100 protein-coding genes and 1 tRNA gene are annotated in these 113,301 nt (G+C 68.6%); 55 read left to right on the top strand and 46 right to left on the bottom strand.

Annotated elements, in window-relative coordinates; genetic code table 11:
• Positions 1-144 precede the first annotated feature (144 nt).
• The 5 genes from M1D55_RS13530 (at position 145) to M1D55_RS13510 (ending at position 3,310) form a co-directional block, all read left to right on the top strand.
• Positions 145-1,281 (top strand): HPP family protein, encoded by a 1,137-nt coding sequence (locus tag M1D55_RS13530; protein ID WP_456282391.1) that lies wholly within the window; start codon positions 145-147, stop codon positions 1,279-1,281.
• 326 nt (positions 1,282-1,607) lie between these two features.
• The gene (locus M1D55_RS13525) at positions 1,608-2,303 is read left to right on the top strand and encodes a transglycosylase domain-containing protein (RefSeq protein WP_006579194.1); all 696 of its coding nucleotides are present in this window, start codon (positions 1,608-1,610) and stop codon (positions 2,301-2,303) included.
• Between the two features lie 152 nt (positions 2,304-2,455).
• Positions 2,456-2,923 (top strand): MgtC/SapB family protein, encoded by a 468-nt coding sequence (locus M1D55_RS13520; RefSeq protein WP_064575751.1) that lies wholly within the window; start codon positions 2,456-2,458, stop codon positions 2,921-2,923.
• Between the two features lie 32 nt (positions 2,924-2,955).
• Positions 2,956-3,198, top strand: coding sequence for a helix-turn-helix transcriptional regulator (locus M1D55_RS13515; protein WP_456282390.1), 243 nt, complete (start codon positions 2,956-2,958; stop codon positions 3,196-3,198).
• A complete protein-coding gene (locus tag M1D55_RS13510; RefSeq protein ID WP_456282389.1) occupies positions 3,152-3,310 on the top strand; it encodes a helix-turn-helix transcriptional regulator in 159 nt (52 codons plus the stop codon). The genes M1D55_RS13515 and M1D55_RS13510 overlap by 47 nt, the downstream gene beginning before the upstream one ends.
• Positions 3,311-3,366: 56 nt before the next feature.
• On the opposite strand, the gene M1D55_RS13505 is transcribed toward M1D55_RS13510, so the two are convergent.
• From M1D55_RS13505 to M1D55_RS13485, 5 genes are all read right to left on the bottom strand, one after another.
• The gene (locus M1D55_RS13505) at positions 3,367-3,588 is read right to left on the bottom strand and encodes a formate dehydrogenase subunit delta (RefSeq protein ID WP_053822308.1); all 222 of its coding nucleotides are present in this window, start codon (positions 3,586-3,588) and stop codon (positions 3,367-3,369) included.
• A gap of 2 nt (positions 3,589-3,590) precedes the next feature.
• Positions 3,591-4,397, bottom strand: a complete 807-nt coding sequence (gene fdhD / locus M1D55_RS13500; RefSeq protein ID WP_456282707.1) for a formate dehydrogenase accessory sulfurtransferase FdhD — start codon at positions 4,395-4,397, stop codon at positions 3,591-3,593.
• 103 nt (positions 4,398-4,500) lie between these two features.
• Complete coding sequence (fdhF, locus tag M1D55_RS13495) at positions 4,501-7,383, bottom strand: formate dehydrogenase subunit alpha (protein ID WP_456282388.1); 2,883 nt, start codon at positions 7,381-7,383, stop codon at positions 4,501-4,503.
• 114 nt (positions 7,384-7,497) lie between these two features.
• Positions 7,498-9,093, bottom strand: coding sequence for a formate dehydrogenase beta subunit (locus M1D55_RS13490; RefSeq protein WP_456282387.1), 1,596 nt, complete (start codon positions 9,091-9,093; stop codon positions 7,498-7,500).
• Complete coding sequence (locus M1D55_RS13485; protein WP_440268235.1) at positions 9,090-9,662, bottom strand: formate dehydrogenase subunit gamma; 573 nt, start codon at positions 9,660-9,662, stop codon at positions 9,090-9,092. The genes M1D55_RS13490 and M1D55_RS13485 overlap by 4 nt, the downstream gene beginning before the upstream one ends.
• 138 nt (positions 9,663-9,800) lie before the next feature.
• Here M1D55_RS13485 and M1D55_RS13480 point away from each other — a divergent pair, with 138 nt between their 5' ends.
• On the top strand, positions 9,801-10,892 hold the full coding sequence (locus M1D55_RS13480) for a substrate-binding domain-containing protein (protein ID WP_456282386.1): 1,092 nt from the start codon (positions 9,801-9,803) through the stop codon (positions 10,890-10,892).
• A 39-nt stretch (positions 10,893-10,931) separates the two neighbouring features.
• Here the strand turns inward: M1D55_RS13480 and ppk2 are convergent, their stop codons facing one another.
• Together ppk2 and M1D55_RS13470 are read right to left on the bottom strand one after the other, a co-directional pair.
• Entirely contained in the window at positions 10,932-11,861 is a 930-nt protein-coding gene (gene ppk2 / locus M1D55_RS13475; RefSeq protein ID WP_232205795.1) for a polyphosphate kinase 2, read from the bottom strand.
• A gap of 148 nt (positions 11,862-12,009) precedes the next feature.
• On the bottom strand, positions 12,010-12,918 hold the full coding sequence (locus M1D55_RS13470; RefSeq protein ID WP_456282706.1) for a LysR substrate-binding domain-containing protein: 909 nt from the start codon (positions 12,916-12,918) through the stop codon (positions 12,010-12,012).
• 255 nt (positions 12,919-13,173) lie between these two features.
• On the opposite strand from M1D55_RS13470, the gene M1D55_RS13465 reads away from it, so the two are divergent.
• Positions 13,174-16,806, top strand: coding sequence for an indolepyruvate ferredoxin oxidoreductase family protein (locus tag M1D55_RS13465; RefSeq protein WP_456282385.1), 3,633 nt, complete (start codon positions 13,174-13,176; stop codon positions 16,804-16,806).
• Between the two features lie 141 nt (positions 16,807-16,947).
• Here M1D55_RS13465 and M1D55_RS13460 read toward each other — a convergent pair whose 3' ends face one another.
• Positions 16,948-18,933 carry an aconitase family protein gene (locus tag M1D55_RS13460; RefSeq protein ID WP_456282384.1) on the bottom strand — a complete coding sequence of 662 codons (1,986 nt, stop codon included), beginning with the start codon at positions 18,931-18,933 and terminating at the stop codon, positions 16,948-16,950.
• 257 nt (positions 18,934-19,190) lie between these two features.
• On the opposite strand from M1D55_RS13460, the gene M1D55_RS13455 reads away from it, so the two are divergent.
• Together M1D55_RS13455 and M1D55_RS13450 are read left to right on the top strand one after the other, a co-directional pair.
• Positions 19,191-20,105 carry a LysR family transcriptional regulator gene (locus M1D55_RS13455; protein ID WP_456282383.1) on the top strand — a complete coding sequence of 305 codons (915 nt, stop codon included), beginning with the start codon at positions 19,191-19,193 and terminating at the stop codon, positions 20,103-20,105.
• A gap of 160 nt (positions 20,106-20,265) precedes the next feature.
• Positions 20,266-21,303 (top strand): tripartite tricarboxylate transporter substrate binding protein, encoded by a 1,038-nt coding sequence (locus tag M1D55_RS13450; RefSeq protein ID WP_456282382.1) that lies wholly within the window; start codon positions 20,266-20,268, stop codon positions 21,301-21,303.
• Between the two features lie 161 nt (positions 21,304-21,464).
• Here the strand turns inward: M1D55_RS13450 and M1D55_RS13445 are convergent, their stop codons facing one another.
• On the bottom strand, positions 21,465-22,046 hold the full coding sequence (locus tag M1D55_RS13445) for a superoxide dismutase (protein ID WP_006576536.1): 582 nt from the start codon (positions 22,044-22,046) through the stop codon (positions 21,465-21,467).
• 148 nt (positions 22,047-22,194) lie between these two features.
• A complete protein-coding gene (gene xseA / locus M1D55_RS13440) occupies positions 22,195-23,580 on the bottom strand; it encodes an exodeoxyribonuclease VII large subunit (RefSeq protein WP_456282381.1) in 1,386 nt (461 codons plus the stop codon).
• A gap of 964 nt (positions 23,581-24,544) precedes the next feature.
• On the opposite strand from xseA, the gene M1D55_RS13435 reads away from it, so the two are divergent.
• The 6 genes from M1D55_RS13435 to adk all read left to right on the top strand — a co-directional run bounded on the left by M1D55_RS13435 (position 24,545) and on the right by adk (position 28,941).
• A complete protein-coding gene (locus tag M1D55_RS13435; protein ID WP_023264035.1) occupies positions 24,545-25,165 on the top strand; it encodes a MotA/TolQ/ExbB proton channel family protein in 621 nt (206 codons plus the stop codon).
• A gap of 14 nt (positions 25,166-25,179) precedes the next feature.
• The gene (locus M1D55_RS13430) at positions 25,180-25,608 is read left to right on the top strand and encodes an ExbD/TolR family protein (RefSeq protein WP_043438712.1); all 429 of its coding nucleotides are present in this window, start codon (positions 25,180-25,182) and stop codon (positions 25,606-25,608) included.
• 218 nt (positions 25,609-25,826) lie between these two features.
• Positions 25,827-26,942, top strand: a complete 1,116-nt coding sequence (gene lpxK / locus M1D55_RS13425; RefSeq protein WP_456282380.1) for a tetraacyldisaccharide 4'-kinase — start codon at positions 25,827-25,829, stop codon at positions 26,940-26,942.
• Positions 26,923-27,111, top strand: coding sequence for a Trm112 family protein (locus M1D55_RS13420; RefSeq protein ID WP_006579104.1), 189 nt, complete (start codon positions 26,923-26,925; stop codon positions 27,109-27,111). Before lpxK ends, M1D55_RS13420 begins: the two co-directional genes overlap by 20 nt.
• Positions 27,112-27,122: 11 nt before the next feature.
• On the top strand, positions 27,123-27,932 hold the full coding sequence (gene kdsB, locus M1D55_RS13415) for a 3-deoxy-manno-octulosonate cytidylyltransferase (RefSeq protein WP_456282379.1): 810 nt from the start codon (positions 27,123-27,125) through the stop codon (positions 27,930-27,932).
• A gap of 343 nt (positions 27,933-28,275) precedes the next feature.
• Positions 28,276-28,941: an adenylate kinase gene (gene adk / locus M1D55_RS13410; RefSeq protein WP_006579102.1), complete on the top strand. Its 666-nt coding sequence runs from the start codon at positions 28,276-28,278 to the stop codon at positions 28,939-28,941.
• A gap of 72 nt (positions 28,942-29,013) precedes the next feature.
• On the opposite strand, the gene M1D55_RS13405 is transcribed toward adk, so the two are convergent.
• Positions 29,014-30,717 (bottom strand): hypothetical protein, encoded by a 1,704-nt coding sequence (locus M1D55_RS13405; RefSeq protein WP_456282378.1) that lies wholly within the window; start codon positions 30,715-30,717, stop codon positions 29,014-29,016.
• A gap of 399 nt (positions 30,718-31,116) precedes the next feature.
• On the opposite strand from M1D55_RS13405, the gene M1D55_RS13400 reads away from it, so the two are divergent.
• Both M1D55_RS13400 and ggt read left to right on the top strand, forming a co-directional pair.
• A complete protein-coding gene (locus M1D55_RS13400) occupies positions 31,117-31,875 on the top strand; it encodes a 3-hydroxyacyl-CoA dehydrogenase (protein ID WP_456282377.1) in 759 nt (252 codons plus the stop codon).
• Between the two features lie 148 nt (positions 31,876-32,023).
• The gene (gene ggt, locus M1D55_RS13395; protein WP_456282376.1) at positions 32,024-33,949 is read left to right on the top strand and encodes a gamma-glutamyltransferase; all 1,926 of its coding nucleotides are present in this window, start codon (positions 32,024-32,026) and stop codon (positions 33,947-33,949) included.
• 190 nt (positions 33,950-34,139) lie between these two features.
• Here the strand turns inward: ggt and M1D55_RS13390 are convergent, their stop codons facing one another.
• Positions 34,140-35,033, bottom strand: coding sequence for a LysR family transcriptional regulator (locus M1D55_RS13390; RefSeq protein WP_456282375.1), 894 nt, complete (start codon positions 35,031-35,033; stop codon positions 34,140-34,142).
• Between the two features lie 176 nt (positions 35,034-35,209).
• On the opposite strand from M1D55_RS13390, the gene M1D55_RS13385 reads away from it, so the two are divergent.
• Positions 35,210-36,229 (top strand): bile acid:sodium symporter family protein, encoded by a 1,020-nt coding sequence (locus M1D55_RS13385; RefSeq protein WP_006579726.1) that lies wholly within the window; start codon positions 35,210-35,212, stop codon positions 36,227-36,229.
• Between the two features lie 92 nt (positions 36,230-36,321).
• Here the strand turns inward: M1D55_RS13385 and M1D55_RS13380 are convergent, their stop codons facing one another.
• Positions 36,322-37,842 carry an N-acetylmuramoyl-L-alanine amidase gene (locus M1D55_RS13380; protein ID WP_232205783.1) on the bottom strand — a complete coding sequence of 507 codons (1,521 nt, stop codon included), beginning with the start codon at positions 37,840-37,842 and terminating at the stop codon, positions 36,322-36,324.
• Positions 37,836-38,348 carry a tRNA (adenosine(37)-N6)-threonylcarbamoyltransferase complex ATPase subunit type 1 TsaE gene (gene tsaE, locus M1D55_RS13375; RefSeq protein ID WP_006579007.1) on the bottom strand — a complete coding sequence of 171 codons (513 nt, stop codon included), beginning with the start codon at positions 38,346-38,348 and terminating at the stop codon, positions 37,836-37,838. The genes M1D55_RS13380 and tsaE overlap by 7 nt, the downstream gene beginning before the upstream one ends.
• Positions 38,349-38,364: 16 nt before the next feature.
• Between tsaE and queG the strand changes: the two genes are divergently transcribed.
• Entirely contained in the window at positions 38,365-39,576 is a 1,212-nt protein-coding gene (queG, locus tag M1D55_RS13370) for a tRNA epoxyqueuosine(34) reductase QueG (protein WP_456282374.1), read from the top strand.
• Positions 39,577-39,593: 17 nt separating this feature from the next.
• On the opposite strand, the gene M1D55_RS13365 is transcribed toward queG, so the two are convergent.
• On the bottom strand, positions 39,594-40,487 hold the full coding sequence (locus tag M1D55_RS13365; protein WP_006579005.1) for an AEC family transporter: 894 nt from the start codon (positions 40,485-40,487) through the stop codon (positions 39,594-39,596).
• Between the two features lie 237 nt (positions 40,488-40,724).
• On the opposite strand from M1D55_RS13365, the gene M1D55_RS13360 reads away from it, so the two are divergent.
• The 6 genes from M1D55_RS13360 (at position 40,725) to plsY (ending at position 45,445) form a co-directional block, all read left to right on the top strand.
• Entirely contained in the window at positions 40,725-41,366 is a 642-nt protein-coding gene (locus M1D55_RS13360) for a chalcone isomerase family protein (protein WP_023263414.1), read from the top strand.
• 112 nt (positions 41,367-41,478) lie between these two features.
• Complete coding sequence (locus M1D55_RS13355) at positions 41,479-42,450, top strand: tripartite tricarboxylate transporter substrate binding protein BugE (protein WP_456282373.1); 972 nt, start codon at positions 41,479-41,481, stop codon at positions 42,448-42,450.
• A 165-nt stretch (positions 42,451-42,615) separates the two neighbouring features.
• Positions 42,616-43,164, top strand: a complete 549-nt coding sequence (locus tag M1D55_RS13350; RefSeq protein WP_456282372.1) for a methylated-DNA--[protein]-cysteine S-methyltransferase — start codon at positions 42,616-42,618, stop codon at positions 43,162-43,164.
• An 80-nt stretch (positions 43,165-43,244) separates the two neighbouring features.
• Positions 43,245-44,141 (top strand): site-specific tyrosine recombinase XerD, encoded by an 897-nt coding sequence (gene xerD / locus M1D55_RS13345; protein ID WP_043436975.1) that lies wholly within the window; start codon positions 43,245-43,247, stop codon positions 44,139-44,141.
• A 17-nt stretch (positions 44,142-44,158) separates the two neighbouring features.
• Positions 44,159-44,653 carry a Cys-tRNA(Pro) deacylase gene (ybaK, locus tag M1D55_RS13340; RefSeq protein ID WP_006579148.1) on the top strand — a complete coding sequence of 165 codons (495 nt, stop codon included), beginning with the start codon at positions 44,159-44,161 and terminating at the stop codon, positions 44,651-44,653.
• A gap of 168 nt (positions 44,654-44,821) precedes the next feature.
• Positions 44,822-45,445, top strand: coding sequence for a glycerol-3-phosphate 1-O-acyltransferase PlsY (gene plsY / locus M1D55_RS13335; protein WP_006579147.1), 624 nt, complete (start codon positions 44,822-44,824; stop codon positions 45,443-45,445).
• Between the two features lie 39 nt (positions 45,446-45,484).
• On the opposite strand, the gene M1D55_RS13330 is transcribed toward plsY, so the two are convergent.
• Positions 45,485-46,762, bottom strand: a complete 1,278-nt coding sequence (locus M1D55_RS13330) for an ATP-binding protein (RefSeq protein ID WP_006579146.1) — start codon at positions 46,760-46,762, stop codon at positions 45,485-45,487.
• Complete coding sequence (locus tag M1D55_RS13325; RefSeq protein ID WP_006579145.1) at positions 46,762-47,499, bottom strand: response regulator; 738 nt, start codon at positions 47,497-47,499, stop codon at positions 46,762-46,764. Before M1D55_RS13325 ends, M1D55_RS13330 begins: the two co-directional genes overlap by 1 nt.
• 306 nt (positions 47,500-47,805) lie before the next feature.
• On the opposite strand from M1D55_RS13325, the gene M1D55_RS13320 reads away from it, so the two are divergent.
• The 4 genes from M1D55_RS13320 to M1D55_RS13305 are packed head-to-tail and all read left to right on the top strand — an operon-like array spanning position 47,806 to position 57,308.
• Positions 47,806-49,323 (top strand): MdtA/MuxA family multidrug efflux RND transporter periplasmic adaptor subunit, encoded by a 1,518-nt coding sequence (locus tag M1D55_RS13320; protein ID WP_456282371.1) that lies wholly within the window; start codon positions 47,806-47,808, stop codon positions 49,321-49,323.
• Positions 49,324-49,354: 31 nt separating this feature from the next.
• A complete protein-coding gene (locus tag M1D55_RS13315; protein ID WP_456282370.1) occupies positions 49,355-52,513 on the top strand; it encodes an MdtB/MuxB family multidrug efflux RND transporter permease subunit in 3,159 nt (1,052 codons plus the stop codon).
• Positions 52,510-55,839, top strand: a complete 3,330-nt coding sequence (locus M1D55_RS13310; protein ID WP_456282369.1) for an efflux RND transporter permease subunit — start codon at positions 52,510-52,512, stop codon at positions 55,837-55,839. The genes M1D55_RS13315 and M1D55_RS13310 overlap by 4 nt, the downstream gene beginning before the upstream one ends.
• Positions 55,840-55,841: 2 nt before the next feature.
• On the top strand, positions 55,842-57,308 hold the full coding sequence (locus M1D55_RS13305; protein ID WP_456282368.1) for an efflux transporter outer membrane subunit: 1,467 nt from the start codon (positions 55,842-55,844) through the stop codon (positions 57,306-57,308).
• A 36-nt stretch (positions 57,309-57,344) separates the two neighbouring features.
• On the opposite strand, the gene M1D55_RS13300 is transcribed toward M1D55_RS13305, so the two are convergent.
• Positions 57,345-58,259: a LysR family transcriptional regulator gene (locus tag M1D55_RS13300; protein ID WP_064576418.1), complete on the bottom strand. Its 915-nt coding sequence runs from the start codon at positions 58,257-58,259 to the stop codon at positions 57,345-57,347.
• A 154-nt stretch (positions 58,260-58,413) separates the two neighbouring features.
• On the opposite strand from M1D55_RS13300, the gene M1D55_RS13295 reads away from it, so the two are divergent.
• On the top strand, positions 58,414-58,866 hold the full coding sequence (locus M1D55_RS13295) for a PACE efflux transporter (protein WP_456282367.1): 453 nt from the start codon (positions 58,414-58,416) through the stop codon (positions 58,864-58,866).
• A gap of 158 nt (positions 58,867-59,024) precedes the next feature.
• On the opposite strand, the gene M1D55_RS13290 is transcribed toward M1D55_RS13295, so the two are convergent.
• A complete protein-coding gene (locus M1D55_RS13290) occupies positions 59,025-59,237 on the bottom strand; it encodes a glycine zipper 2TM domain-containing protein (protein WP_006579879.1) in 213 nt (70 codons plus the stop codon).
• Positions 59,238-59,428: 191 nt separating this feature from the next.
• Between M1D55_RS13290 and M1D55_RS13285 the strand changes: the two genes are divergently transcribed.
• From M1D55_RS13285 to dacB, 8 genes are all read left to right on the top strand, one after another.
• Positions 59,429-60,160 (top strand): hypothetical protein, encoded by a 732-nt coding sequence (locus M1D55_RS13285; RefSeq protein ID WP_456282366.1) that lies wholly within the window; start codon positions 59,429-59,431, stop codon positions 60,158-60,160.
• 165 nt (positions 60,161-60,325) lie between these two features.
• Positions 60,326-61,588: a flavin-dependent oxidoreductase gene (locus M1D55_RS13280; protein WP_456282365.1), complete on the top strand. Its 1,263-nt coding sequence runs from the start codon at positions 60,326-60,328 to the stop codon at positions 61,586-61,588.
• Positions 61,589-61,622: 34 nt separating this feature from the next.
• Positions 61,623-62,783: an ABC transporter substrate-binding protein gene (locus tag M1D55_RS13275; protein ID WP_456282364.1), complete on the top strand. Its 1,161-nt coding sequence runs from the start codon at positions 61,623-61,625 to the stop codon at positions 62,781-62,783.
• A complete protein-coding gene (locus tag M1D55_RS13270; protein ID WP_456282363.1) occupies positions 62,780-63,289 on the top strand; it encodes a DUF3237 domain-containing protein in 510 nt (169 codons plus the stop codon). The genes M1D55_RS13275 and M1D55_RS13270 overlap by 4 nt, the downstream gene beginning before the upstream one ends.
• 37 nt (positions 63,290-63,326) lie before the next feature.
• A complete protein-coding gene (locus tag M1D55_RS13265; protein ID WP_456282362.1) occupies positions 63,327-63,866 on the top strand; it encodes a MarR family winged helix-turn-helix transcriptional regulator in 540 nt (179 codons plus the stop codon).
• A 354-nt stretch (positions 63,867-64,220) separates the two neighbouring features.
• Complete coding sequence (locus M1D55_RS13260) at positions 64,221-65,657, top strand: hypothetical protein (RefSeq protein WP_456282361.1); 1,437 nt, start codon at positions 64,221-64,223, stop codon at positions 65,655-65,657.
• A gap of 88 nt (positions 65,658-65,745) precedes the next feature.
• Complete coding sequence (locus tag M1D55_RS13255) at positions 65,746-66,690, top strand: hypothetical protein (RefSeq protein WP_456282360.1); 945 nt, start codon at positions 65,746-65,748, stop codon at positions 66,688-66,690.
• A gap of 99 nt (positions 66,691-66,789) precedes the next feature.
• Positions 66,790-68,400, top strand: a complete 1,611-nt coding sequence (dacB, locus tag M1D55_RS13250) for a D-alanyl-D-alanine carboxypeptidase/D-alanyl-D-alanine endopeptidase (protein WP_456282359.1) — start codon at positions 66,790-66,792, stop codon at positions 68,398-68,400.
• Positions 68,401-68,413: 13 nt separating this feature from the next.
• Here dacB and M1D55_RS13245 read toward each other — a convergent pair whose 3' ends face one another.
• From M1D55_RS13245 to M1D55_RS13215, 7 genes are all read right to left on the bottom strand, one after another.
• Complete coding sequence (locus M1D55_RS13245; RefSeq protein WP_232206747.1) at positions 68,414-69,391, bottom strand: L-threonylcarbamoyladenylate synthase; 978 nt, start codon at positions 69,389-69,391, stop codon at positions 68,414-68,416.
• Positions 69,392-69,452: 61 nt separating this feature from the next.
• Positions 69,453-70,697, bottom strand: coding sequence for a 5-(carboxyamino)imidazole ribonucleotide synthase (locus tag M1D55_RS13240; RefSeq protein WP_023263747.1), 1,245 nt, complete (start codon positions 70,695-70,697; stop codon positions 69,453-69,455).
• 100 nt (positions 70,698-70,797) lie between these two features.
• Positions 70,798-71,295 (bottom strand): 5-(carboxyamino)imidazole ribonucleotide mutase, encoded by a 498-nt coding sequence (gene purE, locus M1D55_RS13235; protein WP_006577368.1) that lies wholly within the window; start codon positions 71,293-71,295, stop codon positions 70,798-70,800.
• 40 nt (positions 71,296-71,335) lie between these two features.
• On the bottom strand, positions 71,336-72,244 hold the full coding sequence (locus M1D55_RS13230; RefSeq protein WP_064576425.1) for a phosphoribosylaminoimidazolesuccinocarboxamide synthase: 909 nt from the start codon (positions 72,242-72,244) through the stop codon (positions 71,336-71,338).
• Between the two features lie 152 nt (positions 72,245-72,396).
• Complete coding sequence (fba, locus tag M1D55_RS13225; protein WP_456282358.1) at positions 72,397-73,461, bottom strand: class II fructose-bisphosphate aldolase; 1,065 nt, start codon at positions 73,459-73,461, stop codon at positions 72,397-72,399.
• Positions 73,462-73,694: 233 nt separating this feature from the next.
• On the bottom strand, positions 73,695-75,131 hold the full coding sequence (pyk, locus tag M1D55_RS13220) for a pyruvate kinase (protein WP_006577366.1): 1,437 nt from the start codon (positions 75,129-75,131) through the stop codon (positions 73,695-73,697).
• 80 nt (positions 75,132-75,211) lie between these two features.
• Complete coding sequence (locus M1D55_RS13215; protein ID WP_456282357.1) at positions 75,212-76,408, bottom strand: phosphoglycerate kinase; 1,197 nt, start codon at positions 76,406-76,408, stop codon at positions 75,212-75,214.
• A gap of 436 nt (positions 76,409-76,844) precedes the next feature.
• Between M1D55_RS13215 and M1D55_RS13210 the strand changes: the two genes are divergently transcribed.
• Positions 76,845-78,005: a helix-turn-helix transcriptional regulator gene (locus M1D55_RS13210; RefSeq protein ID WP_456282356.1), complete on the top strand. Its 1,161-nt coding sequence runs from the start codon at positions 76,845-76,847 to the stop codon at positions 78,003-78,005.
• Between the two features lie 2 nt (positions 78,006-78,007).
• On the opposite strand, the gene M1D55_RS13205 is transcribed toward M1D55_RS13210, so the two are convergent.
• The 3 genes from M1D55_RS13205 to M1D55_RS13195 form a co-directional block, all read right to left on the bottom strand.
• The gene (locus M1D55_RS13205) at positions 78,008-78,331 is read right to left on the bottom strand and encodes an AzlD domain-containing protein (protein WP_006575853.1); all 324 of its coding nucleotides are present in this window, start codon (positions 78,329-78,331) and stop codon (positions 78,008-78,010) included.
• Positions 78,328-79,239: an AzlC family ABC transporter permease gene (locus M1D55_RS13200; protein ID WP_043437886.1), complete on the bottom strand. Its 912-nt coding sequence runs from the start codon at positions 79,237-79,239 to the stop codon at positions 78,328-78,330. The genes M1D55_RS13205 and M1D55_RS13200 overlap by 4 nt, the downstream gene beginning before the upstream one ends.
• Positions 79,240-79,423: 184 nt before the next feature.
• Positions 79,424-80,323 carry an AraC family transcriptional regulator gene (locus M1D55_RS13195; RefSeq protein WP_006575851.1) on the bottom strand — a complete coding sequence of 300 codons (900 nt, stop codon included), beginning with the start codon at positions 80,321-80,323 and terminating at the stop codon, positions 79,424-79,426.
• A 143-nt stretch (positions 80,324-80,466) separates the two neighbouring features.
• Between M1D55_RS13195 and M1D55_RS13190 the strand changes: the two genes are divergently transcribed.
• A complete protein-coding gene (locus M1D55_RS13190) occupies positions 80,467-81,222 on the top strand; it encodes an SDR family NAD(P)-dependent oxidoreductase (RefSeq protein ID WP_232206724.1) in 756 nt (251 codons plus the stop codon).
• A gap of 18 nt (positions 81,223-81,240) precedes the next feature.
• Here M1D55_RS13190 and M1D55_RS13185 read toward each other — a convergent pair whose 3' ends face one another.
• The 3 genes from M1D55_RS13185 to M1D55_RS13175 form a co-directional block, all read right to left on the bottom strand.
• Positions 81,241-81,660 carry a PIN domain-containing protein gene (locus M1D55_RS13185; RefSeq protein WP_064576430.1) on the bottom strand — a complete coding sequence of 140 codons (420 nt, stop codon included), beginning with the start codon at positions 81,658-81,660 and terminating at the stop codon, positions 81,241-81,243.
• Positions 81,647-81,901, bottom strand: a complete 255-nt coding sequence (locus tag M1D55_RS13180) for an AbrB/MazE/SpoVT family DNA-binding domain-containing protein (RefSeq protein WP_006575848.1) — start codon at positions 81,899-81,901, stop codon at positions 81,647-81,649. Before M1D55_RS13180 ends, M1D55_RS13185 begins: the two co-directional genes overlap by 14 nt.
• Before the next feature lie 168 nt (positions 81,902-82,069).
• Entirely contained in the window at positions 82,070-83,089 is a 1,020-nt protein-coding gene (locus tag M1D55_RS13175; protein WP_006575847.1) for a Bug family tripartite tricarboxylate transporter substrate binding protein, read from the bottom strand.
• Positions 83,090-83,403: 314 nt separating this feature from the next.
• Here M1D55_RS13175 and M1D55_RS13170 point away from each other — a divergent pair, with 314 nt between their 5' ends.
• The 6 genes from M1D55_RS13170 to M1D55_RS13145 all read left to right on the top strand — a co-directional run bounded on the left by M1D55_RS13170 (position 83,404) and on the right by M1D55_RS13145 (position 88,164).
• Positions 83,404-84,324, top strand: a complete 921-nt coding sequence (locus tag M1D55_RS13170; RefSeq protein WP_006575846.1) for a branched-chain amino acid transaminase — start codon at positions 83,404-83,406, stop codon at positions 84,322-84,324.
• 85 nt (positions 84,325-84,409) lie between these two features.
• Positions 84,410-84,604, top strand: coding sequence for a zinc-finger domain-containing protein (locus tag M1D55_RS13165; protein ID WP_006575845.1), 195 nt, complete (start codon positions 84,410-84,412; stop codon positions 84,602-84,604).
• Between the two features lie 133 nt (positions 84,605-84,737).
• Entirely contained in the window at positions 84,738-85,760 is a 1,023-nt protein-coding gene (gene waaF / locus M1D55_RS13160) for a lipopolysaccharide heptosyltransferase II (protein ID WP_023263744.1), read from the top strand.
• Between the two features lie 160 nt (positions 85,761-85,920).
• Positions 85,921-86,361, top strand: coding sequence for a YybH family protein (locus M1D55_RS13155; protein WP_456282355.1), 441 nt, complete (start codon positions 85,921-85,923; stop codon positions 86,359-86,361).
• A gap of 117 nt (positions 86,362-86,478) precedes the next feature.
• Positions 86,479-87,471 (top strand): YheT family hydrolase, encoded by a 993-nt coding sequence (locus M1D55_RS13150; protein WP_456282705.1) that lies wholly within the window; start codon positions 86,479-86,481, stop codon positions 87,469-87,471.
• Positions 87,472-87,561: 90 nt separating this feature from the next.
• On the top strand, positions 87,562-88,164 hold the full coding sequence (locus tag M1D55_RS13145) for a DUF2946 family protein (RefSeq protein ID WP_456282354.1): 603 nt from the start codon (positions 87,562-87,564) through the stop codon (positions 88,162-88,164).
• Positions 88,165-88,206: 42 nt separating this feature from the next.
• Here the strand turns inward: M1D55_RS13145 and M1D55_RS13140 are convergent, their stop codons facing one another.
• The gene (locus M1D55_RS13140; RefSeq protein WP_456282353.1) at positions 88,207-90,024 is read right to left on the bottom strand and encodes a beta-barrel assembly-enhancing protease; all 1,818 of its coding nucleotides are present in this window, start codon (positions 90,022-90,024) and stop codon (positions 88,207-88,209) included.
• A 143-nt stretch (positions 90,025-90,167) separates the two neighbouring features.
• Here M1D55_RS13140 and moaC point away from each other — a divergent pair, with 143 nt between their 5' ends.
• The gene (gene moaC, locus M1D55_RS13135; RefSeq protein ID WP_064576433.1) at positions 90,168-90,644 is read left to right on the top strand and encodes a cyclic pyranopterin monophosphate synthase MoaC; all 477 of its coding nucleotides are present in this window, start codon (positions 90,168-90,170) and stop codon (positions 90,642-90,644) included.
• 127 nt (positions 90,645-90,771) lie between these two features.
• On the opposite strand, the gene M1D55_RS13130 is transcribed toward moaC, so the two are convergent.
• From M1D55_RS13130 to recA, 10 genes are all read right to left on the bottom strand, one after another.
• Positions 90,772-91,731, bottom strand: coding sequence for a hypothetical protein (locus M1D55_RS13130; protein WP_456282352.1), 960 nt, complete (start codon positions 91,729-91,731; stop codon positions 90,772-90,774).
• Between the two features lie 159 nt (positions 91,732-91,890).
• Positions 91,891-93,720: a Wzy polymerase domain-containing protein gene (locus M1D55_RS13125; RefSeq protein WP_456282704.1), complete on the bottom strand. Its 1,830-nt coding sequence runs from the start codon at positions 93,718-93,720 to the stop codon at positions 91,891-91,893.
• 160 nt (positions 93,721-93,880) lie between these two features.
• A complete protein-coding gene (locus tag M1D55_RS13120; protein ID WP_456282351.1) occupies positions 93,881-94,411 on the bottom strand; it encodes a pilin in 531 nt (176 codons plus the stop codon).
• Between the two features lie 220 nt (positions 94,412-94,631).
• Positions 94,632-95,327 carry a TerC family protein gene (locus tag M1D55_RS13115; protein ID WP_064576436.1) on the bottom strand — a complete coding sequence of 232 codons (696 nt, stop codon included), beginning with the start codon at positions 95,325-95,327 and terminating at the stop codon, positions 94,632-94,634.
• A gap of 311 nt (positions 95,328-95,638) precedes the next feature.
• On the bottom strand, positions 95,639-96,520 hold the full coding sequence (sucD, locus tag M1D55_RS13110; protein ID WP_006576698.1) for a succinate--CoA ligase subunit alpha: 882 nt from the start codon (positions 96,518-96,520) through the stop codon (positions 95,639-95,641).
• Between the two features lie 105 nt (positions 96,521-96,625).
• Positions 96,626-96,835, bottom strand: a complete 210-nt coding sequence (locus M1D55_RS13105; protein ID WP_456282703.1) for a GIY-YIG nuclease family protein — start codon at positions 96,833-96,835, stop codon at positions 96,626-96,628.
• Positions 96,836-96,932: 97 nt separating this feature from the next.
• Positions 96,933-98,099, bottom strand: a complete 1,167-nt coding sequence (gene sucC, locus M1D55_RS13100; RefSeq protein ID WP_456282350.1) for an ADP-forming succinate--CoA ligase subunit beta — start codon at positions 98,097-98,099, stop codon at positions 96,933-96,935.
• 102 nt (positions 98,100-98,201) lie between these two features.
• A complete protein-coding gene (locus tag M1D55_RS13095; RefSeq protein ID WP_232206744.1) occupies positions 98,202-98,882 on the bottom strand; it encodes a DUF2889 domain-containing protein in 681 nt (226 codons plus the stop codon).
• Positions 98,883-99,128: 246 nt separating this feature from the next.
• Entirely contained in the window at positions 99,129-99,596 is a 468-nt protein-coding gene (recX, locus tag M1D55_RS13090) for a recombination regulator RecX (protein WP_064576437.1), read from the bottom strand.
• 223 nt (positions 99,597-99,819) lie between these two features.
• Positions 99,820-100,872 carry a recombinase RecA gene (recA, locus tag M1D55_RS13085; RefSeq protein ID WP_006576703.1) on the bottom strand — a complete coding sequence of 351 codons (1,053 nt, stop codon included), beginning with the start codon at positions 100,870-100,872 and terminating at the stop codon, positions 99,820-99,822.
• A 404-nt stretch (positions 100,873-101,276) separates the two neighbouring features.
• On the opposite strand from recA, the gene M1D55_RS13080 reads away from it, so the two are divergent.
• The 5 genes from M1D55_RS13080 (at position 101,277) to M1D55_RS13060 (ending at position 106,227) form a co-directional block, all read left to right on the top strand.
• Positions 101,277-101,969 (top strand): response regulator, encoded by a 693-nt coding sequence (locus tag M1D55_RS13080; RefSeq protein ID WP_006576704.1) that lies wholly within the window; start codon positions 101,277-101,279, stop codon positions 101,967-101,969.
• Positions 101,970-102,092: 123 nt separating this feature from the next.
• Entirely contained in the window at positions 102,093-103,664 is a 1,572-nt protein-coding gene (locus tag M1D55_RS13075) for a sensor histidine kinase (RefSeq protein ID WP_064576438.1), read from the top strand.
• Positions 103,661-104,014 carry a DUF4212 domain-containing protein gene (locus M1D55_RS13070; protein ID WP_232206718.1) on the top strand — a complete coding sequence of 118 codons (354 nt, stop codon included), beginning with the start codon at positions 103,661-103,663 and terminating at the stop codon, positions 104,012-104,014. The genes M1D55_RS13075 and M1D55_RS13070 overlap by 4 nt, the downstream gene beginning before the upstream one ends.
• 289 nt (positions 104,015-104,303) lie before the next feature.
• The gene (locus tag M1D55_RS13065; RefSeq protein WP_064576440.1) at positions 104,304-106,004 is read left to right on the top strand and encodes an MFS transporter; all 1,701 of its coding nucleotides are present in this window, start codon (positions 104,304-104,306) and stop codon (positions 106,002-106,004) included.
• A 146-nt stretch (positions 106,005-106,150) separates the two neighbouring features.
• Positions 106,151-106,227: transfer RNA gene (locus M1D55_RS13060), tRNA-Met, on the top strand.
• Between the two features lie 126 nt (positions 106,228-106,353).
• Here the strand turns inward: M1D55_RS13060 and M1D55_RS13055 are convergent.
• Complete coding sequence (locus M1D55_RS13055; protein WP_456282349.1) at positions 106,354-107,388, bottom strand: helix-turn-helix transcriptional regulator; 1,035 nt, start codon at positions 107,386-107,388, stop codon at positions 106,354-106,356.
• 337 nt (positions 107,389-107,725) lie between these two features.
• Between M1D55_RS13055 and M1D55_RS13050 the strand changes: the two genes are divergently transcribed.
• On the top strand, positions 107,726-107,989 hold the full coding sequence (locus tag M1D55_RS13050; RefSeq protein ID WP_456282348.1) for a hypothetical protein: 264 nt from the start codon (positions 107,726-107,728) through the stop codon (positions 107,987-107,989).
• Between the two features lie 308 nt (positions 107,990-108,297).
• Positions 108,298-108,735, top strand: coding sequence for a universal stress protein (locus M1D55_RS13045; protein WP_232206716.1), 438 nt, complete (start codon positions 108,298-108,300; stop codon positions 108,733-108,735).
• Positions 108,736-108,866: 131 nt separating this feature from the next.
• On the opposite strand, the gene M1D55_RS13040 is transcribed toward M1D55_RS13045, so the two are convergent.
• Positions 108,867-109,898, bottom strand: coding sequence for a serine/threonine protein kinase (locus M1D55_RS13040; RefSeq protein ID WP_232206715.1), 1,032 nt, complete (start codon positions 109,896-109,898; stop codon positions 108,867-108,869).
• A 31-nt stretch (positions 109,899-109,929) separates the two neighbouring features.
• Positions 109,930-111,504: a DEAD/DEAH box helicase gene (locus M1D55_RS13035; RefSeq protein ID WP_456282347.1), complete on the bottom strand. Its 1,575-nt coding sequence runs from the start codon at positions 111,502-111,504 to the stop codon at positions 109,930-109,932.
• 342 nt (positions 111,505-111,846) lie between these two features.
• Between M1D55_RS13035 and miaB the strand changes: the two genes are divergently transcribed.
• Entirely contained in the window at positions 111,847-113,259 is a 1,413-nt protein-coding gene (gene miaB, locus M1D55_RS13030; protein WP_006579846.1) for a tRNA (N6-isopentenyl adenosine(37)-C2)-methylthiotransferase MiaB, read from the top strand.
• Positions 113,260-113,301: the final 42 nt, after the last annotated feature.

Genomic DNA, 113,301 nt, shown 5'->3' with positions numbered 1-113,301 from the left:
GAACGGCGCTATGTTACCGCGCCGGCCCGCTCGCCCAAGCCCTGCCGCCGCGGGCCCCCGGCAAGGTATGTCATCACGTGATACATTGACGGCTTTTTTGCGCGACGCTTTTTTTGCTGCGTCGCGGCACGCGCTGGCGCCTTCATGTTCTCCCGATCCTCTCCCCTCCTTGCCCTGGCCGGCGAAATCCGCTTGCGCTGGCGCGGCTGGCTGGCCGCCTTCGTCCCGATGCCGGTGGCGGCAAGCAGCCGCGAGCGGATCAAGAGCTGCCTCGGCGCGCTGTTCGCGCTGGCCTGCACCGAGTGGATCAGCCGGCATATGCTGGGCGGGCACAACCCCTGGTTCATCGCGCCGATGGGCGCCTCGGCGGTGCTACTGTTCGCCGTGCCGTCGAGCCCGTTGGCGCAGCCTTGGTCGGTGATCGGCGGCAATCTGCTGGCGGCGTTGGTGGGCGTGACCTGCGCACGCTGGATTCCGGACCCGGGTCTGGCGGCGGCCATCGCGGTCGCGGTGGCGATCGGCCTGATGTTCCATCTGCATTGCGTGCATCCGCCGGCCGGCGCGGTCGCCATCACCGCGGTGTTCGGGGGCCCGGCGGTCGCCAAGCTCGGCTATGCCTTCGTGCTGTTCCCGGTCGCGCTCAATTCGATGCTGATGCTGCTGATCGCGCTGTCGTTCAACAACCTGGCCGGGCGCCGCTATCCGCATCGGCCGCCGCCCCCGGTGCCGGGACATGGCACCAGCGATCCGCCTCCGGGCCAGCGCGTCGGCTTCACCCGGGCAGACCTTGACGACGTGCTGGCGGCGCGCGGCGAATTCCTCGACGTCGACCGCGACGACCTCGAAGAGATCCTGGTCGCGGCCGAACTGCGCGCGTTCGGACGCCGCTTCGGCGACATCCGCTGCGGCGACATCATGTCGCGCGACGTGGTGGCGGTCCACGCCGACCAGCGCCTCAGCGAGGCCTGGACCCTGCTGACCCGCCACCGGCTGCAGGCGCTGCCGGTGGTGTCGCCGCGGCAGCGCCGGCTGGTCGGCCTGGTCGCGCTGCCGGACCTGTTCGCCGGCGACCCCGCCAAGGGTCAACGCCGTCCCGATGGCCTGGTGCGCGACGCGATGCTGACCGAGCTGCCGACCGCGCGCCCCGACCAGCCCATCGTCGAGCTGGCGGGCGCGATGTCCGACGGCGGCTGGCACCTGATGCCGGTGGTCGACGAGCAGCGGCGACTGCTCGGGCTGATCACGCAGTCGGACCTGCTGGCCGCGTTGTTGAAGCGGTGACGGGGCAATCGGCGGCTGTGTGCCGTCTCCCCGGCCCTCTCCCGCAGGCGGGAGAGGAGAACACCACGGGCAAGTTCCACACGTCGTCGCTCCAATCCGCGACGACGCGCTCCGCTCTCCTGCAAGCGGGGGAGGGAGAACACCACCGGCAAGCGGGCGCCACAGCGATTGCGAACGCGCTTGCGGCATCCCGCTCCCGTCTCCCGCTCCCGTCTCCCGCTCGCGGGAGAGGGGCTGGGGGAGAGCGCAAACGGCGTGCCCCTCACCGATACGGCCCAATCCCGCCATCACGGCTCTGCCACCCAACACTGGCAAAATAGCGGCCCATGAATCGTCTCTGGTCGCACCTCCTCGGCTTGTTCGTCCTCGTGCTGGCAACCTGCGCGCTGCTGGCCACGCTCGCCGTGGTGGTCGCCGGCCGCCAGCTGCCACCGCTCGACGCCATCGCCGCGTTCCGCCATTCGGCCGGCTACGTGCCGCTGGACAGGATGCCGCCCGCGCTGACGCAGGCGGTCGTCGCCATCGAGGACGAACGCTTCTACGTGCATGACGGCATCGACTACGTCGGCGTGATCCGCGCGGGCCTGGCCAATCTGTCGGACGACCTGTCGCAGGGCGCGTCGACCATCACGATGCAGGTCGCGCGTAACTTCTTCCTGTCGCGTGAGAAGACCTATACCCGCAAGCTGTACGAGGCGCTGCTGGCCTACCGCATCGAGGGCGCGTTCAGCAAGGACGAGATCCTCGAGCTGTACATGAACAAGGTCTATCTCGGCGAAGGGGCGTACGGCTTCGCGCAGGCCGCGCGCACCTATTTCGGCAAGCCGCTGGCCGAGCTGACGCTGGCCGAGTCCGCGATGCTGGCCGGCCTGCCGAAGGCGCCGTCGGCCAACAACCCGGTCGTCAATCCCCGCCGCGCGCGCCAGCGACAAGCTTATATCCTGCTGCGGATGCTGGAACTGGGCCGCATCGACCGGCACCAGTACGACGCCGCGCTGCTCGAACCGCTGCGGCTGCGTTAGCCCCCCATCGACGGGCCCCGTTCGGCCGGGCCATGTCAGTGCCGAACCGACTGCCCCGCCCCGCGTCTCCATGCTAGCCTGCTGGCAGCCGGGTTCCGCCTGCGCCGAACCCGCTCACCACGCCACGACGGCGGACTCTCGGGGAGGCAACGATGGATGGCATCTGGTCAGACATGCTGAGCGCGCTGCGGACGGAGTTCGCCGACATTCCCGACATCGAGGAAGCGACCCGGGTCGTGGTCCGGCTTGGCATGGCGATGCTGCTCGGCGCGATGATCGGCTACGAACGCGAAGCGGCCGGCAAGGCCGCCGGCTTGCGCACCCATATGCTGGTCGCGCTGGGCTCCGCGATGTTCGTGCTGGTGCCGCTGCAGGCCGGCGTGCCGCTGGCCGACATGAGCCGCGTACTGCAGGGCATCGCCTCGGGCATCGGCTTCCTCGGCGCCGGCGCCATCATCAAGCTCAATAGCGAGGAAAGCATCAAGGGCCTGACCACCGCCGCCAGCATCTGGATGGTGTCCGCCATCGGCGTCGCCGCCGGCATGGGGCGCGAAGCGACCGCGCTGCTCGCTACGATTTTTACGCTGGTGATTTTGGAGATTCTGCAGCGGATCAAGTAGTTCGTGCCTGCGCGCCGCCAAGACACACTACCATGCGGGCCATCGATCCACGACCAGGCGAGGAGCGCGCGATGGCTCCTTTCCACAACGGCATGCGCCCGGTTCATCCGGGCAAGATCCTGCGCGAGGAGTATCTGGTGCCGCTCGATCTATCGATCGCGGAACTGGCGAAGGAATTGCATGTCGGCACCGCGCAGATCGACGCGATCGTCCGGGGCGATGCCGCGCGTGGCCAGCGAGATCGCTCTGCGTTTGGCGCGCTATTTTGGTGGTGACGCCGAAACCTGGTTGAACCTTCAGCAGGCCTACGATCTCAAGACCGCCGAACAGCAGGTCGGCAACGCCATTCGCTCCCAAGTCGCGCCGCGCAAGGCCAAGGCGGCGTAGCGGCCTCGCGCTGGATTGGCTGACCGCAATCCCGGTGCACCGCGCGGGGCAACGCCTTACAGCCGCTCCCGATGCCGCTCCAGCGCCGCGCGCACGATTGGCGCGACCGCCTCCGCCTGGCCGTTGTCGACGCCCTCGAGCAGGGCTCGGCGCATCGGTGGTGCCCAGAAGCGGCGCAGGTGGGTGGCGATGTCCGCCAGCGCCTCGTCGCGGTCGGGCATCGCGGCGAAGAAGGTTCCGATCTGGTTGGCCATCTTGACCAGGTTGTCGAGATTCATGATCAGCAGCGTGGCGGCAGCAGCCGCGCGGAATGGGTGTAGACGACATGGCGGCCGGGGCGCACGAACCCGGCCAGCGTGACGCCGGCCTGTTCGGCCAGCCGGACCGCCATCGCGGTGGGTCCAGAGACGGCGGCCAGTATCCCGATGCCGGCGCTGGCGGCCTTGAGCACCATCTCGTAGCTGGCGCGGCTGGTGACCAGCGCCGCGCCGTCGGCGACCGGCTCGCCGCTGCGCGCCAGCGCGCCAATCAGCTTGTCGAGCGCGTTGTGGCGGCCGACGTCCTCGCGCACGAAGGCCACGGTGCCATCGGCGCGCAGCCAGCCGGCCGCGTGAGTCGCGCCGGTATGGCGCAGCAGCGCCTGCCGCCGCTGCAGCTCGGCAAAGCCCCGATGCAGCGCGGCGCCGTCGAAGCGCGCGGTGCTCGCGACCGGTGCCGGCATGCGCGCCACCTGCGACAGCGATTCGACGCCGCACAGCCCGCAGCCGGTGCGGCCCGTCATCGCGCGACGCCGCGTCTTCATCCGCGCGAAGGCATCGCCGGCAATGCGCAACTGCACCGCGACCCCTTGCTCGCCGGCCTGCGTGTCGATCTCGAACACGTCGCGCGCGTTCGCGACGATGCCTTCGGTCAGGCTGAAGCCGACCGCGAAATCTTCGAGATCGGCCGGCGTGGCCAGCATCACCGCGTGCGAGATGCCGTTGTATTCGAGCGCGACAGGGACTTCTTCGGCGACATCGTCGAAGGCGAGCGCCATGTCGCCGCCCCCACCTTCGCGGCGCGCGACCTCGACCGTGGCGTACGGCATCGGCAGATCGCCGTCGCGCTCGTATGGACAGGCCTCGTTTGGATCGGCCTCGTACCGATCGGCGCGATACGGACCGGACTCATCGCGCGCGACCACGCCGCGCTCACAGACCAGCATGGCCGGCCTCCGCCTTCTCGTCCTGCGCCACCGCATTCGCCGCCCGCAACAGCCGCAACTGCTCGTCATGGAAGTCCCGATAGCGCCGCTGCCATTCGGACGGCTGCGCGACCGGCAGCACCTGCACCGCGGTGACCTTGTATTCGGGGCAGTTGGTGGCCCAGTCCGAGTTGTCGGTGGTGATCACGTTGGCGCCCGACTCGGGGAAGTGGAACGTCGTGTAGACCACGCCCGGCTGCATGCGCTCGCTGACCAGCGCGCGCAGCACCGTCTCGCCGGCGCGGCTGACGATGCCGACCCAGTCGCCGTCGGCGATGCCGCGCTCCTGCGCATCGTGCGGATGGATCTCGAGCCGGTCCTCGTCGTGCCAGCGCACGTTGTCGGTGCGCCGGGTCTGCGCGCCGACGTTGTACTGCGACAGGATGCGGCCGGTGGTCAGGATCAGCGGGAAGCGGCGATTGACCTTCTCCTCGGTCGGCACGAACTGCGTGATGATGAACTTGCCCTTGCCGCGCACGAAGGTGTCGACGTGCATGATCGGCGTGCCGGCCGGCGCCTGCGCATTGCACGGCCACTGGATGCTGCCGAGTTCGTCGAGCTTCGCGTAGCTGACGCCGGCGAACGTCGGCGTCAGCCGCGCGATCTCGTCCATGATCTCGGACGGATGGCGATAGTCCATCGGATAGCCGAGCGCGTTGGACAGCAGCATCGTGACCTCCCAGTCGGCATAGCCGGCCCTGGGCGGCATCACCTTGCGCACGCGCGAGATGCGGCGCTCGGCGTTGGTGAAGGTGCCGTCCTTCTCGAGGAAGGACGAGCCGGGCAGGAACACGTGCGCGTACTTGGCGGTTTCGTTCAGGAAAATGTCCTGCACCACGATGCATTCCATCGACGACAGCGCCTCGGCCACGTGCTGCGTGTTCGGATCGGACTGGACGATGTCCTCGCCCTGGCAGTACAGCCCCTTGAAGCTGCCGCCCAGCGCGGCCTCGAACATATTGGGAATGCGCAGGCCCGGCTCCGGGCTGATCTCGACGTTCCACGCCTGCTCGAACAGGCCGCGCGTCGTCGAATCGGAGACATGCCGGTAGCCCGGCAGCTCGTGCGGGAACGAGCCGATATCGCAGGACCCCTGCACATTGTTCTGGCCGCGCAGCGGATTGACGCCGACGCCCTCGCGGCCGATGTTGCCGGTCGCCATCGCCAGGTTGGCGATCGCCATCACCGCGGTCGAACCTTGCGCGTGCTCGGTGACGCCCAGCCCGTAGTAGATCGCGGCATTGCCGCCGGTCGCGTACAGGCGCGCGGCGCCGCGCAGCTGCTCGGCCGGCACGCCGGTGACCTCGGCCATCGCCTCCGGCGAGTTTTCCGGCCGCGCGACGAACTCGCGCCACAGGCCGAACGCCTTCGACTCGCAACGCTCGGCGATGAAGTCCTCGGCCAGCAGCCCCTCGGTGACGATCACATGGGCCATCGCGGTCAGCACCGCGACATTGCTGCCGGGGCGCAGCTGCAGATGGTAGTCGGCACGCACGTGCGGCGACCGGACCAGATCGATGCGGCGCGGATCGATGACGATCAGGCGGGCACCGGCGCGCAGCCGCTTCTTCAGCCGCGAGCCGAATACCGGATGGCCGTCGGTGGGATTGGCGCCGATCACCAGGATCACGTCCGAGCGCTCGACCGAACGGAAGGTCTGCGTGCCGGCCGACTCGCCCAGCGTCTGCTTCAGGCCGTAGCCGGTCGGCGAGTGGCAGACGCGCGCGCAGGTGTCGACGTTGTTGTTGCCGAAGGCCGCGCGCACCAGCTTCTGCACCAGATAGCCTTCCTCGTTGGTACAGCGCGACGACACGATGCCGCCGACCGCGTCGCGGCCATGCTTTTGCTGGATGCGGCGGAACTGCGCGGCGGCGTAGCCGATCGCCTCCTCCCACGACACCTCGCGCCACGGGTCCTGGATGCTGGCGCGGATCATCGGCTTCAGGATGCGGTCCTGGTGCGTGGCGTAGCCCCAGGCGAAGCGGCCCTTGACGCAGGCATGGCCCTCGTTGGCCTGGCCGTCCTTGTACGGCACCATGCGCACCACCTCGTTGCCCTTCATCTCGGCCTTGAAGGCGCAGCCGACGCCGCAGTAGGCACAGGTGGTCACCACGCTGTGCTCGGGCTGGCCCATGCGGATCAGCGAGGTCTCGGTCAGCGTCGCGGTCGGACACGCCTGCACGCAGGCGCCGCACGACACGCAGTCCGACTCCATGAAGGACTCGCCCTGCCCCGCCGTCACGCGCGATTCGAAGCCGCGCCCGCTGATCGTCAGCGCGAAGGTGCCCTGCGTTTCCTCGCAGGCGCGCACGCAGCGGTTGCAGACGATGCATTTTGACGGGTCGTACTCGAAGTACGGGTTCGACTGGTCCTTGACTGCATCGAGATGGCTGGCGCCATCGTCGCCGTAGCGGACCTCGCGCAGGCCGACCGCGCCGGCCATGTCCTGCAGTTCGCAGTTGCCGTTGGTCGGGCACGTCAGGCAATCGAGCGGATGGTCCGAGATATACAGTTCCATCACGCCGCGACGGATCTCGGCGAGCTTGCCGGTCTGCGTGCGCACCTTCATGCCCGGCTCGGCGGGCGTGGTGCATGACGCGGGATAGCCGCGCCGCCCTTCGATCTCCACCAGGCACAGCCGGCACGAGCCGAACGGCTCGAGGCTGTCGGTGGCGCACAGCTTGGGCACATGGACGCCGGCCGCGACCGCGGCGCGCATCACCGAGGTGCCGGCGGGCACGGTGACGGCGACGCCGTCGATTTCCAGCGTGACGGTTTGTTCGGCCTCGCGCCGCGGCGTGCCGTAATCGATATCGTGGTGGGGGTGCAAGGTCGAACTCCGCAGGGTCGTGTATGGAGCGAGGCTTTTTCCTGTCGCCCCCGCGCAGGGGGGCCCAGTGTCTTCAAGCTGCAGCGATGCAAAGCAGTGCAGCTGCGTGCGTCTTCACGCGGCCCGCGCCGGCAGCGGCGGCAGGCCGAAGTCCTCGGGAAAGCCGTCGAGCGCCGACAGCACCGGATACGGCGTCATGCCGCCCATCGCGCAAAGCGAGCCGTGCAGCATCGTGTCGCACAGGTCGCGCACCAGCCGCACCTGCTGCGTGCGCCGGGCGGGATCGGGCTGGGCCATCAGCTTGTCGATGACCTCGACGCCGCGGGTCGAGCCGATCCGGCACGGCGTGCATTTGCCGCAGGACTCGACCGCGCAGAATTCCATCGCATAGCGCGCCTGCCGCGCCATGTCGACGGTGTCGTCGAAGGCAACGATGCCGCCGTGGCCGACCACGCCGCCGAACGCGGCATAGGCCTCGTAGTCGAGCGGTACGTCCCAGCGCGCTTCGTTCAGATAGGCGCCAAGCGGGCCGCCGACCTGCACGGCGCGCAGGGGCCGGCCGCTGCGCGCGCCGCCGCCGTAGTCGTACAGCAGCTCGCGCAGCGTGACGCCGAACGCCTTCTCGACCAGGCCGCCGCGCGCGATATTGCCGGCCAGCTGGAACGGCAGCGTGCCGCGCGAGCGCCCCATGCCGAAATCGCGATAGTGCTGCGCGCCCTCAGCAAGAATTACCGGCACGGTCGCCAGCGAGATCACGTTGTTGATGATGGTGGGACGGCCGAACAGGCCCTGGATCGCCGGCAACGGCGGCTTGGCGCGCACCATGCCGCGGCGCCCCTCGAGGCTTTCCAGCAGCGCGGTTTCCTCGCCGCAGACATAGGCGCCCGCGCCCTTGCGCACCTCCAGCGCAAAACGGCGGCCGCTGCCGCGGATATCGTCGCCCAGCCAGCCCGCCGAGGTGGCGATGGCGATCGCACGTTCGAGCACCGCGATCGCGTGCGGATATTCCGAACGCACGTAGACGTAGCCCTGTTCGGCACCGACCGCAAGCCCGGCAATCGTCATGCCCTCGATCAGCATGAACGGATCGCCCTCCATCACCATGCGGTCGGAGAACGTGCCCGAGTCGCCTTCGTCGGCATTGCAGACCACGTATTTGACGTCGCTGTCCGCCTTCAGCACCGTGTTCCACTTGATGCCGGTCGGAAAGGCCGCGCCGCCGCGGCCGCGCAGGCCCGACTCGGTGACCTCGTGCACGATATCGGCGCCGCCCATCGCCAGCGCACGCGTCAGGCCGCGATAGCCGCCGTGCGCCAGATAGTCGTCGAGCGACAGCGGATCGGTGATGCCCATGCGGGCGAACGTCAGCCGCTCCTGCTCGCGCAGGAACGGAATCGATTCGGTCATGCCGTGACACAACGGATGGTTGCCGCCGCGCAGCAGGCCGGCATCGAACAGCGCGGGCACGTCGGCGGCGCTGACCGGCCCGTAGGCGATGCGTCCGGCCGGCGTCTGTACCTCGACCAGCGGTTCGAGCCAGAACATCCCGCGCGAGCCGTTGCGCACGATGCGTACAGCGTCGCCGCGTGCCGCGGCTTCGCTGGCGATCGCGCGCGCCACCGCTTCGGCGCCCATGGCGAGCGCGGTCGAGTCGCGCGGGACGAACACCGTCACGGGTGCGGCGGCCATTGGGTTGCGTGTCGCGCTCATCGGCTCACCTCGTTGTGGGACATGGGGGCGGTCCCGTCTTGCAGCACATCGCCATCCCTGACGTCGTCGTGCCGCGCATCGCGCTGCCGCAGCGCGGTCAGCAAGGCGTCGAGCCGCGCCGGTGTCACGCCGCCATGCAGTTCGGTGCCGGCCATCAGCGCCGGTCCCACCGCGCACTGGCCCAGGCAATAGACCGGCTCGAGCGTGACCGCGCCATCGGCGCTGGTCTGGTGCCAGCCGCAGCCGAGTTCGCGCTGCGCGTGCTCGGCCAGCGCATCGGCGCCGACCGCCTGGCAGGCCTCGGCGCGGCACAGCTGCAGCACGTGCCGTCCCGCGGGCCGGTCGCGGAAATGGTGGTAGAAGCTGATCACGCCGTGGACTTCGGCGCGGGACAGGTTCAACGCCTGCGCGATCACGGGCACCGCATCCGGGGGGACGAAGCCGAGGGCGTCCTGGACGTCGTGCAGGATCGGCAGCAAGGCGCCGGGCTGGTGCTGGCGGGCGCGCAGGATCGCCGCGATGCGATCGGCGGCCTCGGCATCCGGCGCCTTCATAGCCGCGCCTTCCATATAGGCTATTTTTTGCATATTGTCGGGACTCCATCCCGGCCGCCTCGCGCGCCCATCGGCGCCCAATTCCCGGGTTTTTTTGCCATGCCGGGACTATAGGCAGCGCGCACGCGAGCGGCAATATGCTATTTTTCGCCTATGTTGAGAATCGCCATTCAGCCGCACCTGCAGGTGCGCGACGACAGCAACGGGGCCGCGCCACTCGATGTCTCGCGGCTGGTGACGCTGCTTGCCCAGATCGAACGCACCGGCAGCATCCGCCAATCGTGCGAGGCGATCGGGCTGTCGTACCGCTATGCCTGGGGTCTGCTCGAAGATGCGCAGTCGCTGTTCGGCGGCCCGTTGATCGACAAGCGCCGCGGCCGCGGCAGCGTGCTGACGCCGCTGTCGCAGCAGCTGGTCTGGGCCAGCAAGCGCATCGGCGCACGGCTGTCGCCGACGCTGGAGAGCCTGGCGTCGGAACTGGAGATCGAACTGAAGAAGGTGCTCGACGCCTCGGTCAGCGCGCTGCGGCTGCATGCCAGCCACGGCTTCGCGGTCGCCGCGCTGCGCGACTTTCTCGACGAGCACAAGGTCCGCCATGACCTGAAGTACTGCGGCAGCCTGGAAGCGGTGGCCGCGCTGGCCGCCGGGGACTGCGATATCGCGGGCTTTCATGTGCCGATCGGCGAGTTCGAGGCCGAGACGTTCGAGCGCTTCGCGCACTGGCTGCATCCCGAGCGGCATTGCCTGATCCATCTGGCGGTGCGCACGCAGGGGCTGTTCGTCGCACGCGGCAATCCGAAGGCAATCACGCGGCTGGATGACCTGCTGCGGCCGGACGTGCGCTTCGTCAACCGCCAGGTCGGTTCGGGCACCCGCCTGCTGCTCGACCTGATCCTGCGTGCACGAGGCATCGACCCTGCGCGGATCGAAGGCTACAGCAACGGCGAATTCACCCATGCCGCGGTCGCGGCGTATATCGGCAGCGGCATGGCCGACGTCGGCTTCGGCGTCGAAACGGCGGCGCGCCGCTTCGGACTCGACTTCGTGCCGGTGCTCAAGGAACGCTATTTCTTCGCGATCGAACGCGAACGGCTGCGCAGTCCGATGCTGGCCGATGCGGTGGCCGCGCTGACCAGCGGCGGCTTTCGCGAACGGGTCGATGCGCTGCCCGGCTACGACGCGACGCTGACCGGCACCGTGCTGACGCTGCCGCAGGCCTTTCCCGGGCTGCAGCGTCCGCGCTAGCGATCGAGCCGCCGGTCAAGCCGGCGCCCGACCCAGCGCTCAACCCAGCGAACCGTAGACCTGCGGCACCCACATCTCGTCGGGCACCGGCTGGCGTGCGTAGCCCTGGCTGCGCTGGCGCTCGGGCAGCACGATTTCCGGCTGCTCGATCTCGCGATAGGGAATCAGCGTCAGCAGATGGTGGATGCAGTTCAGCCGCGCGACCTTCTTGTCGTCGGCATGCACGACCCACCAGCGCGCCTCGGGGATATGCGTGCGCGCCAGCATGATTTCCTTGGCCTTGGTATAGGCCTCCCAGCGGCGGCGCGATTCGAGGTCCATCGGGCTGAGCTTCCACTGCTTCAGCGGATCGTGAATGCGCGACAGGAAGCGCAGCTCCTGTTCCTCGTCCGAAATCGAGAACCAGTACTTGATCAGCCGGATGCCCGAGCGCACCAGCATCTTCTCGAACTCGGGCACGGAGCGGAAGAACTCCTCGTACTGGTCGTCGGTGCAGAAGCCCATCACGCGCTCGACGCCCGCGCGGTTGTACCAGCTGCGATCGAACAGCACGATCTCGCCGGCCGCCGGCAGATGCGAGACATAGCGCTGGAAGTACCACTGGGTGCGTTCGCGGTCGTTCGGCGCGGGCAGCGCGGCGACGCGGCACACGCGCGGATTGAGCCGCTGCGTGATGCGCTTGATCACGCCACCCTTGCCGGCGGCATCGCGACCCTCGAACACGATGACGATCTTCTGGCCGGTGGCGACCACCCAGCTCTGCAGCTTGACCAGCTCCCCCTGCAGGCGGAACAGCTCGCTGAAATAGTGCCGGCGCGATTCCCGGTCGACCGCGCCGCCGGGCAGCGAGTCCGAGTTCAGCAGCGCCTGCGCGTCGCCGTCCTCGAGCGCGAGCTCGAATTCCTCATCGTAGTGGTCCGCCACCTCGCGGTGGATGCGGCGTACCAGTTCTTCTTCGCTCGGGGTCATCTCACGCTCCTTCACGCTGCTACACGCTTCACGACGCTGCGCCAACACGCCAGCCGGACCTCGCCCGTGGCCGGGCGGCTCGCCAGCGTAGCTTGCCGGTATGTCAGTGCCGTGAAATCACCGGATCAAAGCGCGGCCCGAGACGACATCACGGCGTTCCACAAGCGTAGACCAGAAAGTCCCGCAGCAGCTGCGCCGGCTCGCTCAGCGGCTCGTCGGGGCGCCAGATCAGCCCGACCTCCATGTCGGGCACGGCGTCGGCCAGCGGCCTGGCCTCGATCTCCTTGCCTTCCAGCGACCACGGCCGGAACACCATGTCCGACAGCACCGTGACGCCGAAGCCGTGGGCCACCAGCCCGCGCAGCGCCTCCATCGACGTGGTGCGGAAGGCGATGTCGGGCGACAGCCGTTTGCCCTTCCAGTAGCGCAGCGTCGAGGTCTCGCCCTCGTCGACGGTCAGCAGGATGTACGGGTGGGCGGCCACCTCCTTCAGCGTCGGCGCGCCGCCCTGCATCAGCGGATGGCCCGGCGCGGCCCACAGTTGCCGGCGCGAGCGGATCAGCGTGCGGTGCGCGAAGCGCTGCGGGCGCGCGACGTTCGACAGCAGCACCACGCCGAGCTCGATCTCGCCGGACAAGACCGCCTCCTCGATCTCGACGCGGTCGAGGTCGCGCAGGTCGAAGACGATGTCCGGATAGTGCGAGCGAAAGCGCGCCAGCAAGGCCGGCAGCAGATAGCCCAGCACCGTGTAAGAGGCGGCGAACGACACCGTTCCCTGCTGGCTGGGGCCCTGCAGAGACGGTTCGCGCAGCATGTCCTCGACCGAATCGAGAATGCCCGCGACCCGCTGCAGCAGCCGGTGCCCTTCGGCGGTCAGCGCGACACCGTGCGGCAGCCGGTCGAACAGCCGCACGGCCAGGCGCTGCTCCAACGCCAGCACCGCATTGGTGATGGCGGACTGCGACACGTGCTCGCGCGTGGCCGCCATCGAGAACTGGCCGGTCTCGGCGGCCGCCTGGAAATAACGCAGCTGCCGCAGCGTGATGTCGCGGGCCAGCGGCGCCGGACGCGTCTTGGCGTCGCGCGAGGCACCGCCGGTCACGGCGGTCGGAAGCGAGGGAGAAGGCGGTCGGGCAGCCATGCGATTACCAAATATCAGCGCTCTGAATTTGTGATTTTACGATAGCGAGGTGCTTTCCTACACTCGTCCGGCGAACAGAACGCGCATGCCGAGCGCGCACAGCAAAAACGCATATCGAACGATACCGCCCGACGTGGGCGGCCGATATCGCCATCAGCCGGAGACACCCCCATGAACAGCCCGCTCTCGCCCGCGCAGCAACAGGCCCTCGCCGACGCGCTGGCCAACGTCAGCCTCGACGACAAGTACACCGTGGAGAAAGGCCGCGTCTATCTGAGCGGCACCCAGGCGCTGGTGCGCCTGCCGATGCTGCAGAAGGCGCGCGACCGCGCCGCCGGGCTCAATACCGCCGGCTATGTGTCCGGTTACCGCGGCTCGCCGCTGGGCGGGCTCGACCAGGCGCTGTGGCAGGCCAAGACCCATCTGGCGGGCAGCGACGTGGTGTTCCAGCCCGGGCTGAACGAAGACCTGGCGGCCACCGCGGTCTGGGGCACGCAGCAGGTCAACCTGTTCCCCGGTGCGCAGCGCGACGGCGTGTTCTCGATGTGGTACGGCAAGGGCCCGGGCGTCGACCGCTCGATCGATGTGCTCAAGCACGCCAACTCCGCCGGCTCCGCGCCCCATGGCGGCGTGCTGCTGCTGGCCGGCGACGACCACGCCGCCAAGTCCTCGTCGGTCGCACACCAGTCCGAGCACGTGCTGATCGCCGCCGGCATTCCGGTGCTGTACCCGTCCACCGTGCAGGAATACCTGGACTACGGCCTGCACGGTTGGGCGATGAGCCGCTATTCGGGGCTGTGGGTGGCGATGAAGTGCGTCACCGACGTGGTCGAGTCGAGCGCCTCCGTCGACATCGATCCGGACCGCGTCCAGGTCGTGCTGCCGCAGGACTTCACGATGCCCGAGGGCGGGCTCAATATCCGCTGGCCCGATCCGCCGCTGGCGCAGGAGGCACGGCTGCTGGACCACAAGTGGTACGCGGCGCTGGCCTATGTGCGCGCCAACAGGCTGAACCGCGTGGTGGTCGATTCGCCGCGGGCGCGCTTCGGCATCATGACCGCCGGCAAGGCCTATCTCGATGTGCGGCAGGCGCTGGCCGACCTGGGCCTGGACGATGACACCTGCGCACGCATCGGCATTCGCGTGATGAAGGTCGGCTGTGTGTGGCCGCTCGACGCGCAGGACGCGCGCGAGTTCGCCACCGGCCTCGACGAGATCCTGGTGGTCGAGGAAAAGCGGCAGATCCTCGAGTACGCGTTGAAGGAAGAGCTGTACAACTGGCGCGACGACGTGCGCCCGCGCGTGTTCGGCAAGTTCGACGAACGGGACAACGAGGGCGGCGAATGGTCGGTGCCGCGCGGCAGCTGGCTTTTGCCCGCGCACTACGAGCTGTCGCCGGCGATCATCGCCAAGGCGATCGCGCGCCGGCTCGACAAGGCCGATCTGCCCGACGACGTGCGCGCGCGCATCGCCGCGCGCGTCGCGCTGATCGAGGCCAAGGAACGCGACGCGGCCCGTCCGCGGCTGTCGGTCGAGCGCAAGCCGTGGTTCTGCTCGGGCTGCCCGCACAACACGTCGACGCGCGTGCCCGAGGGCTCGCGCGCGCTGGCCGGCATCGGCTGCCACTACATGGCGATGTGGATGGACCGCAATACCGACACCTTCAGCCAGATGGGCGGCGAAGGCGTGGCGTGGACCGGCCAGATGCACTTCACCGACGAGAAGCACGTGTTCGTCAATCTGGGCGACGGCACCTACTTCCATTCGGGCCTGCTGGCGATCCGCGCGGCGATCGCGGCGAAGGCCAATATCACCTACAAGGTGCTGTTCAACGACGCGGTGGCGATGACCGGCGGCCAGCCGGTCGACGGCGTGCTGACCGTGCCGCGCATCGCGCATCAGGTGCTGGCCGAGGGCGCGCGCGAGATCGTCGTCGTCACCGACGAACCCGACAAGTACGCCGGCGGCGGCGGGCTGCCAGTCGGCATCGCCGTGCATCACCGCGACCGGCTCGACGACGTGCAGCGGCGCCTGCGCGATACGCCGGGCGTCACCGTGCTGATCTACGACCAGACCTGCGCGACCGAGAAGCGCCGCCGCCGCAAGCGCGGCGACTACCCGGATCCGGCGCGGCGCGCCTTCATCCACGATGCGGTCTGCGAAGGCTGCGGCGACTGCTCGGTGCAATCGAACTGCCTGTCGGTCGAACCGCTGGAAACCGAGCTCGGCACCAAGCGCAAGATCAACCAGTCGTCGTGCAACAAGGACTTCTCGTGCCTGAACGGCTTCTGTCCGAGCTTCGTGACGGCCGAGGGTGCGCAGGTGCGCAAGCCCGCGGCCGCCGGAACGCCGGGTGGAAAGTCGGACGCGATCGATCTGGACGCCCTGCCCTTGCCGACGCTGCCGGCGCTGGAACGGGCCTACGGCATCGTCGTGACCGGCGTCGGCGGCACCGGCGTGGTGACGGTCGGCGGCATCCTCGGCATGGCCGCGCATCTCGAAGGCAAGGGCGTCACGGTGCTCGACATGGCAGGCCTCGCGCAGAAGGGCGGCGCGGTGCTCAGCCATGTGCAGATCGCCGCCACGCCGCAGGGGCTGCATGCCACGCGCGTCGCCACCGGCGAGGCGCGGCTGGTGATCGGTTGCGATGCGATCGTGTCGGCCTCGGCCGAGGTGCTGTCCAAGGTCCAGCGCGACGTGACCGCCGCGGCCATCAACAGCGCGCGCACGCCGACCGCCGATCTGATCGCCAACCCGAAATGGCGCTTCCCCGGCGCCTCGGCCGAGCAGGACCTGCGCGACAACGTCGGCGAGGCCTGCGCCTTCCTCGACGCGAACGCATGGGCCGTCAGGCTGCTTGGCGATGCGATCTTCGCCAATCCGCTGCTGCTGGGCTTCGCGTGGCAGCGCGGCTGGGTGCCGCTGTCGCTGGCGGCGCTGACGCGCGCGATCACGCTGAACGGCGTCGCGGTGCAGAAGAACCTGCTGGCCTTCGGCTGGGGCCGCGCGCTCGCCCATCGAGGCGAGACGGCGGTAAGCGCGGCGCTCGGCGGCAGCGGCAACGTTTCGCGCCAGACCGGGGCGGCATCGACGCAGGTGCTGCCGCTTCCGCAGACGCTGGACCGGCTGATCCAGGAACGCGCCGCGCTGCTGCGGGCCTACCAGAACGACGCCTATGCCGCGCGCTATCTGGCCGCGGTCGACAAGGTGCGGCAGGCCGAGCTGGCGCTCGGTGCCGACCGCAAGCTGCCGCTGACCGAGGCGGTCGCGCGCAACCTGGCCAAGCTGATGGCCTACAAGGACGAATACGAGGTCGCGCGGCTGTACGCCGATCCGGCCTTCCTTGACAAGCTGCGCGCGCAGTTCGACGGCGAGCCCGGCCGCGACTATCAGCTGAACTTCTGGCTGGCGCCGCCGCTGCTGTCCCGCGAGACGCGCAACGGCCGGCCGCTCAAGCGCCCCACCAAGCGCCGCTTCGGCCCGCGCACGATGACGCTGTTCCGGCTGCTCGCCAGGCTGAAAGGACTGCGCGGCACGCCGCTCGATCCGTTCGGCCGCACGGCGGAACGCCGCGAGGAACGGCGGCTGGTGGACGAGTATCTGGCGATGGTCGAAGAGTTCGCGCGCAGCCTGGATGCCGATCGTTTCGACACCGCCCTGGCCCTTGCCAACCTGCCCGACGATATCCGCGGCTTCGGGCCGGTCAAGGAAGCGAGCATGCGCAAGGCGGCCGAGCGCCGGGCCGAGCTGGTGGCGCGTTATCGCGGTGGCGTTGTTGCCGACGGCCAGCGCGTGGCGGCCTGATGCGGATGCCCTGAGGCCCAGGATGGTCGTTCCCGCGAACGCGGGAACCCAGCGTCTTTCAACGCCACTGGGTCCCCGCCTTCGCGGGGACGACCGTGTTTGTCGGCGATGGGAAGCGGCCTGTTACGCCGCGCGCCGCGGCTAGCCGAACTGCGCCCGCAGATCGTCGAACGACAGCAGCCGCCCCGCAATCGCGCTGGCCGCCACCGTCGGCGGGCTTGCCAGCCACACCTGCCCTGGCCCCGAGCGGCCGGGGAAATTGCGATTGATCGAGCTGACCGTGACCTGCTCGGCCGCCGTCGACGAACCCGGCCCGCAGTTCGCGCAGGCGCCGCAGGAAGGCTGCAGGATCGTCGCGCCGACCGCGTCGAACGCCTCCAGATAGCCCTGCGCGATGCAGTAGTCGCGCACCGCCGTCGTGCCGAACTGCAGGTACAGCGTGACGCCGGCAGGCACCCGCAGCCCGCGCTCGGCGGCCCAGCGCAGGACCGCATGATAGTGGTCGAAGTCCTCGCGCTTGCCGGCCGTGCACGAGCCGCCGTAGGCGATGTCGATCCGTACCGGCTCGTTCAGATCGGACAGCGCCAGGCCGTTGCCGGGATCGCCTGGCCGCGCCACCATCGGCGCCAGGCCGCTGCAATCGACGTGAATCGTCGCGGCATAGTCGGCGCCGTCGTCGCTATGCATCCACGGCTCGACCCTGAAATCGATGCCGCGCCGGTCCTTCAGGAAGCGCACCGTCTCCGCATCGGGCGCGACGATGCCGGTGAAGCCGCCGAGCTCGGCGCACATATTGGTCAGCGTCGCCCGCTCGTCGGTCGACAGCGCCGACACCACCGGACCGGTGAACTCGAAAACCTTGCCGACGCCCGTGCCGCCGCGGATCGCCGGCAAGGCCAGCAGATGCAGCACCACGTCCTTGGCCGTGACGCCGGCCGGCAGCGCGCCGTCCAGCACGATCCGCAACGACGCGGGCAACGTCATCCGCACCGCGCCGGACACGAAGGCATTGGCCATGTCGGTCGTGCCCACGCCGAACGCCACGCAGCCGAGCGCGCCGCTGTGCGGCGTGTGCGAGTCGGTACCGACCACCAGCTGCCCCGGCAGCGCGTAATGCTCGGCCATCATCGCGTGCGAGATGCCGGCGACATTGCTGCCGTCGTCGCGCCGCGCCTCGTCCTCGGTCAGCGTCCGGTGGAACCGCAGCGCGTAGTCCGCGACGAAACGCCGCTGGGCGTCGCGCATCTGCACGACGTTCCGCACCAGGCCGCCGCGCAGATGGGCCGGGCTTTGCTCGACATACGAGGTGTGGTCCTCGAACACGACGACGCGCTCGGGCGCGTGCAAGACGAGCGGCCGGCCCAGCGCGGCGTGCAGCATATGAGCCGCCATGCCGGTGTAGTACTCGTGGATGAAGCGCCAGTCGGCGCGCACAAAGATGCCGTCGCCCGGTGCGGGATCGGCCGGCGTGACTTCGGTCGCGATCGCATGGCGGGCGACGATCTTCTCGAACAGCGTGCGCGGCCGATCCGCGGCCGGCTGCGTGCGCTGCACCGCTGGCGCCCCGTCTCCGGCGAGGCCGCGCAGATGTCGCTGGCCGAAGCGCAGCAGGCCGCCCTCGCGCAGGATCTGCGCCGCCAGTGCATCGCGGCCGGCCAGCAGTTCCTCGAGGGGAATCGCCTCACCCGCCAGCAGCCGGGGAATCAGGCCGAAGTCGGTCGACGTCAGCAGGCCGATATTGTCGGCGTTCTGCCGGTAGATCCGCTCGAAGCTGCGGGCAATCACCAGCCGGATGCCGGCCAGTTTCTCGGCCGCCGGGCTGTGCTCGCGCGACGAGCCCTTGCCGTAGCGGTTGCCGGCGACGGTCACGGCAAAGCCGCCCTGCCGGATCGCATCGGCGCCGATCGGCTGGGCGCCGCCCGCGCGGAAGCCGGTATAGGGATAGCGCCCGAGCTGGTCGTCGAAATGGGTCAGGATCGGTACCGGCGTGATCTCGTCGGTCGAGACATCGTCGCGCAGCGCGCCGGCCTGCTCCAGCGTCAGCGCCTCGCCGCGCAACTGCCGTTCGATGGTCCGCGGGCAATCGGCAAGAAACAGAATGCGGCCATCGATCTGCAGGCGGTCCATCGGGGTCTTCTCCGGTCTTGTTGGTAAGCACCAGCACAGTACGTAGTGCCGAAAATCACCGAATCTACGCGCGGCGCCGTGCGACGGCAAAGCGCCGATGCGGCATCGGGGCTATCTGTGGCAGAGATATCCGGGTAAACCTGCGGTCGGTCCTGCGTCCATGGCCTGCACGGTCGGGCGACCTTGTCCCACGCGGCCGTTTTGCGGGACACTTGCGCCGGCCGTCCGATACGAAGCCCCGCTTCCATACACCGCCCATGCACCGCATCGATCCCGTCAGCATCCAGCTCTTTCTCGCCGCCGCGCGGGAAGGCTCCATCAAGCGCGCCGCGGAAACCGAACACATCGCGCAATCGGCGCTGAGCCGCCGGATCGCCGACCTGGAGCGCAGCCTGGGCGTGACGCTGCTGGTGCGCTCGCCGACCGGCGTGGCGCTGACCGAGGCCGGCGTGCGCGCGCTCGAACTGGGCCGCAAGCTGAACGAGGACATCGCCGCGTTCGCCCGCGAGGTGCAGGACCTCGGCGATCAAGTGGCCGGCACCGTGCGTCTGTCGGCCAGCCCGTCGTCGATCGTCGGCTTCCTGCCCGAGCGGCTGCACGCCTTCCGCGCCGGCCATCCGCACGTCGATATCGCGTTGCACGAGCGCTCCACCAGCGAGACGCTGCGCGCCTGCCTCGACGATCATGCCGACGTCGGCGTGGGCGTGGCGATCGACGGTGCGCGTGGGCTGGAATCGTGGCACTTCGCGCAGGACCCGCTGATGGTGCTGCTGCCGGCCGGCCATGTGCTGGCGGGGCGCACGGGACTGCGCTACGCCGATGTCCTGCAGTATCCGCTGGTGATCGTGCAGCAAGGCGGCGCGCTCGATACCGAGCTGCGCGATCGCGCCGCCGAAGCGGGCCTGCCGATGCGGCAAAGCGTGGCGGTGTCGAGCTTCGAGGCCGCCTGCCGGATGGTCGAGGCGGGGCTGGGCCTGGCCGTGATCCCGCGCAGCGCGACCACGGCCTATGCCGGTACGCGCGGGTTCGTGCGCGTGCCGCTGGACGAGCCGTGGCAGCAACGCGAACTGCGCGTCTACGCGCCGCGCAAGACGCCGCGGCTGCGGGCGGTGGAAGCGCTGATCGCGGCGTTGCGGGCCGAGCCGCCGGCGGGGCCGTCCGACAGCGGCTGAGGTCCGCGGCCGGCGAAACCGATGACGTTCAGTGGACCGATATCGCGGAACGCGATACCGGGTCCGACGCAACAGCATTTCTTTCCCGCAGGCTGACCGCTCTAGACTGGCGCGCAGAGGAACCGTCGACAGGTTCCCGCCAAGCGACAACGGAGACAGCATGCCCCTCATCCTTTGCACCGTCGGCCGCCTGCGCCGTGCCCTTCGCCCCCTTCGCCGCGCTGCTGCGCTGACGGTTGCCCTGACTTCTGCACTGACAGTTGCCGCTGCCTTCGCGGTCCCGCCCGCGGCCCACGCGCAATCGGCCGACGGCAAGCCGCTGCGGCTGATCGTGCCGACCCAGCCGGGCTCGCAGGCCGACGCGGTGGCGCGTGCGCTCAGCGAATCGATGGGCCGCCAGGTCGGCCATCCGATCGTGATCGAGAACATCGCCGGCGCCGGCGGCATCCCGGGCACGCAGCAGATCGTGCGCGCGCCCAAGGACGGGCTGACGCTGGGCCTGGTGTCGTCGAACCACGTGATCAATCCCGCGATCTACCGCGCGATGCCGTTCGACTCGCTGCGCGACATCACGCCGATCACGGTGATCGGCACGCTGCCGCTGGTGCTGGTGGTCAATCCCTCGGTGCCGGCCAGCAACGTGCAGGAACTGATCGCGCTGCTCAAGAGCAAACCCGACCAGCTGAACTACGGCTCCTCGGGCAACGGCACCGTGCTGCATCTGGCCGCCGAACTGTTCGCCAGCGAGGCCAGGGTCCAGGTCCGCCACGTGCCGTACAAGGGCGCCGGCAACTACACCACTGACCTGCTCGGCGGACAGGTGCAGATGGGTTTCCTGACGGTGCCGGCCGTGCTGCCGCAGCTGAAGGCCGGCAAGCTCAAGGCCATCGCGGTCTCGACGCCGAAACGCATCCCGATGCTGCCCGACGTGCCGTCGCTGGCCGAGTCCGGCTTGCCGCGCTACAGCTTCGACGCCTGGCTGGCGATCGTCGGCCCGGCCGGATTGGGCAAGGACAAGGCCGCCGATCTGCAGACGAAGATCAAGGCCGCGCTCGATGAAAAGCCGGTGCAGCAGACTCTGGCCGCGCAGGGCCTGGTGATCGTCGGCAGCACGCCGGAACAGGCCGCGCCGTTCTTCCAGAGCGAGCTGGACAAGCACGCGCGCATCGTCAAGCAGTCGGGCGCGAGCCTGAACTGACCCGAGGATGTCCCCGCGAAGGCGGGGACCCAGTGGCTTTCGACGACGCTGGATTCCCGCTTTCGCGGGAAAGACAGCAGGGTCATCGAAGGCGGCCAAAAAAACAAGGCCCTCCAGTTGGAGGGCCTTGTTTCGTCGAAGGACAGTCGCGCTGCCGTCGATCAGCCAGCGAAGTTCTTGCTGACGAAGTCCCAGTTCACGACGTTCCAGAAGGCCTCGACGAACTTCGGACGGGCGTTGCGGTAGTCGATGTAGTAGGCGTGTTCCCACACGTCGCAGGTCAGCAGCGGCTTGGCGTCGGTGGTCAGCGGGGTGGCGGCGTTCGAGGTCGACACCAGGTCCAGCGAACCGTCGGCCTTCTTGACCAGCCAGGCCCAGCCCGAACCGAAGGTACCGACTGCGGTCTTGGTGAACTCTTCCTTGAACTTGTCGAACGAGCCCCACTTGGCGTTGATCGCGTCGGCCAGCGCACCGGTCGGTTGACCGCCGCCTTGCGGCTTCAGGCAGTTCCAGAAGAAGGTGTGGTTCCACACCTGGGCGGCGTTGTTGAAGATGCCGCCGGAGGACTTCTTGACGATCTCTTCGAGGGTCGCGTTCTCGAATTCCGTACCCTTGATCAGATTGTTCAGATTGGTGACGTACGTCTGATGATGCTTGTCGTGATGGAACTCCAAGGTCTCCTTGGACATATGCGGGGCCAGCGCATCATGGGGGTACGGCAGCGGGGGGAGAGTATGTTCCATTGTTCTGTCTCTGTGGGTTGTGGGACGGGAGACACCGATTGTAGGTGACTTGCCATAGTGGCGCAAACCAGCGGCAAAGCCCCTTCAGGGCGCGGCAGTATGCGGCCGCGGGCCCATCGACAGGTCCCATCGAGAGCCCTCGATAGCCCTACAGATCGAGCAGTTTGGCCTGCACGCTGGCGATGCCGACATCGGCCACGCCCTCGGCCAGATGGACCTCGACGCGGCCGCCGGCGCGCAGCTCGGACGGGGCCCGCAAGGCCTTGCCGCGCGGATCGAGCAGCACCGCATAACCGCGCTCGAGCGTGCGCTGCGGCGCCAGCAGTTCCAATGCGCCGGCGGCGCGATGCAGGCGCTGCGCCGCGCGTTCCTGCTGACGCTCGCTGGCGGCCTGCATGCGGACCACCAGCCGGGCGAGTTCCGCTTGCCCTGCGCTGGCATCGGGACGTTGCGCGCGCCAGCGCATCGACCACAGCTGCAGCCGATGGCGTCGCGCCACCAGGTTGTCGCGCCATGCCGCGCGCAGATGCCGCGCGAGATTGTCGAGCTGTCCGCGCCGCTCCTGCAATTGCGCCTGCGGGCTGCGCACGCGCCGCGCCAGCCAGTCCAGATGTTGGGCGCGCCGCTCCAGCTGACGGCGCATGCATTGGCCGAGCGCATCGCGCGCCCGCGCCGCCTGCGCCAGCAGATGCGCACGATCCGGGCTGACCAGTTCCGCCGCGCCGGTCGGCGTCGGTGCCCGCACATCGGCAACGAAGTCGGCGATGGTGAAGTCCGTCTCGTGGCCGACGCCGCAGACCACCGGCAGTGTGCAGCGGGCGACCGCCTGGGCGACCACCTCCTCGTTGAACGACCACAGGTCCTCGATGCTGCCGCCGCCGCGGCACAGGATCACCACGTCGCACTCGGCGCGCGCGCTGACCGTGTCGAGCATCGCCGCGATCTTGTCGGCGGCGCCCGCGCCCTGCACCGGCACCGGATAGACCAGCACCTGGATATGCGGCGCGCGCCGCTGCAGCGTCGTCAGCACGTCGCGCAGCGCGGCGGCCTGCAGCGACGTGACCACGCCGATCGTGTGCGGATGGGACGGAATCGGACGCTTGCGTGCGGGATCGAACAGACCATCGCGCGCGAGCTTGTCCTTCAGCCGCAGAAAGGCCTCGTACAGATTGCCGACGCCCGCGCGCCGCATCGCTTCGACATTGAGCTGCAACTCGCCGCGCGCCTCGTACATCGACACCAGCGCGCGCACTTCGACGGCCTCGCCTTCACGCACCGGAAAGTCGACATGCTGGTTTCGTCCGCGAAACATCACGCAGCGGATCTGCGCACGCGCATCCTTCAGCGAGAAATACCAGTGTCCGCTCGAGGCCCGCGTCAGGTTGGAAATTTCTCCACACACCCAGGCCAGCGGAAAGTTGCGTTCGAGTACCGATGCGATCGCATGGTTCAGTTCGCCGACCGGGATCACTTCGCGGCCGCCGGGTGCCGTCCGGGTGACTGGCGAAGGCGGAAACGAGAATGGTTCAGACATGGCAAATCGCCTCCGAAGCGGCGTCAGATGGACATGTCCACAGCATAACCGCTCTGTCAAGCCCTTCGCTGTAGGGTGCCTGAAACGGCCCGCGCTCCGAGGGGCTTGACACAAGCCATTGATTCTTAATGACTTTCCACGACATCACTTTTTAAGCAATGTAAGAATTTCTCTTACGCGTCAATCACTTACCATTTGTCCACACCAGCTTGTTCACAAAGTTATCCACAGGAACTCTGGACAACTACAGGGCGGTAACACCGACTGTGCGGACCCACACGGAGCTTGGTGGACGAAACGTCGCTCGCGCACCGATATGCAAACCACGTGAAGGACAAAGCGACGCCGCTCGCGGCTCCCGGCATTGCCACTTTTTTAGGCAGCCCGAAGAATTACCTTACCGATCAAGCCCTTGCCCGGCTTCTCCCGGGCTTATCCACAGGCGCTCCACAACGCTGTCCCGCTGGGATGTGGAAAGAGGTCGACTTTTAGATTTCCGTTGCCGATCGCCGACGCGGCGGGCCTTTTTGGCATGGTTGCACAGTTTTTGAGCAAGCCCGCGTAATCCCATATGGATCAATGACTTGGCACGCTTGTCAGGCGCCTGTCCACACTTGTTCCACAATCCTGTCCCGCTGCCGTGTGGAAAGCCGCAGGGCGCAATGGGGGCGATGCGCCGTTACCGTGGCGCCCGCCCCCCCTGCCGGGCTTGCTGGCTCGTCTGCCCATTTTTTAAGCAGAGCGGTGGACGGCCTTTACGATCAAGGACTTAGCGCGCCTGTCCGCCCGCTTTCCACAATCGATCCACAGCACTGTCCCTGCCGGGTGTGGACATGTCTGAAAGTGGATCGCACCAGCCCTGGCGGCTTGCCGCGCCGGGGACCGCGCGTTAGAGTGGCGCCTGTTTTTTTACGCCGGCCTGCCGCAGTCCCTTCCCTTCGCGCCGGCGACTCGGGGTGTCCTTGTGTTTTCCATCATTGAAGCGGCCGGTTGGCCGATCTGGCCGTTGCTGCTGGCCTCGGTCATTGCGCTGGCCTTGATCGTCGAACGTTCGCTGAGCCTGAAGCGCAGCAAGGTGCTGCCGGCCAAGCTGTACGACCAGGCGCTGACCGTCGCGCGGCAACGGCGGGCGACGCCGGACGTAGTCGACTCGCTCGAACGCGATTCGCCGCTGGGCCGCGTGCTGGCCGCCGGACTGCGGCACGTGATCGCCCAGCCGGACACGTCGCGCGACGCGGCCAAGGATGCGGTCGAGGAAGCCGGCCGCGCGGTCGCGCACGAGCTCGAGCGCTATCTGAACGCGCTGGGGACGATCGCGTCGGTCGCGCCGCTGATGGGCCTGCTCGGCACCGTGATTGGCATGATCGAGATCTTCGGCAGCCAGGGCGGCACCGGCGCCAATCCCGAACAACTGGCGCACGGCATCTCGGTGGCGCTGTACAACACCGCCTTCGGCCTGATGGTCGCGATCCCGGCGCTGATCTTCTGGCGCTATTTCCGCCGGCGCGTCGACGACTATGTGGCCGAGCTGGAATCGCGCGCGGCCGCGTTCCTCGATGCGATCCTGCCGCAGCGGCGCGCTTGAGGCGGATGCAGGCCATGCGATTCCGTACCCGTGCCAGGCGCGACGAGCCCGAGATCAACCTGATCCCGCTGATCGACGTGCTGCTGGTGATCCTGATCTTCCTGATGATCACGACCACCTATTCGCGCTACACCGAGCTGCGCATCCAGCTGCCGACCGCCGAGGCGGAAACGGCCCAGCAGCGGCCGCGCGAGATCGTGGTGTCGGTGTCGGCCAATGGCGAATACGCGCTCGACAAGGAGCGCATCGGCGTGCGCGATGTCGCCGGCCTGGCCGAGCGGCTGCGCGCGCTGGCCGGCACCGCGGCGGCGCAGGCGCCGGTGCTGATCGTCAGCGCCGATGCCCAGGCCAGCCACCAGTCGGTGGTCAACGTGATGGAGGCCGCGCGGGTTGCCGGGCTGTCGCGGCTGACGTTCGCGACGCAGAGCGGCGGGACGCGGTAGGCGCCTCCCCCACGAACGCCGGTCAGGTCCGATTGCGTTCTCGCTCTCTTCCTCAGGGGAGAGGGTCGGGGACAGGGGGTGGTTTCAAGCAGCGGTGGCATGGCAAGTGCCGCTTGCCCTCTCCGCCAACCCCTGTCCCGCAAGCGGGACAGGGGGCACTACCATGCCGCCCCACCGCGACACGATAGACTCTGGCGAAAATCGCTCTCCTTCTACCCATGCCCGCTGCCCGTCATCTGCTGTCCGACTTCGTTACCCGCCAGTGGCAACGCCGCGGCTGGTTTGCCTGGCTGATGCTGCCGTTCGCCGGCCTGTTCGGTGCGATCAGCGCCATGCGGCGGCTGGCGTATCGGCGCGGCTGGTTCAAGTCGACGCGGCTGCCGATGCCGGTGGTGGTGGTCGGCAACGTGACCGTCGGCGGCACCGGCAAGACGCCGGCAGTGATCGCGCTGGCCGATGCGCTGTGCGAGGCGGGGTTGCGTCCCGGCGTGGTGTCGCGCGGCTATGGCGTCAAGCTGGAGCGGCCGCGCCGCGTCAAGGCGACCTCGAAGGCGGAGGACGTCGGCGACGAACCGCTGCTGATCGCGCGCTCGACCGACGTGCCGGTCTGGGTCTTTCCCGACCGCGTCGCCTGCGCACAGGCGATGCTGGTCTCGCATCCGGGCATCAATGTGCTGTTGCTCGACGATGGCCTGCAGCACTACCGGCTGCAGCGCGACTTCGAGATCGTGATGTTCGACGGCCGCATGGGCGGCAACGGCTGGCTGCTGCCGGCCGGCCCGCTGCGCGAGCCGCTGTCGCGCCGCCGCGATGCCACGCTGATCAACGATCCGTATTTCCGCGCGACGCCGGACCGGCCCGAGGTCTACGGCATGCGGCTCGAGCTCGAGCAGGCCTGGCAGCTCGCCGATCCGACCATGGTGCGGCCGCTGTCGGCCTTCGCGGAACGGCGCGTGCTGGCCGCGGCCGGCATCGGCAACCCCGAACGCTTCTTCGCCAGCCTGCGCGGCGCGGGCCTGCAGCCCGATACGCTGCCGCTGCCGGACCATTACGATTTCGCCGAGGACCCGTTCGTCGACCATCCGGCCGCGCAGGCCGCCGAGGCGATCCTGATCACCGAGAAGGATGCCGTAAAATGCGACCGGCTTCGCGAGCCGCTCGACCCGCGCATCTGGGTCGTCCCCACCAGGCCCGTGATCGATCCGGGTCTGATCGATCGAATTCGCCGCACCGTCATTGCGCGCTGCCAGGCAGCGCCGACCGCGGCCACTGGCGCCGCCGCCGCCGCGGCCAGCCACACCAAGGAACACCAAGATGGACAACCGGCTGCTTGAAATCCTGGTTTGCCCGCTGTGCAAGGGCAAGCTCGAATACGACCGCGCCGCGCAGGAACTGATCTGCCATGCCGACAAGCTGGCTTATCCGATTCGCGACGGCATTCCGGTGATGCTGGCCGACGAGGCCCGCCAGTCGGTACCGGGCCGCGCCATCGATCCGACCTGAGGCCTGGCTCGATGTCGCTGGCCGATTTCACCGTCGTCATTCCCGCGCGGCTCGCGTCGACGCGCCTGCCGAACAAGCCGCTGGCCGATATTGCCGGCAAGCCGATGATCGTGCGCGTCGCCGAGCGCGCCCGCGCCTCGTCGGCGCGCCGCATCGTGGTCGCCACGGACGCGGACACCGTGCGCGCCGCCTGCGCCGAGCACGGCATCGAAGCGGTACTGACGCGCGCCGACCATGCCACCGGCACCGACCGGCTGGCCGAGGTCGCCACGCTGCTGTCGCTGGACGACGATGCGATCGTGGTCAATGTGCAAGGCGACGAACCACTGATCGCGCCGGCGCTGATCGACGCGGTGGCCCGGCATCTGGCCGCCCACCCCGACTGCGCCATCGCCACCGCCGCCCATCCGTTGCACGAGATCGGCGAGGTCTTCAATCCGAATGTGGTCAAGGTGGTCTGCGACAGCGCCGGCCGCGCGCTGTACTTCTCGCGCGCGCCGATTCCCTGGGCGCGCGATGCCTGGTCGGGCGTGCCGTCGGCCCCGGCCGCTAACGCGCAGGTGCCGCTGCCGGACATGCCGGTGCTGCGCCATATCGGCCTGTACGCCTATCGCGCCGGCTTCCTGCGCCGCTTTCCGACGCTGCCCGTCGCGCCGCTCGAACAGACCGAGGCGCTCGAACAACTGCGCGCGATGTGGCATGGCGAACGCATCGCGGTGCTGGCCACCGACGCCGCGCCGGCGCCCGGCGTCGATACCCCCGCCGATCTGGAGCGCGTGCGCGCGCTGTGGTCCGAGGCCTCCGCAGCCATCGGCGGCTGAGCGCAAACCGGCGCAATCCCGCACGGGGCGGGCCATTCGCCCGCTCCGGTTTACACACCGTTGACCGCCGCGGCAGGCCGATTCCCGGCTGCCTCGTGGCATAATGCACGCCAATAAAGAGCCGCTGTCGCCGTCAATGCGGGCGACGACGCAGGCTCGGTGGGGAGATGAAGAATGAGCCGTCCGGCTTGCGCCCATGCCAACCGCATGCGGACCGCGCCGGTCACCAGCCATGGCGGCGCCTGCGTGCCTGACCATCGCGCGGTAAGCCACACGTCAAGTTTCGGCGTTACCCTCCTTCCATTCCCCGCCATACCGGATTCAAAACTCTGAGGACCCGTAAATGCGTTTGATCCTGTTGGGCGCCCCCGGCGCCGGCAAAGGCACGCAAGCCAAGTTCATCTGCGAGAAGTTCGGCATCCCGCAGATCTCCACAGGCGACATGCTGCGCGCCGCGGTCAAGGCCGGCACCCCGCTGGGCATCGAGGCGAAGAAGGTGATGGACGCGGGCGGTCTGGTCTCCGACGACATCATCATCGGCCTGGTCAAGGACCGCCTGAAGCAGGACGATTGCCGCAACGGCTATCTGTTCGACGGCTTTCCGCGCACGATCCCGCAAGCCGAGGCGATGAAGGAAGCCGGCGTGGCGATCGACTACGTGCTGGAAATCGACGTGCCGTTCGACGCGATCATCGAACGGATGAGCGGCCGCCGCGTGCATGCCGCCTCGGGCCGCACCTACCATCTGAAGTACAACCCGCCCAGGACCGCCGGCGTCGACGACGAAACCGGCGAGCCGCTGATCCAGCGCGACGACGACAAGGAAGAGACCGTGCGCAAACGTCTCGATGTCTACGCGCAGCAAACCCGCCCGCTGGTCGACTACTACTCGGACTGGGCCGCCAACGGCGCGCCTGGCGCGAGCGTCGCGCCGCCGCAGTATCGCAAGATCAGCGGCGTCGGTTCGGTCGACGAGATCACGGCACGCGTGTTCGAGGCGCTGAAGTAAGCCGCCGAAGCCCTGCCCCGTGAAAGCGCGAAGGCGGCCGTTGGCCGCCTTTTTCATTGCCGTTGCGCGAGGTTAGCCGCCGTGCGCCGGCGTGCGCGGTGCGGCGGACGCCGGCACGCGATGGAAGGTCCCGTCATGCCAGGCAGTCTGCGCGCCATCGCCATGCAGGTGATGGAAGATCGTCCGATAGGCGACCTCGAAGCCGGCGTGTTTCAGCAGCGTGGTCGACATCTTCGACATGCCCAGTGCCTGCAGCAGGGCCGAGGCCTCGAGCCGGGCGGTCTTGCCGGCGTTCTTGTCGGCCGGATCGTCGATCAGCAGCCGTCGCGTCAGCATCGCGGCCTGCCAATGACGATTGCCGGACAGCGCCGCGCTTTCGTGTCGCAAGGACTCGAGCTGCGCCAGGTTGCATTGCGACAGCGTGTCGGCGCACAGGCCACGCGCCGCGCCGCTGCGGACCGCGTGCGCCAGCTGTTCGCGCTCGCGCGTATCGGCACGGCTGCGCGCGAACCGCATCGCGATCCGGATCAACGTGAACAGGAACCAGGCGCCGCCGAGCACACCGCCGACCGCCACCAGCAGCGGGGCCGCCGGGGTCGCCAGTGCGGCCGTGCCAGCTAGCACCATCGTTGCCATGCCGGCGCCCGACATCAGCACGGTGCCGACGCCATAGGCGATACGGACAGTGGCCCAGCGCCCCAGCGCGCGGGCACGCTCGCGCCAGCGGCGCTGTCCGCCGGCGAACCAATGCAGCCCCTCGGTCGCGGCGGGCGATTGCAGCCGCCTGCGCCGTGCGGGATCGGCCGACAGCCGGCGCAGATTGTCGCGGATCGCCTCGTTGACCTCGCGCAGCGTTGCCTCATGCCGCCGGGCCTCTGCCAGTTCGCCGATGCCGCAACCGACGTGGGCCAGGCCAATCGCCGCGCCGAGGCCGAGCGACAGCATGCCGCCGGGAACCAGCCCGAGGTCCAGCGGGGCGTCCCATCCGGACACCGCGATCGGACTGGTTTCGTAGCCGGCGCGCAGCGCCTGCAGGCTGCTGTCTCGCAGGCAGGCAATGGCGCTGCCGCGCAGCCGCCGCGTGGCCCGGCGATCGTTGCGCGCGACGGCGTCGTGGCCGAGAAGTTCGGCGCCATGCTGCCGCAGCATGGCGTCGCGTTGCCCGTCGATCAAGGCGAGTTCGCGGTCGATCACGCCCATGGCCGCCTTGCCCAGCGCAGCGGCGTCGCCGTTGCCGGTGGCCAGCGCCTGGCGGAACGTGTCGGGAAGATAGGCGGCGCCGTGCCGCGGCAGCCGGTGTGCGGCAAGGGCCGGTGCCGGCGTGCCATCGTGCCGGGCCGGGGTCGACAGGCAGGCGCTGATCCAATGCCGCGCCGCCTTCAGCGCGGTCTTGCGCCGCTCGACATGTTCCGGCAGGCGCGTTCGGGCCAGCGCGGCGACCGCGCGGCGGTAGCCCGGCTCCGAGGCGCGGAGCTGTTGCGCAGTCCGGACCTTGCCAGCGGCCGTCCTGACCAGGTCGACCACGCCAAGGACCGCGTCGCCCGCCGGCAGTACGTCGCTGGCCTGGACCAGGTCCGGAGAAATCGCGTCGGCCGCCTCGAACAGCGGCTCGGCCTCCTGCACGGCGGAAGACATCAGCGAGATGCCCGTCGTATCCAGCCGCAAGGTTGGCCGGCCCACGCGCAGATCGCGGATGAACTGCCGCACGGCGCCGAATGTTCCCTGCGGCTCGGCCAGATCAAGTTGGATGGCACCGGCGCCCGGCGTCGAGTGCACCGCCTTCCGGGCGCAGTGGAGCCCGCAGTGGAGCCCGCAGTGGAGCCCGCGGTGGGGCCCGCAGTGGGGCTCGTAGTGGGGCCCACACTGGAGCCCAGTCTCGGCCCAATCCAGCGTTGGCGTCGATGGGCGGCTGCGCATCCAGCCAGCATGGAAATCGCTCACGGCAGGACTCCCGAGGTGTGACGTGAGCGCACTCTAGCCAGATGGGGTCCTGACATCTGGCGCGAATGGTTGCGGGCTTACGATTCTCGTGAGCGCTATCGGCGCGCCGCGCGGGCCTTTACAATACGGCGCGATGCTTGACGTTTACGTAAACGTTATATTCGCCGTTCGTTCTTCATCTTCAGGCGCCGGCCCGGTGTCGGCCGGCGCTGCCAATCCCCGAGGAGACAATCGATGCAGATCCGAGACAACGTATTCATCGTCACCGGCGGCGCTTCCGGCCTGGGCGCGGGCACGGCCCGCATGCTCGCCGAGCAGGGCGGCAAGGTCGTCATCGCCGACCTGAACGAGGCCGCCGGCACCGCGCTGGCCGAAGAACTGGGCGGCCGCTTCGTCCGCTGCGACGTGACCTCGGAAACCGATGGCCAGGCCGTCGTCGACGCCGCGGTCGGCATGGGAAGGCTGGCCGGGCTGATCAACTGCGCCGGCATCGCGACCGCCAACAAGACCGTCGGCAAGAACGGTCCGCACCCGCTGGACGCCTTCGAGAAGACCATCCGCATCAACCTGATCGGCACCTTCAACATGATCCGGCTGGCCGCCGCGGCGATGGTGCGGAACACCCCGGATGACGGCGGCGAGCGCGGCATCATCGTCAACACCGCCTCGGTCGCCGCCTTCGACGGCCAGATCGGCCAGGCCGCCTATGCCGCGTCGAAGGGCGGCGTGGTCGGCATGACGCTGGCGGTGGCACGCGACCTGTCGCGCGATGGCGTGCGCTGCATGACGATCGCCCCCGGCATCTTCGAGACGCCGATGCTGCTGGGCATGCCGCAGGAGGTGCAGGACGCGCTCGGCAAGATGGTGCCGTTCCCGCCGCGGCTGGGCCGCCCGGCAGAGTACGCGCAACTGGTGCAGGCGATCATCGGCAACACCATGCTCAACGGCGAGGTGATCCGCCTGGATGGCGCGATCCGGATGCAACCGAAGTAAGCCGGCACTCTCCGCGGAACGGCGGCGTGGCGGGCGTTGACCGCCGCCGAGGAACGCTGCTGCGAGGCCGATTGTGCTGTACATGGCACGGCGATGGGCGGCAGTGACTACAATCGCTGTACCTCATAGGCCTCAAAGGGAGTGCAGCATGCCGCCACGTTCGCCGGTTCCGCCGTTCCTTTCCACCGCCGCCGTCAAGCGACCGCCACCGACGGCCATGCTGGCCGGCACGCTGGCCGCGCTGCTGCTGGCGGGCTGCGCTGCCCCGCAGGCCGGCAAGGACGCCGCCGCCACGGCGGCGCCGGCCCCGGCAATCCCCGCCGCCAGCGCCCCGGCCCCAAGCACCACCGCCCTGCCCCCGGCGCCCGAAGGCGCCTCCGGCTGGACCGACAAGCCGGGCTGGACCGCCAGCTCCTTCATGGTGGCCGCCGCCAATCCGCTCGCCACCCAGGCCGGCTACGACATGCTGAAGGCCGGCGGCACCGCGATCGATGCGGCGATCGCCACGCAGATGGTGCTCAATCTGGTGGAACCGAATTCCTCCGGCATCGGCGGCGGCGCCTTCCTGATGCATTTCGACGGCAAGCAGGTGCAGGCCTACGACGGCCGCGAGACCGCGCCCGCGGCCGCCACCGAGCGGCTGTTCTACGGCCCGGACGGCAAGGTGATGCCGTTCCGCCAGGGGCTGGTCGGCGGGCGCTCGGTCGGCGCGCCCGGCGTGCTGCGGATGCTCGAGCTCGCGCATCGGCAGCACGGCAAGCTGCCCTGGCGGCGGCTGTTCGCGCCGGCGATCCGGCTGGCCGAACAGGGCTTCGCGATCAGCCCGCGGCTGGCGACGATCATCGCGCAGGACCAGGACCTGATGAAGGATCCGACCGCGCGCGCCTACTTCTACAACGCCGACGGCACGCCGAAGGCGGCCGGCACCGTGCTGCGCAATCCCGAGCTGGCGGCGGTGCTGCGCAGTGTCGCGGCACGCGGTGCCGATGCCTTCTACCAGGGCGATGTCGCCCGCGATATCGCCGCCAAGGTCCGCTCGCATCCGACCAATCCCGGCGTGCTGACCGCCAGGGACATCGCCGACTACCGCCCGAAGGTGCGGCAGCCGATCTGCACCGACTATCGCCAATGGACCGTCTGCGGCATGCCGCCGCCGTCGTCGGGCGGCATCGCGGTCGCGCAGATGCTGGGCATCCTGCGGGCGCTGCCGCCGGCGCGGCAGATCGCGGCGGCCAGGCCTCAGCGCAATGACGTCGGACTGGAGCCGTCGGTCGAGGGCGCGCATCTGTTCGCCGAGGCCGGCCGGCTGGCCTACGCCGACCGCAATCAGTACGTCGCCGATACCGACTTCGTGCCGCTGCCCGGCGGCGACTGGCGCAGCCTGGTCGATCCGCGCTATCTGGCCGGCCGCGCCGCGCAGATCGGCGAGCGAAGCATGGGCAAGGCCAGCGCGGGCACGCCGGCCGGCGCCACTGTCGCGCTGGGCCGCGACCGCGCGCCGGAGTTTCCGTCGACCTCGCACATCTCGGTGGTCGACCGCTACGGCAATGCGCTGTCGATGACGACGACGATCGAGGACCAGTTCGGCTCGCGCCAGATGGTGCGCGGCTTCCTGCTGAACAATCAGCTGACCGACTTTTCCTTCGCCGCCGAGGAGGACGGCAAGCCGGTGGCCAATCGCGTGCAGCCGGGCAAGCGGCCGCGCTCTTCGATGGCGCCGACGCTGGTGTTCGATCGCCAAACCCGCGAACTGGTGATGACCGCCGGCTCGCCCGGCGGCTCGGCCATCATCAACTACGTGGCCAAGACGCTGGTCGGCACGCTCGACTGGGGGCTGAACGTGCAGCAGGCGATCTCGCTGCCCAACGTCGGTTCGCGCAACGGCCCGACCGAGCTGGAGAAGGGGCGCGTGTCGGACGCCTTGGTCGAAGGGCTGAAGGCACGCGGGCATGACGTGCGCGTGATGGACCAGACCTCGGGCCTGCAGGGCATCATGCGCGTGCGCGTCAACGGCAAGCCGATGTGGTTCGGCGGCGCCGATCCGCGGCGGGAAGGGGTCGCGATGGGGGATTGAGGAGGATTGAGGGCGATGGCGGCGGCGTTGGCATGACGGCCGCCGCTGCCCTCTCCCCCGCCCCTCTCCCGCACACGGGAGAGGGGAGAAAACCAGCGTCGCCAGCCGTCCCCGATTGTGTTCTCCCTCTCCCCCTCGGGGGGAGAGGGCTGGGGAGAGGGGGTGGTTTCCCGCCGCCCGCCAGCAAACCTCAAGCCGCCGGAATCGGCATCGTCCTGACCATCTCCCACACCGCCGCGGCCGCCGGCGACAGCGAGCGGTCCTCGCGGCGGACCATCACGATGCGCCGCTGCTCCTGCGGCACCAGCGGCCGCCACACCAGGTTCGACCCGGCCGGCAGCGGCAGCGAGAACGACGGCAGCACCGACGCGCCGATGCCCGCCTGCACCATGCCGAACACGCTGGCCGAGTGGCCCAGCTCCTGCACGACGCGCGGCGTCACGCCGTGCATCGCGAATACGCGGTCGATCAGCGGGCGGCTGCCGGAGGCGAAATCCAGCAGCACCAGCGGTACGCCATCGAGCGCGGACCACGACACCGTGTCGCGTTTTGCCAACGGATCGTCGTCGCGGCAGACAAAGCAGAACGGATCGGTGCCCAGCGGCACCGTTTCCAGCCCTTCGCTGGCCAGCGGGTCGATCAGCACGCCGAAGTCGACCGCGCCGGCGCGGATCTGCTCGAGCCCGTCCGCCTGCACGTTGTCGCGCACCGACAGCCGGACCTCCGGATATTGCCGGGCGCAGGCGGCCACATAGAGCGGCATCAGCCGCGCCGAGATCGTCGGCGCGCTGGCAATCACCACCCTGCCGCGGTAGCGCTCGCCCAGCTGCCGCGTCTCCTCCAGCGTGTCGTCAAGCTGGCCGAGCAGCCGTTCCAGCGCGGGCACCAGCGCCTGGCCGGCATCGGTCAGCACCACCTCGCGCGTGGTGCGGTCCAGCAGCCGCAATCCGAGCGCCTCCTCCAGCTCGGCCACGCCCCGGCTGACCGCCGGCTGGGTCAGTCCGACCGCGTCGGCGGCGCGGCTGAAACTGCCGTGCGAGGCCACCGCCAGGAAGACCCGCAACTGCCGCAAGGTGTAATTCATGCGTCAACCATATCAATGAATACGACAAATGAATTTGCATTCTAGACAGGACTATCGTCCAATACCAGCGTTAACCCTGATTCCACCGTTTTCTGGCTATTCCTTGTTCTTTTAACCCCTTTCTTTAACTCATTCGTCCCGGCGCGCCGCTCCGGTGCGCTTCAGTCCACGCAGTCATGTCCTTCCTGCTGAATCCCTTCAAGAAACTCTACGATCTGATCGACGGCTTCGTGCTGATCATGCTGACCGCGATCGCTGTGGCGCTGGCCGCGCCGGAGCTCGGCACCGGCGACGGTCCGCTGCATCTCGGGCTGGTGACCAGCCTCGGCGTCGCGCTGGTGTTCTTCCTGCACGGTGCCGCGCTGTCGCGCGACAAGCTGGTCGCCGGCGCGAAGCACTGGCGCCTGCATACCTTCGTGCAGGTCTTCACCTACGTGGTGTTTCCGCTGATCGGCGCGGCGCTGATGTTCGGGCTGCGCGACCAGCTGCCGGCCGACCTGCTGCTGGGTGTGTTCTTCCTGTGCGCGCTGCCGTCGACAGTCTCGTCGTCGGTGGCGATGACGTCGATGGCGCGCGGCAACGTGCCCGGCGCGATCTTCAACGCGACCATCTCCGGGCTGATCGGCATGGCGCTGACCCCGCTGCTGATGGGCCTGGTGATCAGCGCCAGCGGCGCATCGATGCCGCTGGGCAAGGCGTTGACCGGCGTGGCGCTGCAGCTGCTGCTGCCGTTCGCGCTGGGCCAGCTGGCGCGCCCGGTGATCGGCGCCTGGCTGGGCCGGCACAAGGCCATCACCAGCAAGATCGACCGTGGCGTGATCGTGCTGATCGTCTACTCGTCGTTCTGCGACGCCACCGCCGAGGGCTTGTGGCACCAGTACAGCTGGCAGACCATCGCCGCCGTGATGGGGCTGGCCGCGGTGCTGCTGTTTGCGATCCTCGCCACCACGACCTTCGTCGCACGGCGGCTGGGCTTCGCGATCGAGGACGAGATCACGGCGGTGTTCTGCGGCTCGAAGAAGAGCCTGGCCAACGGCATCCCGATGGCCAAGATCCTGTTCGCCGGCCATCCTGCGCTGGGCCTGCTGGTGCTGCCGCTGATGGTCTACCACCAGCTGCAGCTGATCGTCTGCTCGGTGATGGCCTCGCGCTATGCCAACCGCGAGCAGATCGAAGGCGCGGTCGCCCGCGCGTGATGGCGTGACCGCGAGACCTGGCATCCAGGTCTCGCGCCGATGAAGAAAAGGCCGGCGATTTGCCGGCCTTTCTCGTTGCTGACTGCCGGCCGTTACACCGACGGGCTGCGCGACAGCGGCGGATTGCGCGCGAAATAGCCGCGAATGCCGCGCAGGATCGCGTTGGCCAGCTGCTCCTGGTGCGCCTCGTCGTTGAGCTTGCGCTCCTCTTCCGGGTTGCTGATGAAGGCGGTCTCGATCAGGATCGACGGGATGTCGGGGGCCTTCAGCACGGCGAAGCCGGCCTGCTCGACATGGGCCTTGTGCAGCTGGTGCATGCCGCCGATCTCGGACAGCACCGCCTTGCCGACACGCAGGCTGTCGTTGATCTGCGCGGTGGTCGACAGATCCAGCAGCACGCGCGCGACCTGCGCGTCCTTGTTGTTCATGTTGGCGCCGCCGATCAGGTCGGCCGCGTTCTCCTTGTTGGCCAGCCAGCGCGCGGCCGAGCTCGACGCGCCCCGCTCGGACAGCGCGAACACCGAGGCGCCGCGCGCCTCCGGCTTGACGAAGGCGTCGGCGTGGATCGACACGAACAGGTCGGCCTTGACCCGGCGCGCCTTCTGCACGCGCACGTTCAGCGGCACGAAGAAGTCGGCGTCGCGCGTCATCATCGCCCGCATATTGGGCTGCGCATCGATCTTGGCGCGCAGGCGCTTGGCGATCTGCAGCACCACGTCCTTCTCGCGCGAACCGGCGGCGCCGATCGCGCCCGGGTCCTCGCCGCCATGGCCGGGATCGATCGCCACCGTCAGCAGCCGGCGCATCTTGAAGCGCGACGGCGCGGGATCGTCGGCCGGATCGTTCTTGCCGGGCTTGTCCTGCGCCAGCGGCGCCTGCGGCTGCGGCGGCTGGGTCGTCGGCGAGCCGGCGGGCGGCTTCGGTTTGGCAGCGGCCACCGGCGGATTGGCGGGCAGCGGCGGCGTGGCCGGCGTCTTCGCCTGGTCCTCGAACTGGCGCACCAGGGCGGCGATCGCGTCCTCTTCGCTGCTCGACGGGGCGCCGGCCACGCTGTCGGCGCTCTCGGTCGCCGGCGTCGACGCGAAGCGGCGCTGCTTGTCCTCGGTCTCGCGCACCAGCTTCCACAGCGGATCGGGCGGATTGACCGGATACAGGTCGAACACCAGCCGGTTGCGGTACTGGCCGATCGGCCCCAGCGTGAAGACCTGCGGCGAGATGTCTTCCTTCAGGTCGAACACCAGCCGGACCACGCGCGGCCGGTTCTGGCCGACGCGGACCGACTGGATATAGGGATCGTTGGGCGTAATCTTGGCGACCAGCTCGCGCAGCGTCGGCGACAGGTCCAGGCCATCGATATCGACGACCAGCCGATCGGGATTGCGCACCATCGTGTGGACCGCGGCGAGGCGCTCGTCCGATTCGATGGTCACGCGCGTATAGTCCTCGGCCGGCCAGACCCGTACCGCGACGATGCCGGCGCCGGCCGCGATCTGCGGACCCGCCAGCGTCAGCACGACCGTTCCGGCGCCGGCTTTCAGGCATTGCGCCAGCCATTTGCGGCGGGCGAGCAGCAGTTCGTCGGGACGGTCGGTGGCGAGGCGCTTGATCAGCATGCGTGCAGCAGGAGAAGTCCGGTTGGAGTATAGGCCCGCAGGATCGCGACTCGCCGATCGGCGGCCTCATCGCTGGGCGAGGTGTCCGATTGGAGCAACAGGTGCAGGTCGGGTTCCCCAAGCAGCGACGCGGCCTTCTCCGGCCACTCGACCAGATTGAAGGCGGGCTCGGCAAAACAGTCGCGAAATCCCGCGTCGAGCCATTCCTCGGGATCGGCGAAGCGATAGAGATCGAAGTGATAGACGGTCAGCGGCGAACCGTCGGCGCGCGCGACCTGGTACGGCTCGCACAGCGTGTAGGTCGGGCTGCGGACCTTGCCCGCATGGCCGAGCGCGCGCAGCACCGCGCGCGACAGCGTGGTCTTGCCCGCGCCGAGATCGCCCGACAGCTGAACATGCACCGTCTGCGGGGGCAAGGCGCGCACCGCGCCGGCGAGCGCCGCGCCGAGGCGGTCGGTGGCCGCTTCGTCGGGCAGGATCACGGTGCGTTGTTCGAGCAGGGGCATTGCGTACAATTCAGGGATGATCGACCGAGCAGCACAGGCGCCTGACGCCGTTCTCCGCGGGACGCCAGCGGCGCAGCACGCCACCGGCGCGGATCCGCATGCGCTGGTCGCGCAGATTCGCGCCTGGGGCGCGGCGCTCGGCTTCGACGACGTGCGCGTCGCCGACGTGGACCTGGGCCATGCCGAAGCCGGTCTGCTCGAATGGCTGGCGCAGGGTTGCCATGGCGACATGGATTATATGGCGAACCATGGGCTCAAGCGCGCGCGGCCGGCCGAACTGGTGCCCGGCACGGTGCGCGCGATCGTCGCGCGCATGCCTTATCTGCCCGCTTCCACCCATGACGAAGACGACGGCGATGGAGATGGCGATGCCAACGACTGGCGCGAGCGCGAGTTCGCGCGGCTGGCGCAGGTCGAGGACGGCGGCACCGCGGCCACGATCTCGCTGTACGCCCGCGGCCGCGACTATCACAAGGTCCTGCGCACGCGCCTGCAGCAGCTGGCAGGCCGCATCGAGACCGCGATCGGCCCGTTCGGCTATCGCGTCTTCACCGACTCGGCGCCGGTGATGGAAGTCGCGCTGGCCGGCCAGGGCGGCCTGGGCTGGCGCGGCAAACACACGCTGCTGCTGGACCGCGACGGCGGCTCGATGTTCTTCCTCGGCGAGATCCTGGTCGATCTGCCGCTGCCGGTCGACCCGCCCGCCTCCGCGCATTGCGGCCAGTGCCGCCGCTGCATCGACATCTGCCCGACCCAGGCCATCGTCGGCCCGTACCGGCTCGATGCGCGCCGCTGCATCTCGTACCTCACGATCGAGCACAAGGGCGCGATTCCCGAGGAACTGCGCGCGCCGATGGGCAATCGGGTCTACGGCTGCGACGACTGCCAGCTGGCCTGCCCGTGGAACAAGTTCGCGCACCGCGCGACGTTGCCCGACTTCGCCGTGCGCAACGGCTTCGACGCACCCGACATGGTCGAGCTGTTCGGTTGGAGCGAGGAAGAATTCAATCGGCGTCTCGAAGGCAGCCCGATCCGGCGCATCGGCCACGAGCGCTGGCTGCGCAATCTGGCCGTGGGGCTGGGCAATGCGCTGCGCGGGGCCGGCGCGCCGGCACGGGCCGAGCGCATTCGCGCGGCCTTGCTGGCGCGCGCCGAACATCCGTCGGCGCTGGTGCGCGAGCACGTCGCCTGGGCGCTCGCGCAGCAGCAGCAGCAGCAGCAGCAGTAACAACAGCAGCAGCCAACCTAGCTGACCAGCGCCAGCCACAACGGCGCGGTGAAGATCGCCGCCACCGTCATCACGGAAATCGCGGCGGCCACCATCGGGCCGTTGCCGCCCATGCGCACCGCGAGGATATAGGCGCTCGACGCGGTCGGCATCGCGGCATAGAGCACCGCGATCTGCAATTGCAGCGGCGACAGCGGCAGATGCCTGCCCACGGCCCAGGCGAAGGCCGGCATCGCCAGCAGCTTGACCCCGCTCCACCAGGCCACCGGCCCGACCGTGCCGACGGCGCCGCGCATCTGCAGGCCGGCGCCTACGGTCATCAAACCCAGCGCGGTCGACGCCGAGCCCAGCCGGGCCAGCGTCATGCCCAGGACCTCGGGCGGATGCAGCCCGAGCAGGTTGGTGATCAGGCCGCCCGCGGTGGCCAGGATCAGCGGATTGCGTGCCAGCTCGCGCCACAGCCGCGCCTCGCCGTGCCGCGCCAGTGCCCAGACCGCGGCCACATTGCACATCGGCACCACGCAGCCGACGATCACCGCCATCATCGCCAGCCCTTCGCTGCCGCCGAGGCGCGATGCCAGCGCCAGCGCGATATACGAATTGAAGCGGAACGCGGTCTGCAGGCCCGAGGCGAAATCGACCGGATCGGGCCGCAGCACCCATTTGACCGCGTAGCCGGCGGCCATGCCGAACACCGTGGTCAGCACCGCCAGCCCGAGCATCGCCGAGGTGGTCGAGAAATCGAATACCGCGCTGTTGGTCGCCTGCAGCAGCAGCGCGGGGAACAGCACGAAGTAGACCAGGCGCTCGACGCCGGACCAGAAACCGCGATCGAACGAGGTATAGCGCACCAGCAGCCAGCCGATCAGGATCAGGCTGAAATCGGGCACCATCAGCAGGGCAGGCGACATCGGCGTCTTGTTGTTGTCGGGACGCGGGGGGCGCGTCGGAGGATGTCAGGAAGGTGGCAGGAACGATGGCCACAGCCCGCGCGGACCGCGTTCCAGCAGCGTGTCGAGGCGGCTCGGAGTGCGCCCTAGGGCAGATACGGATTGGTATTGTTTCAGAAAACCCGGAAGATGGCACGCTCCGGCATTTCCGTCGATCTCATTCCGCTTCCCATTCCGTCCTCGATGTACCGCCCCGCCATGCCTGCCCCCCGCCGCCCTTCCGCCCGCGCTCCGCTCGACCGGACCGCACGGACCGCACGCCGCCTGCGTCAGTGGCTGGCGATCTGCTGCGTGGCCGTGGCCGGCGCGCTGCCGATGGCGGCGAGCGCGATGGAGATCGAGGGCGTGCGGCTGGACGAGGCGACGCGCCTGGGCGGCAAGGAGCTGCAGCTGAACGGCGCGGGCCTGCGTTCGGTCTTCATCGTCAAGGGCTATGTGGCCGCGCTGTATTTGCCCGAGAAGGTGCGCAACGCCGCCGTGGTGCTGGGCGCCAAGGGCCCGAAGCGGCTGCAGATCCGGCCGCTGCGCGAGGTGGAATCGAGCACCTTCGTCAAGGCGCTGAACGAAGGCATGCGCGAGAACCACAACGAGGCGCAGCTGGAGAAGTTCGCCGATCGCCTGCACCAGCTGGAGCAGGCGATGAACCAGGTCGGCACCGCGCGCAAGGGCGACGTGATCGACTTCGACTACACGCCGGACAGCGGCACGGTGATCGCCGTCAACGGCACGCCGCGCGGCAAGCCGATCCCCGGCGAGGATTTCTACCAGGCCGTGCTGCGCATCTTCCTGGGCGAACGCCCGGTCGATCGCGATCTGAAGCGCGGCCTGCTCGGCGGCTGACGGGCCGCCGATGCATCGCGCCGGCGCGGCGGGCCCTACCGGGTCCCTGGCCGGCATTTTCAGTTCTGGACGGACACTCTCCGTCCGGCTTCACGACGGGAGACACGATCTCATGCAACGCAAGCACATTGCCCTGGCCCTGGGTCTGGCCGCCTTCGCCTCGCTGGCACAGGGACAGAGCAACTATCCGACCAAGCCGATCAAGCTGATCATTCCGTTCGCCCCGGGCGGCACGACCGACATCGTCGGCCGCGGCGCGGCCGACCAGATGAGCAAGATCCTGGGCCAGCCGGTGGTGGTCGAGAACCGCGCCGGTGGCGGCGGCTCGATCGGCGCCGACGCGATCGCCAAGGCGGCGCCGGACGGCTACACGATCGGCATCTCGACGGTGTCGACGATGGCGGTCAACCCGGCCTGCAATCCGAAGCTGTCGTACGACCCGATCAAGGACTTCAAGCCCATCACGAACCTGGCCAACGTCGCCAACGTGATCGCGGTCAACCCGAACTTCCCGGCCAAGGACTACAAGGAATTCCTGGCCACGCTGAAGGCCAACCCGGGCAAGTACTCGTACGCGTCGTCGGGCACCTGCGGCTTCGGCCACATGCTGGGCGAGCAGTTCAAGGTATCGACCAAGACCTTCATGGTCCATATCCCGTACCGCGGCGCGGGCCCGGCGCTGAACGACGTGCTGGCCGGCCAGGTGCCGATCATGGTCGACAACCTGCCCTCGTCGATGCCGCACATCAAGGCCGGCAAGCTGCGCCCGATCGTGGTGGCCGCCGAGAAGCGCCTGGACTCGCTGCCCAACGTGCCGACCTTCGGCGAAATGGGCCTGAAGGAGCCGAACGATCCGGCCTGGTACGGCCTGGTGGCGCCGGCCGGCACGCCCGACGACATCATCAAGAAGCTGAACGAGGCCGCCGTCAAGGCGCTGCAGGACAAGGGCTTCCGCGAACGCCTGATCGCCGCCGGCGCCGAGCCGTCGGGCAACTCGCCGGCGCAGCACGCCGCCGAGATCAAGAAGGAGTTCGACAAGATGCGCAACCTGGTCAAGGTGCAGAACATCAAGCTCGAGCAGTGATGGGCCAGTAGTTCGCCCTTGGTAGTACTCCCCTCTCCCGCTTGCGGGAGAGGGAGTTCTCCCCAAAGCCTCGACAAAGGCAGCCGCGCACTCGTCGCGGTTTTTTTTCGCCCCTCGCGCCCGACGCACTAGAATCCGGTATCCGGATCGACCGTTGTCCCGCCCATGCATCCCCATCCGAATCCGTCGACGGATTCTCCACCGGCCTCGCTGCAGCCCGATCGCGATGCGAGGCTTGCCGCCCGCTTCGATGCCATCCTCGCCGCGCCGTTCGGCCGCGTCGGCGTGCGGGCGGACGCGCAGTGCGTCCACGCGATCCACTTCCTGCCCGAGCGTTTCGCCCCGCGCGGCTCCGACCTGCTTCCGATCCAGCTGCTGGCGGCCCAGCTCGAGGCCTACTACGCCGATCCCGACGCGCCGCTCGACGTGCCGCTGGCCGGCACCGGCACCGATTTCCAGCGCCGTGTCTGGCAGGCGATCCGCGCGGTGCGCTGCGGGCGCACCGCGACCTATGGCGAACTGGCGGCCAATATCGGCGGCACCGCGCGTGCCGTGGGCCAGGCCTGCGGCGACAATCCCTTCCCGCTGGTGGTGCCCTGCCATCGGGTGGTCGGCGCCAAGGGCCTGGGCGGCTTTGCCCATCACGGCGAGGACGGCTTCCACCTCGAGGTCAAACGCTGGCTGCTGCGCCATGAGCGCGTGATGCTGCTGTGAGCGCGCGGCACGACAGCACCGCGGCGCTGGCGGAACAGCCCGCGCCGACCGGCGATCGCGATGCGCAGGTCGAAGCCGCCATCGCCGCGGACCTGACACTGGTCGACCGCTTCTGCGACGCGCTGTGGCTCGAGGATGGACTCGCGCGCAACACCATCGACGCCTACCGCCGCGATCTCGCGCTGCTGGCGCGCTGGCTGCGCGGCGAACGCGGCGTGGCGCTGCTGGCGGCCGACGATGGCGCGCTGTCCGGCTACTTCGCCGCGCGCCATCCGGACACGCGCGCCTCGTCGGCGAACCGGCGGCTGGCGGTATTCCGGCGCTTTTACCGCTGGGCGTTGCGCGAGCATCTGATCCAGGCCGATCCCTGCCTGCTGCTGCGCGCCGCCAAGCAGCCGCCGCGCTTTCCGAAGACGTTGAGCGAGGCCCAGGTCGAGGCGCTGCTGCGCGCGCCGGACATCGACACGCCGCTCGGCCTGCGCGACCGCACGATGCTGGAGCTGATGTACGCCAGCGGCCTGCGCGTGTCCGAGCTGACGCAGATGAAGACCGTCGAGATCGGCCTGAACGAAGGCGTGGCGCGCGTGGTCAGCGGCAAGGGCAACAAGGAACGGCTGGTGCCGTTCGGCGCCGAGGCCGGCGTCTGGCTGCGCCGCTATCTGGCCAGCGCCCGTCCCGCGCTGCTCGGCCAGCGCGGCAGCGACGCGCTGTTCGTGACGCAGCGCGGCGAGGCGATGACGCGCCAGGCCTTCTGGTACCTGATCAAGCGCTATGCCCGGCAGGCCGAGATCCACGCCCCGCTGTCGCCGCATACGCTGCGCCATGCGTTTGCCACGCACCTGCTGAACCACGGCGCCGACCTGCGCGTGGTGCAGTTGCTGCTTGGCCATGCCGACATCTCGACCACGCAGATCTACACGCACGTCGCGCGCGAACGGCTGCGCGTCCTGCATCAGCAGCATCATCCGCGCGGCTGACCGCGCGAGCGAACTCCATGGCAAAGACCAGACATATCTCCGAAACGCCGGCCACGCAGATGCTGCGCCAGCATGGCATCGCCTTCGGCGAGCACCCATACGACTATGTCGAGCACGGCGGCACCGAGGAATCGGCGAAGCAGCTCGGCGTCGACGAGCATCACGTGGTCAAGACGCTGGTGATGGAAGACGACAAGGCACAGCCGCTGATCGTGCTGATGCATGGCGACCGCACCGTGTCGACCAAGAACCTGGCGCGGCAGATCGGCTGCAAGAGCGTGCAGCCGTGCAAGCCCGAGGTCGCGCAGCGCCACAGCGGCTACCTGGTCGGCGGCACCTCGCCGTTCGGCACGCGCAAGCGGATGCCGGTCTATGTCGAGGAAGGCGTGCTGGCGCTGGAGCGCATCTATATCAATGGCGGCCGGCGCGGCTATCTGGTCAGCATCGAGCCGGCCGTGCTGACCGCGCTGCTGGGCGCTAGGCCGGTGCAATGCGGGCTGGCGGAGGGCTGAACACCGCGGTGCCATCTTCTGTGCCCTGGCCTGTGCCCTGGCCTGTGCGCTGGTTCATGCCCGGGTAATCACGGTCGTGAGCGTCACGCCGGCGCGCTACAATCGCGCCAGTTTTTTGCGACCGTTCCGGTCCTCCCCGCCTTTCCGCTGCCTTTTCGAACCCCGCCCATGGCCAATCTCGCCAATCTCGTCTTTGCCCTGCTCGCCTATCTGATCGGTTCGGTCTCCTTCGCTGTCGTGGTCAGCAAGACGATGGGGCTGCCCGATCCGCATTCCTATGGCTCCGGCAACCCGGGCGCGACCAATGTGCTGCGCACCGGCAACAAGAAGGCGGCGCTGCTGACGCTGCTCGGCGACGGGCTCAAGGGCTGGCTGGCGGTCTGGCTGGCGCAGCGCTTCGGGCCCGACTACGGCGTCGACCAGACCGGCATCGCGCTGGTCGCGGTGGCGGTATTCCTCGGTCACCTGTTTCCGGTGTTCCACCGTTTCGCGGGCGGCAAGGGCGTGGCGACCGCGGCCGGCATCCTGTTCGCGATCCATCCGTGGCTGGGCCTGGGCACGCTGGCGACCTGGCTGATCATCGCCTTCTTCTTCCGCTACTCGTCGCTGGCCGCGCTGGTGTCGGCCATCTTCGCGCCGTTCTTCTACGTGCTGATGTTCGGCGCCGACGGGATGGCTGCCGCGATCGTCGCGATCAGCGCGCTGCTGATCCTGCGCCATCGCCAGAACATCGCCAAGCTGCTGTCGGGCCAGGAAAGCCGCATCGGCGAAAAGAAAAAGCCGCAGCAGTAAGCTGCGGCTTTGCGCCTGCAGGCGATCGGCGTCCCTGTCTCAGGCCGCCTTGGCCAGCTGCGCGAACGGGAACACCATCTCGACGCGCAGACCGCCCTCGGGCCGGTTGCCCAGCGTCAGGCGCCCGCCGGACTGGCGCACCAGCCGGTCGACGATCGCCAGCCCCAGGCCCGAATGCGCATTGCCGCCGCGCGCCGGGTCCAGCCGCACGAATGGCAGCGTGACCTTGTCGAAGGCATCCTCCGGAATGCCGCTGCCCGCGTCCTCGACCACCAGCTGCCAGCCGTCCGCGACGCGCGCGGTGCGGATGCTGACCGGCGGCGCGCCGTAGTGGTAGGCGTTGTCGACCAGGTTGCCGACGATGCGATCGAGCTGCGTGGCGATCATCCGGAAGCCCTCGCCGGCCTCCAGAGACAGGTCGACCGGCCGCTCCTGCTCGGCCAGCGACGCCGCCAGTTCCGCCATGCGGCGATCGACCGGCACCGGCCGCGCGGTCGGCTCGGCGCTCTGCGCGAAGGCCAGGAACTGCTCGACGATCGCCGACATCGACTCCACGTCGCGCGTGACGCCCGCCGCCGCCTTCGGATCGGCCAGCATCTCGGCGCGCAGCCGCAGCCGCGCCAGCGGCGTCTTCAGGTCGTGCGCGATGCCGGCCAGCATCGTGTTGCGCTCCTGGTCGATGCGCGCCAGGTCCGCCACCATCTTGTTGAAGCGCTCGATCAACTGGCGCAGCTCCAGCGGGCCGCGCTCGCGCAGCGGCGTCACCGGCTGCTGGCGCGACAGCTGCCCGGCCGCATTGGCCATCTCGCGCACCGGCCGCTGGATCTGCCAGGCGATCAGCAGCGCGAACACGATCGCCACGCTGACCACCAGCATCGCGCCGGGAATCAGGCGGTTGTCCAGCGGCGGGTTATGGACCCACAGGATCGGCATCGCGATCCAGTCCTGGCGCGTCGGCAGCTTGATCCAGATGCGCGGCGTGTCCTCGTCCTCGATGCGCACCTGGGTGCCGGGCGGCAGCCGGCCGGAGAAACGCTCGACCAGCCGGCGCGAGCGGTCGGTCGGCGCGCGCGCATGTTCCTCGGCGCTGGCCTCGCCGGCGACCTCGACCAGGCTCGGCAGCTTCGCCGGCGGCCTGGCGTCGAGCGCGCGCTGGATGCTGTCGAGCTGGAACAGCATCTGCTCGACCGAATATTCCATGCGCTGTTCGCGCCGGTCCATGCGCAGGATCGCCAGCCACGAGAAATGGCTGATCACCAGCACCGCGGCGATCAGCAGCGCCATGCGGCCGAACAGGGTGTCGATGCGCAGCTTCATCAGGCGTCCAGGTCGGCCTGGACCGCTTCGTCCGGCACGAAGGTATAGCCGCGCCCGCGCACCGTCTGGATATAACGCGGCCGCTGCGCGTCCTCGTCGAGCAGCCGGCGCAGGCGCCAGATCTGCACGTCGATGCCGCGGTCGCTGACGCCGCTGGCCGCGCCATACATCAGTTCGACGATGCGCTCGCGCGACAGCACCTCGAGCGGATGCATCAGCAGCAGCTTCAGCAGCGCGAATTCGGTGTCGCTGATCGGCAGCGCCTGGCCGGACCGCACCAGCGTGCGCTGGCGGAAATCGACCTTGAACGGGCCGAAGGTCACGCTGTCGCGGTCCTCGGGCGCCGCCGCCGGACGCGCCAGCTTGCGGCGCAGCACCGCGTTGATGCGGGCCAGCAGCTCGCGCGGCGAGAACGGCTTGCCCAGGTAGTCGTCGGCGCCGATCTCGAGGCCGACGATGCGGTCGATCTCGTCGCTGCGCGCGGTCAGCAGGATCACCGGGATATCGTCGTTGCGGGCGCGCAGCTTGCGCAGCGCGGTCAGGCCATCGACCTTGGGCATCATCAGGTCGAGCACGATCAGCGCGGGACGCTCGCGCTCGAGGCGGGCCTGCAGTCCGTCGCCGTCGTGCAGCACGGAAACGGCGAAGCCTTGCTGGGTCAGGTATTCGCGCAGCAGGTCGCGCAAGTCGGGATCGTCGTCGACGACCAGGATCTGGGTGGGCTGATTGGATCGCATAGCCGGATGATAAACAGGCACGCCGGCCGGGCCGCCGCAATGTTGTTTCGGCAAGTTACACCGGGGGCGCTGGTAATTATCTGTAATAAAGCCCTTCCGTGCCGACATAGGTCTGCCCCGCCTCACGCCGTATCCTTGCCACGTCGCCGCAGGTGGGCCCCGCTCCGCATCCGGAGCCGGCCCTGACCGTTGCGGCATACTTCTGCGTCTTTCCATCGAACAGAAGGGCCGCGCACCCGTTGCGTGCGCAGGCCCCGCTCCAGGACCGTTTCCGGACCGCATCAGGACCGCATCAGGACCCATTGCATGGCCAATCCCGACTCCAATCCGCCCGCCAAACCCACGACTCACGGCGAGGATCACCCGATCGATGCCTCCACCGAGGCACCCGCCGGCCGGCCCGCTGACCGGCCAGAGTCCGGCCCCGACCGCCGCCCCGGCCCCATTCCGCCCGCCGCCCTCGCCCCTTCGCGAGGCCGGCGCGGCGTCTGGATCGCGGGCCTGCTGGTGCTGCTGCTGGCCGGCGGCGGCTGGTACTGGTACAGCCAGCGCGGTGCGTCCGATGCCGGCCAGGCGGGCCAGCCCGGACCCGGCGGACGCATCCCGGGCGGACCCGGCGGCCCGGGCGGCCGCGGCATGAGCGGCCCGGCCGCGCCGGTGGTGGTCAGCCCGGTCGTGCAGCGCGATATGGACGTGGTGCTCAATGGCCTGGGCAACGTGACCCCGGTCGCCAACGTCACGGTGCGCGCGCAGGTTTCCGGCCCGCTGCTGCGCGTGCTGTTCAAGGAGGGCCAGATGGTCAAGGCCGGCGACCTGCTGGCCGAGATCGATCCGCGTCCGTTCCAGGCCGCGCTCGACCAGGCGCTGGGCCAACTGGCGCGCGACCAGGCGCTGCTGCAGAACGCGCGCATCGACCAGCAGCGCTATCGCACGCTGCTGGCGCAGGATTCGATCGCCAAGCAGCAGGTCGACACGCAGGACGCGCTGGTGCGCCAGTACGAGGGCGTGGTCAAGACCGACCAGGCCAACGTCGACAACGCGCGCCTGCAGCTGGGCTACACGCGCATCAAGGCCCCGACCTCGGGCCGCATCGGCCTGCGCCAGGTCGACCCGGGCAATATCGTCAGCACCTCGGATGCCAACGGCATCGCGCTGATCACGCAGATCCAGCCGATCGCCGTGCTGTTCTCGATCCCGGAGGACAACCTGCCCAGCGTGCTCAGGCAGCTGAACGCCGGCCAGACGCTGCCGGTACAGGCCTGGGACCGGCAGGCGCGCAACAAGCTGGCCGACGGCACGCTGCTGACCACCGACAACCAGATCGATACCACCACCGGCACCGTGCGGCTCAAGGCCGTGTTCCGCAACGACGACGGCATGCTGTTCCCGAACCAGTTCGTCAATGTGCGGATGCGGGTCGATACGCTGGCCGGCGCCACCGTGGTGCCGGTCGCGGCGATCCAGCGCGGCCAGCAGGGCACCTTCGTCTATGTGGTCGACCAGCAGAACAAGGTCAAGGTGCAGACCGTCGCGCTGGGACCGAGCGACGGCGAGCAGACCGCCGTGCTGCGCGGCGTGCAGGCCGGCCAGCGCGTCGTGGTCGACGGCGCAGACCGGCTGCGCGAAGGCATGACGGTGCAGACCGTCGATCCGGCGGCGCGCGCCGCGGCGGTGGCGCCGGCGAGCGAGCCGCGCGCGCGTGGCCGCCGCCTTCGCGCGGGCGGCGCTTCCGGCCCCGAGGCGGCCGGTCCGCGCGCGCATGCGGGCGCCAGCGCGCCGGCCGCGGCCCCCGCCTCCGCCGCCGCGCCGGCACCGCGCCAATGAGCCCGCGCCGTAGCCGTACCGAGGACGCTGCATGAACCCGTCACGCCTATTCATCGAGCGGCCGGTCGCCACCGCGCTGCTGATGCTCGCGATCCTGCTGTCCGGGCTGGTCGCCTACCGGATGCTGCCGCTGTCGGCGCTGCCCGAGGTCGACTACCCGACCATCCAGGTCACCACGCTGTATCCCGGGGCCAGCCCCGACGTGATGACCTCGGCGGTGACCGCGCCGCTGGAGCGCCAGTTCGGCCAGATGCCCGGGCTCAAGCAGATGTCGTCGTCCTCGTCGGGCGGCGCGTCGGTGATCACGCTGCAGTTCGACCTGACGCTGCCGCTCGACGTCGCCGAGCAGGAGGTGCAGGCCGCCATCAATGCCGGCAGCAACCTGCTGCCGGGCGACCTGCCGATGCCGCCGGTCTACAGCAAGGTCAATCCCGCCGACGCGCCGATCCTGACGCTGGCGATGACCTCGGACACGCTGCCGCTGCCCAAGCTGCAGGACCTGGTCGATACGCGCGTGGCGCAGAAGATCTCGCAGATCCAGGGCGTGGGTCTGGTCACCATCAGCGGCGGCCAGCGCCCGGCCGTGCGCATCCAGGCCAATCCGACCGCGCTGGCCGCGCTCGGCATGTCGATCGACGACCTGCGCACCGCGATCGGCGCGGCCAACGTCAATGGCGCCAAGGGCAGCTTCGACGGCCCGGCGCGTGCCTCGACGATCGACGCCAACGACCAGCTGCGCTCGGCCGACGAATATCGCCAGATCATCATCGGCTACCAGAACGGCGCACCAATCCGCATCACCGACGTGGCCACCATCGTCGACGGCCCGGAGAACTCGCGCCTGGCCGCATGGGCCAACGGCAAGCCGGCCATCGTCGTCAATATCCAGCGCCAGCCCGGGGCCAACGTGATCGCGGTGGTCGACCGCATCAAGACGATGCTGCCGCAGCTGCAGGCCTCGCTGCCGGCCTCGGTCAAGGCCGAGGTGCTGACCGACCGCACCACCACGATCCGCGCGTCGGTGCACGACGTCGAAATCGAACTGCTGCTGGCGATCGCGCTGGTGGTGATGGTGATCTTCCTGTTCCTGCGCAACGTGCCGGCGACGGTGATCCCCGGCGTGGCGGTGCCGCTGTCGCTGGTCGGCACCTTCGGCGTGATGTACCTGGCCGGCTTCTCGATCAACAACCTGACGCTGATGGCGCTGACCATCGCGACCGGCTTCGTCGTCGACGACGCCATCGTGATGATCGAAAACATCATGCGCTACATCGAGAAGGGCGAATCGCCGATGGCGGCGGCGCTCAAGGGCTCGAAGCAGATCGGCTTCACCATCATCTCGCTGACCTTCTCGCTGGTGGCGGTGCTGATCCCGCTGCTGTTCATGGGCGATGTGGTCGGCCGGCTGTTCCGCGAGTTCGCGGTCACGCTGGCGGTGTCGATCCTGATCTCGGCGGTGGTCTCGCTGACGCTGACGCCGATGATGTGCGCCCGGATGCTGCGCCACGTGCCCGAGGACCAGCTGCCGCGCTTTCACCGCGCCACCGGCGCCTTCTTCGACCGCGTGATCGAGCGCTACGGCCGCGCGCTGAACTGGGTGCTGGGCCGGCAGCGCGCCACGCTGCTGGTCGCGATCGGCACGCTGGCGCTGACCGTGGTGCTGTACCTGGCGATTCCGAAGGGCTTCTTCCCGGTGCAGGACACCGGCGTGATCCAGGGCGTCACCGAGGCCTCGCAGAGCATCTCGTTCCAGGCGATGTCGCAGAAGCAGCGCGCGGTGTCGGAAGTCGTGCTGAAGGATCCGGCGGTGCAGAGCGTGTCCGCCTTCATCGGCGTCGACGGCACCAACACCACGATGAACGCCGGCCGCATGCTGATCAACCTGAAGCCCAAGGGCGAGCGCGACGACATCGCGACGGTCACCGAGCGGCTGCAGGCCGCGGTCGAGGAGATGGGCGGCGTCTCGCTGTACATGCAGCCGGTGCAGGACCTGACGATCGAAGACCGGGTCTCGCGCACGCAGTACCAGTTCACGGTGGAAGACCCCGATCCGCAGACGCTGGCGACCTGGGTGCCGAAGCTGGTCGAGCGGCTGAAGGAGGAACCCGAATTCCGCGACGTCGCCACCGACCAGCAGAACAACGGCCTGCGCGTCTACGTCGACATCGACCGCGACGCGGCCGCGCGCTTCGGCATCACCACCGCGGTGATCGACAGCGCGCTGTACAGCGCCTACGGCCAGCGGCTGGTGTCGACGATCTTCACGCAATCGAGCCAGTACCGCGTGGTGCTGGAGGCGATGCCGGAATTCCGCGACAACCCGCGGGCGGTGGCCGAGCTGCGGCTGCCCTCGTCGTCCGGCGGCCAGGTGCCGCTGGGCGCGTTCGCCCGCATCAGCGAGCGCACCGGGCCGCTGGTGATCAACCACCAGGGCCAGTTCCCGGCCGCGACGATCTCGTTCAACCTGGCGCAGGGCGCGTCGCTGGGCCACGCCGTCGACAAGATCAAGCAGGTCGAGCAGGAGATCGGCCTGCCGATCTCGATGCAGACCACCTTCCAGGGCGCGGCGCTGGCCTTCAGCGCGTCGCTGTCGAACACGCTGTGGCTGATCCTGGCCGCGGTGGTCACGATGTACATCGTGCTCGGCGTGCTGTACGAGAGCACGATCCACCCGGTGACGATCCTGTCGACGCTGCCGTCGGCCGGCGTCGGCGCGCTGCTGGCGCTGCTCCTGGCCGGCCATGACCTGGGCATCATCGCGATCATCGGCATCATCCTGCTGATCGGCATCGTCAAGAAGAACGCGATCATGATGATCGACTTCGCGCTGGAGGCCGAGCGCGAACGCGGCATGGCGCCGCGCGACGCGATCTTCGAGGCCTGCCTGCTGCGCTTCCGGCCGATCCTGATGACGACGATGGCGGCGCTGCTGGCGGCGCTGCCGATGATGCTGGGCACCGGCATCGGCTCGGAACTGCGCCGGCCGCTGGGCATCACGATGGTCGGCGGGCTGCTGGTCAGCCAGGTGCTGACGCTGTTCACCACGCCGGTGATCTACCTGGCGTTCGACCGGGTCGCCGGCCGGCTCAAGGGCTGGCGCCGGCGCCGCTTCGGCGATCCAGACGCCGATCGGGATGCGGACTTCGGCCCGGGCGGCACGCCGGGTACCGAACCGCCGAGGGCGCCATGAACCTGTCGGCCATCTTCATCCACCGGCCGGTCGCGACCGCGCTGCTGACGCTGGGCATCCTGCTGGCCGGACTGGCCGCGCTGCGGATGCTGCCGGTGTCGCCGCTGCCGCAGGTCGACTACCCGACCATCTCGGTGTCGGCCTCGCTGCCGGGCGCAAGCCCCGAAACGATGGCCGCCACCGTGGCGACGCCGCTGGAGCGCGCGCTCGGCTCGATCGCCGGCGTCAACGAGATCACCTCGAGCAGCTCGCTGGGCTCGACGCGGATCGTGCTGCAGTTCGACCTGTCGCGCGACATCGACGGCGCCGCGCGCGACGTGCAGGCGGCGATCAACGCCTCGCGCGCGACGCTGCCGAGCAGCCTGCCGGGCAACCCGACCTACCGCAAGGTCAACCCGTCGGACGCGCCGATCATGATCATCGCGCTGACCTCGCCGACGATGACGCGCGGCCAGCTGTACGACGCCGCCTCGACCATCCTCGCGCAGAAGCTGTCGCAGATCGAGGGCGTCGGCCAGGTGACGATCGGCGGCGCTTCGCTGCCGGCGGTGCGGGTCTCGCTCAATCCGACCGCGCTGAACAAGTACGGCATCGCGCTGTCCGACGTGCGCAACGCGATCAGCGCGACCAATGCCAACCGGCCGCTCGGCGTGGTCGAGAACGACAGCAAGGCTTGGCAGATCTATGCCAACGACCAGGCGATGAAGGCGGAAGACTACATGCCGCTGATCATCCGCTATGCGACGCCGGGCAGCTATTCGACCACCACCGCCGGCGCGCTGATCGCCAGCACGTCGAGCGCGACCTCGGGCGGTACGGTGCGCACCACCACCGTCAACGGCGTGACCACGACCACGGTGACCGCGGGCGGCACGACCACCACCACGGTCAACAATGCCGCCGGCAGCAATGCGGCGACCAGCGGCCCCAATTCCTTCGCGGTGCCGGTGCGGCTATCCGACGTCGCCACCGTGACCGACTCGGTGCAGGACGTGCGCAACGCCGGCTCGGCCAATGGCGAGCCGTCGGTGCTGCTGGTGCTGAACCGCTCGCCCGGCGCCAACATCATCGAGACGGTCGACCGCGTCAACGAGATGCTGCCGACGCTGCGCCAGATGATCCCGGCCGCGATCTCGATGGACGTAATGATGGACCGCACGCCGACCATCCGCGCGTCGCTGCGCGAGGTCGAGCACACGCTGATCATCTCGGTCGCGCTGGTGATCATGGTGGTGTTCCTGTTCCTGCGCAACGTGCGCGCCACGCTGATTCCCAGCGTCGCGGTGCCGGTGTCGCTGATCGGCACCTTCACCGTGATGTACCTGGCCGGCTTCTCGCTGAACAACCTGTCGCTGATGGCGCTGACGATCGCCACCGGCTTCGTCGTCGACGATGCGATCGTGGTGCTGGAGAACATCTCGCGCCATCTGGAGGCCGGCATGCGGCCGGTGCAGGCGGCGCTGCGCGGCGCGCGCGAGGTGGGCTTTACCGTGATCTCGATGAGCCTGTCGCTGATCGCGGTGTTCATCCCGCTGCTGCTGATGGGCGGGATCATCGGCCGGCTGTTCCAGGAGTTCGCGATCACGCTGTCGGTGGCGATCCTGGTGTCGCTGGTGGTCTCGCTGACGACCACGCCGATGATGTGCGCGCGGCTGCTGCGCGAGCCGCGGCACCAGCGCCCGCCCGGCCGCTGGTATCGCGCCAGCGAGCGCGTGTTCGGCTGGATCAGCGAGCGCTATGCGCGCTCGCTGTCGGTGGCGCTGCGGCACAGCCGCCTGGTCTGGCTGATCCTGCTGGTGACGATCGGCCTGAACGTCTGGCTCTATGTGATCGTGCCGAAGGGCTTTTTCCCGCAGCAGGACACCGGCCGGCTGATCGGCTTCATCCGCGCGGACCAGGCCACCTCGTTCCAGGCGATGCGCCAGAAGCTCGACAGCTTCATCCGCATCGTGCAGTCCGACCCCGCGGTGGTCAACGTGACCGGCTTTACCGGCGGTTCGCAGCGCAATACCGGGCAGATGTTCGTCACGCTCAAGCCGCTGACCGAGCGCACCGAGACGGCCAACGAGGTGATCGCGCGGCTGCGCGGCAAGCTGGCGAAGGAACCCGGCGCGAGCCTGTTCCTGGTGCCGGTGCAGGATATCCGCATCGGCGGCCGGCAGAGCAGCTCGCAGTATCAGTTCACGCTGCGCTCGGACGACCTCGAGGTGCTGCGCGCGTGGGAGCCCAAGGTCCGCAATGCGCTGTCGAACCTGAAGGAGCTGGAGGACATCGACACCGACACCAACGACAAGGGCCTGCAGACCTCGGTGATCGTCGATCGCGACACCGCGTCACGGCTCGGCGTCACGATGCAGCAGGTCGATTCGCTGCTGAACGACGCGTTCGGCCAGCGGCTGGTGTCGACGATCTACCATCCGCTGAACCAGTATCGCGTGGTGATGGAGCTGAGCCAGGAATACCTGCAGGGGCCGAACGCGCTGAAGGACATCTATGTGGTGACCGGTGCCGGCAATCGCGTGCCGCTGTCCGCGTTCGCGCGCGTGGTGCCGACCAGCACGCCGCTCGGCGTCAACCACCAGGGCCAGTTCGCCGCGTCGACGATCTCGTTCAACCTCGCCGAGGGCGTGTCGCTGTCGCAGGCCACCGAGCGGATCCAGCATGAAATGGCGCGGATCGGCGCGCCCGAATCGCTGCAGGCCAATTTCGCCGGCACCGCCAGCGCCTTCCAGGAGTCGCTGCGCAGCCAGCCGATCCTGATCCTGGCCGCGCTGATCACGATCTACATCGTGCTGGGCATCCTGTACGAAAGCTATGTGCACCCGCTGACGATCCTGTCGACGCTGCCGTCCGCCGGCGTCGGCGCGTTGCTGGCGCTGCTGGCCTCGGGCACCGAGTTCAGCGTGATCGCGCTGATCGGCGTGATCCTGCTGATCGGCATCGTCAAGAAGAACGCGATCATGATGATCGACTTCGCGATCGATGCCGAACGGCGCGAAGGGCTGACGCCGCGCGAGGCGATCTATCAGGCCTGCCTGCTGCGCTTCCGGCCGATCATGATGACGACGATGGCGGCGCTGCTCGGCGCGGTGCCGCTGGCGCTCGGCCGTGGCGACGGCGCCGAGCTGCGCGCGCCGCTCGGCATCTCGATCGTCGGCGGCCTGCTGGTCAGCCAGCTGCTGACGCTCTACACCACCCCGGTGGTCTACCTGACGCTGGACCGCTGGCGCCTGAAGTGGCAGGCCTGGCGCAACCGCCGCCATGCACGTCGCGACAGCGGCCGCGGCACGCCGTCCGCGCCCACGCCTGCCGGATTCGATTCGTGACGATGAACCAGAAAGCGATGACCCGCCCCTCCTCCCTGCCCCGCTGCGTCGTGATGGCCTGCGCGCTGCTGCTCGGCGCCTGCGCGGTCGGGCCCGACTACCAGCGGCCCGATGCGCCGGTGACACCCACCTTCAAGGAGGCGCCGGCCGAATGGGGCCAATGGAAGCCCGCCGAGCCCGGCGACGCCAGAGAGCGCGGCGACTGGTGGACCGTGTTCGGCGATCCGCAGCTCGACGCGCTGATGGCGCGCGTGAAGGTCTCCAACCAGACCATCGCCGCCGCCGAGGCCCAGTACCGCCAGGCCACCGCGATCCTGCGCGCGGCACGCTCCGGCTACTTCCCGGTGGTCGGCGCGCAGGCCAGCGTGGACCGCTCGCGCAGCGGCAACGGCAATATCACCAGCGGACAGACGGCAACGCTGTCTGCCAGCTGGGAGGTCGATCTGTGGGGCCGCGTGCGGCGCCAGGTCGAGAGCAGCGAAGCGAGCGCGCAGGCCAGCGAGGCCGACCTGGCCTCGACGCTGCTGTCGACGCAGGCCACGCTGGCGCAGACCTATTTCCTGCTGCGCGTCGCCGATGCGCAGCAGGCGCTGCTGCAGCGGACCGTCGCCGATTACGAAAAATCGCTGCAGCTGGTGCGCAACCAGTACCAGGCCGGCATCGCGCAGCGCTCCGACGTGCTGCAGTCCGAGACGCAATTGAAAAGCGCGCAGGCACAGCTGATCGACATCCAGATCGAGCGCGCGCAATACGAGCATGCGATCGCGGTGCTGACCGGGCAGCCGCCGGCGGCGTTCTCGCTGGCGCCGATCGACTTCACCGAGACGGTGCCGCGCGTGCCGGTCGCAGTGCCGTCGCAACTACTCGAACGGCGCCCCGACATCAGCGCGGCCGAGCGCCGCGTCGCCGCTGCCAACGCGCAGATCGGCGTGGCGCAGGCCGCGTATTACCCGACGCTGAGCCTGTCGGCCGCGGGCGGCTTCACCTCGAGCTCGCTCGAGCGCTGGCTGTCGCTGCCGAACCGGATCTGGTCGTTCGGCCCCGAACTGGCCATGACGCTGCTCGACTTCGGCGCGCGCAGCGCGGCCAAGGAACAGGCGATCGCGGTCTACGACCAGACCGTGGCGAACTATCGGCAGACGGTGCTGACGGCGTTCCAGGAGGTCGAGGACAACCTGGCCGCGGCGCGCCTGCTCGAGCAGGAAGCGGTGGTACAGAACGAGGCGCTGCGCTCGGCGCGCGAGGCGCTGTCGCTGGTCAACAACCGCTATCGCGCCGGTACCGCGGGCCTGCTCGACGTGCTGACGGCGCAGACCGCGGCCTATACGGCCGAGCGCACCGCGCTGTCGATCGCGGGCCGGCAGCTGAGCGCGAGCGTGGTGTTGATCAAGGCGCTGGGCGGGGGATGGCAAGGCCCCGGGACGGCGGTGGCGACGGGATCCGAGGCAGGAGCTGCGGTGTCGCGCTAGGCGCCGCGGCGGTGGTCTGCCGCCGCCCTCGCCGAATCAACCGCTGCTGCGCCGCCGCGGCGACGGCTGCGGCAGCGGCTGGTGGCTGACCCGCTCCTGCAGCCAGGCGCCCGCCTTGCCGAGCGGGCGCTGCTTGTGCCAGACCAGCTCCATCGCCACCGGCCAGTCCTGGTCGTCGAAGTCCAGCTCCGGTGAAACCAGCTGCGCGGCGGCCGGCGAGTTGGCGGCGACGTGCCACGGCACGAAGGCCCAGCCCAGTTCGCGCTTGACCAGCTCGACGATGACCCAGTGGCTCTCGACCCACCAGACCTCGGCTGCCACGCGCAGGCGCATCTTCTCCTCGCTGTCGCTGCGCACCGCCACCATCAGCTGCCGATGGCGCTTGAGCTCTTCCCAGCCGACGCGCTGCTGCGCCGCCAGCGGATGGTCGGGCGCGCAGATGATCTGCATCGGCACCCAGCCCAGCCCGCGGAAGGCCAGCGCGGGCGGCAGCACCTCCTGCCGCCACATCAGGCCCAAGTCGGCGCCGCCCTCCAGCACCAGCCGGCTGACGTCCTCCATCACCGGGAACAGCAGTTCCAGCTCGACCGCAGGAAACCGGTGCGAGAACTCCTCGAGCAGCACGCCCAGCGTCTCCTCCGGATAGAGCTCGTCGACCGCCAGCACCAGCCGGCTTTCGACGCCCTCGCCCAGGCTCTTGGCGACGCCGCGGAAATGCTCGCAGCGCTCCAGGATCACGCGGGCCTCGACCAGCAGGCGCTCGCCCGCCGGCGTCAGCGCGGGATAGCGTCCGCTGCGGTCGAACAGCGCATTGTCGAGATCGATTTCGAGATTGGAGACGGCGGTGCTGACCACCGACTGGGCCTTGCCGAGGCGGCGCGCCGCGGCGGAGAACGAGCCGGTCTCGGCCGCGGCGACGAAGGCTTGCAGTTGTTCGAGGGACAGGCTCATGGCGCGGGTTGGCCGTCGGATGAACGGCGGTAGTGGAACGGGGACCCATGGTGCCACATCTCCGCGCCATCCATCTGGATAACAGATACTTCCCAACTTGTATCTGCTGCCCTACCCGATAGACTGGCGCCATTGTCTTCGATGGAGCGACACAATGCGCGGTACGCTGGACAGAATCCGTCACACGGTGGGCTTCGAACTGATCGGCCTGCTGATCTTCGCGCCGCTGGGCAGCTGGGTGTTCGGCTACGCCCTGCACCAGATGGGCGTGATCGCCGCGGTCGCCTCGCTGATCGCGGCGGTCTGGAACTACGTCTACAACCTGATGTTCGACAAGGCCATGGTCCGGCTGACCGGCTCGGTGCGCAAGTCGCCGGCGGTGCGCGTCGGCCATGCGCTGCTGTTCGAGCTGGGCCTGCTGATCGTGTTCCTGCCGTCGGTGGCGTGGTACCTGAAGATCAGCCTGCTCGATGCGCTGCTGATGGACCTGGCGGTCGCCGGCTTCTACGTGGTCTACGCCTTCGTCTACAACTGGGCCTACGACATCGTGTTCCCGGTGCCGGGCCGCACGGTCACCGCCGAGGCGTCCGGCAGCGAGCCGGCCTGACCGGCGGCCCGCCAGAGCAGCGGCAACACCGACGCAACGCAGACGCATCAAACGACGACGCCCCGGCCATTGGCCGGGGCGTCCTGTTTGGTGCCGCCTGACCGCTGCGGCCCTGACCGCTGCGGCCCTGACCGCTGCGGCCCTGACTTCTGCGACCCTTACTTCTTCTTGTCGTCGGTCAGCACATTGCCGACCACACCGCCCAGCGCGGCGCCGCCCAGCGTGGCGCCCGGTCCGCCGATCAGGGTCGCGCCGGCGACCCCGCCCACACCGGCACCGATGGCGGTGTTGCGCTGCTTGGCGGTCATGTCGGCGCAGCCCGCGGTGGCGAGCAGCGTGGCCAGCGCGAACGACAGGGTAAGGGTACGCATCGAAAGCTCCTTGTACGGGCGAGAGACAGCTCGATTGTGCGGCCCCATCGCACCGGGCGGGCAGACCATCGCCACCTATACCGCTGTCAGATAAATCCCACATCGGCCGCGCGTCCTCACGTCGTGACGGCGTCGTGCGACACCATGTCATCGGTGCGCGTTAGACTTCGGGCGCCATTGCGAGCCAACACATGCTGCCGATTTCCGCCCGCCTCTCCCCTCTGTGCCGCGTCTTCGCGGCAACGCTGCTGCTCTGCCTGACCCCGCTGGCATGGGCGGCGCGACCGCTCGTCACCGACGACGCGCGCATCGTCGATCCGCAATCGTGCCAGCTCGAATCGTGGCTGCGCTTCAATCGCGACGGCACCGAACGCTGGGCGCTGCCGGGCTGCAACTTCACCGGCAACTTCGAATGGACGTTCGGCGGTTCGGTGCAGCGATACGGCGATGGACCGGGCAACGCGATCACCGATCTGCAGTTGCAGGGCAAGACGGTGCTCAAGCCCGTCGAGACCAACAGCTACGGCGTCGCGCTGACGGTCGGCATGACCGAATATCCGAAGGCCTCGCCGCGCAGGACGCCGGGCGGACTCTACCTGAACCTGCCGTTGACGGTGTCGATGCGCGACGACCGTCTGCTGCTGCATGCGAACGTCGGCGCCACGCACGATCGCGCCGAGCGGCAGACCCGGATGACCTGGGGCGTGGCCGGCGAGGCGACGATCAGCGAGCGCTGGGCCATGATCGCCGAGACCTTCGGCGAGAGCGGCGACCGCCCGTGGATCCAGCTCGGCGCGCGCGTGTGGATCGTGCCGCAGCGCGTCCAGGTCGACATGACCTGGGGCACGCAGCTGAACCAGCCGCGCGAGACGCGCTTCGTGTCGGTCGGCCTGCGGCTGCTGTCGCCAAGCTGGGGGAAATAAGCCAGAACGCAGCCGTGTCGACCCGCCCTTGCGCGGTTCGGCGATTTAGTTATACTCCATAACAATTCGTCGGACGGACGTCGAACGGACGTCGAACAGACGCCAAGCAGACATCCAACACAGAGCGGACCGCCCGTCGCGCGCAGGTCCGCCGCAGGAGACACCATGCGCATCGCCATCGCAGGCGGCGGCATCGGCGGGCTGACGCTCGCGCTGCTGTGCCATCGCCACGGCATCGACGCCGAAGTCTGGGAAGCCAGCGAATCGCTGAAGCCGCTGGGCGTCGGCATCAACCTGCTACCCCATGCGGTCCGCGAACTCGCCGAACTCGGCCTGCAGCCGGCGCTCGCGCAGATCGCGATCGAAACGAGTTCACTGTCCTACTACAACAAGTTCGGCCAACGGATCTGGCACGAGCCGCGCGGGCTTGCCGCCGGCTATCCGTATCCGCAGTTCTCGGTCCATCGCGGCGAGCTGCAGATGCTGCTGTATCGGACCGCGGTCGAGCGGCTGGGCGCCGATCGGGTGCACACCGGCCACGCGTTCGAGGCGGTGCACGACACCGGCGCGAGGCCCGGGTCGCCGGTGCAATTCACGCTGCGGCGGCGCGCGGACGGCGCGCAGGTGCCGGCCAGGGCCGATGTGCTGGTCGGCGCCGACGGCATCCATTCGGCGGTCCGGCGGCAGTTCTATCCGAGCGGCGACGCCCCGCGCTTCTCGCGGCGGATGCTGTGGCGCGCGGTCACCGAGGCGCCGCCCTATCTGGACGGCCGCTCGATGTTCATGGCCGGCCATCAGGACCAGAAGTTCGTCGCCTATCCGATCTCCGAGCCGCTGCGCCGGCAGGGCCGCTCGCTGATCAACTGGATCGCCGAGCTGCGCGTGCCGGACGACGCGTCGGACACGCCGCCGCGCAGCGACTGGAACCGGCAGGTCGACAAGTCGGTGTTCCGCGAGGCCTTCGCCGGCTGGCGCTGGGACTGGATCGACATTCCGGCGCTGATCGACGGCGCCGGGGCGATCTACGAATTCCCGATGGTCGACAAGGATCCGCTGCCGCGCTGGACCTTCGATCGCGTCACGCTGCTCGGCGACGCCGCGCACCCGATGTACCCGATCGGCTCGAACGGCAGCGCGCAGGCGATCGTCGATGCCCGCCATCTGGTCGACTGCCTGCTCGGCACGCCCGATACCGGCTACGCGCTGCGCGAATACGAGGCAGAACGGCTGCCGCGCACCGCCGGCATCGTGCTGCGCAACCGGCTCAACGGCCCCGAGCAGGTCATGCAGCTGGCCGAGTTGCGCGCACCGCAGGGCTTCACCGATATCGAGCAGGTGATTCCACACGCCGAGCTGGAGGCGATCGCATTGCGCTACAAGCAGCTGGCCGGATTCGACCGGCAGTCCGTGCAGGGCGGCACACGTTGACCGGCCGCACCATCACAAGAAAGGGAGACAAGCCATGACACTTCGCCGCACCGCGCTCGCGCGCCTGGCCCCGGCACTGGCATTGACGCTGGCCGCCGCCTCGATGTCCGGCGCCGCGCTGGCCGACGTCACCGTCGGCGTCAGTATCTCGTCGACCGGGCCCTCGGCCTCGCTCGGCATTCCGCAGAAGCAGTCGCTGGGACTGCTGCCACAGCAGATCGCCGGCGAAACGATCCGCTATGTGGTGCTCGACGACGGGTCCGATCCGACCCAGGCCACCAAGGTCGCGCGCCGCTTCGTCAGCGAGGACAAGGTCGATATCATCCTCGGCTCGTCGGCGGTGGCACCGTCGATTGCCATCGCCGAAGTCGCCGACGAGAGCAAGACCGTGCAGCTGGCGTTCTCGCCGATCGAGCTCAAGCCCGGCCGCGGCGAATGGACCTACCGGCTGGCCCAGCCGATCAAGCTGATGGCCGAAGCCGTCGCGGCAACGGCCAAGGCCAACGGCGTCAAGACCATCGGCTTCATCGGCTTTGCCGACGCCTATGGCGAGACCTGGCTGAAGGAATTCACCACGGCCGCGGCCGCCAACGGCATCCGCATCGTCGCCACCGAACGCTACGCGCGCTCGGACACCGCGGTCACCGCGCAAACGCTGAAGCTGATCTCGGCGCGCCCCGATGCGATGTTGATCGCCGGCGCCGGCACCGGGGCCGCGCTGCCCCACACGACGCTGCGCGAGCGCGGCTATCGCGGGCCGATCTACCACACGCACGGCGCGGCCACCAAGGACCTGATCCGTATCGGCGGCAAGGCAGTCGACGGCGCCATCCTGCCGGCCGGTCCGGTGATCGTGCCCGAACAACTGGCCGCCGACAGCGCGCCGAAGAAGCCGGGCCTCGACTATGTCGGCCGCTACGAGAAGCAGTACGGCGCGGAAAGCCGCACGCAGTTCGGCGCGCATCCGTACGATGCGGGGCTGGTGCTGCAACGGATCGTGCCGGTCGCGCTCAAGCGCGCCAAACCCGGTACGCCGGAGTTCCGTGCGGCGCTGAAGGCGGCGCTGGAGAGCGAGCGCGAGATCGTGGTCTCGCATGGCGTGCTCAACTACACCAGCCAGGACCACTTCGGTTTCGACCAGCGCGGCCGCGTGATGCTGACCATCGACAACGGCAACTGGAAGCTGCTGAAGTGACGGCCGAATCGACATTGCCTGGCCCGCCCGGCTTGCCCGCGCCGCGGCTCGAGCATGTCGCCGACTTCAGCTTCCGCCTCGATCCGGCGATCGAGGTAGGCGTCAGCGCGGTCGGGCAGCGGCGCGTGATTCCGATTCTGGATGGCATCGTCGACGGCCCGCTGCTGCGCGGCCGCGTGCTGCCCGGCGGCGCCGACTTCCAGCTGGTGCGTCCGGACCTGGGCGACGGCGTCACGGTCGCGGAGATCGAGGCGCGCTACGTCCTGCAGACCGACGACGGCGCCCGGATCTACATCGTGAACGCAGGCCTGCGCAGCGGTCCCGCCGATGTGCTGGCGCGCCTGTCCGCCGGCGAGACGGTCGATCCGTCGCTGGTCTACTTCCGCACCGCGCCCCGCTTCGAGACGCAGGCACCGGCCTACCGCTGGCTGATGCAACACACGTTTGTCGCGACCGGCGCGCGTTTCCCGGACCGCGTGCAGATGCGATACTTCCGCGTCGCCTGAACGGATGGCGGGCGTCGGCGCCGCCATTCCCTTTTCCATGTCCGCTTCGTCACGCTCCTCACGCTCGTCCCCATCTTCCCGCTCTCCGCGCAAGACCCGCGATACGCTCGCGCCAGACCCCGCCACCGAAGCCGGCGGCTTCGACCCGCATCTGCCGGACGTCGACTATGGGGTGCTGGACAACCTGATCGGCTACGCGATCCGCCGCGCGCAGATCCGGCTCTACGAAGACTTCGTGCGATCGCTGGCGCCGTGGAACATCACGCCGCCACGCTTTTCCGCGCTGGTGCTGATCTCACGCAACCCGGACCTGAAGCTGACCGACCTGGCCAGGATCATGGGCATTGCACGTTCGGGGGCCGTGCTGCTGGTCGATGCGCTGGAAGAGATGAAGCTGGTGGCGCGACGGCCGGCGGAGAAGGATCGCCGCGCGTTCAGCCTGGTGTTGACGGCGGCCGGCCGGCGCACGCTGGAGGCGGCGACCGAGGCCGTTTGCGACCATGACGCGAAGATGGCGCGCGCGCTGTCGGCGCAGGAACAGCAGACGTTGAGAGCACTGCTGGCGCGACTCGCCTGAGAGTAACAAATCCTGTAGTGGCCGCCATCATTTGAATAGTGTCGTCGCAGTGCGGTGGGTACGCTTCGCTGTCCTGAAGCTCCAGCCAACGTTGCCGTTCCTCGTTGGCCTTTCTCCACCCACCACCGCGCCGACATGTTCCGTATCTTTGCCCCGTCTCCCCCTGCCGCACATCCTGTCGCAGACCCTGCCGTACATCCCGCCGTCCCCCTTGCGGCCGATCTCCCGATCCACACCGAAGCCCAACCCCGGCCGCCGCAAGACATCCAGCCCGCCAGCGTTGGTCCAGTAGCCGCCCATCGCGCGGAACCAGCGCCATCCGCCGATGCCGTCCGGAACCAGCCGGCGCCCCGCGTGGTCGATCTGCTCGATTCCGCCTGGCAGAAGCTGACCAGCGCGGTGCATTCGCTGCCGGATACCAGCCGCAAGGACGAGATCCTGAGCACCGCGACGCGATGCGGCAAGAAGATCGCGAAGGCGCAGTCGGCCGCCGCGCGCATCGAAGCCTGGGATCTGCAACAAGGCCACGACGTACGCATCTCCCCTCAGGAGTTGTTGCGGCTGCGTGCCGATATCAAGCAGTGTGCGCAGTCGGTCGGCGAAGCGCTGGCCGATCTCGATCAGTTGGCCACGAGCGTTCGGGATTATCCGGACAACGAAGCCCCGGGCACTCGGGCCATCGTGTTGATCGGGATCGCCGGCATCGTCGGCGCGCTGGCGATGCTGGTCGTCACGGTCGCCTGCCCTCCCCTGGGCCTCGCACTGCTCGGAGCGCTCGCTGCCGGCGGCGCCGCCGGTGGCGGTTATCTGATCCACAAGCTCTGTCAGGCCGCCTCCGCTCACGAGGGCTTCGAACGAGCGAACGGCGACGTGTCCGGCGCCCTCCGGCAATCGCTGGAGCAGGCCAGGGCCCTGGAGGCCCGGTTCAACGACGAATTGGCGCCTGCGTTGATGCGGAATGCGACCCTCCGAACCACGGACGATCTGCAGGAATTTCTCGAGCGGCAGATGTCGCTGAATCGGTTTGCAGGCGACGTCACGCAGCGAAGGGCGGAATGGCAGCGCGATATCACCGCTCAGCTGCACGCCGACCTTCCGCGGGATCAGTCGGAACTGTTGTATCCGTGCGAGATAGCCAACGAGCGCCTGATTCCGCCGGGCTTCCGTGAGGGGCTGGCCGCGCTCCCCGCGGAGCAGCAGCAGAGGGAGATCGACAAGCGTCTCCCTGGGGCCATCGACATCGCGATCAACAAGATCCGCGCTGCCGCGGATGGCAACGACGACACGTTCGATGCGCTGCTATATCTGATCACGCAGCGCCCTCGCAATGCGGTGGAGAACGCGGCGATGACTGTGCTGGCCAGGGCCATCGGACTTTCCGAAGCGTTTAGCACTGCCGCGGGGCAAAAGATCAACCTCGTGCAGATTGCATGCGACGAAAGCGGAAGGGCCATCGGCGGCAGGATCACCTACAAGCTGTACCAGCCGGCGCCCGAACTCGGCCTCAACGCCTTGTACATCATGCCGCTGGGGGCCGGCGAAATCATGTTGGCGCCGGAAGACGCCGGTCTTCAGGCCGTCGCGACCTTCGCGTTGGAAGGCCGGAACATCAAGGTCACGTCGCTGACGTTCAACGCAACGCTCTCCATCCTTGCAGCCTGCGCCGAAATGTTCGCGCCCGAAGTCGACCGGTTGGCGCAGTCGGGCAATCCACAGGATTTTGTGTTTGACGAGAAGCCGGCCGGCAGCAACGTTCCGGTACCCGGCGATCCGCCCGCGGGCCGCGGCTGAACAGCGACGAGGGCACCGAACGGCAGCCCGGATCGGCTCGACGGCGATATCGGGGCAATCCTTGATTCCAACCTGGGAGGAACTGCATATGTCATTGGTACCGACGGGATCCACGCACACGGCCATGCCGCCCCCCGGATATCTGGGCGCCCTGCCGACGGAACTGAAGCTCGCGGTCATCGATGCCGATCCGGGCGCCGCGCTTGCGTTGATGGATACCACGCATGAATTCGAGATGCTGGTTTGCGACGGGCCACTGCGCCCGCTCTTCCAGTACTTCGAGCGTTCGCCGGACCGCCTGCGGTCCTTCCTGCAGGCAGGTATCCGCTCGGGAAAGACAGCCGGCCAGTTGGTGGGCCTGGCGACGGTATTCGACCAGGTGACGAGCGCCCCAATCGAGGGCATCCGTCATGCCGCGCGATATCTGGTGGAGTTGGGAATGGTGACGCCACGGATCTACAACGCCATGTGTCCTTCCTTTGTCCATCTGCTGTGCGAAAAGGACACGCTGACGTTCTCGTTTTCGCGCCGCTTTCCGTTGCTCAGCGAAGGCGAGCTGGCCGAACATCGGAACATGCTGCGGCCGTACGCCGACGAGCACGCGTTCAACCATGTTTCCGAACTCGATATCGTCCTGCTTCGCATCGCGCCCGCGCTCGGTGAACGTGGACTGCTCGGACTGGCTTTTGATCAGTTGTGCGATCGGGACTGCTTCGGCCGCTTTCTGATCCTCGATGGATTCGCCGATCGCGAAGCGGCCTACCATTGCTCAAGAGCCGACTCCGCGGCTCTTGCGCAAATGATGAAGCGGTTCTATGGCGCGATGGACCTGCGAATCATCGATTTCAACCGCAACGCGCGGGATGGCGCCCTCTACCGGACCGCCTTCGGCAGCCCGGGACGTCCTTCCGCCAGCTGTCAGTCAACAGCGTCGGCGTCATCGGCCCGCGTCCGTGTTCGTCCTGCGGCAACGTGGCGTCACACGCGGGACGACCAGCGAATCTGGCTGTTTCAGCTGTTTCGCCAGCTCTGACGGCCAACGACAGGAAGCCGGGACCTGACAGCGCTTCCTCGCGACGATGAGCAGCCGAAGCTGGCATCGGGTCGCATCGTTGCAGACGACTACGGTACCATGCTGCCCATGCCTGCTCGCCCCCTTCTCGCCCGCAGCATGGTGCCATTGCTGGCGTTTGCGCTGGCATTCGGTCCCGCTGCCAATTCCGAAGCCGCCCCCAAGCGGTCCAAGCCAAAAGCCGCCGCCGCGAAGGCATCACGGCAATCGCCATCGACAAAGGCAGTGCCCTCCCATGCCCGGCTGCTGTCCCTGTCACAGGATAAAACGGGCCTGCCGGCGTCGGTGCTGCTCGGCTTGCGGCAGGCGGGCGTACCGCTTTCCGCGGCCAGCTTCTACATCGTCCGGCAAGGCGCCCCGGCCGCGACCGTCAGCTGGAACGCCCAGACCCCGATGAACCCGGCTTCGACGATGAAGCTGATCACGACCTTCGCCGGCCTGCAGCTGCTGGGGCCCAGCTACCGCTGGCAGACCTCGCTCTATGCGGACCGCGAGCCGGGCGCCGACGGCGTGGTCGGCAACGTCTATCTGCGCGGCCAGGGCGACCCCAAGCTGGTACCGGAGGAGATGGCCAAGCTGGTGGCCCAGGCGATGCGCGCCGGCGTGACCACCATTGCCGGCGACGTGGTGCTCGACCGCAGCTACTTCGACAATGGGCTGGACAACGGCGGCACCATCGACGGCGAGACCCATCGCGCCTACAACGTGGCACCGGACGCGCTGCTCTATTCGTTCAAGACGCTGTCCTTCACGTTGACCCCGGATGCCGCCACGCAGACGGTCGGCGTGTCGGTCATGCCGCCGCTGGCGCAACTGCGCGTGGACAACCGGCTGGCGCTGACCAACGGCCGCTGCGGCGACTGGCGCGCCGGCGCGACGCCGACGCTGTCCCCGCAGACGGACGGTACCGTGGTGGCGTCGTTCGACGGCAGCTATTCGGCCGATTGCGGCGAGCAGGTACTGAACTTCGCCGCGCTCAGTCACGACGACTTCATCGGCGGCGGCTTTGTCGCGCAATGGCTGGCGGCCGGCGGCACCTTCGCGAAGCCACCGGCGATCCGGCGCGGCAGCGTGCCGCGGCCCGCCTTCCGGCTGACGCGCCACCATGGCCTGCCGCTGGCCGACATCGTCCGCGACATCAACAAGTATTCGAACAACGTGATGGCGCGCCAGCTGTTCCTGACCATCGGCGCGGAGATCGATCGCCGCGGCCCCGCGAACACCAGGCGTTCGGCGGCGGTGATCCGCCGCTGGTTGTCGCATCAGGGGCTGGAGATGCCGGGCCTGATGCTGGACAACGGCTCGGGCCTGTCACGCCAGGAGCGCATCAGCGCGTACGACCTCGCGCGGCTGCTGCAACAGGCGCTGGCCAGCGAGGCGGCGCCGATCTTCGTCGACTCGCTGCCGGTCCTTGGCGTCGACGGCACGTTGCGGAACCGGCTGACGCGCAGCAGCGCCGCCGGCCATGGCTATCTGAAGACGGGTACGTTGGCGGATGTGCGCGCCATCGCCGGCTATGTCGATGCAGCCGATGGCAAGCGCTACGTGGTGGTCAGCCTGATCAACCATCCGAACGCCGCGCAGGCGCAGCAGGCGCATGACGCGCTGTTGGAATGGGTCTATCGCGGCGCGCCGGTGTCGGCCGGCGCCGCCGCAGCGGCGGCAGAATAGCGCGCCCGGGCGTTCAGTCCTGGAACGCCGCGGCGGCACGCTGCAGCCGGTCCCGCACACCAGCCCACTCATGCCCCTCGGGCAGCGGCTCGACATACAGCCGTGCGTAGCCTTCCTTGTCGAGCCGGCGCAGCAGCCGGTAGAGTTCCCGGGCATACGATCTGGCGTCCGTCGGGGCCTGCACCCAGACACAACGGGGATCGCCGGCCGGCGCGGCGGAGACCCAGGCCACGCGCGCGTCTGCCGGCAGCGTCGCAAGATCGCGCGCCAGGGCGCGCGCATCGGCCAGATACAGCGGCGTGCGGGGCGCGTAGTGCGCCTTCAGCGTGCCGGAGGCCCGCGGTGCCGCGGCGTCCGGCGGCAGCGGCGCGACGCCCAGCACGTCGGCCATCATCGCCGGCGTGATCGCGCCCGGCCGCAACAGCACCGGGCCGACGCCCTGGTCCAGCCGCGACAGGTCGACGATCGTCGATTCGATGCCGACCTCGACGCCATCGCCCTCGAGCACATAGACGCTGTCGCCGAATTCCTCGCGCACATGCTGCGCGGTGGTTGGGCTAACCTGCCCGAACTTGTTGGCCGAAGGCGCGGCGATGCCGCCGCGGCCGCGCTTGAAGCGCGACAGCAGCGCCTGCGCGACCGGATGCGACGGGCAGCGCAGGCCGATGCTGTCCTGGCCGCCGGCCACGTCGGCCGGGATATGGGATGCGCGCTTCAGGATCAGCGTCAGCGGTCCGGGCCAGAACGCGTCGATCAGGCGCTGCGCGGCCTCGGGCACGTCGTCGGTCCAATGCCCGATGTCGGCGCCGTCGACCACATGGACGATGATCGGATGGTTGGACGGCCGCCCCTTGGCCGCGAAGATGCGCGCCACCGCCTCCGGGTTCTCGGCATCGGCGCCGAGGCCATAGACGGTTTCGGTCGGAAACGCGACCAGCTGCCCGGCCTCGAGCAGGCGCGCGGCCTCGTCGAGTTCGGCGGCGGTCGGCATCCGGGAAGGATGGGAAGCGGCGGCCATCGTCATCACACTGTGCGGAAAACGGTGCGGAAAATCAGGGCGCGATATGCAGCAACTGCAGCGCCGCGTCGAAGGCGCGCTGCGCGTCCTCGGCGCGCTCGCCGACGCAGTTGACGTGGCCCATCTTGCGTCCGGGCCGCGCATCGCTCTTGCCGTACAGATGCAGCTTGGCACCCGGCTGCGCCACCACCGCATCCCAGGCCGGCTCGCGCTCGAGCCCGTATTCGTACCACACGTCGCCCAGCAGGTTCAGCATCTTGCCTGCCGAATGCTGGCGCGTGCTGCCCAGCGGCAGCCGCGCCATCGCGCGCACCTGCTGCTCGAACTGGCTGGTCTCGCACGCATCCATCGTGATATGGCCGGAATTGTGCGGGCGCGGCGCCATCTCGTTGGCGACCAGGCTGCCGTCCTTCAGCACGAAGAATTCGATGCACAGCACGCCGACATAGCCCATCTCGCCGGCGATGGTCGCCGCGGCGGCACGCGCGCGGTCGGCGATCTCGGCCGACACCTGGCGCGACGGCATCACCGTCGAGAACAGGATGCCGTCGCGATGGACGTTCTCGGCCAGCGGCCAGGTCGCCGTCGAGCCATCGGCGCCGCGCGCGGCCAGCACCGACACCTCATAGGCCAGCGGCAGCATCTGCTCGAGCACGCATGGCACATGCTGCATCGCGTTCCAGGCGGCGCGAACGTCGTCGCGGGTCTTGACGCGGGCCTGGCCCTTGCCGTCGTAGCCCATGCGCGCGGTCTTCAGGATGCCCGGCAGCAGCTGCTCGGGCAGCTGGTCGATGTCGGCATCGTGCTGGATCACCCAGTGCGGGGCCGGCGACACGCCGGTGCGCTCGGCGCAGGCGGCGAAGAACTTCTTCTCGCCGATGCGGTTCTGCGCGATCGACACGCAGTGGCCGCGCGGCGCGACGAAGGCGCCGAGCTGCTCCAGCCGCTCCAGCGACATCGACGGCACGTTCTCGAATTCGGTCGAGACCGCCTGGCACAGCTTCGCCATCTCGCCCAGCGCCGCCTCGTCGGTATAGGTCGCGCAGATATGCCTGTCGGCGACCGCGCCTGCCGGGCTGTCCTGGTCGGGATCGAGCACGCAGACCTTGTAGCCCATCGCCTGCGCGGCGTGCGTGAACATCCGGCCCAGCTGGCCGCCGCCGAGCATGCCGAGCCAGGCGCCGGGCAGGATCGGCGCGTTCGGGCCGCCGACGCCGAATTCGGCGCGCGACTCCGGCGTGTGCGCTTCGATCAGATGGGGATGGATATCGGTGGGCATGCTCGTGCGGATTCCAGGAGAACGGTTCGCGGCCGCCGGCGGCGGCCGCGGGGGCGTGAATCAGTAAAGCCGTAATGCAGTCATTCGATGCCGTATGCGCTCACAGCGGCAACGTCATCGCGCGCGCCGCTTCGGTCTGGCGCGTGCGGAAGGCGTCCAGCGCCGCGGCCAGCGCGTCGTCGGTGGTGGCCAGCGTGGCGATCGCATGCAGCGCGGCATTGGCCGCGCCCGCCTCGCCGATCGCGAAGGTGGCGACCGGCACGCCCTTGGGCATCTGCACGATCGACAGCAGCGAATCCTCGCCGCGCAGGTATTTGGACGGCACCGGCACGCCGAACACCGGCACGATGGTCTTGGCGGCGATCATGCCCGGCAAGTGCGCGGCACCGCCGGCGCCCGCGATGATCGCGCGCAGTCCGCGCGAGCGTGCCGTCTCGGCATAGCGGAACATCTCGTCGGCCATCCGGTGCGCCGAAACCACCTGCGCCTCGAACGGAACGCCGAAATCCTTCAGCATCGCCACCGCGTGCTGCATCACGTCCCAGTCCGAGCTGCTGCCCATCACGACGCCGACCAGCGGCTTGTTTGTCTGGCTCACTTCCAATCCTTGCTTGCGTGGCGTGCCCGCGGCCGCCCGGTTATTGCAGTTCCTGCCCGGTCAGCCGGGTCAGCGCCTCGCGGTACTTGGCCGCGGTCTTCTCGACCACGTCGGCCGGCAGCGCCGGCGCCGGCGCGGTCTTGGGCCACGGCTTGCCGTCGATGCGCACCGCCTCGAGCCAGTCGCGCACGAACTGCTTGTCGAACGACGGCGGGTTGGTGCCGACCTGATAGGAATCGGCCGGCCAGAAGCGCGACGAGTCGGCGGTCAGCACCTCGTCCATCAGCGTCAGCGTGCCGTTCTCATCCAGCCCGAACTCGAACTTGGTGTCGGCGATGATGATGCCGCGCGTGGCGGCGTAGTCGGCCGCCTCCTTGTACAGGCGGATCGAGATGTCGCGCATCTGCGCGGCCAGTTCCTTGCCGATGCGCGCCTCGACCTCGGCGAAGCTGATGTTCTCGTCGTGCTCGCCCATCTCGGCCTTGGCCGCCGGCGTGAAGATCGGCTCGGGCAGCTTCTGCGCGTTCTGCAGGCCGGCCGGCAGCGCGATGCCGCAAACCCGGCCGGTCGCCTGGTAGTCCTTCCAGCCCGAGCCCGCCAGATAGCCGCGCACCACGGCCTCGACCAGGATCGGCTTCAGACGCTTGACGACGACCGCGCGGCCGCGCACCTGCGCGACCTCATCGGCCTGCACCACCGTCTCGGGCGCAATGCCGGTCTCGTGGTTCGGCACGATATGGGCCAGCTTCTGGAACCAGAAGTTGGCCATCTGGTTCAGCACGCGGCCCTTGCCCGGAATCGGCTCGCCGAGGATCACGTCGAACGCCGACAGCCGATCGGTCGTCACGATCAGCAGCTTGTCGTCGCCGACGGCATAGTTGTCGCGCACCTTGCCATGGCCGAGCAGCGGCAGCGAGCGGATGGAGGACTGATAGAGAGCGTCAGACATAGAAATTGGCCGGCGAGCCGGAGAGAGGGAGAAACAATGAGGGGCTTCGTGCAGTGGCGAAGCCCCCATCGGTCGAATCATTGGCCACGCCATGGCGTCGGCCATGACCCGGCCCCCGATGCGTGCAACGCGGGAGGCCAGGCCCAGACGGCTTACTGCACCACTTGCGACAGCTTGCCCGACTTGTACTGCTCGGCGATGTCCTGCAGCGCGATCGGCTTGATCTTGCCGGCCTGGCCTTCGCAGCCGAACGCGACATAGCGTGCCTTGCACACCTGCTTGGCCGCTTCGCGGGCCGGCTTCAGGTATTCGCGCGGGTCGAACTTGCTCGGGTTCTCGACGAAGAAGCGGCGGATCGCGCCCGTCATGGCCAGACGGATATCGGTGTCGATATTGATCTTGCGCACGCCGTACTTGATCGCTTCCTGGATTTCCTCGACCGGCACGCCGTAGGTTTCCTTCATGTCGCCGCCGAACTTGCGGATTTCCTCCAGCAGTTCCTGCGGCACCGACGACGAGCCATGCATCACCAGGTGGGTGTTGGGGATGCGGGCGTGGATTTCCTTGATGCGGCTGATCGCCAGGATGTCGCCGGTCGGCTTGCGGGTGAACTTGTACGCGCCGTGCGAGGTGCCGATGGCGATCGCCAGCGCGTCCAGCTGGGTCGCCTTGACGAAGTCGGCGGCCTGCTCGGGGTCGGTCAGCAGCATCGAGTGGTCGAGCTTGCCTTCGGCGCCGATGCCGTCTTCCTCGCCGGCCTCACCGGTTTCGAGCGAGCCCAGGCAGCCCAGTTCGCCCTCGACGGTCACGCCGACCGCGTGGGCCATCTCGACGACCTTGCGGGTCACCTCGATGTTGTAGTCGTACTCGGCCGGGGTCTTGCCGTCTTCGCGCAGCGAGCCGTCCATCATCACCGACGAGAAGCCCAGATCGATCGCGCCCTGGCAGATCGCCGGCGACTGGCCGTGGTCCTGGTGCATCACGACCGGGATATGCGGATAGGCCTCGACCGCGGCCTCGATCAGGTGGCGCAGGAAGTGTTCGCCCGCGTATTTGCGGGCGCCGGCGGAAGCCTGCATGATCACCGGCGCATTCACTTCGTCGGCCGCCTGCATGATGGCCTGGACCTGCTCCAGGTTGTTGACGTTGAATGCCGGCAGACCGTAGCCGTTCTCGGCGGCGTGGTCGAGCAACTGGCGCATCGAAACGAGTGGCATGTCAGACTCCTAAGAAAAGAATGGGGTTCTCGGTATTGGATGTTCTTCGGGCTGCCGGGCTGTCGCCGCGGCCCGCCGCTATCGTGGCAACTTTCCGCGGGCCGCGGCACCGGGCTGTGTTCCCCAGCGCACCGTTGCGCGCCGTCATGGTTGGCGTCATCGTTCGCGTGATGGTTCGCGTCATCGGCATCGCCTCCTCGCCTCCGGCTTCATGGTCAGGGTGCGGATCCCCATCACAGGCCGACCCGGACGATCTTCAGCGTATTGGTGCCGCCCGGCTGCCCCATCGGCTCGCCGATCGTCAGCACGATGAAATCGCCGCGCTGCACCACGCCCTTGGCAAGCAGCAGCTCCTCGGCCTGTTCCAGCGCGGTATCGCGGTCGCTGCTCGATTCCAGCGGCAGCGCCACCACGTTGCGGTACAGCTGCATCTTGCGCTGCGAGGCCAGGTTCGGCGTCATCGCGTAGATCGGCACATGGATGCGGTGACGGCTCATCCACAACGCGGTCGCGCCCGAATCGGTCAGCGCGGCAATGGCCTTCACTTGCAGATGATAGGCGGTGAACAGCGCGCCCATTGCGATCGACTGGTCGATCCGCGTGAAGGTCTGGTTCAGGAAGTCGGTATCCAGCTGGACCACCTCGGACTTCTCGGCCTCGACGCAGACCGCGGCCATCGCCTCGACGGTCTCGACCGGATAGCGTCCGGCGGCGGTCTCGGCCGACAGCATCACGGCGTCGGTGCCGTCGAGCACGGCGTTGGCCACGTCCGACACCTCGGCGCGGGTCGGCACCGGATTGACGATCATGCTTTCCATCATCTGCGTGGCGGTGATGGTCAGCTTGTTGGCCTCGCGCGCGAGCCGGATCATCCGTTTCTGCAGCGCCGGCACCGCGGCGTTGCCCACTTCCACGGCCAGGTCGCCGCGCGCCACCATGATGCCGTCCGAAGCGGCTAGGATTTCCTCGAGCACGCCCGGCCGGATCGCCTCGGCGCGCTCGATCTTGGCGATCATCCGCGCCTTGTGGCCGAACTGCTGGCCCGCCACCGCGGCGAGCTGGCGCGCCATCTCCATGTCGGTGGCGTTCTTCGGGAAGCTGACCGCGATATAGTCGGCGCCCAGCGCCATCGCGGTCTTGATGTCTTCCATGTCCTTGGCCGTCAGCGCCGGCGCCGACAGGCCGCCGCCCTGGCGGTTGATGCCCTTGTTGTTGGACAGGTCGCCGCCAACCTTGACGGTGGTGAAGATCTCGTTGCCGATCACGCGGTCGACCACCAGCACGATCAGGCCGTCGTTGAGCAGCAGCAGATCGCCCGGACCGACATCGCGCGGCAGGTCGCGGTAATCGAGGCCGGCGCGCTCCTCGTTGCCGAGCTGGCAGTTGGCGTCCAGCACGAACGGGTCGCCGGCCTTCAGCGTGACCTTGCCGTGCTCGAACTTGCCGACGCGGATCTTCGGCCCCTGCAGGTCGGCCATGATCGCGACCTCGCGGCCGCAGGCCTGGGCGGCCTCGCGCACCAGGCGCGCGCGCTCGAGGTGGTCCTCGGCGGTGCCGTGCGAGAAATTGAGCCGCACCACGTCGACCCCGGCCGCAATCATGCGGGTCAGCATCTCGAGCGTGCTGGAAGCGGGGCCGATGGTGGCGACGATCTTGGTCGAACGGGTCATCTGGTTTCCTTGTCCTTGGGGTGTCGCGGCCGTCCGCCGGCTCGCCGCCGCGGCGGCCGGCAGACGGCGGGCCTGTGGGGTCAGCCCGCGGCGCGCTGCTCCAGGACTTCGAAGGCCGGCAGCTTCTTGCCCTCGAGGAATTCGAGGAAGGCGCCGCCGCCGGTCGAGATATAGCCGACGCGGTCGGCGATGCCGTACTTGGCGATCGCGGCCAGCGTGTCGCCGCCGCCGGCGATCGAGAACGCCTTCGATTCGGCGATCGCGTCGGCCAGCACCCTGGTGCCGTTGCCGAACTGGTCGAATTCGAACACGCCGACCGGACCGTTCCAGACGATGGTGCCCGCCGCCTTCAGCTGCTCGGCCAGCATCGCCGCGGTGCGCGGACCGATGTCGAGGATCATGTCGTCGTCGGCCACGTCCTTGACGTCCTTGACGGTGGCCGCGGCGTTGGCGCTGAACTCCTTGGCGCAGACCACGTCGACCGGGATCGGCACCGAGGCGCCCCGCGCGGCCATGATGTCGATGATGGCCCTGGCTTCGCCGGCCAGGTCGGGCTCGGCCAGCGACTTGCCGATCTTCAGGCCGGCGGCCAGCATGAAGGTGTTGGCGATGCCGCCGCCGACCACCAGGTTGTCGACCTTGTCGGCGAGCGACTTCAGGATGGTCAGCTTGGTCGAGACCTTCGAGCCCGCGACGATGGCCACCAGCGGACGGGCCGGCTGGCCCAGCGCCTTGCCCAGCGCGTCGATCTCGGCGGCCAGCAGCGGACCGGCGCAGGCGATCGGCGCGTATTTGGCGATGCCGTGCGTGGTGGCCTCGGCGCGGTGGGCGGTGCCGAAGGCGTCGTTGACGTAGATGTCGCAGAGCCTGGCCATCTTCTGCGCCAGCTCGTCGCTGTTCTTCTTCTCGCCCTTGTTGACGCGGCAGTTCTCGAGCAGCACCACCTGGCCGGGCGCGACCTCGACGCCGTCGACCCAGTTCTGCACCAGCTTGACGTCCTTGCCCAGCAATTCCGACAGGCGCTTGCCGATCGGCGCCAGCGAATCGGACGGCTTGAACTCGCCCTCGGTCGGGCGGCCCAGGTGGGAGGTCACCATCACGGCGGCGCCGGCGTCCAGGCAGGCCTGGATCGCGGGCACGGAGGCGCGGATGCGGGTGTCCTCGGTGATGTTGCCGGCGTCGTCCTGCGGCACGTTGAGGTCGGCGCGGATGAACACGCGCTTGCCGGACAGTTTGCCTTGGGAAATCAGGTCGGATAGACGCAGGACAGAGGTCATGGCTCTTGCGGGAAAGATCGGAAAAACCGGCATTTTACCTGAAGGGGGACCCCCTTTTGCGCAATTGCAACGGGGTTGCGACGCCTGGGGCACAAAGGCAGGTGAAACCCTCATCACATCGTGCTGACGACCCTGCGGCAAAGCCGTACCATAGCTGCTCGGCCACCGCAGACGCCCCGGCGCGCTGCCCTCGAGAGCCGTCCAATTCCAATCAAGAAGAAACAAGAAGTTGGAAAGCCGACCGGGCCGTCACAAGAGCCCGGCAGCGCGTTGCTTTGTCGTCGGAACAGGGGAAGTCGATGAACCAAGGGGAAGTCCATGGCGCAAACCATGGGCGGCGCCAGCCTTTGCACGCGCCGCCCGACGCCTGCCGCACCAACGGATCGACCGGGTCGGCCAGGTCGTTCGGGTCGCTCGGGTCAATGCGGAGGCCGCAATGACCGATAGCGACATCCACGACACCATCCGCGGACTCTACGAGGGCATCGTGGATCCGCAGGCGTGGCAGCGCAGCCTGCAGAACCTGCGCCGCGCCAGCGGCAGCACCCAGATGGGCATGGTCGTGCTGGACAAGCGCAGCGACCGCATGTCGGTGATCGAACTGGCCAATCCGGTGGAAGGACTGGCCCAGGCCTACCAGCAGACCTTTCAGGCGCTGGACCCGGGGCGCTCGTTTACGCCGCGGATGCCGCTTGGCGGCTGGTACATCGACGCGCGCGAGCTCGGTGTCGGCACCCTCTCGCGGCACCCTTTCTACGGCGACTTCCTGCATCGCTACGGCATGGGCTCGGTGATGGCCTGCCTGGTCGACCGCCAGCCCTATTACGAGGTCTTTTTCTCGCTGCAGCGGCCACTGGACGGCCCGCTGTTCGCGCCCGAGGACGCGCGCGCGCTGGACTGGGCGATTCCCCACATCCGGCAAGCGATGGCGCTGCGCGAGCGCACCAGCGCGCTGACCGCGCTGCAGCGCCTGTCGATGCAGCTGCTGGACCAGCTGGCGTTCGGCGTGATCGTCTTCACCGCGGATGCGCGCGTGCTGCTGCACAACGGCGAGGGCGAGGCCTGGGTGCGCCGGCTGGTGCCCAACCCGGCCGCCCCGCGCATGGGCACGGGTACGGGCACGGGCGACGAATGGACGCTGTCGCGCCCGTTCGCCGCGATGGTCCGCGCCGCCTGCGATGCCAGCGCGCCGGTGCCCGCCCAGGCGGCGATGGCGCAATCGCGCCAGGGCGCCCGTGCGCAGGTCGTCGTGCTGCCGCTGCCGCCGTCGCACGCGCTGGGCCAGGCCTGGCAGCAGCCGGCCGCGCTGGTCGCGATCCACGACGCCCGCGGCAGCTCGCCCCTTCTGCCCCAGGTACTGCGCGACCTTTACGGACTGACGCCGGCCGAGATGCGGCTGGCGACGCTGCTGACTACCGGCATCGGGCTGCCCGAGGCCTGCGAGCAGCTGCAGATCGGCCGCGAGACCAGCAGGACGCAGTTGAAGTCGGTGTTCATCAAGACCGGCACCAACAGCCAGGCCCAGCTGTCGCACCTGCTGACCCAGCTGAGCGCCACGCTGAAGGCGCCAGCGGCCGAACCGAACGGCGCGTCCTGAGGTCAGGCCAGCAGCCGCAACGCCGTGTAGACCGCCATGCCGACCGCGATCATGCCGAGCATCCTGCGGGTGGCCAGATAGAACAGCGCGGCGGCGATGCCGGCGATCAGCTTGTAGTTTTCCAGGCCGACGGTGAAATGGCCCTGCCAGGTCATCAGGTCGGGCAGGATGATGGCCGCCAGCGCGGCCGCGGGCGCGTAGCGCAGCGCCCGCTGCAGCCGGTCGGGCAGGCTGACGTGCTCGCCCGCCATCAGGAACAAGGCCCGCGTGACGATGGTCACCACCGCCATGCCGACCAGCGCGATCCAGATCTGCCAGTGGCTCATGCCCGGTCCTCCGCCGACGAAGCGGCATGGCTGGCATGGCCGCCAGCGTTGTTGTCTGTCTTGTGATTGACGTGTGGAGGGTCCGTGTCGGCTGCCCTGTCCCGTCGCCGCTTGCGTTCGATGCCGCGCAGCGCGGCCCGGGCCGCCATCTGGTCGCTGGCCATGCCGGCCGCGATCGCCCCGGCCACCGCCACCACCAGCCCGAGCCGGTACGGCAGGTCGAAGAAGAACAGCGCCAGTACCGCGGATACCGCGACCGCCATCAGCGTCGAGCGCGAATTGATCGTCGACACCATCACCGGAATCAGCGCCAGCGTGCCGGCCAGCGCCAGTCCCCAGCTGTCCGGGAACAGGCTCGCCAGCAGGATGCCCGCCAGCGACGACACCTGCCACATCACGAAGTTGACCAGCGCCATGCCCCAGAAATAGCCTTCCTTGCCGGGCTCGTAGCCCGGCGCCTGGTAGCGCTGCATGAAGAAGACGAAATGCAGGTCGCCGTTGAACGACCCCAGCACGGTGCGGCGCCACAGCGGCAGATAGCTGAAATGCGGCTGCAGCGCGGCGCTGAAGATCACGAAGCGCAGGTTGACCACGGCCGCGGTCAGCCAGATCGTCCACAGCGGCATGCCGGCGGCGAACAGCGGCAGTACCGCCAGCTGGGCCGAGCCGGCATAGACCAGCAGGCTCATGCCGATCGCCTCGGGCACCGTCATCACAGACTTGCTCATCGCGACGCCCGTTACCAGCCCCCACGAGAACGTGGCGGGCAGCGACGGCGCGAATCGGCGCGCGCCGGCCAGGAAGCCGGTGCGCTCGGCGGGCGGGAAACGGGTCCAGAAATGGTGCAGGACGCCTTGGGTGGCACGATGCCAAAGGCGCAACCAGGCCGGGGGCCGAGGGGAAGTCATGGAGCGGATGCGGTGAGGATCCGGCCGATCGTGCGACGGCGCGGCACCATTCCCTGCGCCGCGCCGGCATCGCCGGACACCCCGCCGCGAGCGCGGCGGGTAAGGCGCCATTATAGGCCCTGGCGCACATCGGGTAAGTGGCTGCTTAAATCCGCGGAACGCGGCCAGTGCAGCGTTCGGCCGGCTATTCGGCGACGTCCGCCGGCAGCGCCGCGCGCATCGCCTCCGCATCCCGCGCCGGTGGCGCGCCAAACAGGCGCCGGTATTCCCGCGTGAACTGCGGCACGCTCTCGTAACCGACGGCAAAGGCCGCGCTGCTGGCCGTGATGCCATCGGCCAGCATCAGCCGGCGCGCTTCGATCAGCCGCAGCTGCTTCTGGAACTGCAACGGCGACAGCGACGTGACAGTACGGAAGTGCTGGTAGAACGACGACGGGCTCATGCCGGCGGCCGCGGCCAGCCGCTCCATCGGCAACGGCTTCGCGAAGTCCTCGCGCAGCACCGCCACGGCGCGCGCCACGCGGCGCGCATTGCCTTCCGGCCATCCCAGTTCGCGGATCGCCGCGCCATGCCGGCCGGCCAGCAGCCAGTAATGCAGCTCACGAACGCGCTGCGCGTGCAGCACCGGAACCGCCTCCGGCCGCTCGACCAGACGCATCAACCGCAGCGCGGCGTCGGCGACCTCGGCATCGGTAGGCTGGTAGCGCACCGCCAAGCCGCCCGCCGCCGGCAGCGTCTGCATCTGCATCGCCAGTTCGGCGATCACGGCCGGCTCCAGATCCAGCACCAGCGATAGATACGGCGCCTCGCGGCTGGCCCGGCTGACCTGGCTGACGGTCGGCACGTCGGCGGTAATCAGCAGCGAGTCGCCCGCCTCGAAGGTGAACGTCTGCGAGCCAATGGTGACCTGCTTGCTCCCTTGAAGCACCAGACAGACCAGCGGCCGCGCGATCGCATGGACCAGTCCGCTGGGCGAGGTCGCCCGGATCGTGGTCAGGCCCGGCACTGGCGTTTGGGCAAGGCCGTCGGGATCGGCGTAGGCGTCCGTGTAGCGGCGGACGGCATCGAGCAGCTCGGCGTTCATGCGCGCAGCATAGCGTTGCTCCGCCGCGATGGCGAACCGGCTCGGAGATTCAGGCAAGAAAGCGGGAGGAATTGACAAAGACTATCGAGACGCGAACTCCAATAATTCGAAGCACCACCAACCGAACCACAGGAGTTCTCGCCATGAACAGCATTGCCCTCGTGACAGGTGCCAGCCGCGGGCTGGGCCGAGCCACCGCCATCAGCATTGCCCGCAGCGGCGGCGATGTCATCGTGACCTACCAGCGCCGTGCCGACGAGGCCAACGCCGTCGTCGCCGAGATCGAGGCCATGGGCCGCAAGGCCCGCGCGCTGCAGCTCGACACCGGCGACGTCGGCAGCTTCGCCGCATTCGCACAAGCGCTGGGCGTTGCGCTGCGCGAGACCTGGCAGCGCGACAGCTTCGACCATCTGGTCAACAACGCCGGCCACGGCGACCATGCGCTGATCGCCGACACCACGGAGGCGCAGTTCGACGCGCTGGTCAACGTGCATTTCAAGGGCGTCTATTTCCTGACGCAGACGCTGCTGCCGCTGATCCGCGACGGCGGACGCATCGTCAACCTGTCCAGCGGGCTGACGCGCGTGTCCTTCCCCGGCTACGCCGCGTACGCGGCGGTCAAGGGCGCGGTGGAAGTGCTGACGCGGTATATGGCGAAGGAATTGGGCGCGCGCGGCATCGCGGTCAATACCGTCGCCCCGGGCGCGATCGAAACCGACTTCGGCGGCGGCGCCGTCCGCGACAACCCCGAGATCAACAAGCTGTTCGCGGAAATGACCGCGCTGGGCCGCGCCGGCGTGCCGGACGATATCGGACCGATGATTGCGAGCCTGCTGTCGGAGAGCCACCGCTGGGTCAACGCCCAGCGGATCGAGGTGTCGGGCGGTCAGGGAATCTGAGGCGACTATCTTTTGACGTCATGCGCGCTCGTCGGCCATTCCCTGCGCAAGCAGGCGAAAACCCGGCGTGCGTGCTGCGGCGGCATCAAACGTCGCGACCCATTCGCATGCCGCGGCGTGGCACGTCCGTTCGATCAAACAGTCCGCAAAATCGGCGGTGGACGTCGCATACGATTGGAGGGCTTTGCGAACCGTTTCGGGCGATTCGACCACCAGTTCGCGCGACTCCAATATGCCTTGAACGATGGCCGCAATGCCGTTTCGCTTGACCCCGAAGCGCCGCGTCATTACCCATACCAGTTCGACGAGCGCGACGATCGGCACGTAGCCGCGTCGCTCGGGACTCAAGCCCTCCAGCAGGGCGCTGGCGATAGGAGACTGCAGTGGATCGTCCTGCGCGAAATATCGGACCAGGACGTTGGTATCAATTCCGATCACCGGCCGACGCTCCCTGTTCCGCGATTGCCGCGTTCATGTCGTCGACCGAAACGGGTTTGTCCGGCTTCGGTAAAACACCCTTCAGCCGCTTGACCGACTGACTGGCTGGAATTACCTCGTAGTTGCCTGTGGCTTCGTTCATTACAAACTCCACGCGATCGCCTGCCGACAAGCCCAACCTGTCCCGAACCTCAGCAGGAAGGGTGACTTGCCCCCTCGAAGTCATCGTGACCGATGGCATGTGCTTACCTCCTGTCGATCCGTTACCAACATTCGCATTGAACGCCAGTGGACCGCGGGCAGCAAGCAGGCGATTGTGGAGCCGGAACGCTCGCCAGACTCCCAGAAAGAACGGCGCTCCTCAGGAAACGGGCCGTCGCACAGGCAGCGCGGCCCGAAGTCCTGATCATCAATCGATCGACGCTCCCACCGTCTTGACGACGTTCGCCCACTTCTGGCGGTCGGCCTTGACCGTGGCGCGGAACTGGTCGACCGTTTCGACGCGCGGCGTGTTGCCCGCGTCGACCAGCTTCTGGCGCACCGCCGGGTTTTCCAGCGCGACGCGCACGGCCTCGTTGACCTTGCGGGCGATCTGCGGGTCCAGGCCCTTGGGACCGAAGAAGCCGAACCAGATCGTGCTGTTGTAGTTGGGCACGCCGCTCTCGGCGATGGTCGGCACATCGGGGATCACGGGCACGCGCTTGGCGGTGGTCACGCCCAGCAGCCTGACCTTGCCGGCGCGGTATTGCGGCAGCACGCTCTGCACCTGGTTGAAGATGCAGCAGACCTCGCCCTTGAGCACGGCCTGCAGCGCGTCGGGGCCGCCCTTGTACGGCACGTGGACCATGTCCAGGCCCGCGCGCGCGTTGAATTCGGCGAAGGCCAGATGGGTGCCGGTGCCGTTGCCGGTCGACGCGTAGTTGTACTTGCCCGGGTTGGCCTTGACCTTCTCGATGAATTCCTTGACCGACTTGACGTCGAGTACCGCCGGATTGACGGTCAGCACGTTGGAGACCTCGACCAGCGGCGCGATCGGCGTGAAGTCGGCCTCGGCGTCGAACGGCAGGTTCTTGTACAGCGCCGGGTTGATGCCATGGGTAGCGGCGGTGCCCAGCAGCAGCGTATAGCCGTCCGGCTTGGCATGGGCGACCACTTCGGAGGCGACGTTGCCGCCGGCGCCCGGCCGGTAGTCGTACAGGATCGTGGTTTTCAGCGACTTCTGCAGCGAGTCCTGCAGCGTGCGGCCGACCATGTCGACGCCCGAGCCGGCGGTAAAGCCCATCAGGATGGTGATCGGCTTGTTGTCGGGCCAGTTGCCAGGGCCCTGCGCGTGCGCGGACGGTGCCAACGACAGGCAGGCGAGGCTGCCCAGGCTGGCCAGGGTGGCGGCAAGACGGGTCACGAGGCGGCGGGTCGAAGTGCGGGTCATGGCGGCGGAAAGTCCAAAAAACCAGAACGGAAAGGTGCGGTCCCTGGCGGGCATGTGCGGCGGGGTCCGGATTCCAAAGCAAGTACGATACCAACGAATCGCCACTTTCCAAACGATTGAGTTCGCTTGAGCGTATGCCCTGACGATATAAGCGGGGCCCGACCGCTGGCGGAACACCCCACCATCGTTGGCCTGGTGCCGCGTTCCCGCCGCCATCCCGCCGCTTCCTTGCCCCCGCGCCGCGTTGGCACGGGGTGTGCCGGGGCTTACAATGTCGCCTTTGCACCTTTTTGACGTTTTTGCGGGAGACGAGCATGTCGATGGCCGATCGTGACGGAAAGATCTGGATGGATGGCAAGTTGATCGATTGGCGCGACGCCAAGATCCACGTGCTGACCCATACCCTGCACTACGGCATGGGCGTATTCGAGGGTGTGCGCGCCTACAAGACGCCGGCCGGCACCGCGATCTTCCGGCTGAAGGAGCACACCCGCCGGCTGTTCAATTCCGCCAAGATCTTCCAGATGGAGATCCCGTTCGACCAGGCGACCCTGGAGGCGGCGCAGCGCGAGGTGGTCAAGGCCAACCAGCTCGAGTCCTGCTATATCCGCCCGCTGGTCTGGATCGGCTCGGAAAAGCTCGGCGTCTCCGCGCGCGGCAACACGATCCACGTGGCGATCGCCGCCTGGCCCTGGGGCGCCTACCTGGGCGAGGAAGGCATGGAGCGCGGCATCCGCGTCAAGACCTCGTCGTTCACCCGCCATCACGTCAACGTGTCGCTGGTACGCGCCAAGGCCAGCGGCTACTACATCAACTCGATCCTGGCCAACCAGGAGGCCACGAGCCTGGGCTACGACGAGGCGCTGCTGCTCGACACCGACGGCTATGTCAGCGAAGGCTCCGGCGAGAACGTCTTCATCGTGCGCAACGGCGTGATCTACACCCCTGACCTCGCCTCCTGCCTGGACGGCATCACCCGCGACGCGACGCTGACGATCGCGCGCGACCTGGGCATCGAAGTCCGCGAGAAGCGCATCACCCGCGACGAAATGTACTGCGCGGACGAAGCGTTCTTCACCGGCACCGCGGCCGAAGTCACGCCGATCCGCGAGCTCGACGACCGCATCATCGGCGAAGGCCGCCGCGGGCCGATCACCAAGCAGATCCAGGACGCCTTCTTCGCCGCGGTCGGCGGCACCAACGAGAAGTACCAGCACTGGCTGACCCTGGTCTGATGCCGGCGGCCCGGCGGCCATCGGCGCCGGGCCTGCCGCAGCACCAGCCGGACTCCCCATCTGACTAGACTGACCCCGCAACACCATGACGCAAACCGCAAACGTCGTCGAAATCGGCGCCGAAGACCTCCCGCTGCACTGCCCCACCCCCAATACGCCGACCTGGAACTACCATCCGCGCGTGTTCCTCGATGTGGCGGACACCGGCCAGGCCAAGTGCCCGTACTGCGGCACCGTCTACCAGCTCAAGCCGGGCACCGTGCTGAAGGGCCACCACTGATCGCCCGCTCGTCCGTTCCCGGCGGCGGCCACGCTGATGTGGCCGCGTCGCCGGCCGGCACCGAACGCCCCGTTTTCCTCTCGCCGCTCTGCCGCCCCGCCAACCCGCGGGGCGGCACGGCGGCGCCTTGCTTATGAACAAAGCCCTCGTCATCGCGCCCAACTGGATCGGCGACGCCCTGATGGCGCAGCCGCTGTTCGCGCTGCTCAAGCAACGCCATCCGCGCCTGGCCATCGATGCGCTCGCGCCGAAATGGGTCGCGCCCGTGCTCGCGCGCATGCCCGAGATCGGGCGCGTGTTTCCCAGCGACCTGGCGCACGGCAAGCTGCAGCTGTCGGCCCGGCTGATGTTCGCGCAGCAGCTGAAGAACGAAGGCTACGACGTCGCCTACGTGCTGCCCAACTCGTTGAAGTCCGCGCTGATCCCGTGGCTGGCCGGCATTCCGCTGCGCGTGGGCTACCGCGGCGAGGCGCGCTTCGGCCTGCTGAACATCCGGCACGCCAATCCGCCGAAGGACAAGCGTCCGCCGATGGTCGAGCACTACGCGCGGCTGGCGCTCAAGCCCGGCGCGCGGCTGCCCGAGGCGCTGCCCGAGCCGCGGCTGCGCGTCGATCCGGCACGCGTGGTCAAGACCGCCGAGCGCTTCGACATCGCGCCGCAAACCCGGCTGATCGCCTTCTGCCCCGGCGCCGAATACGGTCCGGCCAAGCGCTGGCCCGCCGCGCATTTCGCCGAGCTGGCGCAGATGCTGCGCCGCTCGTACCCGTACGCGCAGATCGTGACGCTGGGCTCGGCCAAGGACGGCGAGATCGCCGCCGAGATCTGCGCCGGCGCGCCGTTCGTGCGCAATCTGTGCGGCCAGACCTCGCTGGACGACGCGGTCGACCTGCTGGCGCTCGCCGAGGCGGCGGTCTGCAACGACTCCGGCCTGATGCACGTGACGGCGGCCCTGAACCGGCCGCAGGTCGCGGTATTCGGCTCCAGCGATCCCCGCCATACGCCCCCGCTGTCACAGGCAGCGAGTATCATGTGGCTCCAGCTCGAGTGCAGCCCCTGTTTCCAGCGCGAATGCCCGCTCGGCCATCTGCGCTGCCTCAGGGAGATCGAGCCGGAAATGGTGTTCGTGGAGCTGCGCAAGCTGCTGCACCGGCCTTGATCCGTAGCGAACACCGCGCGCCGGCGCCGCGCCACCAGGCGGGCCCGGCGCCGCTGATTGACCCGCGATGGCCGTCCCGCACAGATCGACCGACACGGCGACTGGGACGGCTTCGATTCATGGCCCGGCCTGCCGGCGGGGCCCACCGACCGATCCCGCCATGCCTCGCTTCGCCCGCCTGTTCGATTCCGCCGAAGACATCCTGGAAGCCTTTCGCGAGGCATTGAAGCTGCGCGATGCCGAAGGCGCGCTGAAACTGTGGCTGGACGAGGATTCGATCACCTGCGTGATGCCCGACGGCCAGCGGCTGATCGGCCACGATCATCTGCGCCAGGCCTTCCTGCAGCTGCTGGACCGCCAGCCGGTGGTGATCGACGTGCTCGAGAGCAGCAGCCATTCGACGCTGGGCGTCTCGATCTTCGACGTGACCGAGGCACTGCGCTTCGCCACCGACCGCGTCGAGGCCGACCTGTACGTGCACACCACCTACGTGCTGATGCAGAACCACGAGGGCTGGCGCCTGGCGCATATCCATTGCAGCCCGGCCAACGCGGCGCAGGTCGCGATCTCGACCGCGACGGCCAAGCAGGCCCTGCACTGAACCACCCGGGAAGCGCCCGGCATCGGAGCGCCCGCCGCCATGTCCCGCCCCGCCGACCTGATCCGGCATCCGTCCTCGCCATTGCCCGACCCGCACGGGTTCGACGCCCACGCGCGCATGCCGTGGTGGCTGCGCGACGGCCATAGCCAGACCATCATCCCGGCCCGGCTGACGCGCCGGCCGCGCGTGAGCTTCCGCCGCGAACGCTGGGACACGCCCGACGGCGACTTCATCGACCTGGACTGGACCACGCATCCGGTCGCCCCCGGCGCCCCGCTGCTGGTGCTGTTCCACGGGCTCGAGGGCAACTCGACCAGCCACTACGCGCAGGCGATGATGGCCGCGCTGCGCGAGCGCGGCTGGCAAGGCGTGATCCCGCATTTCCGCGGCTGCTCGGGCGAGCTGAACCTGGCGCCGCGCTTCTACCATTCCGGCGACTACGAAGAGATCGACTGGGTGCTGCGGCGGCTCGCGCAGCGGCATGCGGGCGGCGGCCGGCGGCTGTACGCGCTCGGCATCTCGCTCGGCGGCAATGCGCTGCTGCGCTATCTGGGCGAGGCGCAGTCGAGCGCCGGCTTCGTGGACGGCGCCGCCTCGGTGTCCGCGCCGCTCGATCTGGCGGGCGGCGGCGCGGCGCTGTCGCGCGGCTTCAACCGCGTCTATACGCAGATGTTCCTGCGGACGCTCAAGCGCAAGTCGCTGGACAAGCTGGCCCAGTTTCCGGGCCTGTTCGACCGCGCCGCGCTGCTGGCCAGCCGCGATCTCTATGCCTTCGACAATGTGGTCACCGCCCCGCTGCACGGCTTTCGCGATACCGACGACTACTGGGCGCGCGCCGCCAGCAAGCCGGTGCTGCGCCATATCGCCGTGCCGACGCTGGTGCTGAACGCGCGCAACGATCCCTTCCTGCCGGCGCGCTATCTGCCCGGCCTGGGCGATGTCAGCGGACAGGTGCTGCTCGACCAGCCCGAGCATGGCGGCCACGTCGGCTTTCTGGCGCCGCCGCGCGACTGGCGGCGGCATCTTCCGCTGTCGTCGTTGCTGCCGGGCGGCGGCCATGTCGACTGGCTGCCGGCGCGGGTGCTGCGATTCTTCGATAGCCTGGGCTGACAGGTTCTACGCTGGAATCGGCATCGCGGCGATGTACCGCGCGCCTCCCGCGAGATGCGGCGCACGCAAGGAGTTCAACAGGAGACGAGCATGGACGAGATCGTCAAGCAGGCGATGGCCCGCTGGCCCAATGTCCCCTACTGCTATGGCTGGCTCGCGCTGGACCGGCGCGGCCAATGGCGCCTGCGCAACGAATACGCGCAGCAGCATGGCCTGTCCGGCGATCCGCTGCGGCATCCGGCGCTGGTCGGCTTCATCGAACGCAACTATCTGCGCGACGAGCATGGCGCGTGGTTCTTCCAGAACGGGCCGCAGCGCGTATTCGTCGAACTCGCCTATGCGCCGTGGGTGGTGCGCCTGCACGAGGGCCAGTTCCATACCACGTCGCTGCGGGCCTTCACGCCGCGCTGCTGTCATGCCGACGAGCACGGCAATGTGGTGCTGGCCGGCGAGATCGACGGGGAGAGCGGTGTGCACGCGGCGCTGCTGCACGACCACGATCTCGACGCGTTCAGCGGCAGTTGCGACTGGCACGGCGAGGCCTGCGGCACGGACCTTGGCGTCTTTCATTTCGGTGGCCGCGATCTGCCGATCGAGCCGATCGGCGAGGCCGAGGTGCCGCGGCGCTTCGGCTTCGTGCGGCAGCCGCGGCCGGCGCCGCAGCAGGGTCAGGAACCGCCGCCGTCGAACTGACCGCGCTTGCCGTCGCGTTCCCGCAGGGGCAACCGCGGCGGCTCAGTTCGGGATGCCCTTGTTGTCCTGGCGTTCTTCCCGATACTGGCGCTCGAGCTGGTGCAGCCGCGCATCGACCTCGGACAGCGTATAGAAGTCGCCGTCGCCGGCCTTGCGCGCGATCTGCAGCTGTTCGATCGCGGCCTGATAGGCGCCGTCGCGCGCGTATTTCTCGGCCAGCGCCTGATGCTGCTGCACGCGCTTGCCCTGCGCCGCGTAGGCACGCGCCAGCAGCTCCCACCATTCGGCGCGCGCGCTTTCCTCGCGGGTGCGCGAACGCAGGAAGGTCACCAGCTCGTCGGCGCGGCCGGCGCCCAGCAGCGTCTCCGCATACGACAGCGCGACCGCGTGCGACAAGGGGAAGGTCTTCATCGAGGCCAGCGCCTGGCGCACCGCGTCGGGCACGCGGCCCTGCCCGCGCGCCAGTTCGATTGCCATCACGTCCAGCATCGGGCTGCCCGATGACGCGCCCGGGATATTGCCGTACAGCCGGCGCGCCTCGGCCAGCGCCTGCTCGGCCTGCACCAGCCGGCCCAGCCGCTGCTCGGCGAAGGCAATGCCGTAGTAAATCGCAGGCAGCCGCATCGGCGACGCGCTGGACAGCTGCGCCTGCAGCGCGGCGCGCGCGTTCTGGATGTCGGTGGGATTGGCTTCCTGCAGGATGCGCGCGCGCACCCGCGCGAACTCGTACTCGGGCGTGCTGCCGACCTTGCGCACCGGAAGATGGCTGGCGCGGTCCTGCATGTCGGCGATCCGCTCGGAGGTCAGCGGGTGGGTGCGCACATAGGACGGCACCGAGCTCTCCGAGATGCCGGTAACCCGCTGCAGACGGCGGAAGAAGTCCGGCATGCCCTGTGGATCGAAGCCCGCGGCCGACAGGATCTGGAAGCCGACCCGGTCGGCCTCGCGCTCGGCGCCGCGCGAGAACGACAGCTGGTTGGCCAGCGCCGCGCCCTGCCCGCCCATCGCCAGCGCGGCGGCGGCATCGGGGCTGCGGGTCGCCGCCAAGCCGGCCAGCACCATCGACGCCAGCGCGATCCACATCGATTGATCCTGGCTGGTGATGCCGCGCGCGATATGACGTTGCGTGACGTGGCCGATCTCGTGGCCGAGCACCGACGCCAGTTCCGACTCGGTCTCCGACTGCACCAGCAGGCCGGTATGCACGCCGATATAGCCGCCGGGCAGCGCAAACGCGTTGATGGTCCGGTCGCGCACGGCGAACAGTTCGAAGCCCGTCGCGAAGGTGCCGCCGCCGGTGGTGCCAGCCAGGTTCTGGCGGCGGGCGGCCTGGATCAGCTTGTAGCCGAGCGCGTTCAGATAATCGGCCAGCAGCGCATCGGTGACGTACTGCGGATCGCGGCGGATGTCGCGCATGATGCGGTCGCCCAGCCGCTTCTCCATGTCCGGCGACAGCGCCGCGGTCGACGGATCGCCCATGTCCGGCAGCTGGATGCCGTTGCTCTCGACCACCGGATTGCCGCTGCGCAGGCCGAAGTCGGACCGCTGTCCGGCCTTCACGCTGCGGTTCAGGTTGTCGTAGACCTGATCGCTGGCGTCACCGCCCAGGCCCGGCAGCGCCGGCGCGATCGAGGGCACTGCCTTGCCCGCCGGCGCCGAGGCGGCCTGGGGCCAGGCGGGCGTGGCAAGCGCCAGCATCAGCAGCGCGGCCAGCGGGCGACGCAGCGCCGGATGGCGGGGACCGGCATGGCGCGATTCGGGCGTCGCGCGTGGGCGTCCGGCGGCGCAAGCATCGGCGGAAGCATCGGCGCAAGCATCGGCGGGCGGAACGGGCCGGGCGACGGGGCGGAAAATCAGCATGTTGCTATGATAGCGGCCTGGCGCGACCGTTCCGCGCCCGCCGCCGCGCCTGCCGCGCTGTCCGGCCTTTCCAGAATTCCCTCGGTTTCCCTCGTTTCCCTCGGTCCTCTCTCGCTTCCACCCCGAACCCTGCGACGCCAACCATGAGCAAGCTCACTCACTTCGATACCGCCGGCCAGGCACACATGGTGGATGTCGGCGGCAAGGACGCCACCCACCGCGTGGCGATCGCGACCGGCACCATCACGATGGCGCCGCAGACCTTCGCGCTGGTCCGCGACGGCACCGCAAAGAAGGGCGACGTGCTCGGCATCGCGCGGATCGCCGGCATCATGGCCACCAAGCGCACCGCCGACCTGATTCCGCTGTGCCATCCGCTGGCGCTGACCAAGGTCGCGCTCGACTTCGCGCTCGACGAGGCGGCCAGCAGCGTGCGCTGCACCGTGCGCGCCGAGACGCGCGGACAGACCGGCGTCGAAATGGAAGCGCTGACTGGCGTGCAGGTCGCGCTGCTGACGATCTACGACATGTGCAAGGCCGCCGACCGCGGCATGGTGATGGGCGACATCCGCCTGCTGGAGAAGCATGGCGGCAAGTCGGGGGATTGGGTAGCGCAGTGAAGAGCCGGTAAGGGCCGGTAAGAAACCGTAAGGGCGTCAGGAGGAGTCAGGAGGCGTCAGGACGGTACGGGCCGGCGCGCGGCATCGCGCGCAGTCGTGCCCCGGGCATGCGCGCCGCGCCTCGGCGCTAGTGGCGCAGGCCGGAAGCGGCGACGTTGCGGCCACCGGCCGGCAGATTGGCCGCGGCCAGCAGCGCGTCGGCGAGCAGATCCTGCCCTTCCGGGCTCAGGTGGATCTCGTCGAGATAGGCCACGTCGCGCGCCCGGCGCTCTGCGTCGCGCATGCTGACGATCGGCACCTCGTATTCCTCGCACAGCCGCGAGAAGGCTTCCAGACCGGCGGGCAGGCCGGCGCCGTCCAGTTCGTGGCGCTCGTAGTGCTGCACCAGCCGGACCTGCAGGCCGGCGCGCTTCGCCATCACGATCAACTCCGCCAGATCGCGCAGCGAGGCGGCGCGGTCGGCATCGGTCGATTCGCGCGGCGGTCCCGACGATTGGTCCAGTCCCAGATAGGCGGGCAGATAGCGGGTGGCACCCTCCACCAGCGCCGACAGCGGCGGTTGCGACGGGTGGGTGTCCTGCCGCAGCGGCGCGAAGGTCGGCACATCGCCATAGTCGGCGCCGTTGACGACGATGATCGCGGTATCGGCGTCGAGAAAGCCAAAGCGCCGCGCATAGGCCAGCCAGTTGCCCGGCCCCCAGCTGAACGCGGCGACGTTGCCGACGGTCGCCACCTTGCCGTCCTGCCCCAGCCGCGCGCGCAGTTGCTCGGTGGCCAACCGGCCCTGGTCGACCTGCGCGCCGCCGTTGACGACCGAATCGCCGAACACCAGCACGCGCCGCTCGCCGGGAGCGCGCTTCTTCGGCTCGAAATCCTCCGAGCGCATGCCGAAGCGGTTGACCACATAGCGATGGCCGAAGCGCTTCACGCGCTGGTTGGGCTTGAGCAGGTATTCGATTTCGGGGTCGGCCTGATACAGCGGCGGATCGCCCAGCCCAAGGCCGGCGCGCGCCAGCACCTCGGTGGTGATGACGGCCACCAGCGCGAGCACAGCCGCCGTCAGAATCCCGCGCTTGCCAATCCGCATTCGTCCCTCCCGTGTGACACAGGCACCGGGCGAGTCTATGGGCCGGAACTGGCGTGACAAATCGTGCCGACGGATGAAATGCCGCAGACCCGTGCTTCTACGGAAACGGCGGCCTCCGCCGCTTGCCGCAGCGCGGCATTCCCCCTTTCGGCTACCGCCCTACCGCGGTATCGGTCCGGCGGCCTGGTGTTGCCGGACCCACTCGCAGAATTCCTGCGGCCGACGGGTGGCGCCGACGCCGTCGCAATAGCCGGCGACCCGCGCGAACTGGTCGGCCTCGTCGCCGCGATAGTAGTAGCGCAGCCGCTCCAGCCATTCGCGGCCCCGCTCCGGCTCGCCGTTCAGCGCCAGCAGCCAGGCCCCGCGCGCGATCATCGTCGGTGTCGGCAACAGGTGGAGCGCGGCGATGTGTGGCGGCAGCCAAGCATCGGCGCCGTCGGCAGTCAGCGGAGCCAGTTCGGCCCGGTGGGCCTCCGCATGCTGGCCGAACCACAGCTTCGGCGCCGGCAACGTGTCGACCCGCGCCGAACTGGCGTACTCGCGGGCCTCGACGCGGCGGTAGTCCTGCCACATGGTCGCGAGCACCAGCGCGGCTGCTACGCCGACCACCGCGGAGCCGGCCGTCGCCAGCGCGCGCGGCATCCGGGCCACCGTCAGCGCGGCCGGCTCGAGCCATCCCAGCAGGAAACAGAAGGGCAGCAGAAAATACAGATAGTGCAGCGGGTACTCGAGCATCGAATGCGCGCACAGCATCGCCAGCCAGGTCAGCGCCGCTGCAGTGCGGGCGCGCTCGGCCGTATCGGCCCGCCACAGCCGCGCGCGCACCACGCGCCACAGCCATGCGGCAAGGAACACCGCGACACCGGCGGTGCCGACGACGCCGGTCTTGGCGAGCAGGTCCAGCACGGCGTTGTGCGCATGCAGCGACATCTCGACGACGATGCCCAGCCGCGCCAGCTGTTCGAACTGTGCCCAGCCGAATTCGCCCCAGCCGACGCCGAACCACGGATGCGCGACGAACATCGCCCACGCGTGCGACCACAGCGCGCCGCGCGCGGAGATCTGGTCGCCGGCCTGCAATTGGGCCATGGTGTCGAACAGCGACCACCCGAACGCCTGCCCCGCCGCCTTGATGGCCGGTTGCAGCAACATCAGCATCGCGACCAGCGCCGCGGCGGCGAACACCAGCCCGGCGGGACCGCGCAGGCTCCAGCGTCTCGATGCCGACGCCGATGGCGCATCCTCCGCCGAGCGCGCCAGCCAGGCCGCGACCAGCGCATAGCAGGCGGCCAGCCCGACATGCAGCACGCCGGTGCGCGAGCCGGACAGCACGACGCCGCTTTCGATCAGCGCCACCGCGACGAGCCACGGCACCGCACGCAGCTTGCCGCGCGAGGCCAGCCAGACCGACGCCGCCAGCGCGAGGCCGTGGACGGTCGCCTGGTGGTTGGGCTGGTTCAGATTGCCCCACAACCGGCGGTTGGTCTCGTAGAAGTAGTCGGACACGAGCCCCAGGCTGTCGTCCTCGAGCCGGAACAATTGCACCCATTGGGCCAGCGTGCCGAACAGCCCGGCCGCCAGCCAAGCCGTGGCGACCGCGGTCAGCACCGCGTCCGCATCGAGCGCGCGGCGATAGCGATGGCCGGCCCAGATGGTGCCCGCGCCGAGCAGCAAGGCAGCCAGCGTCAGGCCGCGGCTGCCCGTCACGTCAGGCTGGCCGGCCAGCGTGGCGCCCGCGCCCAGCGCGATCAGCCACAGGCAGAATGCGGTCACCAGCGGGATGCCGCCGGGCGAGGTGGGCGAGGTGGGCGAGGTGGGCGTGGTAGTGGCAAAGTCAGCGGCGGCAGTACCCGTGGCTGGTGCCGGCGGACGCAAGGTCGCCGACCACAGCACCAGCGCGACGAAGGCCAGCGCCGACGCCCACTCGCCGTAGAAGGTCGCCAGCGGCAACGTATGTCTGGACACCAGCGGCGGCAACGCGACGGCCATCGCCAACAGCGGGCACGCGCACTCCAGCGCAATGTTCCTGCGCAAATTCACATTCGATTCCCGACGAAGGCGACGTGCCCATGGGCGCGTCGCCGAGATGATCGTTGCGCAGCCGGGCATGGTTGGCGTCGTCCGCGATGACACCGGCGCCACTACCCGACTACGCCCTCGCCTGCGATGTATCGGCCGGCGACTGGCTGTTCCTGAGGACATACTGCCTGGCGACCGCGTTCTCGATCGTGGTGGCGATCTCCCAGCTGACCGAGGTCGCGTTGACCGATGGCCGCAGCGTGATGTCCCTGCCGTCGACGCCGGCTCCCAGTCCGCTGGCGGCCAGCGTCAGCGTGATCACGCCCGGGCCGCTGACGGTGGCCTGCGCGATTTCGCGGTTCGGCGCGAACCGCGGGATCGCCGCGGCCGCATTGTCGCCATTGCAATCGTCCAGCACGCCGCCCGCTTCCTGCGCGCACAGGCTGACCGCCATCTTCAACGGCGCTGCCGCCGTCAGCACGCTCGACAGCCTGGCCCGAATTGTATCGTCCCGATATTGCGGCACCGCGATCGCGGCCAGGATGCCGATGATGGCGACCACCACCATCAGTTCGATCAGCGTGAAGCCGCGATGGGGGCGATGGGGGCGATGGGCGCGATCGGCGCGGCGGCCCTGCGGCAAGCGAGCGGCGACTGGCATGGAGCGTCTCCCGAACGGTACGAAGGCCGACAGTATCGAGCCGGCCGAGCGCGCTATGCCGCCCGTTCACAAAATTTGGCGTCGGGGCGCTGCGCCCAGCGCTCGCGCGCAGGGTTCGCTTCGACGAAGTGCGCCATGAAAAAAGCCCGGCAACGCCAAGGCGTGCCGGGCTCGTTTCGCATGGCCGCATCCCCGCAGGGCAGCGCGGCCGCGCGTGGCGTCAGGCGGTCCGCGCGCCGCGCTTCTGCATCAGCTTGCCGATCACGACCACCAGGATCGCGCCAACCGCGCCGAACACCAGGTGGGCGTGCGGCACATGGACTTCGAACCAGGCGGCGTCGACCGGATCGCTGACCAGCATCTCGCCGGCCAGATAGCCGAGCAGCGCGGCACCGGCGACGATGATCACCGGGAAGCGTTCCATCACCTTCAGCAGCAGCGTGCTGCCGAACACGATCAGCGGAATCGACAGGCCCAGGCCGACCACCAGCAACAGCAGCTGGCTGCCCTCGGGCCCCTTCTGCGCCGCGGCGGCGACCGCCACCACGTTGTCCAGCGACATCACCAGGTCGGCGATCAGGATGGTGCGGATCGCGGCCCAGATATTGTCCTTGGCGTCGTGGCCTTCGTCGCCGTCATCGCCGGTCAGCAGCTGCACGCCGATATAGACCAGCAGGATCGCGCCGACGATCTTCAGGTACGGCAGGCTCAGCAGCTTGACCGCGGCGACGGTCAGCACCACCCGCATGATGATCGCGGCGGCGCTGCCCCAGAAGATCGCGCGCTTCTGCTGCGCGGGCGGCAGGTTGCGCGAGGCCAGCGCGATCACGACGGCGTTGTCGCCGGACAGCACGATATTGGTCAGGATGATGGATCCCAGTGCGATCCAGAACGTGGTGGACGACAGCAATTCCACTGCGTGGCTCCTCGAAGTCGATATTGGAATTGGAATGAAGACGGGGTGTCAGGAACGTCGGCGCGGGGGCCTGCGCACGGCGCGACTGCGGCGTTTCGGATGTCTGACGCCCAAGACATGGAGATGTACCGCAGCAACCTTTCGTTTTGATTTCAACAAACCGGCAAATACATCAGAAAATGATCTATTGGCTGCTCCAGTGGCGCCAAAACGACAATGCCCTCGCAGGGCGCGAGGGCATTGCCTTTGGGACACCGCCGTGGAAACGCGGCGCCGGCCGATCGGACCGGCGGGACCGGTCCCGATCCGTATTACAGGATCGACTTCAGCAGACGGCCCATTTCCGACGGATTCTTGGTGACCTTGATACCGCAGGACTCCATGATCTCCAGCTTGGCCTGCGCCGTGTCGGCACCGCCCGAGATCAGCGCGCCGGCGTGGCCCATGCGCTTGCCCGGAGGCGCCGTGACGCCGGCGATGAAGCCGACCACCGGCTTCTTCATGTTGTCCTTGATCCAGTAGGCGGCGTTGGCCTCGTCCGGACCGCCGATCTCGCCGATCATCACGACGGCATCCGTATCCGGATCGTCGTTGAACATCTTCATCACGTCGATGTGCTTCAGACCGTTGATCGGGTCGCCACCGATGCCGACGGCCGACGACTGGCCCAGGCCCAGCGCGGTCAGCTGGCCCACGGCTTCATAGGTCAGCGTGCCCGAGCGCGACACCACGCCGATGCGGCCCTTCTTGTGGATGTGGCCAGGCATGATGCCGATCTTGATTTCGTCCGGCGTGATCAGGCCCGGGCAGTTCGGTCCGAGCAGCAGCGTCTTCTTGTTTTCGCGGCGCATGCGGTCCTTGACTTCCATCATGTCGCGCACGGGGATGCCTTCGGTGATGCAGACCACCAGGTCCAGATCGGCGTCGACGGCTTCCCAGATCGCGGCGGCGGCACCGGCGGGCGGAACGTAGATCACCGACACGGTCGCGCCGGTCTGCTGCTTGGCTTCCTTGACGCTCGCGTAGATGGGAATGCCCTCGAAGTCCTCGCCGGCCTTCTTCGGGTTCACGCCGGCAACGAACGCGTTCTTGCCGTTGGCGTAGTCGCGGCAGCCACGGGTGTGGAACTGGCCGGTCTTGCCGGTAATACCTTGGGTGATGACCTTGGTGTCTTTGTTGATCAGAATGCTCATTTGCGTTTCCTTTCCGTCGTCCCCGCGAAGGCGGGGACCCAGTGTCTTATGCAGTCAGGCCTGCGTACAGGTCGTTCCAGTAGGGATTGCTGTCTTCGATCAATCTCAGCTTCCAGTCACGCCGCCATTTCTTGATCTGCTTTCCCGGGTAATCGCTGCTTCCGCAGACGAGTGCACCTCGTACCAGACCAACTGCTTGACGCCGTACTGCTTCGTGAAACCGTCGACCAGGCCTTCCTTGTGTTCCCAAACCCGCTTCAACAAATCCGACGTGACGCCCGTGTATAGCGTTCCGTTTCGCTGACTTGCCAGCATATAAACGAAATAGGCGTCGCGCACGATAGCAGGGGAAGACGCTGGGTCCCCGCATACGCGGGGACGACAGTATTTTTACCGGTAGCCAGACTGCTCCTTACTTGCCCGCGGCCGCGGCCACCACCTTCTGGGCCGCTTCTTCCATGGTGTCGGCGGAGATGATCGGCAGGCCCGACTCGGCCAGCATCTTCTTGCCCAGGTCTTCGTTGGTGCCCTTCATGCGGACGACCAGCGGCACGCCCAGCTGCACCGCCTTCGACGCCGAGATCACGCCTTCGGCGATCACGTCGCAGCGCATGATGCCGCCGAAGATGTTGACCAGGATGGCCTGCACGTTCGGGTTCTTCAGCATCAGCTTGAAGGCCTCGGTCACCTTCTCGGTGGTGGCGCCGCCGCCCACGTCGAGGAAGTTGGCCGGCTCGCCGCCGAACAGCTTGATGGTGTCCATGGTGGCCATCGCCAGGCCGGCGCCGTTGACCAGGCAGCCGATGTTGCCGTCGAGCGAGATGTAGGCCAGGTCGAACTTCGACGCTTCGATTTCAGCCGGATCTTCTTCGTCCAGGTCGCGGTAGGCGACGATTTCCGGGTGGCGGAACAGCGCGTTCGAGTCGAAGTTGAACTTGGCGTCGAGCGCGATCACCTTGCCGTCGCCGGTCAGGATCATCGGGTTGATTTCGGCCAGCGAGGCGTCGGTGTCCCAGAACGCCTTGTACAGGCCCTGCAGCGCCTGGCGCGCTTGCGGCACGCTGGCGTCGGGCACGCCGATCTTGCGGGCGATGTCGTCGGCATCCTTGTCGGTCAGGCCGACCGACGGCTCGATGATCAGCGTGTGGATCTTCTCGGGGGTCTGCGCGGCGACTTCCTCGATGTCCATGCCGCCTTCGCTCGAGGCCATCAGCGCGACCTTCTGCGACACGCGGTCGACGACCAGGCTGACGTACAGTTCCTTCTTGATGTCGGCGCCTTCTTCGATCAGCAGGCGATTGACCTTCTTGCCCTCCGGACCGGTCTGGTGCGTGACCAGCTGCATGCCCAGGATGTTGCTGGCGTAGGTCTTGACCTCGTCCAGGGTCTTGGCCACCTTGACGCCGCCACCCTTGCCGCGGCCGCCGGCGTGAATCTGCGCCTTGACGACCCACACCGGGCCGCCAAGCTGTTCGGCCGCCTTCAGCGCTTCTTCGACCGAGAATGCGGGGATACCGCGCGGAACCGGCACATTGTATTTGCGCAGGATTTCCTTGCCTTGGTACTCATGGATATTCATGCGTGTTTCCTTTCGGGTAGGCGTAAATGGGTAGAAAAGCCGGGTAGTAAAGCGTGGTGATGAAGCGGGAGAGGTCGAGATCTCGGTGGGGACCCCGGCACCTCACCCGGACGTTCCGGTGGACCGGTGCGAGGCGGCGCCGTCGTCGTCGGCAATCGCCTGCGGGGCCCGCGGTGACTGCGGCGGCGAGGCCGCGGGCGCATCGGCCCGGACTCTCGGTTTCGGCTGGTGTCCGTACCAGCGCGGGTAAAACTGGCGAACCACTTCCCCTTCGAAGTGCAGCGCATGGCAGCCATGCAGCTGATAGGGCGGTTCGGGATTGCTGTCGTCGCTGGCGCCGTCGCGAATCTTGAAGACGTCGCCAGCAAAGGCCTGGATCGCCGTCGTCGGCAGGATTCCGGCCAGCTCGGTCAGATGGGTGCAGCCGGCCACGCCGCCCAGGCGCTCGCGCACGGCCTTGCGGAAGCCCTTCATCAGGTTCAGGCCGATCAGCTGGCGGTAGGCCGGGCCGATGGTGTCGCAGTGGCCGGGATAGGGAACCCAGTCCGAGCAGGCCTCGGCGTCGACCACGTTCATGCGCAGGTCGATGGTCACGCGCAGCCACAGGTCGTGCAGCGGCTGGCCGATTGGCCGCACGCCGCCGCCTGCGAGCGGAATGTCGCGGGGCTTGGTGTCGGTGAGCCGGGCCTCGATGTCCCACAGGCCGTCTTCGCGGAGATACGCCTCGGCCGTGATGGCGCGGCGATGACGCAGGGCGCGATTGACGGGGGCGGAAAGCGGCATGGCACCAGGCTGTGACAAGGGAAGGCGCGGCGGAACCGGCGCCTGAAGGCGATTTGCTGCGGGCGCACGAATTCGCGGCACGCTTGCGGAAAACTCGTGGAGTTTAACATGCCGAACTACATTGGCCGGACATACCCGGATGTGTGCAGTGTCGGGCCGGATTGTCGGCACGGATGATCGGGCTACCGGGGCGTTCGCATCACACTCTGCCTCTGGGCCGATCCGGCACGCCGTTCATTCGAACCATCACTCGGGCTGCTCGTCCGGCGGCAGGTCGGCGTCGCGGATCACCCGGCTGATCGCCGCCTGGGAAAAGCCGCGTGCCGTCAGGAAGCGCAGCTGCCTGGCCTTCTCCTCCGGCGTGGCCGGCGCGACGCCGAAGCGTTTGCGCCAGACCTCTCGCGCGCGCTCCAGTTCGGTGGCCCGCAACTGCTGCTGCAGGTCGGCCAGCTGCTCGCCGTCGAGCTGGTGGGTGCGGGCTTCCTGCATGACGCGGGAAGCGCCATAGCGGCTGGCGCGCCGGTGCACCAGGCTCTCGGCAAAGCGGGCGTTCGACAGCCAGTTCTCGCGCTCGAGCGTATCGAGCAGGCGCTCCAGTTCCTCCGGCGACTCGGCATGCGGCGCCAGCTTGCGCGCCAGCTCCGCGCGGCTATGCTCGCGGCGCGACAGGTAGCCGACCGCGCGCGCTTTCAGGGACAGCGGGGGACGGGGCATGAAGACGGCTTGGGATGTAGCGCGATCGCGATGCTCGGGAGGACTCCCCTCTCCCGCTTGCGCGAGAGGGGCCGGGGAGAGGGCAAGGGGCGCTTGGCATGCTACCGCGCATGGAAACCACCCCCTCTCCCCGACCCTCTCCCCCCTGAGGGGGAGAGGGAGAACACCCTTGGAGAGAGATGACAGCCGGGCGGTCCGGGACGCCCCTGGCTCTGCTGGCCCTTTACTCTTCCGCCAGCGCCGGCGTGCCGTTCATCGGCACCACGCCGAGGGCGGCGCGGACCTTGTTCTCGATTTCGTTGGCGATATCGGGATTCTCGCGCAGGAATTCGCGCGCATTGTCCTTGCCCTGGCCGATCTTCTCGCCGTTGTAGCTGTACCAGGCGCCCGACTTCTCGACGATCTTGGCGTCCACGCCGAGGTCGATGATCTCGCCCTGGCGCGAGATGCCCTGGCCGTACAGGATGTCGAAGAAGGCCTCGCGGAACGGCGGCGACACCTTGTTCTTGACCACCTTGACCTTGGTCTCGTTGCCGATCACGTCGTCGCCCTTCTTGATCGAGCCGATGCGGCGGATGTCGAGGCGGACCGAGGCGTAGAACTTCAGCGCGTTGCCGCCCGTGGTGGTTTCCGGCGAGCCGAACATCACGCCGATCTTCATGCGGATCTGGTTGATGAAGATCACCAGGCAGTTGGTGCGCTTGATGGTGCCGGTCAGCTTGCGCAGCGCCTGGCTCATCAGGCGGGCCTGCAGGCCCGGCAGCGCGTCGCCCATCTCGCCTTCGATTTCGGCCCGCGGCACCAGCGCCGCGACCGAGTCGATCACGATCAGGTCGACCGAGCCGGAGCGCACCAGCGCGTCGGTAATTTCCAGCGCCTGTTCGCCGGTGTCCGGCTGCGAGATCAGCAGGTCGCCGACGTTGACGCCCAGCTTGCTGGCGTAGTTGACGTCCAGCGCGTGCTCGGCATCGACGAACGCGCAGGTGCCGCCCAGCTTCTGCATCTCGGCGACCACCTGCAGCGTCAGCGTGGTCTTGCCCGACGATTCCGGGCCGTAGATCTCGACGACCCGGCCGCGCGGCAGGCCGCCGACGCCCAGCGCGACATCCAGGCCCAGCGAGCCGGTCGACACGACCTGGATATCCTGCTCGACCTCGCCATCGCCCATCCGCATGATCGAGCCCTTGCCGAACTGCTTCTCGATCTGCGCCAGCGCGGCGGCCAGCGCCTTCTGCTTCTCGGCGCTCACGCCAGCTGCCTTCTTGCCGTCATCCATGGTCGTCCTTCCGTCAATGGTGTATAAATAGGCCGCATGCGGCGCGCCGCCTGCTATTCGAAGCCGATATTGTGCGGCCACTCGTTACGCAGACCCACGCGCCCGACCCGCGCCACCCCGGCGGTCTGCATCGTCGGAGCGCGCTGCGGCAACGCATTCTAGAGGCGGAGCATGGCAGCCGTGAATCAGCATCGGCTCAAAAATGCCCGGTTGACCGGCGCGATTTCCGACGCGTGGCCTCGGTTGCGATCCAGCCCCATGCGCCCGCCTGGAATCAGCGGGTACTGTATAAAAAAACAGTATGCTTGGCAAGCCCCATTTCATCCCATAGTGCGCATGCCGATCGGGACGACACGGGGAGCGGCGCCCGCCAGCGCACGCCTGCCAGGCCAGGGGAGACCACCATGCGCATTCTGATTGCCGAAGACGACGACGTGCTGGCCGACGGCCTGACCCGTTCCCTGCGCCATTCCGGCTATGCGGTCGATCATGTCGCCAACGGCATGGAAGCCGATTCGGCGCTGTCGACGCAGGCCTACGACCTGGTCATTCTCGATCTGGGGCTGCCCCGCATGCCGGGGCTCGAGGTGCTCAAGCGGCTGCGCGCCCGCGGCGCGATGGTGCCGGTGCTGATCCTGACCGCGGCCGACAGCGTCGACGAGCGGGTCAAGGGCCTGGACCTGGGCGCCGATGACTATATGGCCAAGCCCTTCGCGCTGTCCGAACTGGAGGCGCGCGTGCGCGCGCTGGTGCGGCGCGGCACCGGCGGCGGCGCGACGCTGATGCGGCATGGTCCGCTCGCGTTCGACCAGGTCGGCCGCATCGCCTACCTGAACGACCAGATGCTGGACCTGTCGGCCCGCGAGGTCGGCCTGCTGGAGATCCTGCTGACCCGCTCCGGCCGGCTGGTGTCGAAGGAGCAGCTGGTCGACCATCTGTGCGAATGGGGCGAGGAGGTCAGCAACAACGCGATCGAGGTCTACGTGCATCGGCTGCGCAAGAAGATCGAGGTCGGCGGCATCCGCATCGCCACCGTGCGCGGACTCGGCTACTGCCTGGAGAAATTCCAGCCGGCTGCGGCCACGGCGCACCCCTGATCGAGCAGACGGCGACATCCACACCGACGCCGACACCGATACCGACACCGACGCCAGCGACGCCGCGGCTTTCTCTTCCACCCTGCCCGGCCACCGGCCGCCCCGCTCCTTCGCGCCCTACGCATGTATCCGCTGCGCCTGCCCTGGAAACGCCCTCCGCCGGCGCCGACCGACGCGCGCCGCCGCGCCGCCTCCGCACCCAGCGCCGAGGACGAGGTCAGCGACGAGATGCTGGCCGACGCGCTGCCCCATCTGGAAGACGACGCCGCGCACGCTTCGCCGCGCTCGCTGTTCGGCGAGATCCTCGACTGGATGCTGGCGCCGCTGCTGCTGCTGTGGCCGCTGAGCATCGCGGTCACCTATCTGGTCGCCAAGTCGATCGCCAACGGGCCCTACGATCGCGCGCTCGAATCGAGCGCGATCGTGCTGTCGCAGCAGGTGCGCGAGGTCAACGGCGGCGTGACGCTGCAGCTGCCGCTGTCGGCCCGCGAGATCCTGCGCGCCGACGAGACCGACGCGGTCTACTACCAGGTGGTCGGCACGCGCGGCGAGCTGGTGGCGGGCGATCGCGACCTGCCGCTGCCGGTCGAGGAAGACCGCGGCCACGCCGGGCTGGTGTCGCTGCGCGACGACCAGGTCGCCGGCAACGACGTGCGCGTGGCGTATACCTATGTCGAGATGCCGGCGGTGCCGGGCGGCCATCCGGTGCTGGTGCAGGTCGCCGAGACGCTCGACAAGCGCGCGCGGCTGGCCAACGAGATCATCAAGGGCGTGATCCTGCCGCAGTTCGTGATCCTGCCGCTGGCGGTGCTGCTGGTGTGGTTCGGGCTGTCGCGCGGGCTGGCGCCGCTGACCGCGATCCAGCAGCGCATTCGCGCGCGCAATCCGGGCGACACCAGCCCGATCGACGAACAGGCCGCGCCGCAGGAGATCACGCCGCTGGTCGCCTCGTTCAACGAGCTGCTCGAGCGGCTCGATCAATCGGTGCAGACGCAGAAGCGCTTCATCGCCGATGCCGCGCACCAGATGAAGACGCCGCTGGCCGGGCTGCGCATGCAGGCCGAACTGGCGCAGCGCGAGCAGTCGCCCGAGGAACTGCGCAAATCGCTGGCGCAGATCGCCGGCAGTTCGCAGCGCACCGCGCATCTGGTCACGCAGCTGCTGTCGCTGGCGCGCATGGAGAACTTCGCCGGCAGCGGCAACATGGCGCCGCTCGACCTGGCCGCGCTGGCGCGCGAGGTCGTCAAGGACTGGCTGCCGCAGGCCTGGGCCAAGCGCATCGACCTGGGGCTCGATGCGTCCGACCATCCGGTGATGGTCCAGGGCAACCGCCTGATGCTGACCGAGATGCTGAACAACCTGCTCGACAACGCGATCCGCTACACGCCGCCGGGAGGCCACGCCACCGTGCGCGTCAGCGCCGATCCGTTCGAGCCGTTCGCCTATCTGGACGTGGAGGACACCGGGCCCGGCATTCCGCCGGCCGAGCGCCCGCGCGTAATGGAGCGCTTCTATCGCGTGCTGGGCACCAGCACCGAGGGCAGCGGGCTGGGCCTGGCGATCGTGCGCGAGATCGTGCAGCAGCATGGCGGCGACGTCGCCATCGAGGACCACGTCTACCAGCAGCAGCCGCGCCTGGCCGGGGCGCGGCTGCGCGTCACGCTGCGCCGTCCGGCGCCCGGGGAGGCGGCATGAACGCGCCCGATCCGGTCCGGCTTGCGCGCCAGCAGCGCGCCGCGGCGGCCTGGCGCACCAACCTGCGCTGGACCGCGGTGCTGCTGACCCTGTGGTTTGCCGGCACGTTCGGCGTCAGCTGGTTCGCGCGCGAGCTGCGCTTCGACTTCTTCGGCTGGCCCTTCTCGTTCTGGGCCGGTGCACAAGGCTTGCTGATCCTGTACGTGCTGATGGCCGCCGCCTATGCCTGGCGCATGAACCGGGCCGATCGTGAGGTTGGCGAGATCGGCGAGCCGGCGCAGGTGCCGACCGACATGCCGGCCGACGACGCCGCGCACGCCGACGATGGCGATGCTGCGCGGCACCGCTGAACGCCGCGGCCCTGCGTACCGCGCGCAGCGCGCAATCGCCGCCTGATCGCGCGCCCTGGCATCCCGCATCGCAACATCGCTGCGGCCGGCGGAAGGCGAGTTCGGCCGCCGCGCGACGCTAGCGTATACCCCGAGCAATAAGGGCGCCCGCGCGCCCTTTGCTGTCAGAACACCGTAAGTTTCGCCTCCCAGAATCCACACACATTCGACGGCCTCCGCCGGTACGCGGCGTTGCCGCCCGCGTAGCGCGGCCGTGCGAAAGGACCCCTGAACAGTAGGAGGAGACAAAATGGCTAACGCCCAGAATGTCGCAGTGCCGGGAGGCAGTGCGCAGAATGCGCCGATGACGCGCGAGGAGAGGAAGGTCATTCTCGCCTCGTCGCTCGGCACGGTGTTCGAGTGGTACGACTTTTATCTGTACGGTTCGCTGGCGGCGATCATCGCCAAGCAGTTCTTCGCCGGCCTCGATCCGACCTCGGCCTTCATCTTCGCGCTGCTCGCCTTTGCCGCCGGCTTCATCGTGCGGCCGTTCGGCGCGCTGGTGTTCGGCCGGCTCGGCGACATGATCGGCCGCAAGTACACCTTCCTGGTGACGATCCTGATCATGGGCGTGTCGACGTTCATCGTCGGCCTGCTGCCCAGCTATGCCACCATCGGCTGGGCCGCCCCGATCATCCTGATCGCGCTGCGGATGCTGCAGGGCCTCGCGCTCGGCGGCGAGTACGGCGGTGCGGCGACCTACGTCGCCGAACATGCGCCGCACGGCAAGCGCGGCTCGTACACGTCCTGGATCCAGACCACGGCCACGCTCGGCCTGTTCATGTCGCTGATCGTGATCCTGGTGTGCCGTCAGCTGACCGGTCCGGACTTTGAGGTCTGGGGCTGGCGCATTCCGTTCCTGCTGTCGATCGTGCTGCTCGGCATGTCGGTCTACATCCGGCTGTCGATGGCCGAATCGCCGGCGTTCCAGCGCATGAAGTCCGAGGGCAAGACCTCGAAGGCGCCGCTGACGGAATCGTTCGGCCAATGGCGCAACCTGAAGATCGTGATCCTGGCGCTGGTGGGCCTGACCGCCGGCCAGGCCGTGGTCTGGTACACGGGCCAGTTCTACGCGCTGTTCTTCCTGACCCAGGTGCTGAAGGTCGACGCCAAGACCGCCAACCTGCTGATCGCCGGCGCGCTGGTGATCGGCACGCCGTTCTTCGTGTTCTTCGGCGTGCTGTCGGACAAGATCGGCCGCAAGTGGATCATCATGGCCGGCTGCGCGCTGGCGATGCTGACCTACTTCCCGCTGTTCAAGGCGCTGACCCACTACGCCAACCCGGCGCTCGAGCGCGCCCAGCAGTCGGCCCAGATCGTCGTCACCGCCGATCCGAAGCAGTGCTCGTTCCAGGGCAGCCCGATCGCCCGCGAGATCGACTTCCGCAGCTCCTGCGACATCGCCAAGCGCACGCTGGCGCAGTCGTCGGCAAGCTATGAAGTCGTCGAGGCACCGGCCGGCACCACCGCCACCGTCAAGATCGGCGATCGCGAGATCCCGGCCTTCAATGCCGCGCTGGTGCCGCAGGGACACAGCTTCGATCCGGCCAGCAAGGCGAAGATCGACGCCTTCAAGAAGGAAGTCGCCTCGGCCATGACGGCCGCCGGCTATCCGACCAAGGCCGATCCCGCCGAGATGAACACGGTGATGGTGCTGGTGATCCTGGTGATCCTCGTGATCTACGTGACGATGGTCTACGGTCCGATCGCCGCGATGCTGGTCGAGCTGTTCCCGACTCGCATCCGCTACACCTCGATGTCCCTGCCCTACCACATCGGCAACGGCTGGTTCGGCGGCATGCTGCCCACCATCTCGTTCGCCCTGGTCGCGCAGAACGGCAACATCTACTACGGCCTGTGGTACCCGATCGTGATCGCCGGCATCACGCTGGTGGTCGGCTCGCTGTTCATCCGCGAGACCAAGGACGTGGACATCTACGCGCGCGACTGATCTTCGATCGCGCCCCGCCGGCTACGATGCCGGCGGCGAAACCGGCGGTCCGGCAGGGCCGCCGGTTTTTTTTGCCTTTGGATGCCGGAGGGCCGCACAAAAGTGTTGACAGCGATCCAGCGGCCCGTATAATTGCGGTCTTCGTCGGCGAATTAGCTCAGTCGGTTAGAGCGACGGAATCATAATCCGCAGGTCCGGGGTTCGAGTCCCTGATTCGCCACCAGTATTTCGAAGGGGTCAGCGCAAGCTGACCCCTTTTGTTTTGGCGCCGCCCTCCAGGGTCCCGATCGGGGCGCCTGCCTGGAGCCCCCCATCCCCCGCCTCCTCAGTTGCGGCCTCAGTTCCCGCCTCAGTTCCGGCAGTAGGCCCGCGCCATCGTCTTGACCTCGAGCGCCAGCGCGCGGCGCAGCGCCACCGGCTCCAGCACCTCGACCTGCGGCCCGAACGAGCGCAGCCAGCGCACCAGCCAGTCGGCCATCTCCACCGTGCAGCGAACCACCAGCGAACCGTCGGGGCCAATCTCCTCGGTCTGATCGGGCGCCATCGGCGCGTCGCGCACGATGTCGCCGCAGCCCCTGGCGAAGCGCACCGCCAGCTTGATATTGCCGTCGCCGTGCAGCCCGAATTCGGCCGCCTCCTCGACGTAGTCGGCCAGCGAGAAATGGTCGGGATAGATGAAGCGCTCCTTCAGCGCGTGCGCCGCGTGGACGCGGTCCAGCCGCAGGCATTGCGGCGCCGGGTCCTCGTCTTCCAGTCCGACCAGATAGACCATGCCGGCCTTCTCGACCACCCCGAGCGGCATCAGCACGCGCTTGCTCTCCGGCTCGAAGCGCGGCCGGTAAACGACTTCCAGGCAACGCTCCTCGAACACCGCGGTCAGTACCGGCAGCAGCACGACCTCGCGCAGCCGCGGCGGCACCAGCGGCGAACTGCGCTCGACCACCGATACCTTGCGATGCCAGGCGATCCGCCGGGTGGCGCCCTCGCCGCTGCGCCGGCGCAGTTGCGACTCGGCGGCATCGAACAACGGCCGCAGCAGGGTCGCCATCACCGACGTGATCTGGCGGCCGGCGAACCTTTTGAGCACCTGCAGCGCCAGCGCCTCTTCGTCGCTGAGCCAGGTGCCGGCGTTGGCGAGCATCCGGCCGGCACCTTCGGCGCGGCGCCACATCAGGCCGCGCCCCTGCGCGCGGCACTCGGCCGAGCCGTCGGCGACCAGCAGCACCAGCCGCTGCTGCAGCACCTCGGCGGGCGGTTCGGCGACGCCGAGGGCGGCAAGGCCGCGCGCCACGTCCTCGGCGCTCAGCCAGCGCCGGGGACCGCCGTCGTCAAGCAGGACGGAAAGAATGGAAACGTCGAGTTGCGAATCGAACTGTTGGGCCATAAAGCGCAATCAGAGGTTGGTCATCCGTGGGGAGAGCGAAGCCTATCAAGCGGGGCGTCCGGAAATGAAGGAAATGGACAAGGAACGACGGTTCCCGGCACGCACTTCGGCCCTCCGAAACGAAAGTGCAAGCAACAGCCTATGCGATGCCCGCCGGCACGCGGAGTGGGCAAGGCCCAGGCCGGCGCGGCACACGCATTCGCATTGTTAAAAACTTTGAATAACTGATACGAGGCAGCGTCGCGTCACCGCCCGGATGTGAGCCTATTCTTCTCACATCGGCTGACGACATCGGGCCGCAAAACGATTCTCAAAAATTCAACAAATGGAGAAAATCATGAAGATCACCACCACCCGCCTGGTTCTCAGCGCCGCCATCGCCGGTACCGCGCTGCTGTCGCTGAACAGCGTGTTCGCCGCGCCGGTGCGCGCTTCGCATGCCGGCGACGACTACGGCTACACGTTCCGCTCGGTGGACCGCTTCGCCGATGGCGGGCGCGCCTTCAACGTCTACGCGGACGGCGCCCGCACGCACGACGTCTACAGCGAGGGCGCCCGTACCGGCACCCGCGGCGATTACCCCGCGCCGATCGGCGAATGAGCCGGCCCGTTGTGACGAAGCGAAGGAGCGAGCGATGAGCGTTCGGGACAATGCACTGATCGTGGCGGCGTGGATCGGCGCCTGCCTCGCCAGTGGCTGGCTGGTGACCTTTACGGGGATGCTGCTGTCGCAGTAAGTGCCGGATCAGGCATGGAATTGGGCGAAGTGCCGAGTTTTTGACCGGAATCATGGCGAGATCGCCGCCTAGCTGCCATCATGAATTCAGCCAGGCAAGGCAACGCCAGCCGTTCCGCCGACCGCCTGGCCGTCGACAACGCCTGCAAGGCCCTGATAGGAGAACCCTCGCCATGACCCATATCGTGCTCGCCACCGACGGCTCCGCCTTCAGCGACGCCGCCGCCCGCTTTATCGCCGAAGGGAAGCTGCTGCAGGGCGACCGGACCGTGCATGTGGTGCACGTCGCCCCGGAGGTCACCGGACAGGTCCGCGCCTTCGTCAGCAAGGACGCCATCGACGACTGGCATCGCGAGGAAAGCGAGAAGGCGATGCGCTCGGTCTGCGACATCCTGGCCGCCGCGCAGCTGCGCGTGGAAAAGCATGCGCTCAGCGGCTTTCCGCCGGACCGCATCGTGGCGCTGGCCAAATCGGTCAACGCCGATGCCATCGTGATCGGCACCCATGGCCGCGGCTCGTTCTTCGACGCGGTGCTGGGCTCGGTCGCCGGCCGCGTGGTCGCGCATGCGTCGTGCCCGGTGATCCTGGTGAAGGCACCGGAGAAGGCGTGATGGTGTGATGGCCTGATGGCCTGATGATGCGGGCCATTCAAGGCCCACAGTGTGACGAGCGCCGCGCTGGCGCCCGGGACGATCGGCAGCTCGGCCGATCCAGTCGCGATCAACTCGCGATTAACCCGCGATCAAGCCGACCACAACGGCGGCTCGTCCATCAGCGCGATCTGCTCGCGCAGTTCGAGGATGCGGTCCTGCCAGTAGCGCGCCGTGCCGAACCACGGAAACGCGGCCGGAAAGGCCGGATCGTTCCAGCGGCTCGCCAGCCAGGCGCTGTAGTGCAGCAGGCGCAGCGTGCGCAGCGCCTCGACCAGATGCAGTTCGCGCATCGGGAATTCGGCGAAGTCCTCGTAGCCGGCCACGATATCGGCCAACTGGCTCTGCATCGCGGCGCGGTCCCCCTCCAGCAGCATCCACAGGTCCTGCACCGCGGGCCCGCTCCGGCTGTCGTCGAAGTCGACGAAATGCGGCCCGGCGCTGCCGCCACGGGCCTGATCGGCCTCGATCCACAGCAGGTTGCCGCGATGGCAGTCGCCATGCAGCCGCAGCATCGCCACGTCGCCGGCGCGCTCGTAGCAGCGCCGCACCCCATCGATGGCGAGATCGGCCGCGGCCTGCCAGGCCGGCCGCAGATCGGCCGGGATGCAGTCGTGCGCCAGCAGCCAGTCGCGCGGCGCCACGCCGAAGGTCTCGACATCGAGCGCAGGCCGGTGGAGATAGGGCTGGGCCGCGCCCACGGCGTGGATGCGGCCGATGAAACGGCCGAGCCAGGCCAGCGTGTCGGCGCGATGGAGCTCTGGCTCGCGGCCGCCGCAGCGCGGGAATACCGCGAAGCGAAAGCCCCCATGCGACAGCAGCGTGCTGCCGCCGCAGTCGAGCGGCGGCACGGCCGGGATCTCGGCCTCGGCAAGCTGCCGGACGAAGGCATGTTCCTCGAGGATGGCGGCGTCGCTCCAGCGCCCGGGACGATAGAACTTCATCACCAGCGGCGCGCCGTCCTCGACCCCCGCCTGCCAGACCCGATTCTCGTAGCTGTTCAGCGCCAGCAGCCGGCCGTCCGGCATGAAGCCGGCAACCTCGAGCGCATCGAGGATCAGGTCGGGCGTCAGTCCCGCGAACGGAATGTCCGGGGAGGCGGCGGAATCGGGCGACATCACCATGGCTAAGCGCTAGCTTAGGACACCGCGCGCGTCAGGACCCCTGCCGCGAACGCTGTCCGCCGAGCAGCGCGGCCTGCGGGCCGGGGCGGCGGTTGCGCGACGGACCGTTCGGCTCGGACGCCGGGCGCGGCGCCGCCTGGGCACGTTCGCCATTGCCGGCCGGGCGGCCACCGCCCTTCGCCTGGCCGTTGGCGTGGCCTCCCGGCTTGCCATTGCGCTGCGGCGCGGCGCCGGCTTCCTGCGGCCGTGCGGGACGGGGCTGGCGCGGCGGCCGCGCTTCCGTACGGCGCTCGCCCGACGGTGCGCCTGAGCCCTTACCGGCACCATTGCCGGCGCCATTGCCAGCACCGTTACCGGCACCATTGCCGCCAGGATTGCCGGCACCCTGCGGACGCCCCCGTCCGCCGCCGCCATTCTGGCCGCGCGCCTGGCGGCCCTTCTGGATCGGCTCGGGCGCGATGGTCGGATCCGGTTCGAAGCCCGGCAGCACGATCTGCTCGAGCTTGCGCTTGATCAAACGCTCGATGTCGCGCAGCAGGCCATGCTCGTCGACGCAGACCAGCGACACCGCCTCGCCCTCGGCGCCGGCGCGGCCGGTACGGCCGATCCGGTGCACATAGTCTTCCGGCACGTTCGGCAGGTCGAAGTTGACCACGTAGGGCAGCTGGTCGATATCGATGCCGCGCGCGGCGATGTCGGTCGCCACCAGCAGCCGCAGCGTGCCGGCCTTGAACTCGGACAGCGCGCGCGTGCGCGCCGACTGGCTCTTGTTGCCGTGGATCGCCAGCGCCGACAGGCCTTCCTTGCTCAGCTGCTCGGCCAGCCGGTTCGCGCCGTGCTTGGTGCGGGTGAAGACCAGCACCTGGTGCCAGTCGTGCTCGCGCACCAGGTGCGCCAGCAGTTCGCGCTTGCGCTCGCGATCGACCGCATAGACGCGCTGCGCCACGGTCTCGGCCGTGGTGTTGCGGCGCGCGACCTCGATCGACGCGGGATTGTCGAGCAGGCGGTCGGCCAGCGCGCGGATCTCGTCGGAGAAGGTCGCGGAGAACAGCAGGTTCTGCCGCTTGGGCGGCAGCACGTTCAGGATCTTGCGGATGTCATGGATGAAGCCCATGTCCAGCATGCGGTCGGCCTCGTCCAGCACCAGCATCTCGACATGCGACAGGTCGATGGTGCGCTGGCCCACGTGGTCCAGCAGACGGCCCGGCGTGGCCACCACGATATCGACGCCACGCTTGAGCTGATCGATCTGCGGATGGATGCCGACGCCGCCGAACATCACCATCGAACGCAGGCGCAAATACTTGCCGTAGTTGCGCACGCTCTCTTCGACCTGCGCGGCCAGTTCGCGCGTGGGCGTCAGCACCAGCGCGCGGATGCGGGGCCGTTCGCCGCGGGCCGGCGGCTCGGCGCGCGACAGCAATTGCAGCATCGGCAGCGTAAAGCCGGCGGTCTTGCCGGTACCGGTCTGGGCGCCGGCGAGCAGGTCGCCGCCCTTCAGGATCGCGGGAATGGCTTGCGCCTGGATCGGCGTGGGCGTGGTATAGCCCTGCTCCGCCACGGCGCGGACAAGCTTGTCAGACAAGCCTAGTTCGGAAAAAGACATGGAATTCGTTTCGGCCGCCCCTTGCGCACGGATGCGCCAATCGTCGGGGCCGGCATGGATTGTGGCGACTGGCCGGCTGCCGCCGTCATCGCCTGCATGGGCGGGACGCGGGGTGCCGGGGAAGCGGAACGACTGCCTCCGCCTCCAGGTTCGGAAGGCCCGTAGTGTATCAGCCTCGGCGCATTCGCACCGGACGCCCCATGAGCCGAGCGGGTAGAATAGCGGGCTGTCCCGCCTTGCCCCGCCCGCCTGGCATTCCGCCCAGCACCGGCCGCCGCGGCAGGCCATGTTCCGCCCCCTGAAGCATCCGATGCCCCCAGGTCAACCACTGAGATCGGCACCATGAATCCACGTCCCCAAGCCACCGAGGCCACCCAGCCTGCGGCGGCCCCCGCCACGCCCGTCAAGAAGGTCTTCATCAAGACCTACGGCTGCCAGATGAACGAGTACGACTCCGACAAGATGGTCGACGTACTGCACGCCAGCCAGGGGCTGGAGAAGACCGACAATCCCGAAGACGCCGACGTGATCCTGTTCAATACCTGCTCGGTGCGCGAGAAGGCGCAGGAGAAGGTGTTCTCGGAACTGGGACGGATGAAGGCGCTGAAGGCCGCCAAACCCGATCTGGTGATCGGCGTCGGCGGCTGCGTGGCGAGCCAGGAAGGCGCGGCCATCGTCTCGCGCGCGCCGTATGTCGACGTCGTGTTCGGCCCGCAGACGCTGCACCGGCTGCCCGACATGATCGCGCGCCGCCGCCAGAGCGGCCATTCGCAGGTCGACATCTCGTTCCCCGAGATCGAGAAGTTCGACCACCTGCCGCCGGCGCGCGTCGAAGGCCCGAGCGCCTTCGTCTCGATCATGGAAGGCTGCTCGAAGTACTGCAGCTACTGCGTGGTGCCCTACACCCGCGGCGAGGAGGTCTCGCGCCCCTTCGACGACGTGCTGGCCGAAATCGCGGGCCTGGCCGACCAGGGCGTGCGCGAGGTCACGCTGCTGGGGCAGAACGTCAACGCCTACCGCGGCCGCATGGGCGATACCAGCGAGATCGCCGATTTCGCGCTGCTGATCGAATATGTGGCGGAGATCCCCGGTATCGAGCGGATCCGCTATACCACCAGCCATCCGAAGGAATTCACCGCGCGGCTGATCGACGTCTACGCGCGCGTGCCGAAGCTGGTCGACCACCTGCACCTGCCGGTGCAGCACGCGTCGGACCGCATCCTGATGGCGATGAAGCGCGGCTACAGCGTGCTCGAATACAAGAGCATCATCCGCAAGCTGCGCGCGATCCGGCCGACCATGTCGATGTCGTCGGACTTCATCGTCGGCTTTCCCGGCGAAACCGACGCCGACTTCGACAAGCTGATGGCGATGGTCGAGGAGATCGGCTACGACACCTCGTTCTCGTTCATCTTCAGCCCGCGCCCCGGCACGCCCGCGGCCAACCTGCACGACGACACGCCGCACGAGGTCAAGCTGCGCCGTCTGCAACGGCTGCAGGCGACCATCGAGGAAAACGTGCAGCGCATCAGCCGCGGCATGGTCGGCACGGTGCAGCGCATCCTGGTCGAAGGCCCGGCGCGCAAGGACCCGAACGAGCTGCACGGCCGCACCGAGAACAACCGCGTGGTCAATTTCGCGCTGCCCGGCGTGCCGCAGGCGAGCCGCGACCGGCTGATCGGCCAGATGGTCGAGGTCACGATCACCGAGGCCTTCCCGCATTCGCTGCGCGGCGAGATCCTGGTGCGCGGATAGGCGCGATTCCCGGCGCGCCGCGCGCCGCGCGCACGGCGACGG

It is taken from the genome of Cupriavidus sp. JZ107, from assembly GCF_053903255.1.
The sequence above is the reverse complement of the archived record's forward strand: the minus strand, read 5'-3'. Positions and strand labels throughout refer to the sequence as shown.

What these genes read in the sequence shown, in the direction of transcription:
- miaB (WP_006579846.1), top strand. Translation starts at nt 111,847, where the DNA reads ATGAATCCACGTCCCCAAGCCACCGAGGCCACCCAGCCTGCGGCGGCC.
- xseA (WP_456282381.1), bottom strand. Translation starts at nt 23,580, where the DNA reads ATGTCTGAACCATTCTCGTTTCCGCCTTCGCCAGTCACCCGGACGGCA.
- tsaE (WP_006579007.1), bottom strand. Translation starts at nt 38,348, where the DNA reads ATGCCCCTGCTCGAACAACGCACCGTGATCCTGCCCGACGAAGCGGCC.
- M1D55_RS13125 (WP_456282704.1), bottom strand. Translation starts at nt 93,720, where the DNA reads ATGGCCGTCGCGTTGCCGCCGCTGGTGTCCAGACATACGTTGCCGCTG.
- M1D55_RS13525 (WP_006579194.1), top strand. Translation starts at nt 1,608, where the DNA reads ATGAATCGTCTCTGGTCGCACCTCCTCGGCTTGTTCGTCCTCGTGCTG.
- M1D55_RS13045 (WP_232206716.1), top strand. Translation starts at nt 108,298, where the DNA reads ATGACCCATATCGTGCTCGCCACCGACGGCTCCGCCTTCAGCGACGCC.
- M1D55_RS13075 (WP_064576438.1), top strand. Translation starts at nt 102,093, where the DNA reads ATGTATCCGCTGCGCCTGCCCTGGAAACGCCCTCCGCCGGCGCCGACC.
- M1D55_RS13280 (WP_456282365.1), top strand. Translation starts at nt 60,326, where the DNA reads ATGCGCATCGCCATCGCAGGCGGCGGCATCGGCGGGCTGACGCTCGCG.
- plsY (WP_006579147.1), top strand. Translation starts at nt 44,822, where the DNA reads ATGGCCAATCTCGCCAATCTCGTCTTTGCCCTGCTCGCCTATCTGATC.
- M1D55_RS13145 (WP_456282354.1), top strand. Translation starts at nt 87,562, where the DNA reads ATGGACGAGATCGTCAAGCAGGCGATGGCCCGCTGGCCCAATGTCCCC.
- moaC (WP_064576433.1), top strand. Translation starts at nt 90,168, where the DNA reads ATGAGCAAGCTCACTCACTTCGATACCGCCGGCCAGGCACACATGGTG.
- M1D55_RS13455 (WP_456282383.1), top strand. Translation starts at nt 19,191, where the DNA reads ATGCACCGCATCGATCCCGTCAGCATCCAGCTCTTTCTCGCCGCCGCG.
- M1D55_RS13330 (WP_006579146.1), bottom strand. Translation starts at nt 46,762, where the DNA reads ATGAAGCTGCGCATCGACACCCTGTTCGGCCGCATGGCGCTGCTGATC.
- M1D55_RS13350 (WP_456282372.1), top strand. Translation starts at nt 42,616, where the DNA reads ATGCATCCCCATCCGAATCCGTCGACGGATTCTCCACCGGCCTCGCTG.
- M1D55_RS13065 (WP_064576440.1), top strand. Translation starts at nt 104,304, where the DNA reads ATGGCTAACGCCCAGAATGTCGCAGTGCCGGGAGGCAGTGCGCAGAAT.
- M1D55_RS13165 (WP_006575845.1), top strand. Translation starts at nt 84,410, where the DNA reads ATGACGCAAACCGCAAACGTCGTCGAAATCGGCGCCGAAGACCTCCCG.
- M1D55_RS13195 (WP_006575851.1), bottom strand. Translation starts at nt 80,323, where the DNA reads ATGAACGCCGAGCTGCTCGATGCCGTCCGCCGCTACACGGACGCCTAC.
- M1D55_RS13265 (WP_456282362.1), top strand. Translation starts at nt 63,327, where the DNA reads ATGTCCGCTTCGTCACGCTCCTCACGCTCGTCCCCATCTTCCCGCTCT.
- M1D55_RS13390 (WP_456282375.1), bottom strand. Translation starts at nt 35,033, where the DNA reads ATGAATTACACCTTGCGGCAGTTGCGGGTCTTCCTGGCGGTGGCCTCG.
- M1D55_RS13400 (WP_456282377.1), top strand. Translation starts at nt 31,117, where the DNA reads ATGCAGATCCGAGACAACGTATTCATCGTCACCGGCGGCGCTTCCGGC.
- M1D55_RS13150 (WP_456282705.1), top strand. Translation starts at nt 86,479, where the DNA reads ATGCCGTGGTGGCTGCGCGACGGCCATAGCCAGACCATCATCCCGGCC.
- adk (WP_006579102.1), top strand. Translation starts at nt 28,276, where the DNA reads ATGCGTTTGATCCTGTTGGGCGCCCCCGGCGCCGGCAAAGGCACGCAA.
- lpxK (WP_456282380.1), top strand. Translation starts at nt 25,827, where the DNA reads ATGCCCGCTGCCCGTCATCTGCTGTCCGACTTCGTTACCCGCCAGTGG.
- M1D55_RS13360 (WP_023263414.1), top strand. Translation starts at nt 40,725, where the DNA reads ATGCCTGCCCCCCGCCGCCCTTCCGCCCGCGCTCCGCTCGACCGGACC.
- M1D55_RS13200 (WP_043437886.1), bottom strand. Translation starts at nt 79,239, where the DNA reads ATGACTTCCCCTCGGCCCCCGGCCTGGTTGCGCCTTTGGCATCGTGCC.
- M1D55_RS13485 (WP_440268235.1), bottom strand. Translation starts at nt 9,662, where the DNA reads ATGGAAGGCGCGGCTATGAAGGCGCCGGATGCCGAGGCCGCCGATCGC.
- M1D55_RS13305 (WP_456282368.1), top strand. Translation starts at nt 55,842, where the DNA reads ATGAACCAGAAAGCGATGACCCGCCCCTCCTCCCTGCCCCGCTGCGTC.
- fdhD (WP_456282707.1), bottom strand. Translation starts at nt 4,397, where the DNA reads ATGCCGTACGCCACGGTCGAGGTCGCGCGCCGCGAAGGTGGGGGCGGC.
- dacB (WP_456282359.1), top strand. Translation starts at nt 66,790, where the DNA reads ATGCTGCCCATGCCTGCTCGCCCCCTTCTCGCCCGCAGCATGGTGCCA.
- M1D55_RS13365 (WP_006579005.1), bottom strand. Translation starts at nt 40,487, where the DNA reads ATGTCGCCTGCCCTGCTGATGGTGCCCGATTTCAGCCTGATCCTGATC.
- M1D55_RS13050 (WP_456282348.1), top strand. Translation starts at nt 107,726, where the DNA reads ATGAAGATCACCACCACCCGCCTGGTTCTCAGCGCCGCCATCGCCGGT.
- M1D55_RS13325 (WP_006579145.1), bottom strand. Translation starts at nt 47,499, where the DNA reads ATGCGATCCAATCAGCCCACCCAGATCCTGGTCGTCGACGACGATCCC.
- M1D55_RS13275 (WP_456282364.1), top strand. Translation starts at nt 61,623, where the DNA reads ATGACACTTCGCCGCACCGCGCTCGCGCGCCTGGCCCCGGCACTGGCA.
- M1D55_RS13040 (WP_232206715.1), bottom strand. Translation starts at nt 109,898, where the DNA reads ATGGTGATGTCGCCCGATTCCGCCGCCTCCCCGGACATTCCGTTCGCG.
- M1D55_RS13320 (WP_456282371.1), top strand. Translation starts at nt 47,806, where the DNA reads ATGGCCAATCCCGACTCCAATCCGCCCGCCAAACCCACGACTCACGGC.
- M1D55_RS13310 (WP_456282369.1), top strand. Translation starts at nt 52,510, where the DNA reads ATGAACCTGTCGGCCATCTTCATCCACCGGCCGGTCGCGACCGCGCTG.
- M1D55_RS13300 (WP_064576418.1), bottom strand. Translation starts at nt 58,259, where the DNA reads ATGAGCCTGTCCCTCGAACAACTGCAAGCCTTCGTCGCCGCGGCCGAG.
- M1D55_RS13230 (WP_064576425.1), bottom strand. Translation starts at nt 72,244, where the DNA reads ATGTCTGACGCTCTCTATCAGTCCTCCATCCGCTCGCTGCCGCTGCTC.
- M1D55_RS13505 (WP_053822308.1), bottom strand. Translation starts at nt 3,588, where the DNA reads ATGAATCTCGACAACCTGGTCAAGATGGCCAACCAGATCGGAACCTTC.
- sucC (WP_456282350.1), bottom strand. Translation starts at nt 98,099, where the DNA reads ATGAATATCCATGAGTACCAAGGCAAGGAAATCCTGCGCAAATACAAT.
- M1D55_RS13190 (WP_232206724.1), top strand. Translation starts at nt 80,467, where the DNA reads ATGAACAGCATTGCCCTCGTGACAGGTGCCAGCCGCGGGCTGGGCCGA.
- M1D55_RS13295 (WP_456282367.1), top strand. Translation starts at nt 58,414, where the DNA reads ATGCGCGGTACGCTGGACAGAATCCGTCACACGGTGGGCTTCGAACTG.
- M1D55_RS13515 (WP_456282390.1), top strand. Translation starts at nt 2,956, where the DNA reads ATGCGGGCCATCGATCCACGACCAGGCGAGGAGCGCGCGATGGCTCCT.
- M1D55_RS13245 (WP_232206747.1), bottom strand. Translation starts at nt 69,391, where the DNA reads ATGCCGACCGCCGCCGAACTCGACGAGGCCGCGCGCCTGCTCGAGGCC.
- recA (WP_006576703.1), bottom strand. Translation starts at nt 100,872, where the DNA reads ATGGATGACGGCAAGAAGGCAGCTGGCGTGAGCGCCGAGAAGCAGAAG.
- M1D55_RS13055 (WP_456282349.1), bottom strand. Translation starts at nt 107,388, where the DNA reads ATGGCCCAACAGTTCGATTCGCAACTCGACGTTTCCATTCTTTCCGTC.
- M1D55_RS13380 (WP_232205783.1), bottom strand. Translation starts at nt 37,842, where the DNA reads ATGCTGATCAAGCGCCTCGCCACCGACCGTCCCGACGAACTGCTGCTC.
- M1D55_RS13490 (WP_456282387.1), bottom strand. Translation starts at nt 9,093, where the DNA reads ATGAGCGCGACACGCAACCCAATGGCCGCCGCACCCGTGACGGTGTTC.
- ppk2 (WP_232205795.1), bottom strand. Translation starts at nt 11,861, where the DNA reads ATGACCCCGAGCGAAGAAGAACTGGTACGCCGCATCCACCGCGAGGTG.
- pyk (WP_006577366.1), bottom strand. Translation starts at nt 75,131, where the DNA reads ATGACCCGTTCGACCAAGATCGTCGCCACCATCGGCCCCGCTTCCAGC.
- M1D55_RS13140 (WP_456282353.1), bottom strand. Translation starts at nt 90,024, where the DNA reads ATGCTGATTTTCCGCCCCGTCGCCCGGCCCGTTCCGCCCGCCGATGCT.
- M1D55_RS13175 (WP_006575847.1), bottom strand. Translation starts at nt 83,089, where the DNA reads ATGACCCGCACTTCGACCCGCCGCCTCGTGACCCGTCTTGCCGCCACC.
- M1D55_RS13290 (WP_006579879.1), bottom strand. Translation starts at nt 59,237, where the DNA reads ATGCGTACCCTTACCCTGTCGTTCGCGCTGGCCACGCTGCTCGCCACC.
- ybaK (WP_006579148.1), top strand. Translation starts at nt 44,159, where the DNA reads ATGGCAAAGACCAGACATATCTCCGAAACGCCGGCCACGCAGATGCTG.
- M1D55_RS13155 (WP_456282355.1), top strand. Translation starts at nt 85,921, where the DNA reads ATGCCTCGCTTCGCCCGCCTGTTCGATTCCGCCGAAGACATCCTGGAA.
- M1D55_RS13445 (WP_006576536.1), bottom strand. Translation starts at nt 22,046, where the DNA reads ATGGAACATACTCTCCCCCCGCTGCCGTACCCCCATGATGCGCTGGCC.
- M1D55_RS13460 (WP_456282384.1), bottom strand. Translation starts at nt 18,933, where the DNA reads ATGGACCGCCTGCAGATCGATGGCCGCATTCTGTTTCTTGCCGATTGC.
- M1D55_RS13450 (WP_456282382.1), top strand. Translation starts at nt 20,266, where the DNA reads ATGCCCCTCATCCTTTGCACCGTCGGCCGCCTGCGCCGTGCCCTTCGC.
- M1D55_RS13430 (WP_043438712.1), top strand. Translation starts at nt 25,180, where the DNA reads ATGCGATTCCGTACCCGTGCCAGGCGCGACGAGCCCGAGATCAACCTG.
- ggt (WP_456282376.1), top strand. Translation starts at nt 32,024, where the DNA reads ATGCCGCCACGTTCGCCGGTTCCGCCGTTCCTTTCCACCGCCGCCGTC.
- M1D55_RS13035 (WP_456282347.1), bottom strand. Translation starts at nt 111,504, where the DNA reads ATGTCTTTTTCCGAACTAGGCTTGTCTGACAAGCTTGTCCGCGCCGTG.
- M1D55_RS13180 (WP_006575848.1), bottom strand. Translation starts at nt 81,901, where the DNA reads ATGCCATCGGTCACGATGACTTCGAGGGGGCAAGTCACCCTTCCTGCT.
- M1D55_RS13070 (WP_232206718.1), top strand. Translation starts at nt 103,661, where the DNA reads ATGAACGCGCCCGATCCGGTCCGGCTTGCGCGCCAGCAGCGCGCCGCG.
- M1D55_RS13315 (WP_456282370.1), top strand. Translation starts at nt 49,355, where the DNA reads ATGAACCCGTCACGCCTATTCATCGAGCGGCCGGTCGCCACCGCGCTG.
- M1D55_RS13420 (WP_006579104.1), top strand. Translation starts at nt 26,923, where the DNA reads ATGGACAACCGGCTGCTTGAAATCCTGGTTTGCCCGCTGTGCAAGGGC.
- sucD (WP_006576698.1), bottom strand. Translation starts at nt 96,520, where the DNA reads ATGAGCATTCTGATCAACAAAGACACCAAGGTCATCACCCAAGGTATT.
- M1D55_RS13130 (WP_456282352.1), bottom strand. Translation starts at nt 91,731, where the DNA reads ATGCGGATTGGCAAGCGCGGGATTCTGACGGCGGCTGTGCTCGCGCTG.
- M1D55_RS13520 (WP_064575751.1), top strand. Translation starts at nt 2,456, where the DNA reads ATGGATGGCATCTGGTCAGACATGCTGAGCGCGCTGCGGACGGAGTTC.
- M1D55_RS13385 (WP_006579726.1), top strand. Translation starts at nt 35,210, where the DNA reads ATGTCCTTCCTGCTGAATCCCTTCAAGAAACTCTACGATCTGATCGAC.
- M1D55_RS13120 (WP_456282351.1), bottom strand. Translation starts at nt 94,411, where the DNA reads ATGCCAGTCGCCGCTCGCTTGCCGCAGGGCCGCCGCGCCGATCGCGCC.
- waaF (WP_023263744.1), top strand. Translation starts at nt 84,738, where the DNA reads ATGAACAAAGCCCTCGTCATCGCGCCCAACTGGATCGGCGACGCCCTG.
- M1D55_RS13095 (WP_232206744.1), bottom strand. Translation starts at nt 98,882, where the DNA reads ATGCCGCTTTCCGCCCCCGTCAATCGCGCCCTGCGTCATCGCCGCGCC.
- M1D55_RS13285 (WP_456282366.1), top strand. Translation starts at nt 59,429, where the DNA reads ATGCTGCCGATTTCCGCCCGCCTCTCCCCTCTGTGCCGCGTCTTCGCG.
- kdsB (WP_456282379.1), top strand. Translation starts at nt 27,123, where the DNA reads ATGTCGCTGGCCGATTTCACCGTCGTCATTCCCGCGCGGCTCGCGTCG.
- M1D55_RS13480 (WP_456282386.1), top strand. Translation starts at nt 9,801, where the DNA reads ATGTTGAGAATCGCCATTCAGCCGCACCTGCAGGTGCGCGACGACAGC.
- M1D55_RS13080 (WP_006576704.1), top strand. Translation starts at nt 101,277, where the DNA reads ATGCGCATTCTGATTGCCGAAGACGACGACGTGCTGGCCGACGGCCTG.
- M1D55_RS13105 (WP_456282703.1), bottom strand. Translation starts at nt 96,835, where the DNA reads ATGCTGGCAAGTCAGCGAAACGGAACGCTATACACGGGCGTCACGTCG.
- M1D55_RS13170 (WP_006575846.1), top strand. Translation starts at nt 83,404, where the DNA reads ATGTCGATGGCCGATCGTGACGGAAAGATCTGGATGGATGGCAAGTTG.
- M1D55_RS13255 (WP_456282360.1), top strand. Translation starts at nt 65,746, where the DNA reads ATGTCATTGGTACCGACGGGATCCACGCACACGGCCATGCCGCCCCCC.
- M1D55_RS13210 (WP_456282356.1), top strand. Translation starts at nt 76,845, where the DNA reads ATGACCGATAGCGACATCCACGACACCATCCGCGGACTCTACGAGGGC.
- M1D55_RS13205 (WP_006575853.1), bottom strand. Translation starts at nt 78,331, where the DNA reads ATGAGCCACTGGCAGATCTGGATCGCGCTGGTCGGCATGGCGGTGGTG.
- queG (WP_456282374.1), top strand. Translation starts at nt 38,365, where the DNA reads ATGATCGACCGAGCAGCACAGGCGCCTGACGCCGTTCTCCGCGGGACG.
- recX (WP_064576437.1), bottom strand. Translation starts at nt 99,596, where the DNA reads ATGCCCCGTCCCCCGCTGTCCCTGAAAGCGCGCGCGGTCGGCTACCTG.
- M1D55_RS13355 (WP_456282373.1), top strand. Translation starts at nt 41,479, where the DNA reads ATGCAACGCAAGCACATTGCCCTGGCCCTGGGTCTGGCCGCCTTCGCC.
- M1D55_RS13530 (WP_456282391.1), top strand. Translation starts at nt 145, where the DNA reads ATGTTCTCCCGATCCTCTCCCCTCCTTGCCCTGGCCGGCGAAATCCGC.
- M1D55_RS13240 (WP_023263747.1), bottom strand. Translation starts at nt 70,697, where the DNA reads ATGCCCACCGATATCCATCCCCATCTGATCGAAGCGCACACGCCGGAG.
- M1D55_RS13215 (WP_456282357.1), bottom strand. Translation starts at nt 76,408, where the DNA reads ATGACCTCTGTCCTGCGTCTATCCGACCTGATTTCCCAAGGCAAACTG.
- fba (WP_456282358.1), bottom strand. Translation starts at nt 73,461, where the DNA reads ATGCCACTCGTTTCGATGCGCCAGTTGCTCGACCACGCCGCCGAGAAC.
- M1D55_RS13465 (WP_456282385.1), top strand. Translation starts at nt 13,174, where the DNA reads ATGAACAGCCCGCTCTCGCCCGCGCAGCAACAGGCCCTCGCCGACGCG.